This window comes from Alkalimonas amylolytica, from assembly GCF_900107845.1.
Classification (GTDB): Bacteria; Pseudomonadota; Gammaproteobacteria; order Enterobacterales; family Alteromonadaceae; genus Alkalimonas; species Alkalimonas amylolytica.
In genome coordinates this window covers 204,896-320,238 of the sequence record NZ_FNRM01000002.1, presented here as the reverse complement: position 1 = coordinate 320,238, position 115,343 = coordinate 204,896, and the positions used below count along the sequence as shown (strand labels likewise).

Here is a 115,343-nt window from a genome sequence, read left to right as displayed (position 1 = left end):
TGCTGCCAGGCCAATTCGCAGGCCGAGCCTGAACCCGGCATGGCAAACATCAGCGTTTGGTTGGCAAGGCCCGCGCAGGCGCGTGATTGCAAACTGGCACTGCCTATGCTTTGAAAAGACAGCTGGCGAAACAGCTCGCCAAAACCGTCGATGGCTTGATCAAACAGTGGCATCAAGGCTTCCACCGTGCAATTGTTGGCGGCAAAGCCGGTACCGCCGTTAACCAGCACCACCTGCACCGCAGGGCTTACGATCCACTGGCTGATTTGGGCGCGCAGCGCATAGCGGTTGTTGGGCAGCAAAGCCCGCTCAAGCACCCGATGGCCTGCTTGCTCTGCCAGTTGCTGCAGCAAGTCGCCACTGCTGTCGGTTGCGCGGCTACGGCTATCGGAGACGGTTAGAATGGCCAGTTGCAGTGGCATAAATGAACGATGTGCTTTAGCCATCGCAAAACTCCTCTGAAGCCAGCTGCAGGGCCTGCTGCCACTCGGCTGGGGTATTGGTATTATTTAGCGCAGCAGCATGCACGGGCTGGCATGTTTCAAAACCAATGGCGCTTAACAGCGCCTGCACCGAGCGATTGCTATCGGCTTTTGTCAGCACTTGCTGCAAATAACGATGCAGCGAGAGCGAGTTGGGCAGCACACAGGGCAGCGGATGGCCGCTAAAGCAAGCGGCTTTGTGGCTGTTCACCCCGACCAGTTGCTGAATGTCGGTCACGCTAAGCAGCGGCGTATCGATGGCCAGCACCAGCACGCGATCGTGGCGGCAGCGGTTTAATCCGGCCTCAATACCGGCCAGCGGCCCGGCTTTGGCAAAGCGATCCGGCATAAAGCCAGCGGCATTGCGGCTGACGAAAACTTCTGAAGCGCCAGCCTCCTTCGCCAGGGCTTGCATGTGTTGCCACAGTGGCTGGCCCTGCCAGTTCAGCTCGGCTTTATCGGTTCCCATGCGGCTTGACTTACCACCTGCCAGCAGAATGGCATCAAAGGGCGTGGGATCTTGTCTTTGGGGGACGGACATCAACATTACCTCCGGCTTAGCCACCAATCTTAACCACCAATCTCAACCGCAAATCTCAGCCACCTATCATGGCCAAATGGCGGGTAGAGCCGCTGTTGCCCTGATGCAAATCATGGCTTTCAGCTTTACCCAATACAGCGCGCTGCAGGTAGTGCATTAATGGCTCGGGATCGTCCTGTTGCAGCAAGCTGCGCAGGCCCTGCTGCTGCTCGGTAAAAAGGCATAAAAACAGCTGGCCACGGCTGGATACCCGCAAACGGTTGCAGTCGGCACAAAAGTCCTTGCTGTAGGGCATGATCAGGCCAATCTGGCCCTGAAAATCAGGATGAGCGTATTCCAATGCGGGGCCGGCGCTGCGGCCTTTTTGCTGCAACTGCCAGCCTTGCTGCAGCAATTGCTGCTGAATGCCGGCGCCGCTTAAGTGCTGCTGTTGGTAATAGGCCTGATTGTCGTTGGTGCGCATCAGCTCGATAAACCGCAGCGACACCGCTTTGTGGCGGACAAACTCCAAAAAATCGGCTAGCTGCATGGCGTTGTGCTGGCGCAGCAGCACGGTGTTGAGTTTGACGTTAGATATGCCAGCAGCAATGGCCTGATCGATGCCATCCAGAATAGCCGGCAGGCGGTTTTCACCGGTGACCAGATGAAAGGTCGCAGCATCCAGACTATCGACACTGACATTGATGGCATCCAGCCCGGCCTGTTGCCAGTTGCTCAGATCGCGCTGCAGCCGGTAGCCGTTGGTGGTCAGCGCCACCTGCTCAATGCCATCGGTGGCTTTGCAGGCAGCAATAATATCGGTTAAATCTTTGCGTAAGGATGGCTCACCGCCGGTAATACGCACCTTGCGGGTACCGAGCAGGGCAAAGGCTTTGACCAGGCGTTTGATTTCCGGCAGCGTCAGCTCGTCCTTGCGGGAGCTGCAATCCGGCCCATCGGGCAGGCAGTAGCTGCAGCGAAAATTGCAGCTTTCGGTAATGGACAGCCGCAAATAGGTAAAGCGGCGCGCGTAAGCGTCGATCAGCATAATTCACCTTTCCAAATCGGGAGGTAGGGCCGTTTCCCGCCATACCCGGTGGCCTGATTGCCACGGCATGCTGTTCATGGCTTCCTGCGTAAAGAAGCGGTAGAGCCAGCAGCTCGGTGTGTGTTCTATCTGTGTATAAGCTTAAAGTAAGGCCCCCGGCATTGTTATTGCCATAAAGGGGCGTGCCCTTACCTCGTTTGGGGTAGCCACTCCCACGGCTATCCCTTACTGACAGCTGCCACAGCAGAGGCCATCGCCATGGCTGGGTTGCACGAACAGGATCTCGTTTTCCAGCACGATGTGCTCCATCAGATCCTCTTTTAACTCGCGTAGCCCCAAGTACAGCGCAGTCCAGGTGTTGCAGGCACCCAGCGGCAGGCGGATCTCATTGGTTAGCTCGTCGAGTTTTGCCAGCTCATCACCATGCTGCAAGTGCTCCTGTTGCATCACATGGATAGGTCCAGCCGGGTAGATGCCTTGGCGTAGCATGGGGAACAGGATTTGCTCTTCTTTTTGCATATGGCTTTCCAGTTCCTGCAGCATCGCATCCAGATGATCGGCCAGGCCGGTCGGGCATTCCGGGCTGTCGCCATGCACGTGTTCAACCCGGCGCGCCAGGCGGATCAGCTCCGGCAGCTGCTGGCGGTGTTTTTCGTGGTAGCGCTGCAAAATGTAGTCAATCAACTCATTGGCCGGCGCCTGCCGCCAGTCTTTTGCCAGAGGTTTCTGCTGCAGTGCTTTTAAAGCTGCCAGCACCGGGCCTGTCTCCAGGCCACGTTTGTGCAGGGCCTCGGCCAGGCTTTGCTGGCCACCACAGCAAAAATCCAGTTTGTACTGATGAAATACCCGGGTGGCGCCACTGATTTGGGTGGCCAGTTTGCCAAGGGGTTGGGTTAGTAATTGCATGCTTTACTCCTGATCTAATGGGGGTTGTCTGTCTGTGAGGAGCAAGCGCCATGCCATGAACTACCACCTTTGATTCCTATAGCTTTTTCGGGCCGCATGGTATATTGCACCCTAAAGCGAATGGTGAAATTTACCCCAAGTGGTGAAAATGACGGTATTACCAACCATCTTACTGGCCGATCTGGTGACTGAGTTGCCGGCACCGGTCCGGCTGCAGCGACTGGTCAGTAATCTGATGGCTGAATTTGGCTGCGGGGCTGTGGTGTTGTTGCAAAAGCAGCAGGACTATTTAAAGCCTGTGGCGATGCAAGGACTGGCTCGCGAAGCGCTGGGCCGCCACTTTGCAATAGCACATCACCCCAGACTGGCAGCCATTATGGCCAGGCGCGAGCCGGTGCGGTTTGCACCGGATTCGAGCTTGCCAGATCCCTACGATGGCTTGCTGGACACCAGGCCGGAGCAGCCATTGGCGGTGCATGATTGCATGGGCATGAGCTTGTATGTGGAAGGCGAATGCTGGGGCGCCATTACGCTGGATGCGCTGGAAGCGGGGACTTTCGATCAGGCCAGTGAGGCCCGTTTGCAGCATTATAGTTTCTTGATTGAATCCATCGTGCGGGTCTGCCGGTTAGAGCGGGATAACCGCGTGCTGCGACAAAGCAGAAATCATAGTGAAGCGGTTGTGGCAGCAGGGAAGGCGGATGGTGCTATTATCGGCCAGAGCAAGGTGATGCAGCAGGTATTACGGCAACTGGATGTGGTGGCCGACTCGGATCTACCGGTGTTATTGCTGGGTGAAACCGGCACCGGCAAAGAACTCTTTGCTCAGCGTTTGCATCAGCTATCGCCACGTTGTAGTAAACCAATGGTGTACATCAATTGTGCCGCTTTACCGGAAACACTGGCAGAAAGCGAGTTATTTGGTCATGTGAAAGGGGCTTTTTCCGGCGCTGGCCATGATCGGGCAGGCCGTTTTGAAGCGGCTGATGGTGGCACCTTGTTTTTGGATGAAGTTGGCGAGTTGCCGCTATCCATTCAGGCCAAGTTGCTGCGGGTGCTGCAAAATGGTGAGGTGCAGCGCCTGGGCACGGATAAACCCCGCACTGTCAATGTACGTATTGTGGCAGCGACCAACCGGCAATTAGCGAAACGGGTACAGGATGGCGAGTTTCGGGCCGATTTGTACCATCGGCTGTCGGTCTATCCGCTGCCTATTCCACCGCTGCGCGAACGCGAGCTGGATATTTTGCTGTTGGCCGGTCACTTTTTGGAACAAAACCGGGTTCGGCTGGGGTTTCGTAGCCTGCGCTTCGCTGCCGAAGCAGAGCAGTTATTGCTGCAGTACGATTGGCCGGGTAATGTCCGCGAGCTGGAGCATGTATTGAGTAGGGCCGCGATCCAGGCACTGAGCCATGGCCAGAACCGACAGGATATTGTTACGCTTGAGGCCCATTGGCTCGGACTTGCCGCCAGCGAAAGCAACCTGTCGCAGAACCGCGCTGAGCAGAGCTTGCCTTTAGCGGGCTTAAGCCTGAAGCAGGCAGTGCAATGCACTCAGCGGCAAATGATCAGCAGCGCCTTGCAGCAACACCAGCAGTGCTGGGCCGACGCAGCCCGGGCTCTGGGCGTTGATGCCAGCAACTTGCATAAACTGGCACAAAAACTTGGTTTAAAAGCAGGTAAGGAGCCGGCATGAAGGTTGTGAAAATACTGCTCTGGCGTTTGCTGGCTCTTTGCGCTCTGTTGCTTGGCTTGATTGGGATCCCCTTGCCGGGGTTGCCAACAGTGCCTTTTTTATTGCTATCGGCCTGGTCCGCAGGCAAAGGCTGGCCAGCACTGGAGCTCTGGCTGTTACAGCATCCACGCTATGGCCCGCCCATTCTGGCCTGGCGTCAGCATGGTGCTGTGTCGCGCCGCGCCAAATGGCTGGCCAGTTTGATGATGACCGGTTCGGTGCTGCTGATGTGGTTTTCGGCGGCACCTATGCTGTTAAAAATTATCCTGCCACCGTTTTTAGCCGGTGTAGCCACCTGGTTATGGCTGCGGCCAGAGCCGGTCTCGCTTCCCCCTATGGAGCAGTCTCATGACGAAAGCAGATAAAAGCAAGCTGAAAGAGCTCACCCAGGCTCAAAGCCTGCGTTATAGCCGCCACCTGATGTTGCCGGCGATGGATTTTCACGGCCAGGAAGCCTTGCTGGCGGCAAGCGTGTTGCAAATTGGCGTTGGGGGCCTCGGCTGCGCGGCAGCGCCTTATCTGGTCGCCAGCGGCGTAGGTGCCTTGACCCTGGTTGATGATGATGTGGTTGACAGCAGCAATCTGCAGCGCCAGATTTTATTCCGGCAAAGCGATATCGGCCAACCAAAAGCAATGGTGGCAGCCCGGCATTTAAGCGGCATGAACCCGGATACCAAGCTTAGTGCTCTCACCCGACGCTTGCAGCAGCAGGAGCTGCAGCAGATGCTGGCGGACTTTGATTTGGTGCTCGATTGCAGCGACAACCTGGCCACCCGTAACGCCATCAATGCTGCTTGCTTTGCTACCGGCACCCCCTTGGTATCCGGTGCCGCCATCCGGCTGGAAGGCCAGGTGATCAGTTTCCCGATGGATGGTCAGTACGCCTGCTATCAGTGCTTAAGCCAATTGTTTGGGGAGCAGCAACTCAGCTGCATGGAGTCGGGTGTGTTATCGCCGCTGGTTGGGGTGATTGGCAGCATGCAGGCGCTGGAAGCGATTAAGATTTTGTCCAAAGTCGGCGAGCCCGCCTATGGCCGTCTGCTGTTGTTTGATGCGATGCAGGGCCAGTGGCAGTGCTTTCAGTTGCCGGCCGATCCTCACTGCCCGGTTTGTGCTGTGGGTTAGCTGTGTGGCCGGGGTTCGCACGGCACTCAAGTTGTGGCGTCAGCTGACAGCTGCGGCAGGATCTCGGTTTGCACCTGATGCAGTAAGCGATAAGCTTCACCGATGCTACAGTCCTCATGCTCTTTTTTCTTGTAGCCCAGACTGCTTAGTTCGAGATGATAAGTAGGCACCAGCTGATGCTGCGCCAGGGTCTGGCGTACACAGTTGAGCGGGCAGCCATCAATGGCCAGTATGGGGCGGCCGGATTGAGCCACTTTCAGCAGTGGTTTGACATGGCCGCCGACACCGGCAATGCAGGACATTTGTGCCAGCCCCTGACGATCCAACACCACGGCCAGATCATTGGCCAGCTGAGCGACATTGGAGCAGCCGGAGCAGGCATACACCAAAGGTTTGTGTTCTGAAGATGTTGGTAAAGCCGGGTTCATAATCAGTACCTGTTTTCATCTATAAAGATCCTCAGTCTAGGTGCTGAAAACAAAAGCAATTTGATGTGCATCAAGTTTTCTTGACGACTACTCCATCAGTGGTACGCCTGGCCAACCAGGCTATCCCGGCCGGCCATCGGCTCTTGGCGTGGTCAGTACCGGCCAATACACTAAGCAATAACAGGCAAACGCCAGCACCCAACCGCCAATCGCCAGTTGATACCAGTACAGGGCAAAACCCGGCAGCCACTGCGCCAGCACCCGCAGCAGGACAGAGGCAATCAACAGCACAAAGGCGGCAGCCATCACAGGTTTGGGCTGCAGGATACGGCCGGTATGGCCGAGCGAGACCCGCGCCATCATTGCCAGAATCATCACCCCCATGGCGCCCGCCGTTAGCGCATGGATGGCGGTGCTTTGGCTGACGGCAAAGCCAGCTGCTTTGGCAGCGAATAGTGCCAGCCCAACAGGAATAAAGTAACAGGCGATGTGCAACGACCAGAGCAAAGGCACCCGAAAGGTCAGCCAGACCTTCACCCGTATCAGCCGCCAGCCGCACAACAGGGCGGCAGTGGCGTAAATCACCGCCATGATGCTTGCCGGCAGCCAACTGGCCAGCAGCAAAAAGTGCAGGCCAAAAATCAGCCAGAGCGAGCCAAGGGCGGCGTTATCCAGCCAGGGCTTGGCCTCGATTTTCGGGGTCTGGGTGCCATTGGCGGTAAACATCGGCAGCACCCGGCCAGAGACGATGGCCATCACCAGAGTGATCAGCCAGATGGTATTGAGCATACCGTGCTGGCTGTACATTGGCTGGTTCAGCAGCACCCCGGCATGCATCAGGCCATTGCAAACGGTGAGTAGGAACAACAGTGGGACAAAAAACAGATTACGGCTTTGGCCGGCTTTGAGCAGGATGCGGCCAAACAACAGGGCGGCCAGCGGTAAAAAAGCCAGATCCACCGCAGCGACCAAAACGCCAGGCAGCGAACCACCAAACAGCATCAGCGCCCTGGCAGCCAGCCATACCAGCGTCAGTATGAGCAGCGGACTGCCATGGGTGGCGCGCAGGCCGGTCCAGTTTTGTACGGCGGTCAGTAAAAAACCGACAATAATGGCGGCTACAAAGCCAAACAGCATTTCATGCTGATGCCAGAACAGCAGATCGCCATAAGGATGCAGTGCAATCACGCCGCTGAGCGCCAGGCCCCATAGCAACATGGCCAGCAAGCTGAACAGGGCGCCAAATAAAAACAGTGGCCGAAACGCCTGGCGCAGCAACGGCTTGAGTGCCTCTTCTTGCTGTAAATCAGTGATTTGCATCGTCGTTATCCTCAAAGAAGTTACTGGCGAGTGCCGCTTGCAGCTGCTTTTGCAGCTGCTCGCTGCGAATGGCAAAAAACATCATGGTCATGCACAGCGCCAGCACGGCATACAGCACCATAAAGCTGGCACTGGCAATACCAAGGGCATCCTGCGCCGCACCAAAGGCGATGGGCAGGGTGCAGCCGCCCAGGGCCCCTATGGTGGCAATCATGCCACCCACAGAGCCCATTTGCTGTGGGTAATGATCGTGGGTAATTTTCAGTACACTGGCGCGGCCAAAGCCTTGGGCAATGCCAATGATGAAAATCAGTGCGGTAAAGAGCCAGACATTAATTTCTATGGTCAGCTCCACATCCCGCTCCAGGCCATGAATGGTCATGGTGGTGGGCGGGTAGCTCAGAAAGAACAAGCACACCAGACAAACCCAGAACACGCTCCAGTTGACGGCGCGGCCGCCGTAGCGGTCGGCAAACCAGCCACCCAGAGCTCGGGCCATGCTGGAGGTGGTGACAAAAAACAAGGTAAAGGCCATCGCCTGCTGCAAATTCAGCTGGTAGGCCTGCATGTAGTACTGGGGCAGCCAGAGGATCAAGGCTAAAAAGCTGCCAAACACAAAGTAATAGTACAGGCCAAACCGCCAGACCTGGGAATGGCGCAACGGCTTGAGCTGTTCACGCCAGGGCGGCTGATAGCTTTGCACATAGGCCGGTAGTTTGGGCGCAAAGCCGGCAAACAGCAACAGCATCAACAGCAAGCCGGCGGCATAGGCCGGCCCGGTCCAGGCCCAGCCCTGCCAGTGCACCAAAAGCGGCAGCAAAATCAATGAAATGGCGGCGCCGGCATTGCCGGCACCAAAAATACCCAGCGCCAGGCCCTGCTGCTCACGGCTAAACCAGTCGGTGACATAACGAATACCCAAGGTAAAAGATACGCCGCTAACCCCAATCCAGAGCCCTAACCAGAAAAAGCCCTGAAAACTGTCAATCCAGGGCAGCAGCATAAGCGCCGGTAGGGTCAGTGCCATTTGCCACAGCCACAAGCTGCGGGCGCTTTGGTATTCCGACAGGATGCCAAGCGGTAAGCGCAGCAAAGCACCGGATAAAATGGGGGCCGACAGCAAAATACCCAGTTGCGTGCCGGTTAAATCCAGCTTGTCCTGAAAGTCAATGGCCAGCACGGCATACAAAGTCCAGACCGAGAAATTGGCAGCAAAGGCCAGGGTGGCCAGAGTAAGAGCACGCCAGGCGTGGGGCAGGGTTGCATTCATCCGGCTGTGGTTCCTGTGGCGGGATCTGCGGTTATCATACGCCGCTTTTCGCGCTGCTGCATGGCGCCCAGGGAATACCCCGAAGAAGCCTGGCCTGCTCTGTTTTTGTTGGCAGCTACTCCTTTGTGGTTAGGGTGTGCAGCAGGGCCCTGAGCTGGCGACCGGGTGCGGCTATCACCTAGGGGGTAATGCCCCTTATCCTTGTAATTTCAATGGTTTTTCCTGTTGATGCAGATCAAGTTATGCTCAGGCAAAGGCGCAGAAACTGGCGCCAGGAATTGTCCTTTCACACCCGAGGTGAGTTATGTCTGACACTGGCAGTCTGAATCTGCTGCGATTCAGCGACCCGAAAATCAAAACCCTGCACCTGACCTGGTTTGCGTTCTTTTTGACCTTCGCGGTCTGGTTCGCCCATGCGCCGCTGCTTTCATCGATCCAGGCCAGCTTAAGTCTGACCGATGCGCAAATTCGTGCTTTGCTTATTTTAAACGTTGCCATCACCATACCGGCACGGATTGTGGTGGGGATGCTGGTCGATAAGTATGGCCCGCGTATTATTTACTCCGGCTTGCTGATTATCTCGGCCTTTTTGTGCATTGGTTTTGCCTTTGCCAACACCTACACCAGTCTGGCCATTTTCCGCTTCTTGCTGGGGTTTGTTGGTGCTGGCTTTGTGATTGGCATTCGCTTGGTCAGTGAATGGTTTCCGGCGCATCAGGTCGGTACGGCAGAGGGTATTTATGGTGGCTGGGGCAACTTTGGCTCGGCTGCAGCGGCCATGTTGCTGCCCACCATTGCGCTGATGTATGGCGGCGATGATGGCTGGCGCTATGCCATTGCCAGTGTCGGCGTGATCTGTGGCCTCTACGGCCTGGTGTTTTACAAGTATGCCCGCAATACGCCTAAAGGCTCAATTTACTTCAAACCCAAGAAAACCGGGGCCATGGAAGTGACCAGCTGGGGCGATCTCTGGTTGTTGATTGGCATGAATATCCCGATGTATCTGGCGTTGGGCATTCTGGCCTGGCGCTTGTCACCGGCCGGTGTCAACTTGTTTGACGAGAGCTGGATGTATATTTTCCTGGGTATTTTGGTGCTGCTCTTTATCTTCCAGACCCAGCAAACCTGGCGCATCAATGCCGAGCATTTGCGTGAAGGCGTGCCAGAGATGCAAAAGTACTCCTTCAAGCAGGTGGGGATTTTAAACATCGCCTACTTCGCCACCTTTGGCTCTGAGCTGGCGGTGGTCTCGATGTTACCACTGTACTTCCTGCAAACCTTTGAAGGCTTAACGCCGGTTAAGGCTGGTATTCTGGCCTCTGGTTTTGCCTTTATGAACCTGATATCCCGGCCGATGGGCGGCTGGTTCTCGGATAAATTTGGCCGTCGGCGTAGCATGATCATTCTCATCGCCGGCCTGGCTGTCGGTTACTTCCTGATGGGCCTGATCGACAGCTACTGGTGGATCCCACTGGCGGTGCTGGTGACCATGGCGTGTTCGTTCTTTGTGCAGGCGGGTGAGGGCGCGGTCTTTTCGATGATCCCGCTGATCAAACGCAGCATGACCGGCCAGATCGCTGGTATGGCCGGAGCCTACGGCAATGTGGGCGCTGTGGTCTATTTGACCGTGCTTAGTTTCGTCAGCTACAGTACTTTCTTCTTTGTGATTGCAGCCTCGGCGCTGTTCGGTCTGGTGGCCATTCTGTTTTTGGAAAACCCGAAAGGCCATATCACCGAAGTGCTGCCGGATGGTACGGTTCACACCATTGATGTTGGGCATAAATAACGGGGGCTGCATTGAGCGCACCGCTGTTGCAACTGACCATTGCCGCCAGCTCGGAAGCTGGCGGTAAAACCGGCAACGAAGATGCGGTCTGCTGGCAACTGCCGGACGATCCATACCTTCGAACCTACAAAGGGGCGGTGCTGGCGCTGGCCGATGGGGTCAGCAGTGCCGAAGCAGGCCGCGAGGCCAGCCAAACGGCGGTGACTTCTTTTGTGCAGGACTACCTGAATACCCCGGATACCTGGTCGGTGCGGCAAAGCGCCGAACAGGTGCTGTCCACCATCAATTTGCGCTTGTACCGCCGCAGCCATGCTTTTGCCAACGAGTTAAAAGGCCATCTCTGTACCTTTAGTGCACTGGTGCTGAAATCCCATACCGCGTATTTCTTTCATGTTGGCGACAGCCGCATCTGGCATTGCCGCGGCCAGCAACTCAGCCAGCTCAGTACCGATCACAGCACCGTACTGCAGGATAAGCGGCAGTTTCTGGCGCGGGCACTTGGTATGAGCAATCAGTTGCAACTGGATGCCGGCCGTCAGCAGCTGCAGCCAGGGGATTGGTTTGTACTAAGCACGGACGGCTTGCACGACTTTGTCAGCGAGCAACAACTGCTGGAGCAACTGCTGGCGGATAGCAGTGCCGGGCAAAAAGTGCAGGCCCTGACTGAGCTGGCGCTTCGCCAGGGCTCGGATGATAATATCTCTATTGTGCTGGCCCGGGTGGATGCGCTGCCGGCTGAGAGCATCGACGATTACAACGAGCGCTTAACCCGGCTGCCGTTTCCACCAGTGCTGGCACCGGGCATGAAGGTGGATGGCTACCGCATCGAGCGCGAGCTTTACGCCAGTGAGCGCAGCCATCTGTATCTGGTAACCGATACCGATACGGCGCAGAGCCTGATTTTAAAATGCCCGTCGGTCAATTACAGCGACGATCCCAATTACATTGACCGCTTTATCCGCGAGGAGTGGATAGGCAGCCGCATCCAAAGCCCGTATGTGGTCAAAGTGATCCGGCAAAGCCGGCCGCGCAGTTTTTTGTATTACCTGATGGAATATGTGCAAGGAATCAGTCTGGAGCAATGGATGCAGCAGCACCAACCAGTCAAACCGGGTCGGGCTATCAAGCTGGTGGAGCAAATTGCCAAAGGCTTGCAGGCGTTTCATGATTGCGAGGCCATCCATCAGGATCTAAAGCCCGGCAATATCCTGGTCACGGCCGATGATCAGGTCAAAATCGTCGATTTTGGCTCGGTCTTTGTTGCCGGGGTGGCCGAAATTTTTGTGCCGCTGGAGCACGAAGCCGCGCTGGGCACCGCCAGTTATTCCGATCCCTTGTACCTGCAAGGCCATAACTCCGGCATTCAGGGCGATGTCTACTCGCTCGCAACCATCAGCTACGAGCTCTTTACCGGCCAGTTGCCTTATGGCAGTAAAATCGAAGATTGCCGCACCGCCAGCGATTTTGACCGGCTGCGTTATATCCCGGCGCGCGAGCACAACCCACGCATTCCGCTGTGGTTTGATCGGGCGCTGGAAAAAGGCGTGGCGTTTGATTTGCAGCAGCGCTACACCACACTGCAGAGCCTGCTGCGCGACTTAAAACAGCCCAACCCAGACTTTCTGCGCGAGGAAGTCAAACGCAACACCCGTACCAGTAGCCTGTTGTTCTGGCAACTGCTGTCTGGTTTTTGGTTTGTTACCTTGCTACTGGTGATTTGGCTGTTTTTATTGCAGCGTTAGGCTGGTGGCCCTCCTCAAGTCAATTTATTGTACTTTGCAGTAATAGATAATGATGCAGAAAAAGCCCTTGATTTTCATTCAGATGCAAGCCTAGACTGGAAACATCGAAAAACTCATGGGATGCTTTGGCCGCAACTTGCGGGTTTAGAGCCTTTGAATATGCTGTTAAATTTTTAATTGAGTTAAGTGATGAACATTGAGATTGTAGAAAAAGCAGATCACCTTAAGTTATTAGCGATCTGGGAAGCATCGGTCAGAGCTACGCATGACTTTTTGGCGGAAGATGATTTACAGGAGTTAAAACCATTAATTCTTGAGCAGTATTTCGACGCAGTTGATTTAACGTGTGCTAAAAACGCCAATGGTGAAATACAGGGATTCTGCGGCGTACACGACGGTAATATTGAAATGTTGTTCATCTCACCTGATGCGCGCGGAAAAGGCATTGGTGCCATGTTAGCGTCCAACGCTATCAAAGAGCAGGGAGCGTCAAAGGTCGACGTTAATGAACAGAATGAGCAGGCGCTAGGTTTTTACCAGCATATTGGCTTTAAAGTGACAGGCCGCTCTCCGGTCGATGGGCAGGGTAAGGCCTATCCGCTGCTGCATATGATGCTATAAAATTTAACAAGGCCAGCTATGGCGACGACTTTTTCGTTGCGGCTTCGCCTTCACAACAAAGCCGTGCGCGCAGGCGGTGTTAAGCATATTTATCATCATGACTTGGAGGTAACGGTAGGTATTGAAGCAAGAGCAGCGATTTCGTTCGGGTTGGAAGTGAAAGTTGAAGTGAAAGCGAAAGCCGTAATGGAGGTAATCATGGATAATTTGATCGTATTTATTACATGCGTTTGGTGCGGGGTGGCGTTTTTGCGGGCCTGGTGGGACACTTTCAATCCGAACGAGAGATCAGTAATTGTGAATTACCTGCCAGATCCAGGAAAAACGAGAGGAGGTTCGATTCCTCCTCCCCGCACCAAATTAATGAGCGAAGCGTAGTTCCGGCACTTAACCAGGCTAGGCTTGGCGACGCCTTTTTCGTTGCGTCTTCGTTTTCACTACAAAGCCGCGCATGATGGCGGCGTTAAGGTTTTAGAAAAATGAGAGTAACCGGAGACTTAAAAAAGCGCTACGAAGAGATTAGAGCACTTGATAGGTCCAACATTGATGAGTGTCAGGCAATCGCCGACTTTTTTGATCTTTATCCTCAAAAAATCTTTCGAGGAGAACTATATAAACGGGAAAGTCCTGACTTTGAAGTAAGCCGAGTTAAAAACACGATAGGAATTGAAGTGGTAAAAGCCACTAGTCCACAATCTAAGCAGCTCACTTCTGAACTTGGAAAAAAAGGTGGGCCAGGCTACTCAATGAATTGGTTAAAGGATATCAACCATACAGGAAAGCGCCTTGGTAAGTATATTAAAGAAAAACAGGGTGATACGGCAATCTGGGATAGCCGAGAATTTCATGACTTTTGGGTAAATATTGTAGGAACAGCAATTACAAAGAAATCCGAACTTTTTACGAAACACCACTTCGAAAAAGCTTACTTCGAAAGCTGGCTTCTTGTGGTGGATGATTCCGGACTTGAGTTTCTAAATACTTCAGAATTGCTCACTTTGCTTAATGAAAAATCTGGGAAAATAAATTGTTCTTTCAACAAGGTTTTTGTTTTGTCTGGTTATAGAGAACGTCTACATCTACTGGGCTCAAGGTGCGGAAAGTTTTGCCATATCGCTTCGCGCTCAAAATATTAACAAGGCTAGTCAAAGTGATGGGGGTCAAATCTTGACTATAAAGTGATGGGGGGCATTTTTTGACTATAATGATTGGGGTCAAATCTTGACTATTGCGAAGTCGTTTTAGTTGGTCTAAATTTTTACCATGACACGACCGCTGCGAATTGAATACGAAAATGCTTACTACCATGTGATGAACCGTGGCAGAGGGCGACAATGGATATTTCACGATAGCCGTTACTATCAGGCATTTCTGGAATGCCTCGAGCAGGCATGCCGACGATTTAAAGTGGAAATCCATGCTTATTGCCTGATGGGTAATCATTATCACCTCCTTATCAAGACACCAAAAGGCAATCTGAGTCGAGCGATGCGCCATATCAATGGTGTTTACACGCAAAAGTACAATTATCTAAAGAGAACCGACGGGTCGTTATTTCGTGGGCGCTATAAAGCAATTTTGATTGAAGCTTCCAGCTATTTACTCGAAGTCAGTCGCTATATTCATCGTAACCCGGTAGAGAGCAAAAAGCCTTTGGTGGCGGATTTGCTGGACTATCCGTGGTCCAGCTATCCGGCCTATCTGAACAAAGCATCTTGTCCGGAGTGGTTGGTAAAAGACACGGTATTCGGCGAGTTGGGCGCTAAACCTTCCGAGTCAGCCTATCAAGGGTTTGTGGAGCAAGGACTGGATGAGGAGACTCGTAAGTTCTATGACAAAGGCCATTGGCCCGCTGTGCGTGGTAGTGGCGAATTTGTTGAAGCCGCGCACGCTCAAGCTTTGAGTCATGGTCTGGAAATCGAAAAGCATCCTCTGAAGGATTATCTTTCTATGGATACTATTGTCCAAATCGTAGCCGATTATTACCAGATCACGCCACAAAGCCTGTTAAAAGCCAAGCGAGGCATTAAATCAAAAAACCTTCCCCGTTGGATAGCGATGAAATTGTGCCAGGATCTGTCAGGAGAGCGATTGCCAGCGATTGCTAAGTACTTCAATGTCGATCATTACAGTACGGTTTCAAGAACGGTGCGGCGATTGAACGATGAGCTTGATATGAATGGAGCTTTGCTTGGGGAATTTGATGAGTTAAATGGTAAAAGTCAAGATTTGACCCCCTAAGGTCTCGGTATGAGCAATCAGTTGCAACTGGATGCTGGCCGTCAGCAGCTGCAGCCAGGGGATTGGTTTGTGCTAAGCTCGGACGGCTTGCACGACTTTGTCAGCGAGCAACAACTGCTGGAGCAACTGCTGGCGGATAGCAGCGCCGGGCAAAAAGTGCAGGCACTGACTGAGCTGGCGCTTACGCAAGGTTCGGATGACAACATCTCCATCGTCCTGGCCCGGGTGGATGCACTGCCCGCCGAGAGCATCGACGATTACAACGAGCGCTTAACCCGGCTGCCGTTTCCACCAGTACTGGCTACGGGCATGAAGGTGGATGGCTACCGCATCGAGCGCGAGCTTTACGCCAGTGAGCGCAGCCATCTGTATCTGGTAACCGATACCGATACGGCGCAGAGCCTGATTTTAAAATGCCCGTCGGTCAATTACAGCGACGATCCCAATTACATTGATCGCTTTATCCGCGAGGAGTGGATAGGCAGCCGCATCCAAAGCCCTTATGTGGTGAAAGTGATCCGGCAAAGCCGGCCGCGCAGTTTTTTGTATTACCTGATGGAATATGTGCAAGGAATCAGTCTGGAGCAATGGATGCAGCAGCACCAACCAGTCAAACCGGGCCGGGCCATTAAGCTGGTGGAGCAAATCGCCAAAGGCTTGCAGGCGTTTCATGATTGCGAGGCCATCCATCAGGATCTAAAGCCCGGCAATATCCTGGTGACGGCGGATGAGCAGGTCAAAATCGTCGATTTTGGTTCGGTGTTTGTCGCGGGTGTGGCCGAAATTTTTGTGCCGCAGGAGCACGAAGCCGCGCTTTGTGTTGGTTCCGCCAGTTATTCCGATCCCTTGTACCTGCAAGGCCATAACTCCGGCATTCAGGGCGATGTCTACTCGCTTGCAACCATCAGCTACGAGCTTTTTACCGGCCAGTTGCCTTATGGCAGTAAAATCGAAGATTGCCGCACCGCCAGCGATTTTGACCGCCTGCGCTACATCCCGGCGCGCGAGCACAACCCACGCATTCCGCTGTGGTTTGATCGGGCGCTGGAAAAAGGCGTGGCGTTCGATTTGCAGCAGCGCTACACCACACTGCAGAGCCTGCTGCGCGACTTAAAACAGCCCAACCCAGACTTTCTGCGCGAGGAAGTCAAACGCAACACCCGTACCAGTAGCCTGTTGTTCTGGCAACTGCTGTCTGGCTTTTGGTTTGTTACCTTGTTGCTGGTGATTTGGTTGTTTTTATTGCAGCGTTAAGGTGGTAGTGGTTACCGAAGGCTCTTCAGCCAGATCCCTCGTAATGCATCGTATGGCTTTACAGGAACGTGTCTGAGTTTTATTGCAACAACTTGCGGGTTTTTATGCTTGCAGGTTCCTGTAACAAAAAATATGGCAGAAAAAAGCTCTTGATTTACATTCAGATACAAGCCTAGACTGGAAAGATTGAGAAACTCAAAGGACGTGTTTGCCGTAACTTGCGGGTTTAGATCCTTTGAATAAGCTGTTGGGCTGTATGCAATCTGAAAGATAGGAGCTGAGATGAAGCGTGATATGGAACTTGTCCGAAAACTGTTGATATTTTTCGATGATAAAGAGAACCCCACGCATATTGAGGCGCCGCCTATCGATGGCTACGATGAGCAGACAATTCAGTATCACCTAGTGCTTATGTATGATGCTGAATTACTGCGATGTGAACCTGTTAAATCAAGTAAAAGTGAACGAGTTATCTATGTATTGCCATTTGAGTTGACTTGGAAGGGACACGATTTCTTAGACTCTATTAGAAACGACACCATATGGAAGAAGGTTAAAGATACTCTTCAGGACAAGGGGCTTGGTATGGCATTTTCAGTTGTTCAGGGCTTGGCCGTGAAATTCATGCAATCTCAGGTCGGTTTAAGCTGAGCAATGAGAAAATATTGGCACATAGATCATCAGCCCAAAAAACCGCGTCACTCGGGGCCTGGGGCCCCAGCGACGCTCACATGTTCGCGCGCATGCGCGGGGCGTTAGGCGCTTTAGGAGCAATCGATGCTTACGGTAATTACTTTAAAGGCATTGGTTATTTGGGCCAGCATTCTTGTACTAGCTGTTGCCAATGGAGCACTGCGCGAGTCTGTACTTATACCGGGGGTCGGAACTTCGACCGCACTCGTGCTTAGCGGGTTGCTGCTTTCAACCTTGATCATTGGCGTGGCGTACTTATCGCTTCCTTGGCTACAAATTAGCCGCCCCGTTCAGCTCTGGGCCGTTGGGTTGGGCTGGCTCGCACTCACACTCGTTTTTGAGTTTTCGTTTGGGCTCTGGCAGGGCAAGTCGTGGCCCGAGTTGCTTGAAGCCTATACGTTCAAAGATGGCAACATCTGGCCTATTGTTCTCGCGACAACGGCCCTTGCACCGTATATTGCCGCACGGCTGAGGGGTTGGGCGTAGTGCGCCTAACCAGCTCTGCACGCGGATAAATTACTCGCTGCGCTCCCTATTTACCGGTGAGCAGAGGCGTTAAATTGCAGTCAAGGATGGTGGATTATTAAAACTGATATTTATGATGTGTTTATTGGCGAATCGGCCTTTGGCAACCCTTGCGGGGTACTAGAGCTAAAGTGCTGGCTCTCCGATTCCGAGTTACATCAAATCACCCGTGAAGTTGGACAGCCTGTCACTTCGTTCATTTCTCACATGGACGGACAGTTTCACATTCGCTGGTTTGCATTGGATGGTGAAATTAATCTTTGTGGTCACGGGAGTTTAGGCGCTGGTGCAGCGATCCTTTCTAAGTACCAACTGGAAAATGTAGTTTTCAACAGTAAACATGGTGAAGTGGTAATTGCTAAGAGAAATGACCAATATTCATTGTTATTACCCAGCTGGGAAGGTAAGCCTTGCGCTGTTCCAGTAGAAATCCCTGATTTAGCGACGGATGCGATTGATGTTTTCTCTACCCGAGACTTAGTCTTGGTTTTGCCTTCGGTTGAGACTGTAATGAATTTCCAACCAGATGATGAGCGCTTGAGAAAAATCAACGAATACCATGCTCTGATTGTAACGGCTGCAAATGATAATAGTGGTTATGTTCTAAGATACTTTGCACCCAAAATTGGCATATCTGAGGATTTAGCAACAGGTTCAGCACAATGCTCCCTTGCACCGTATTGGTTTAAAAAACTTGGCTCCGACTCATTGAATGTACGTCAACTTTCAATGTCAGGTGGTTATTTTGAAGTGGAGAGAACAACTGAAAATTCAATTACAGTATTTGCCAAAGCAAAACGGCGAGCAATTGCAATTTAACACATATGAGCCTTCTCGGAGTCAATAGGTAAAACCGCTCTTCTGGCCGCGCTAGCGGCCAGGCCTTTGTCCATCAGCAAGATAGACTGCTTCATCTGTCATCATGGTTGCCAGGCGATAGCCTGCAACAAACACATCTCGGGGCTCTCTTATCTCACGCTCAGTGAGCGCCTGCTGATTTCAGCATCCTTGCTGACAGCAGGACCGCGGCGCTTCGACGCATTTTTTTGTTCACCTAAAGTTAGCATAAACAAACCGGGAAAGATGAATTTACAGGTAAGTTTAAAAGTTGTTGATTAAAAGGTTTGTGTTGGCTAGATTATTTTCAGCCAAAAATGATAGCAAGGGAGTGTGCTTATGGAAATTGTGTTATTTTTCATCTTAGATGTGGTGATTACCGGTTTTTTTCTATGGATTGCAGGTAAGGTTACCACTGTACAGATCGGTTACAAAGAAGGCCTGGTTTGCATAGGTGCTTCTTCACTTCTTGCGTTAATCCCTGGTATAGGTTGGATTTTATCAATTATTGCTTTTTTCTATTTACTTAAAGATTTTACGGGAGCAAATGTATGGCCAGATCTGATTTTACTGGTGTTGGTGACAAAGTTTTTTAGCTTTATTGCCATCGTTGCATTGGGTGGTATCTAGTGCCAGTTAACGAACGTACCTATCCCGATTAGCTTCCAAGGAGGATGAAGTGGACTATTCGCGTTACACGATCCAGGAGTTGCATGAAAGCTTAAGCAGTATTGATAAGGATGCATACCCTGACAGATATCAAAAGCTGATCAATGAGTTTGAATCCAGAAAAGAAGAAATTGAACAACATCGAAAAGAAGAAGATGAGAAGTTCTATGTCACGGTAAATAGTCGCTTAAATATTCTTGCGTGGCTTCAGATTGCCACTTGTCTTGGCTTTATATATGTTGGCGTGGTTAGCCTGCTTGAGCATTTCACATTATTTATCCTTGCACTATTTTTGGGGATTTCGGTATTCAATGGTTTCGCCGGTTTCTTGCTCCTCAAACGAATAAAATTGGGCTTTCACTTGTCTTTTTTCAATCAGGTTGCTCAGTTGTTCGCGTTTAATTTAGGTTTCATATATTACTCCTATTCAGGTCTCGGGGGGGTAATGGTTATTCTACAAAATGGAATTGCCTTTAAAGCTTCAATACTAAACCCATCATTCCAATTCTTTTGGGGGAATAACCTTGGTTTTGGGGTTGGCTTAGATTTAGTTGCACTGTTCTTTATTTATCTATTAAACACTTGTCGATATGAAAATAAAATATGGCAATAGCTGATAGGGGGCAAATATTGACTCTTGCGAAGTCGTTTGGTTGGCCTAAGTTTTACCATGACAAGACCGCTGCGAATTGAATACGAAAATGCTTACTAGCATGTGATGAACCGTGGCAGGAGGCGACAATGGCTATTTCACGATAGCCGTTACTATCAGATTTCTGGAATGCCTCGAGCAGCCGTGTCGACGATTTAAAGTGGAAATCCATGCTTAGCTTGTAAGGGCACAAGCCTTTCGTTATGTTGTAGGTAACGGAAACCATAAGGACAGGGTTATGCCATCAAAATGGAGTTGGCAGTTACTGCAGTTAAGCCGTAAGCTTTGGGTGCGCACGTCACTCTTAACCCTGTTAGCTTTTTTTATCCCGGGACTGGGAGTGCTGCTGAGCGGCATGATACCGGACAGCATGGGCGGTGCTATCGGCAGCGATGCTGTTGAAAAAATTCTGACTATTCTAGCCACCAGCATGCTGACGGTTACCACCTTTTCATTAAGTATTATGGTTGTGGCTTTTAACGCAGCTTCAAGCGGCGTGTCGCCACGGGCAACCCGACTGTTGATGGATGACAGTACCACCCAAAATGCCTTGGCAACATTTATTGGCTCTTTTCTATACAGTATTGTTGGCATTATCTTGCTGAGCGCTGATGTGTATGGTGAGAGCGGCCGGGTAGTGTTGTTTATTATGACCATTGGCATGATCTTGCTGATTGTTATCACTATTTTAATATGGATTGAGCATTTATCGGGTCTCGGACGCATAGGTGAAACAGCCAGCCGAGTGGAAGATGCAGCCTGTAAAGCGGTTAAGCGCAGCGAACAGCACCCCTGGCTTGATGCCATTCAACTGAACTCACTGAATGATATTCCGGCCGATGCCAAAGCGGTGTGTACGACAGAAATTGGTTACATTCAGCATATCGATGTGAATGCGTTAGATGCATGGGCCAGCGAGCACAACGCAAAAGTGTATATCAGTAGCCTGCCCGGTGCCTTTGTGCACAAAGAACAGCCGTTAATGTGGTTAAGCGGGGGACGTGCTGAGCCAGATAAGAAGCTGTTTAGTGCTTTTAATCTGAGTGAGTATCGCAGTTTTGATCAGGATCCCCGCTTTGGCGTTATAGTACTGGCTGAAATTGCGTCCAAAGCGTTATCCCCGGGTATTAACGACCCCGGTACGGCTATTGAGATTATCGGTCGTGGCATCCGGGTGCTCAGTAAGTGGCCACCAGAGCGCTGTAACAGAAAGGTGAAGTATGCCAATGTTTGGGCGCCTAAAGTCGCGCTGGATGACTTATTTGACGACTTTTTTACGTCGATTGTCCGCGATGGTGCGGCCAATATCGAAGTGCAAATCCGACTGCAAAAAGCTTTTATCGCTTTAGCGGGTTATGGCACCGAGTTTAAACGCTGTGCCAGAAAACATGCCGCGGCAGCATTGGCCCGGGCGGAGCTGGCAATGAGTTATCAGCCGGATGTTGCTTTGCTGCAGCAGCTGAATAAACAATTGGAAGGAATGGGGTCGAATTAAAAAAATTTTCACTGAAAAACACATTAAGCCGGAGGGATCATGCGGCATTGGCTACAGCTGGTACTGGCAATATGGATAGTTGGTTATGGCAGCGCCTTGGCGCTGCAAGCCGATGATGAGCAGCTGGCTGGCGAAATAAAGGTGCAGAATGCACCGCAGGATCAGGCGATTGCTGCCCGGTTACGTGCAATTACTGCATCGTTGTCCGGCCTGGAAAATGTTGAAATCAGCGTCAATGCAGGGGTGATTACCCTGCAGGGGGAGGTAGCCAACACCCAGCTGAAAAACGATATGACGGCTATTGCCAGTCGGCTGGAAGGCGTGGTGCATGTGCAGAACCAGTTGCAGGAGCAACTGGCCGTACGCTCCCGCTTAGCGCCAGCAGCGGAAAAATTCAGGGAAATGCTAGGCACCACAGTGCAAATGTTGCCACTCTTGGTGCTGGCGGTTTTAGCGGTAGTTTTGTTTTGGCTGGTTGGTAGCTGGCTGTCGAATCGCAGTGCGTTACTGCGCCGTTTAGGGTTAAGTGAGCTGGCGACTAACCTGGGTATGCGCTTTGTGCGGTTAATTATTACCAGTATCGGCATTTTAATTGCGCTGGAGTTGCTGGATGCGACCGCCCTGGTTACCGCCTTGCTGGGGATCGCCGGGGTTATTGGTATAGCGCTGGGTTTTGCCTTTCGCAATATTGTCGAAAACTACCTGGCGGGGGTATTGCTAAGTACCCGCAACCCTTTTGCTATCGGTGACTTTATCCAGGTTGATAACTTTACCGGCAAGGTGATCCGACTCACCTCGCGAGACACGGTGTTAATGACGTTTGACGGTAATCATTTGCGCATTCCGAACAGCCAGATTATTACCTCGCCGATGCTAAATTTTTCCCGTAACCCGCTGCGCCGCTTTGAATTTACTGTTGGCGTGTCGGCTGACCTCGATTTATTGGTTGTACGGCAACTGGCCATTACCACTTTGCAGGCCATGCCTGGTATTTTAGCTGAACCGCGGCCACGGGTATTGGTGCAGGAGTTGGGTGATAGTTCGGTTACTGTGCAGGTAATGGCCTGGGTTGATCAGCGTGACACTGATTTCTTAAAAGCGCGCAGCGAAGCAATCCGGTTGGTGAAAACGACTTTTGATAACGCCGGTATAGAAATGCCAGAGCCGATTTACCGCATTCTTATGGTCGATACGCTAACCAAGGACGAGGAAAAACCGTCATCACCAGCCACACCAGAAGTGGTTATTCAAGCTGAGCCTGCGGTTGATGTGAGTACCGACGATTGCATCGAGCAGCAATTTCAGCAGGAGTTAAACAAGTCCGATGAAGAAAACCTGTTGCCAGCAGTTAGCGACGATCCTCTGGCAAAGGGCCGGAATTAACTGGGGGCAGATAAACAAAAAATAGGCTCAACTTCCATCTCATTGCTATTTTCTAACAGCTTGCGTGATGGCACGACTTCCCTGAGTGTACCTGACCGTTGTGCCAGAGCACATTATCCCGCCTCCCACATGACAGGGCATTCATCCCTGATAGCCGCATTTAATAATTTAATCAGAGGTAAGGCACGGTGGTTCAGACTAATAGATGGTTCAACATCATCTTTTTCATCTGCTTCATCCTGCTCTTGATCAGTGTCTGTGTCTGGTTCCACTTCATCAGACTGCCGGGCTTTTTCTATGTCGATCGCGGCTTTTAGCTTTGCTAGTGCTTGAGGGATATCTTCGGCTGACATGGCGTTTGGGAGTTTCTCACCATACCCCATAATCTTGAGGATATTGACTGCAACATCACCAAACATAGTGACATCTGAGGTCGCAGTACAACTGAATGTAATTAACATGTTGAGTCTCCGAAGAAAGTAAAAGGCAAGATGACGTGAAGGTTTCCTCTGAAGGCTTCAATTCACTGCCCAATGACCACTACCAGCGTCATAAATGTCGGCTAAGTAGCCAGCCGAAACAAACAATGAGAGCGGTTGCGAGCAGATAAGTGGTTAATAGGTAGCTTACAGCATCAACCGGGTAGTGCAAGCTATCAGGGACACCGCCGAAAATAACCTGTACAGCGAGACGTGTGACCGTCACTCGCTTCTGTAAACGCGAATGGAGCACAGCGTAATGGAACTCCATTGCAAACTCTCGGTTTAACTCATTACAACCTCTTCAAATACATTTCCATCAGTAAGCTTCTTAGAGAAAAACCAAGAGCGTATGGTCTGTCTTTTATGTACACTGAAAAAGATAGTAGCTCGTTCGTCGAATCACGACCGGCGACATGCTACAGCGTGATTCACGGCAGCGTTTGCTGCACTGGATGGAGAACACAAAAACCGGGTCCCTGCGACTTCGCGCCGGACTCCCTGCAAAGTGGCGTAGCGGTAACAAAACCGGAACCGGGCGAACGGAGGGAACCACCAATAAGTGCAATGACATTGCAATCACTTTCCCTCCCAACAGAAGCCCGATTATCATTGCGGCCTATTTTGATAGCGGCGAGTATACCGGGCAGACTGAGGCTTGGCATCAGGCAGTCCTCGCTGAGGTGGGAGGGATCGCAGCCGATTGGGCAATGAGTTAGGAGAAATTCATTATGCGTCATACGTTTTATCTACTAACGGTTATGCTATTGGTGGCTGGGTGCAACACTGAGCCTGTACCTGAGCGTGCTGTTGCAGTGCAGCCCGGGCAACCGCAGGGTGATGCTGCTAGCATTGATAGCGAGTACCCATCAGCGTGGCATGACAGTCATGAAAGGGCGCAAGGTGATCCCGATAGCCAATGTCATCCAGCACTGGAGCCTTTGCGGCAAACATTACCTGCAGCAAATCAGATGGAAGGGCAGCCGCTAAAACGCCAGACTTGTGGTGTCAACCTGGTGACCAAAGTCTATGGCCCGCTGGATGATTCTGCTACCGGCGCTACGATTTTCTACAGCATCCATTCGTACACCCGCCAATACGCTGATCTAACCGGTTTTACACACCAGGATGCAGAAGCATTTTTGGCTCAGCAACGGCAGGGTTGGCTGGTTTTTTTAGAAAATCTGCGCGAAAAAATACGTTGGGCGCAAGAGCCGGATATTTATACTGAAGCGCAGTTAGCCCGCTTGCCGCAAGAGTTGCTATGGCAAGACAGCATGCCTGCAGTGCTTGATAACGGCACGGGCATTTGGGCACTTACGATTTGGCTAACAGCGGATATTGCCGCCAATGTGTCTGTCCATGATGAAACAAATCCAGACCCCACGGCGGAAGAAGCACTGCAGCGGCTAACCCCTCTGGCGAATGCGTTAAATTTCCAGCGGCTGTGAAGAACTGAGCGGATCCGGTGGTCGCCGAAGCGTGATGGAGCTGCTTTAGCTTTTTGGCCGAAACGGCTTGATCACATCTTCGTTGCACTCCAGGTAGGGCCCTTCCATCAAATCAATGCAGTAAGGCACGGCTGGAAAGACCGCATCCAGGCACTGGCGAATGGCTTTGGGTTTACCGGGCAGGTTGATAATGAGGCAGCTGCCAAGCAGGCCGGCCGTCTGGCGCGATAAAATGGCGGTGGGTACGTATTTTAATGATTCCTGGCGCATCAACTCGCCAAAACCGGGCATCATCCGATCGCACACCGCTTCGGTGGCCTCTGGCGTCACATCCCGTTTTGCCGGGCCGGTGCCGCCGGTGGTTACAATCAAACAGCAGCCTTCGCTTGCCAGATCTTTCAGGGTTTGTTCAATTTGCGGCTGTTCATCCGGAATAAGCCGGTATTCGGCCTGCCAGTCGCTGACCAGGTACTCGCTTAAGGTATCGCGAATGGCCTGGCCGGAAATATCTTCATAAACCCCGGCACTGGCCCGGTCGCTCACAGTAACTATGCCAATCTTTGCTTGCTGTTCCATCCAATCTCCACGCTAATCATTCAACATTCAACATTCAACATTCAACATTCAACATTCAACATTCAACCCTCAACCCTCAACCCTCAACCCGCCGCCATCCCAGCCAGTTGCAACCAGTAGCCATTGCAATCACCAGCAGGTAAAGGCTGCGGCGCCGCACCGTGCTGATTGGCTTTAAATTTAGCCAGCCAGTCAAAGGTGCCTTCATGCTGTGGGCTCAAGCGCACAATGTCAACCAGACCATGCATCTGTGGCAACTGGTTGATCAGGTTGTAGCGCTCACCGGATTGGGTTTGAATGCCGTTGAGCACAAACACTTGCTTGCCATCCTGGCTGGTGACGGTGCGCCCTGCGGGGTACTTGATGCAGCAGAGCTCGCACTGATCCTTGCTGCGATTTTCCGAGCGGGCGGTAAAACAGCGCCCGGACCAGGCCAGTGGTAAATGGCCAAAAGCCAGCAGCTCGGTCTGAAAGCAATCACGAATATCCTGAATGCAGCTTTGGCTGAGCAAATCGCGTAGCCATTGTCCGGATAACTCCACCGGCAGCACCCAGCGCTGCAACCCCATGCCAACCAAACGGCGTAGTGCGTGCTGGTTGTAGCAGGAAATAGCCGGGCCACAGACAAAGGTAATGCCTTGCTCTTGCAGCATCTGGATGGCACCGACATCGTTGGCTTCCACTAAGAAGTCACCGTTTTCGCAGTAACGGCGCAGTTCGCGCAGCTCCGACGGGGCCTCCAGCAGCGTCATGGTGGATAAACAAACCTGCTTGCCGGCTTCGCGTAGCATATGGGCCAGTTGCAGGTAATCGTCCAGCTTCAGCTCACGGCGTTTACTGCAGACGGTTTCGCCCAGATAGACGATATCAATGGCGGACTCCGCCGCCTGGCGGTAAAACTGCTGCACCTGGGCTTTGGGCCAGAAATACTGAATAGGACCAAGGGAGAATTTCATCAAAGGACTCCTTATTTCCTGTGCTTTTATTTCCTAAGTTTTTATTTCCAAGCCCGGTGATAAGCGCCCAGCGTGGTCTGGCTGCCTTCGGATAAACCGGCCAGCACCTGTTGCCAGTTGGCCGCGACTTCAAAATGCGCCGGGTCTTGCAGCAGGGTATCAATGGCCTGGCGCCAGACTTTGGTCAGCTGGGCAACATAAGCCGGGCTGCGCTGACGGCCTTCAATTTTCAGCGAGACAATGCCTTCTTTGTACAGCTCGGGCAGCAGACTCAAGGTATTCAGGCTGGTCGGCTCCTCCAGCACATGGTAGCGCTCACCATCGACCTCAAAGCGGCCTTTGCACAGGGTGGGGTAGCCAGCGGTTTCATCCGGTGCAAAACGATCGATCAGCACGCCATTTAAGCGTGATTCGAGCAAGCCATCGTGCTCGTCCCAGCGCACAAAAGCGGCTGGTGAGCAGGCCCCAGCGGTATTGGGCGACTCGCCAGTGAAATAAGAGCTTAAATAGCAGCGGCCTTCCGCCATAATGCATAAGCTGCCAAAGGCGAAGACTTCCAGGTCGATGTTGCAGGTACGTGCCAGCGCCCGCACCTGCTGCAGCGACAGCACCCGCGGCAGCACCACCCGTGATACGCCGTACTGGCGGTAAAACTCAATGGCGGCAGCATTGGTGGCTGAAGCCTGCACCGATAAATGCCGCTCAACTTTGGGGTAGCGCTCGGCCGCATAGCCCAGCACCGCCATATCGGCCAGAATTAAGGCATCGGCACCGGCTTTGACCGCACTGTCTACGGCTTCTTGCCAGCGCTGCCAGCTGTTGGGGTGGGCGAAGGTATTGATGGCGACATGCAATTTGCGGCCATGGCGGTGCACATAATCAGCGGCTTCTTTCAGTTTCAGCTGATCGAGGTTTAAGCCGGCAAAGTGCCGGGCATTGGTTTCGTCTTTCAAACCAACATAGACCGCATCGGCACCATGCTCGATGGCGGCTTTTAAGGCTGGCACGCTGCCAGCCGGGCAGAGTAATTCCATACGAACTCCTGCGCTTGCTGCTGCCGGAACTTACCCAGTGTGGCAGTGCGCAACGCATTAAACTTTGATGTAGATTAAACAAAGCCTGCTTGATTTCAGTATCATCAGTGTACCGGATTAACGGTTTGGAAGTTATTGAATGTTAAATAGAAAATGGGTTATCCAACAGGTGGTAGCGCGCGGACCTTTGTGGGTAGGGGCGGCATTGCGCTATTTGCCAAAGCCGGTCAGCTGCTTTGGGCTTAGTCAGCATCTGAACGGGTTTTTTCGCCGGGAACTCACCGCCGGCGAGCTGGATTTTCTTGCCAGCAAAACCGTGAAGGTCGAAGTGGCTGATTTGAGTTATCAATTTTACCTGCAACTGCAACAAGGCCGGTTAAACGTGCTGGCCGATGGGGCAGAGGATGTGCTGTTTCGGGCCAACAGTCAGGATTTACTGCAGCTGATCACCCAGCAAGCCGATCCGGACACGCTGTTTTTCCGCCGCAAGCTGGCCTTGCTGGGTGATACTGAACTGGCCCTGGCGGTGAAAAACCTGCTGGATACCATTGAGCTCAATGAGCGATTGCCCAAATCACTGGTTAGCTTGCTGACGCAATTGGCAGCAGCGGTACCGGCCATGGAGCAGGGCCAGTTGGCAGAAAAAACGGTTTAATGCGCACTGGATTTGGGGGGCTAAACAAAAGCTATCCAGCGTCCGGCCAGCAAGATGGCAAGCCAGAGCAGCAGCGACAGCAGGGCGGTGACTTGCAGCAAAAGTGTTGGTTTTTGGCCTTCAAGCAGGGCTTGCCAGTGTGGTAGCCGGTGCACCAGCAGGATATTGAGCAAAGCCAGCAGCAATAACGCGAGTTTTAGCAAAAAAGCCGTGTTGGCAAGATAGTGAGCGGGTTGCACACTAAACAGCAGGGGGCCGGTAATCAGCGCAAGCAACAGGCCGCCGGCTGCAAAGCGACTGAGTATGGGCGCCAGCATGCTCAAGTCGCCACGGCGGGAGATCCCCAGCAAACGCAAGTCCAGTATCAGCACGGCCCCCAGCAACAAGGCGATGCCCAAAATATGGGCACTGCTGATCAGCGGGTAGCCGATGCTGGATTGGCGCAACCAACTGGCCAGCGTGGTATCACCCAGGTTGACCAGCAGTTCAGTGAGCATGATGACCGTACTTTAACAGCGGTTATTGGTCTTCACGCAGCAGGCTTGGGTAGAAGGTGTACACTCTGTCATCAATGGTGGCGCGGACCGCTTTGATAATGTGTTCATCCTTGTTGTTGGAGCGATGGCCCCGGATCAGCACCAGATCACCAACGGCGGCTTCCCCTTCGACAAAACCGGCATCACGGGTTTGACGTGGGTTACCCAGATCCACCTGCCAGGGGCCGTGCTCTGTTTCGATCATCAGGCGCGGGTGTGGCGGGCCAATGTAGATCTCGGTAATGGTACCAGTCATTTCGGTTTGTTCGCTTTCGGCCCAGTTCCAGCCATGGTGTGCTGTCGCACTAAATGCCCAAAGCAGGGCAGTCAACGTAACAGGTACTAACAGAGCAAAACATCGCATCACGGTATCCTCTTTATTCAGTCAGTAGTTACCAGTATAGGAAACAAGCAGTTCTGTGCCAAGCGACTAGCCGGCATCCGCCAATTACCTTGATTACATTACGTTCAGCTGCAGAAAAAGTTCATGTAAAAATCCCGCTGCTGTTTGCCGCGGGATGCTGAAGCTGAATGTGGTGAAGCGTGTCAGGATATGGGTGGGGTGGGTTTGAACATAGGAAGCTTTTGGCATTTTTGCCGGTGTGGATTTGCAGTGCAATCAGCGATAGCAAGCTCCAGGCAGTGCTGAGCGGAATGAGTGTAAACCATTACTTTATCATGCAGCCATTTGCGTGATTGCAGTTCGCATATTTGGTACCCATTAGCCTGCAAGTAGTTTTCGGTTGTATGATGGATCAGCTGTGGCAAAATAACGATTAGGCCAAGACCGATAAAAAAACCATAACTGGCAGTTTTGTTTTGTGCTTTGGTAACTGCTTTTCCTCGTAACTTGTTAATACCAAAGTAGAGGAGGATACAACCCAGCATAGCCCCACCAAAACAATAAAAGGCGCCTTTATTCAGGGTAATCGCATCAGCGCTGGAGAAAAGACCATCTAGTAGCAGGTATAAGTAATACCAGAAATAGACGAAGCCAAAAATGGTGAGCGCTGTAATGAGTAACCACCCTGCTGCTACTTGCCAAGAGTTAAGATTAGTGTCTTGTTGCTTCATTAATAAAACCTTGGATTTATAAAGCGCTCTAAACGATGTTTTGCTGCATCAATAGCAGTTCTTCTAACTGAATCAACAATGTAGTCTAACACTGGTTTGGCAGCTCTGGAGGCAGTTTGTGTAGCTTTTTCTCGAACATCACGCCGAATTTGTTGTAAATAGCTCTGGGAGCCAGAGCTTGAAGGGTACTCAAATACGGTTTTGTATTGGTAGCTAGTTGGTAGATCGTCATAAACCTTTACTGAAATTGTAAGAGTTCACCTTGCTTATTCACCGCCAGGAAATTCGCCACCTGGCCGGCTTCAATGCGCTGTACCATCAGCTTTAACGGCTGTACCGCTTCGTCGGAGTTCGGGGCAAAGCCAGCGCGGCCTTCCATGCTGGAAATAAAGGCCAGATCCCAGTCGAGTTCGGTTTTTTTCGACTCATCAACAAAAGCCGCAAAATCCCGCACTTCTTCCGGCAGTTTATCGACACAAAGTACCGACTCCAGGTAACCGCCTTCGCCCTGCTCAAAGCGTGCTTTTTGCTCTGGGGTTGCGTCTTTGGGCAGCTGGACTTTTGCCAGCACAAACAACAATCGCTGCGGCTCGGCCTGTTGGCAGGCCAACTCGATAAACTGAGGATAGGTTGAGAACATAGGGCACCTGAAATCGGTTAACTTACTGTTGAGCAGTGTAGCAGCCAAAGCGCGGCTGGCCGATCAGGCAAAAGAGGCAGTGGCTACCCCGAATGGGGTAGCCGTTTGGTGGTTAAGCCTCTGCGGCAACGGCCTGAGGTATTGTGGGCTGAGCGCGGAGCGGCTGAGGCGAACGGTGATAGTGCCGTAGCCCATGCTCTTTACGCCGGCCGCTGCTAAAGGCCGAGACCCGTTTTAAGTAACCAATCACCCGGGTGCCGTGATCCACATCGGTGCTGTTGCAGTGGCTGCAATGGTGCAGGGTGCGCTTATCGATGGCTTCGCACTGATTGCAGATGGTGATTTTGACATTGACGCAGAAGTAATTGCAGCCGGTATGAGCAGCTATGTTTAGCATCGCCAGGTAGCCGTCTTCATCCAGTTTTTCATCTAAGTTCAGGTGCAGCGCCGAGCCGCCATCCAGGTAATCCAGCAGCTCTTTGCCATGCAGCTGAAACTTATCCAGCGCATTGGTCTGCTCGTCTTCGACCACATAGAAGTAGGAGTTGTAGCAATCGCGTGGTACCTGATAGCCATCCTCCCGGTCCCATTTCGCATTTTTGATACCGAGGTTTTCAGCCGGCACAAATTCGGTGTTAAACAGATAGCCGTATTTGGCTTTGGCGGCTTTGTTGGCATCAAAAATGATTTTTAGCTGCTCACGCACAAAGGCGATGTACGCCGGGTTGTTGCTGGCCACCAAGCCTTGTGATTCGGCTGCTTCGACCATGCCATTGATGCCGATGGTGAGAAACTGCTTATCCAGCGTGATAAAGCCAGCGTCGTACACAGTGAGTAGGCCGGCGGCCAGATACTCTTCCATCAGCTTGCGGTAGGCCACCTGGTACTTGTGGATCTTATCGACTTCGGTGGCCAGATCGCGACCATCCTGCACCAGCCGGTTCATATTGATGGTAATCACATTGATGGAGCCGGTGGCCACGCCGCCTGCGCCCAGTGAGTAAGAAAAGGTATTGTCGCTGATTTCGCTGCGCAGCCGACAGCACGAGGCCAGCGAATCGGCATTGTCCGACAGATAAACAAAAAATGAGCTGTCGTTGGCCAGTTGTTTGGCCATGCTTTGGGCAAATTGCTGATCTTTGCATTGGCCCTGTTCGGTTAGCATGGCGACGGTAACCACCGGGAAGGTCAGGATGGTTTTTTTCCGCTCTTCATTAAACCAGTCGAGGAAAAAGTGTTGCAGGGCATCCACCGACGGCCAGTTGGGTTTGGTAAAGTCGTCATCTGGAAAGACAAAGTTACCGAACATGCTGTCGAAGTAATGCTGATCGTACACCGAAATGTTCCAGAACACGCTTTGATAACCGCGGGCGGCAGCGGGCTGGTTGAGCGCATAGACCACATGCTGTAAGTGATTGGCGATCAGCTTTGGATGGGTTTGCAGGTAGTTGTCGCCGTAGTCTTTGCGGGCAAAGTAGTCGAAGTAAGTCAGGAACTCGACGGTGGCCACGGCGCCGGCAAACTGGCTGCTGATGGCAAATACAAAGTTAACGAAGCAACCGCAGAACGACTCCAGATGCTGGGGTGCTTTCGACTCACCGCCAAGCTTGGTCAGGCCATCGCGCAGGAAGGGGTACAGGGTGACCGAGACGCAATAAGGCTTTAGGCTGGTTTCATCGTGCACATAGATTTCGTGCTGCTCGATTTGGCGGCCGTACTCTTGCGCCAGCTCAGGACCAAACAGCTCAGCAATTTTCTGGCTGACTTTGCCACGATTGACCTGAATAAAGATGTCTTTCATCATTTCGGCTTCTAAGGTGGCGATGTTTTTCTGGGTGACATTGGCGTTGGCATCCATTTTCGAGCCATCGGCGGCGTTTTGTGCGCTTAAGTAATGGTCGATAAAATCCAGTTTTTGCTGCAGTTGGTCTGGTTGTAAACGTAACATAGTCAAGCTCCTTGCTTAGCGGATAAAACGGTGGTTCAGGCTTTGGCCTGTGCGTAAATCCACCAGTCGTTGGTTGGTCGTGGGGCTGTCCAGGCCGCCGCGCTCAGGCAGCCAGCGGCCGGTTTTTAAATAGGTCAGTTCGGCTTTTAACTTGGGCTCGATATCTTCCAGGCCGGTGTAGAGGCAGGTATGAAGGCCGTGCCGGCGCGCCAGCTTCAGCTTGCGTTCTAGTTCCGTGCTGTGCCATTCACCCCCCAAAAACAGCACACAGCTGATCAGGCCCTGGTACTGGTTCAGACGTTGCTCAAAGTAGTCATCGGTCAGCAGGGTGCCCCGGCTGGCATCCCAGGTCTCGGTGCTGTGGCAGCCTTTGCAGCCAAGGGGGCAGCCGGTGATGGTGTAGGCCAGTGAGACTTCACCCGGAACCTCCTGCCAAACTACCTGTTCGATACGAAAACGCAGCATAAAAACCTACATGTAGTGTTTATATTTATTTTTGTGTCTATATCTTGTGTTTCAGGGTAGGCGTTCTGTGGATGGAAAGCTTGATCTGGATCAAGCTTTCGCTGCTGCTCAAAGCTGCCAACGCCTCAGAGCCGCATCTTTGCTGGATCCTTTACCCCTTCATGGATAGTGCTGCTGTAAGTTAAAAAAACCGCCCGCTGAAAACCAGGGGCGGTGCAGAGGAGCCAGGAAAACTGGCTGTGGAGTTGGTACGGAATGCCTTATGTTGCTTTACGACTAAACTCGAGGCTGTATCGTTCGGGTACGCTAAGCAGACCTTTGCAGCCCCGGACGGGCTGCACAGAGCCCCCAGGGATGGGTTTACGGCGTGTCTGAGTGCGTTACCCGGTCGATGCAGCCCTGCACAGATCCCTGTTTGTGTTAAATCGAATAACTCAGCATCAGCCAGAATTTCCGGCTATCGACGGCAAAGCTGCTGGTCTGATAATCCGCCAGTTTTAGCATGCCCTGCAGCTGATTGCTGAAACGGTAACTGGCCGTCAGGTTCCACTCGCTGCCGTAGCGCCGGCCATCGGTATCGCTGTGATAGCGGTGGTAGTTCAGCGCCAGTTGTACCGGGCCGGCCGGATGACGCACCCCCAGCCACTGATCGCGCAAGCCTTCGTTTGGTGTCACTAAAAACAAATCGGCAAAGCCCTGAAAAGCATGCAAGGTAGCCAGCGGTGTTTGAAAAGCACTGTTGCCATCGCCAGCCAGTCGCTCAGTCCCGGCGCTAAGCTGTAATTTGTCGAGCTGCCAGCTAAGCTGTAACCGGTGGTAATGATGCTGGTAACTAAGCGGGGCATCGTGCCTATCTTGTTGGCGGGCAGCCGCCAGTTGCCAACTTAGGTTTTGCTGCTCTGCCAGCGCCCATTTACCCTGATAATCCAGGCCATAGGTCAGGCTGCTGCGCACGGCCCAGTCGTTAAAATCCAAATCGTAGCCATAGGCTGCCAGTTGCTGAGTGGGGCTGAGCTGCCAGCTTAAAAGACCGGTATAAAACTCACCACGCTGATTGGCCGCCGGGCCTTTGGGGCCAAATACCCGGTTGACGTTGTGCAAACGGGCCAGATCCAGTGTGATGGCCGGGGTAAAGCTGTGCTGCAGCCGGTAACCATCAAAGGTCTGTTCATTCTGCCGCCAGCCAACACCCCCTAAAAAGCGCTGATTCAGATGATTGATACGCTGGCGTCCCAGGGTAAAACTGGTGTCTTCACTGAACTGGTACTTTAAGGCGGCTTGATTGATATCGGTGCCTTTTGGATCGGCCACCACGCTGAACTGGCTGTTGCCATTGACGGTGCTGTTGTAGGTTTCTCCTCCCACTACCGAGACGTTATCGACTTCCAGTAAGCCAGAGAAGCCCTGAATGCTGCCGGTGCTGAGTGTTAAACGGCTGCGCAGAGTAGACGCCAATGCATCCTTTAATGCATTGTCTTGCGCGGCATGCTCCAGCCTGTAGCGAAAATGCAGGTTAACAGTGCTGTCATTGATTGCCTTGCTCAAATTTGCTGCTTCAGCGCATATCGGTGAACTAACGAACAGAGCTGGCAGCAGAGCAAGGCCTGGTAGAGTGGCGTGGCGGGCTTTCATGGCAATTCCTCCTGGTTTGATGGCGTTTATACTAGTAGGGTGCAGTGCCTGGGTTTTGATGAAGATCAACAAAATCATCCAGTTACCAATAGGAGGGTAGGTCAGGTACCTCCTGATTGGCAGGTGGCTAACCATGCTAAGCACAGCCAGCCGTGGCCGTTGTTCCTGGAGGTGTAGCAGTTGTACTGTGAAAAGCGCCAAACTTCAGCCAGGCAGGCTATTGGCTCTGTGCATGTTTTATTTACGCGAAGTCATACGACGGGTATACCCCTAAGATCACTGAAATGGTAGTCGTACCGTGACGTAATTGGATGGAGGAGCCTCTCCGCAGCTGTTTCTGGCGGTGACACGCATATAAAAGGTGCTGCCAGGTTGCGAGTTGCTGTACAAGACTGAATTGCTGCTTGTGGTTCGGCTTAGCAACCATTGCTGATTCACCGTATGCCAATAGTAGACATCGTAATGACTGGCAGTAGCTTGCGGTAACCAGCTTAGCCGAAACCCTCTGGCATGCACTCCGCTCAGTTGAACTCTGTCAATACGGGAAGGCACAGTGCAGGAGCTGCCATACTGAATCTGCCAGTGACGTTCTGAATGCAACCGCTGTTGTGGGTCGCTTAAAACATAACTTGTTTCGTCTTGCACATGCAAACGCACTTCATACAAGCCTTCTGGATGATCCACGCCATCGAACAGCCATTCGGTTTGCTCACTAACAAGTTGATCATTCAAATACCAACGGCTGCGGATGCTATGCTCCGAATTGGTTAACGTGTCGGTTGAAAACAGCTGTTGCTCGCCGGGCTGCAGGATGATTTCGCCGGGCTGTGGCAGAACCTGATCAATGGGATCAACCCTGGCGTAAATGCTACGAACAATGGCTTCCTGGTTCACTTCGTAAAATGGCTGGCCAAGTTGGCGCATCATGGAGTTGTAGGTTGGCCGATACATGCCATTAGAGCAGTACATGGCACCTTGATAGCTGCTGATATGGCTCACCGCCAGTTGCCAGTGACGCCATTTAGCAGCAGTGCTAAAGCGGGTGACATTGGCACTGGCAGGCTCGAAAATGGAGCAATTCCCATACTCGTATTCATCCGCCAGACCGGCAAAGCTGTGGCCTAGCTCATGCAGAGCCAAATCAATAGCGGCTGGTGCAAGCGATATGGTGGCGACCTGACCACCGGCACCGCCATACATTTGTGAATTTACTACCACCAAAACTTTATCAATGGCATCGGCTGGTAACACGCTGTACAGATATTGAAAAACCAGGTTCTCGTTGACACACAACAAGCGTGCAATGTTAAAGCAATTAAAATACGAGCGGAAACGGGTATTGATTGGAGAGCCGTAGCCGGTGCCATCTTGTTGGCTGGCGACTTCAACGCGCCAGATATTAAAGTGTCCCTGGAAGTTCTGATAGACCGGATCGTTAAAGTAGCCGGTTACAATGTTTTCAACTTCGGCGGCGAAGCGCGGCAGACTATGCACTGTGTAGCCTTCGGATAACACAATCATATCAACCCGGTTGGCAGGATCGCCACTAAAGAGCACCGGATAGACCCCTTGTTGTGCCAGCAAGTCAAGATCGATTGCTTGTGTCGTGCTTGTTAAAGGCAACACAGAGCTTAGCTCAATGGCAATAGGGGTTAACATTTTTTTGTTATCAGCCTCCTCAATGACAAGTGTTTCGACAAAGAGATGCCGGGGTATTTGCAAACGCAGAATCCCTTCTGGCTGTTGAAGATGCTGTTGCTGAACCGGGGTGCCATCATCAGGGTTAAACACCTCGGCATGAAACCAGCGAGGATCATCAACAGTGGCCGAGTAAACTTTCTTCTTATCGCGATCGAAGCCTGTGACAACCAATTGATGATGCCCCAGGCGCAGCCGTTGTGGTTGCATCGAGCTTCGGTAGTAGGCTGCCTGAAGTTGGGCGCTGCTAAGACCGGTTGAGTCTACGCGCAAATGGATATGGAACTCGGTTGCAGGCTCCGCCCTATTCTGGTGGGGCAGCAATAACAGCATCAATAATAATAGGTAACGCATGATGGTTTCTCCTCAAGGTTGACCAAGGAACAGACACGCTATGAACATTGGCTGGATGTGTCGCTCATCGGTTTGGATAATTAACCAGCAAAGCGGTTAATTAATATTTTGGGTGCTAAGTAATGGGTGGGTGTTAAAAATGTAGCTTCTGGTTGTATTTTGTGCAAACTTGATGGCATTGCTATTGCAGGTAGATGCCAGGATGTTTTAACGAGACATCTGAGTTGGGGGGGGGAGCGGGCGAGCCAAATCAGCTCGCCTTAATGGTATTACTGCATCAGCGGTGATTCGGATAAGTTGAAGTCGTAACCTTCGATGGTGGCTTGCACCACCAGGGTATGGATGTATTGGGCGATGGCTTTGCGTCGTACTTTTTCATTCAGATAATCCGCAATTTTCTGCTGCACAGCTGCAAAAGGCAGCTGCTGGCCGGCAATCTTCTGCTGAATGTAGACGACATGAAAGCCATAACGGCTTTCCAGCGGGGCGGGCAGTAAGCCGGCCTCTGCTGCAAACAGCTGGCGCTCAAACTCCGGTACCGTTTGCCCCTTGCTGATTTGGCCTAAACTGCCACCGGTCTGGTTGGACGGGCAGGCTGAGAACTTGGTCGCCAACTCGGCAAAGGACTGGCCTTGTTGCAATTGCAGCAGCAATTCTTCCGCCAGCGCTTTGGCATGCACCCGCTCCTGATCGCTGTCTGGTGGTGCCGCCAACAAAATATGCCGTACCTCCATCAGCGGCGAGCTGGTAAAGCGCTGCGGATTTTGTTGGTAATAGTGCTCGCACTCTTGCTGGCTGGCAGTCGGAATGCTGACTTCCCGTTCAATCAGTTGCTCTAAATAATCGTGTTCGCTGGTGCTGCTTTGATTGGCGGCAACATCCAGGCCCAGTTGCTTTGCACGTTGGCGTAGCAGCTCGGCAATCACCAGCGATTCGGCCGCCTTGAGCATGGCATCACGCTGCGATTCGGCCGGGTGGTACTGCATTTCTGCCAGGATGGCCTGTTCAGAAATTTGGGTTTGGTTGACTTGGATCATCGTCATCTCCAGCAGGCAATGCTGCCTGTTATAAAGCTTTGGCTCTTGGTTAGCGCTGCTGCGGAAGCCAATAAAGGGGGAACGCCGTGGATCCATCCCTGGAGGCTCTTGACCAGCATCCATGCTGTTCAGGTCCCCTTTATTGCTTCCCCAGCATCGCCTTCAGGCATTGGTGTATAGTCCTGACACTTAATATTTAGCGCTTCGGCGAAAAGCCAATAAAGAGGAGCGCCGTGGATCCATCCCTGGAGGCTCTTGACCAGCATCCATGCTGTTCAGGTCCCGTTTATTGCTTACCCCAGCATCGCCTTCGGGCATATGTGGTTAGTCCGGGCGCTTTTACTACATTACGCCTTACGGTCACCAAAGCGGCGGCGTACCACCTGATAATTGCGGCCGAAGTAACCCACCGGCACGCTCCAGATATGCACCAGGCGGCTGAATGGGAACAGCACGAACAAGGTGATACCCCAGAACACATGCGCTTTGTAAATCCAGTGCAGCTCACCCATAAAGGCAATGGCTTCAGCCGGGCGGAAGGTTAGCAGGTAACGTGACCAGCTCATTAGATCTTTCATCACATAGCCGTCCATATGACCGGTAGAGACAAAGATGGTCAGGATGCCCAGGATCAACTGCCAGTAAATCACCAGCAAAATTAAGGTGTCCATGGTGGAACTGCTGGCCCGTACCCGCGGATTAAACAAGCGGCGATACACCAGCATGGTCATGCCGATAAAGCACATCACGCCAAAGAAGCCACCCACACCCATAGCAATCAGCTGTTTCCCGGCCAGGCTAATGCCAAGGAAACTCCAGACTTCGTAAGGGATCACCAAACCAGCAAAGTGACCGGCAAAAATCATAATGATGCCAACATGAAAAAACACACTGGCAACGCGGAAGTATTTCTTATCCAACATCTGACTGGACTGTGCTTTCCAGCTGTATTGCTCGCGCTCATAACGCAGCAGACAACCCAGAAAGAAAATCACCGAAGCAATGTAAGGATAAATCCCGAACAACAACATATCTGTAAAGTTCATGATGCGACTCCTGAGCGGACTTTGGTGTTGGATGCCTGGCTGGCATCGGTCCATTGCAGTGGCACGTGGTGATCACGCCGCTGCTTTTCAGTGGGTTTGTAGCCGCTGCTGCAGCCATCTTGTTCCGAGCCCGGGCCGAAGGTCACCATTTCTTCTTCCCAGACTTTATCCAGTGCTTCTTTGGTATCGTCGCGTTGCTCGTTTTTCAGTTGCTCGCGCACCGAATCCAGCTCCACATCGACGCCAGAAAGCTCCAGCAAGGCACGAAACAGCACCTGATAGTTGCAGTTGCGCTGCTCCAGCCGGCACAACAACACCGACAGAATATGCGCCACTTCAGCCAGACCCAGGGCAGCGTTCTCATCGCCCTGAGTGCTTAAAAACTCCAGATACAGCGGCAGATGATCCGGCAGCTCGCGCACGTCAATCTGTAAGCCTGCTGACTTGTACTGGCTCATTAAATCAACCATGGCCTGACCACGCGCACGCGACTCGCCATGCAGGTGCTCAAACAGCAGCAAGGATAAAGAACGGCCGCGCTCAAACAGGCCGTCGTAATCGGACTGCCACTCCATCAAGTCGCCACAAAAGCGTTGCTCGATAAAGTCCTGCAAACCTTGTTGCTGAGCCTCGGACAGCGGGGACTCTGTCACCAGTTGCTGCAGCTCTGTTTTTGCCTGCAGCAGATCCTGGGTAGGGTACTCCAGCAGTAAGGAAATCAGTTGTAGTATGCGCATGCCTTAGTCCTTCATCGTCACAGGGATCACTTTACGTACCCCTTTGCTGCTGCCACCAAAGATGTTCAGCTTGCTCTCGCCGCCGCCACAGCCATTGCCAAAGCTAAAGCCGCATTCGCCTTTCAGGTCGTAAGCATTTTCCGCATAAGCCCGGTGGCTGGTGGGGATAACAAAGCGATCCTCGTAATTGGCCAACGCCATGTAGCGGTACATCTCGTCGACCCTATCTTTGGTCAGGCCCACTTGCTTCAGCACTTCCAGATCTTCCACGCCATCGACCTGTTGCGAACGCTTGTAGGCGCGCATGGCAATCATCCGCTCCAACGCCCGCACCACCGGAGCTTCATCACCGGCTGTCAGCATATTGGCCAGGTAGCGCAGGGGAATGCGCAGTGATTTCAGATCAGGGATTTCACCGTTCATGCCGACATGGCCGGCTTCAGCAGCGCTTTGAATGGGCGACAGCGGCGGCACATACCACACCATGGGCAGGGTGCGGTATTCCGGGTGCAGTGGCAGCGCCACTTTCCAGTCCATCGCCATCATGTACACCGGCGAGCGCTGGGCGGCTTTTAACCAGTTATCCGGAATGCCTTCCTTGCGCGCTGCTTCAATTACTTTTGGATCGTGCGGGTCCAGGAACAGATCGAGCTGCGCCTGATACAAGTCTTTTTCGTTGGCGACACTGGCTGCGGCCTGAATTTTGTCGGCATCGTACAACAGCACACCAAGGTAACGGATACGACCAACACAGGTTTCCGAGCAGGTGGTGGGCTGGCCGGCTTCAATCCGCGGATAGCAGAAGGTGCACTTCTCGGATTTACCGGATTTCCAGTTGAAGTAGATTTTTTTGTACGGGCAGCCGGACACACACATGCGCCAGCCACGGCATTTGTCCTGATCGATCAGCACGATGCCATCTTCTTCACGTTTGTAGATGGCACCGCTGGGGCAGGAAGCCACGCAGGTTGGGTTTAAGCAATGCTCACACAGCCGTGGCAAATACATCATAAAGGTCTTTTCAAACTGACCGTAGATGTCTTTTTGCACCACGTCGTTGAAGTTCTGGTCTTTTTTGCGCTTTTCGAACTCGGTACCAAGAATTTCTTCCCAGTTTGGCCCCCATTCGATTTTTTCCATCCGCTGGCCGCTGATCAGCGAGCGGGGCCGGGCGACCGGCTGGTGCTTACTGTCTTTGGCGGTGTGCAGGTGCTGGTAATCAAAATCGAACGGCTCGTAGTAGTCGTCGATTTCCGGTAAGTCCGGGTTGGCGAATAAATTCGCCAGTACCCGCAGTTTGCCACCGATCTTTGGCACCAGTTTGCCGTTGCTTTTACGCTCCCAGCCGCCTTTCCATTTGTCCTGGTTTTCCCATTCTTTCGGGAAGCCGATACCAGGTTTGGTTTCGACGTTGTTAAACCAGGCATACTCCACGCCTTCACGGGTGGTCCAGACATTCTTACAGGTAATGGAGCAGGTGTGACAGCCAATGCATTTGTCTAAGTTCAGCACCATGCCGATTTGTGCTCTGATTTTCATAATAACTCCTCACTCCAACCTTATTCGGTATCCAGCCAATCGACTTTGTCCATTTTGCGAACAATGACGAACTCGTCGCGGTTGCAACCGACGGTGCCGTAATAGTTAAAGCCATAAGCCTGCTGAGCATAGCCACCAATCATGTGGGTCGGCTTCATCACGGCACGGGTGACCGAGTTGTGGATGCCGCCGCGGCTGCCGGTCATTTCCGAGCCGGGTACATTCACAATCCGCTCCTGAGCGTGGTACATCATGCTCATGCCTTCCGGCACCCGCTGTGACACCACCGCCCGGGCGGAAATGGAGCCGTTGACGTTGAAGATTTCGATCCAGTCGTTATCCACAATGCCGGCGGCTTTAGCGTCGATTTCACTGATCCAGACGATAGGGCCACCGCGGGATAAGGTCAGCATCAGCAGGTTGTCGGAGTAGGTGCTGTGAATGCCCCATTTTTGGTGTGGCGTGATCCAGTTCAGCACGATCTCTTTGTTACCATTGGGCTTTTTGTTTAACACCGGTTGCACCGTTTTCAGGTTAATCGGCGGTTTGTAGGCGCAGAGGGTTTCGCCAAAGTCGCGCATCCACTCGTGATCCTGATAGAACTGTTGGCGGCCGGTAATGGTGCGCCATGGGATCAGCTCGTGCACATTGGTGTAACCGGCGTTGTAGGACACATGCTCATCTTCTAAGCCCGACCAGGTGGGTGAGGAGATGATCTTGCGCGGCTGGGCCACGATGTCGTTAAAGCGGATTTTTTCCTCTTCTTTCGGCTTGGCGAGATGGGTGTGGTCGCGGCCGGTAATTTTGCTGAGTGCACCCCAGGCTTTGACCGCCACATGGCCGTTGGTCTCCGGCGCTAACGACAGGATCATTTCGCAGGCATCAATAGCCGACTCGATTTTGGCCATGCCCTGATTCGCGCCTTCGGCGGTGTGGGTGCGGTTCAGTTTACGCAGAAATTCGACTTCTTCCTTGGTATCCCAACCAATGCCTTTGCCGCCATTGCCGATACTTTCCAATAAGGGACCAATGGAGGTGAAACGAGCATAGGTGTTGGGGTAGTCGCGTTCTACCACATTGATGTGCGGCATGGTTTTCCCCGGAATGGCTTCGCATTCACCTTTCCACCAGGCTTTCACACCATAAGGCTGCGCCAGCTCGGCCGGTGTATCGTGATGCATCGGCGTAGTGACCACATCGGTTTCTTTACCCAGGTGGCCAACACAGACGCGGGAGAAGGCTTTGGCGATGCCTTTGAAAATCTCCCAGTCGCTGCGCGCTTCCCACACGGGATCAATGGCAGCGGTTAACGGGTGAATAAAGGGATGCATGTCCGAGGTATTCATGTCGTCTTTTTCGTACCAGGTAGCCGTAGGCAGCACGATGTCGGAATACAGACAGGTGGTGGACATGCGAAAGTCCAGCGTGACGAACAAATCAACTTTGCCTTCGGCCGGTTCATCGGTCCATTCCACGTCTTCCGGTTTTTTGCCACCAAATCCACCTAAGTCTTTACCCAATAAGCCGTGTTTGGTACCCAGTAAATGGCGTAGCATGTATTCATGGCCCTTGCCGCTGGAGCCCAGCAGGTTGGAGCGCCAGATGAACATATTGCGCGGGAAGTTTTGCGGGTTTTCCGGCTGCTCACAGGCAAACTTTACTTTGCGGTCTTTCAGTTGCTGCAGCACGTAGTCTTTTAACTCCACGCCAGCCGCTTTGGCTTCGGCGGCCAGGCCCAGCGGGTTGACGCCCAACTGCGGTGCCGAGGGCAGCCAGCCCATGCGTTCTGCCCGGCTGTTAAAGTCGATGATGCTGCCAGACCACTTGTCTTTATTGGCCAGTGGCGAAATGACTTCGCTCATGTCCAGCTTCTCGTAGCGCCACTGGCTGGAGTGATTGTAGAAAAAGGAAGTGCCGTTCATATGACGGGGTGGCCGCTGCCAGTCCAGCGCAAAGGCCAGCGGAGCCCAGCCGGTTTGTGGCCGTAACTTTTCCTGGCCAACATAGTGCGCCCAGCCGCCACCGCTTTGGCCCACACAGCCACACAGCATCAGCATGTTGATCAAGCCACGGTAGTTCATGTCCATGTGGTACCAGTGGTTCAGCGCGGCACCGACAATCACCATGGAGCGGCCACGGGTTTTATCGGCGGTACGGGCAAACTCGCGGGCAATGCGAATCACATCGGCACGTTTCACACCGGTAATGGCTTCTTGCCAGGCTGGGGTATAGGGCACATTGTCGTCAAAGCTCTTGGCCCGGCTTTCATCGCCAAGGCCGTTATCGACGCCGTAGTGCGCCAGCATCATATCAAACACAGTGGCGACCAAAGCGGTGCTGCCATCGGCCAGCTGCACCCGTTTGGCCGGGATTTTACGCAGCTGAATGTCAGCGTGATCGGTATGCTGGAAGTACTGATACTCGTGCGGTGCGCCGCCAAAGTAAGGGAAGGCCACCTCCACCAGTTCGTCGTGGTTGTCTTTTAAGCTCAGCATCAAATCGAGCTCGCCCTGACGGTCTTTTTGCTCCAGATTCCATTTCGCCGCATCTTCACCCCAACGGTAGCCAATGGCGCCATTCGGGCTGGTCAGCCGTTGATCCGCCGCATTGACCGCGATGGTTTTCCAGTCCGGGTTGTTGGTTTCGCCCAGTTGATCGACCAGATCGGCTGCGCGCAGGAAGCGGCCCTGAGACAGGTGCTCGCCAGAACCATCCAGCATCACCAGCATCGGCATATCGGTGTAGCGCTTGATGTAATCGGTAAAGTAGCTGCTTGGGTTATCGACATGGAACTCTTGTAAAATCACATGGCTAAACGCCATCGCCAGCGCGGCATCGGTGCCCTGACGTGGGGCTAACCAGGTATCACCAAACTTGGAGGCTTCGGAGTAATCCGAGGTAATGACACAGGTTTTGGTGCCTTTGTAACGCACTTCAGTGAGGAAATGCGCATCCGGGGTGCGGGTTTGCGGCACATTCGAGCCCCAGACAATGATGTAGTTGGAGTTGTACCAGTCGGCCGACTCCGGCACGTCGGTTTGCTCGCCCCAAATTTGCGGCGAAGCCGGCGGCAGGTCGCAGTACCAGTCGTAGAAGCTTAAACAGTTGCCGCCAATCAAGGATAAGTAACGGGCACCGGCGGCGTAAGACACCATCGACATGGCCGGAATGGGCGAAAAGCCGGTGATGCGATCCGGGCCATAGGTTTTGGCGGTGTAGGTATTGGACGCCGCAATCAGCTCGTTCACTTCATCCCAGCTGGCACGGACAAAGCCACCCAGGCCGCGGCGTTCTTTGTAGCTTTTGGCTTTGACCGGATCGCTGATGATGGACTCCCAGGCTTTGACCGGATCGCTGTGCAGAGCCTTGGCTTCACGCCACAGCTTCATCAACTGGCCGCGTATTTTCGGGTACTTCAGCCGGTTGGCGCTGTAAATGTACCAGGAGTAACTGGCACCACGCGGGCAGCCGCGTGGTTCATGGTTTGGTAAGTCCGGCCGGGTACGCGGGTAATCGGTTTGCTGGGTTTCCCAGGTCACCAGGCCGTCTTTGACGTAAATTTTCCAGCTGCACGAGCCGGTACAGTTTACGCCATGGGTGGAGCGAACCACCTTGTCGTGCTGCCAGCGCTGGCGGTAGCCTTGTTCCCAGCTGCGGTCCTGATCGGTGGTTACCCCATGCCCATCGGCAAAAGGCTCTTTGTGCGCTTTAAAATAACGCAGTTTGTCGAGTAGATGACTCATCGTACACTCCTGGTCTTGTCCTGCATGAACAGACGGTTTTTACTTTTTCAGTAGGCACATCATAGAAAGAACCGCTTAATGATGCTTGATTTGGATCAAGGTCGCCACTGAGCTAACTTACTGATTAAGAAGGGTAATACCCATTAAGTGGTAGTGTATTTTAGGGCTAAATGCCTGAAAATGCAGGGACTGAAGACGTGCGGTTACCCCTTTGAGCTAAAGCCGAACTGGCTCTGAGGAAAAGGGGGTAGCTCAATTGTACTGGTGGTGGAAACAAGCACTGGCTGCGTTGTGGCCTATTTCAGGTTATGCTTAACACTTATTTACGTGGAGAATTAATGCGTCCCTTTTCGGTGGTTACCCGTATTAACATTGCACTGGCCTGCATTGTCACGCTGGCGCTGACCACCATGATGGTGTCGTACTGGTTATCGGATAAAGCCGACAGCGACGCCCACGCCGTCAATGTAGCGGGCTCCTTGCGAATGCAAAGTTACCGGCTGGCTTGGCTGAAATTGCAGCAGGAACCAGAGCGGTTAGCCGGGGCAAAACAGCAGCTAAACAGCAGCTGGCAGCATCCGGTATTTAAACGTTTTTTGCATCAGCCGGAGATCCAAACCAAGTACGATACTGCTTTTCAGCATTGGCAGGCAGTAGCACCTTTGCTGGCGGCTGAACAAACCGATATCGCCGAGTTGGAGTTGGCATTGATCGAACAGGTCCGTTTACTGGATGAACTGGTGCTTGCTATTCAGCTGGATGCCGAGCAAAAAGTGCGGGCTTTTCGCACCGTGCAGGTGGTGGCGGTACTGGCTACCATTTTACTCTCCATCATCGTGATGTACTGGCTTCGGGTGATGGTACAAGAACCACTGCAAGAGTTGATTAAAGGGGCCAGGCGCATTGCGCAGGGCGATTTTACCCATCGTATTACGCCACAACATCCGGATGAGCTGGGCACCCTGGCGCACAGTTTTAATAAGATGAATGGCGCCATCGGCTATATGTATGGCAACCTGGAAAAACGGGTGCAGCAACAAACCGAAGCACTGCAGCACAGCAATACTCGCTTGCAGTTTTTATTTGATATTGCCCGCAGCATCAGCGAGCACAGTTTGCATTCAGCGGACTTCTCCAGGCTAATTACCGAGCTGCAGACGATTCTAGGTACGGATGAGCTTGAACTTTGCTTGCTGACCGGGCAAGGCAGCAGCCCTTACTTGCAGGTGCAGCCGGAGCAGAATCCGCATATGCATTGTGTGAAAACCAGTTGTCAGGATTGCATTTCGCAGGGCCAGGATATTCGCACTGAAGACGAACAGTTGGTGTATCGCTTTCCACTTGATCGCGAGCAGCATCATTACGGTGTGCTGGTCAGCCGCCAGTCTAACGATAAGCCGTTGCAGGACTGGCAACAGCAGTTGCTGCAGTCGGTGGCCGATTTACTGGCACTGGCGCTTAGTTTAAAAGGCGAAGAGGAGCAGGTACGGCGTTTAGCCCTGATGCAGGAGCGCTCGGTGATTGCCCGCGAGCTGCATGACTCTCTGGCACAATCTTTATCCTACTTAAAAATCCAGGTAACCCGCCTGAATAAAGGCCTGGCCAGTGACAACAAAGCCATGCTGCAGGATGTAGCGGATGAGCTGAAAGAAGGCTTAAGTTCAGCTTACCGCCAACTGCGCGAACTGCTCACCACTTTCCGGCTCAAGGTGGATGGAGCAGGGTTGCAGCAAGCCTTGCAAACCACAGTAAAGCAACTGACCGAGCAATCCAGCCTTCGGATCCGCTTGGATTATCAACTGGAGCACTTGCCACTGACCCCGACCGAAGAAATTCATTTGCTGCAGATCATTCGTGAAGCCAGCCAAAATGCAGTGCATCACAGCCAGGGTTCTGAGCTGTCGATAGAACTGCGTCAGGGCAAGGACAAAGCGATAGAGTTGCGATTGGAAGACAATGGGGTGGGCTTACCGGCGCAGCCGGAAAAGCTCAACCATTATGGCCTGGCTATTATGCAGGAGCGCAGCCGGCAGCTTGGCGGCGATTTACAGCTAAAAAACCGACCCGAAGGCGGCACTGGCCTGTATTTCCGCTTTATACCGGAATGCATGGCGCAACTGGCTAGTGCCTGATGCCATGTCCCCGGCTAATGACAAACGCGGTTCTATTGTTGCTGTCGGTGTTGCAGCCAGTTTTGTAACTCGATGATTTGCAGGGCGGGTGCGTACAAATAGCCCTGCGCTGTGCTGCAACCTGCTTCCAACAGGAAATCCTGCTGTTGGCGGTGCTCCACGCCTTCGGCGATCACATCCAAGCCCAGTGCTTTGGCCATGGCAATAATGGCCTGGGCAATTTGTGCATCTTCGCTGTTGTCTGGTAGTTCATCAACAAAGCTGCGATCTATCTTCAGGCAATCGATCGGTAGCCGGCGTAAATAGGACAGTGAGGAATAGCCGGTGCCAAAATCATCAATGGAAATACGAAAGCCTTGCTGTCGCAGGTGAGTGAGCAGGGCCAGAGTGGCATCTGCCTGCTCTGGGATTAAGCAGCTTTCGGTGAGCTCCAGTTCAATGCACTGAGGTGCAATCTGGGCTTGCTTTAACTGATGTTGTAAGCGGTGGCTGAATGTAGGGTCCAGCAGTTGCATGGCCGAAATATTGACGGCAACCGGCATGATGAGCTGGTGATGGCGAATATCACGGCAGACCTGAGTGAGCACCTGATCGCTGAGCAGGGAAATAAGTCCCAGTTTTTCCGCCAGCGGGATAAAGCTGGCCGGGGAAATAAAACCATGCTCACGATGCTGCCAGCGTACCAGGGCTTCCAGGCCGGTAACTATGCCTGTTTTCAGGCAGACCTTCGGTTGGTAATACACCTCAAGATGTTGCTGTTGCAGAGCCTGACGCAGTGCTTGCTCCAGTTTCAACTCATTTTGAGTTTGTTGCCCTATACTCTCCTGATAAAAACAAAACTGGTTCCGGCCGGCATTTTTTGCCTGATACATGGCCACATCGGCATGCTTGATCAATTGGTCGGCGCTTTGCGCATCATCGGGGTAGACACTGATGCCAATGCTGGTGGTGAGAAAGAAATCCTGCTCCAATAAGCGAAAGGGTTGCTCAAACTGGCTAACCAGCCGCTTTGCCAGGCAGCTCAGCGAGTCGACGCTCTCTACTTCCGGCAATAAAATGGTGAATTCATCACCTCCTAATCGGGCGACGGATTCCCCTTCTCGTACCGTGGCTTGCAATCGTTTAGCCACTTCTTTTAAGGCATCATCACCGGCCTGATGTCCTAGGGTGTCATTGATGCGCTTGAACAGATCCAAATCCAGAAACAGCACTGCCATCTGATGCTGGTGGCGATGGGCATTGGCCAGTGCCAGCTTCAGACGGTCCATAAACATCCGGCGATTGGCAAGGCCAGTCAATTCATCCAGATAGGCCAGTTGATGGATTTTATTTTCCTGATACTTGCGTTCGCTGATATCGCTAAAAATAGCTGCGAACTGGCAAATATCACCATGTTCGCCCCTAATGGCGGTAATGGACAGCCACTCCGGGTAAATCTCGCCATTCTTGCGCTTGTTCCAGATCTCCCCTTGCCAATGGCCTTGTTCCAGCAAGGTGGCCCACAGTGTTTTATAAAAATCTTTATTGTGTAAACCGGAACTCAGCAGGGCAGGGGTTTGACCGATGGCTTCTTCGGCACTGTAGCCGGTGAGCTGGCTGAAGCTGGGATTGACGGATTCAATCACGCCATGCAGGTTGGTAATCATGATGCCATCCAGCGATGCATCAATCACTTTTTGTGCCAGTCGCAGGTAATCGGCCGAGGTGCGCAGCGCCTGATCGCGTATTTGCAGTGCTTGTTTCAGTTGCTCGACATAGGCGTATTCGACATTGATCAAAATATCGCTGAACGACAATAAACCACAAATCTGCTCCTGGGCGTTACAGACAGCTATATGACGGAAGTTTTTTTCTTTTAGTAAGTCGACCGCTTGCAGCAAGCTGCAATCTGTCGTCACCGTCAGAACCGGACGCTGCGCCAGTTGCCACAACTCTGCATGGCAGTTGCCATCGGCAATCAGCCGGATTAAATCGCGTTCGGTAATAATGCCAGCAATACCATCCGGGTAGTCGACGATGGCCGCTTCGGCATTATGCAGGTGCATCATTTTTACCGCTTGATTCAGCGGCATGCTGCTGGCTAAACAGAGCGGTGGTTTAGAGATACTGGAGCCGACATCACGCAATCGCAGATAGTGCTCAATGCGCTGTTGGCGAATGATATCGCTTTGTGTCAGCATGCCAAGCGGTCGCTGCTGCTTATCCAGTACCAGCAAGCGGCGGATACGCTTTTGCAGCATCAGGCTGGCCGCCTGATTGAGGGGGGTATCTGCACCGACATGAATCACCGGACTGGTCATCAGTTGACGAATTGGCTGTTTGTAGGCATCGATTTGCTGGCAGTTTAGTCGCTTGGCATCGGCCTCGGTCCAGATCCCCAGTACCTTGTTGTGCTTGGTCACCAGAATGCAGCTGACCTGATGCTGATGCATCAGGCGGGCGGCTTGCTGCACCGGAGTATCAGGCGAACAGCTAATCAGCTGCCTGCTGATCAGTTTAGCGACACAGGGCTCAGGTTCCTGAGCGTTGACAAACAATTCGGTCAGATGAGCTACCACAAATCACCTTGGCTGAGTAAAAAAACAGCCGGCAGTATAAAAGTGGCGGGTTAGTAACCGTTTGATCCAGCGCAAAACACTATCCCAAAATGGGTAAATTGCGACCAAAGTCGCATATGAATGGTCAAGACTAAAATTCATTAAACACTCAATTAAGTTAATTAAAAGTTTTTTTTGTTGACTGCTGGTGTGTTTTTGTTTATTTTGCGCCGGCTCGATTAGGACGGAGTGCGGAGTAATGAGTGAGTAAACCAGCAGCAAGAATAGGTGACATGCATGTCTGCCCCAAAGTCACTGCTAAAGTTCCCCATGTCGGTGGTCCAATAGTACAGGGCTCGCCCAATGTGTTTATCGGTGGCATGCCTGCCGCCAAAGTTGGCGATAAACTGGTGTGTGTTGGCCCGCCGGATAGCATCAAAACAGGGTCAAAGTCCGTATCTATCAACGGTAAGGCCGCAGCACGGCTGGGCGATAGTACCGATCATGGCGGTAAAATCGTGGTTGGTAACCCTACGGTGTTAATTGGCGATAAAGCTTACAAAGGGCCGAATGCAGCGAAGTTGCCTGAGGGCCCAAAAACTACCGAAGAAGCCATGAAACGGCTGGATGAAGCAGGTAAAAAAGTTGCCGCCGCCAAAGCCAATAATCAACCTCCGCCCTCATCTCCATACAGTAGTGAAGACAAGCTGTATGTAGTAGCCGGTGGGTTGGATGAGAAGATTATTGTTCGCGTCATCGAAACAAAGTATGCCGGAGACAACGGATCCATTGGTTATGTTCCGCAGGGAGCTAATACCGCCACCTACTGGACTACCACCTTTACGCAATTGGAGCATGCCGACAGTGACCCTGAGTTGCTTACCAGTGCGGTAGGTATCACCTATGATCCCGATGCCAGCTACACCTTGCTGTTGATTGATCAGGAAAAGGCCAATGCCGGGGGCGATATGATCAGCTTTATCCCCACTTATGATAATCTGGCAGAGTTTGCTAAAGCAGAAATTGCAGATAAATTTGTCAACCAGGAAGAATTAATTGCCCCCGTCATGACCGAAGAATATAGCCGCCATTATGAACGGGTGTTTCGGGCTGCAGAAACAGACGGTGTTGATCTTGACCGCGATGATCAGTTTTACGAATTAGCAAAGGATCTGGGTTTTGATGAAGATGAAATCAATCTGCTAGAGGTTCGGCATAAGCTTAAAAACAGCACCGGCGCCAATGAACAGTTTTTAGGTAACGGCATGACCAAAGACAATACCGTGCAGTATGATGAAACTCCATATGGCACCGCCAGCCCGGATAAACACTATGGTCCGGTAGAAACCTTTACCTATGATAAAAACCCGCAAACGCTGCTGAAATTAGAGCAGGCTGGTATTGTTACCCGTATCCCACTCAGCGCAAAAGGCTAAATGATGAAACAATTTCCCGAGATTGATCCCTCAACCATTAAACAGCATCCCAATCTGGTGGCATCGTTGCCAGATGATCGTGATCCCAATATTACGTTTTATTTTTTAGTAGTTGATAGCTATATGTTGATTGCCAATACGACGTATTTTACCAATAAGCGTACAGGTGAAACTAAATGGCTACACCACCAAATCGAGTTCCCAAAGCAAGGCTTACTCTGGTATCTGGATAGCCTGCGTACTAAGTTTTTTAAAACCGAAGCTGAGGGCGGTTTACCAAAAGGCAAGTTCCATGATAAAGCCGTGATTGACGGTGAGCAATTAAAGCTAGAACGTTGCTTTGGCTTGGGCGCGGATGGCCGGGGGGGGGGCTATGCGTTTGTAACGCTGGATAGAAAAAACGAGCGAGGCTTTGCCAAAGAATACAACTTCACCGATGCCTTGCTGTTTGAGCATGGGTTAATAGATGTGCTGGATGATATCGCCGCTAAAATCGAAGCAGGTGTGCTGTAACCCTGCTGCCATACCCCACTAAAAAGCCGCACTCTGTCTACTGTTGGCAAGTGCGGTTTTGATAAAGATGAAATCAATCTGCTCAAGGTGCGGCATAAGCTTAAAAACAGCACCGGCGCCAACGAGCAGTTTTTAGGCAATGGTATGACCAAAGACAATACCGTGCAGTATGATGAAACTCCATATGGCACAGCCAGCCCAAATAAGCACTATGGTCCGGTAGAAACTTTTACTTATGATAAAAACCCGCAAACGCTGCTGAAGTTAGAGCAAGCTGGTATTGTTACCCGTATCCCACTCAGCGCAAAAGGCTAAATGATGAAACAATTTCCAGAGATTAATCCCTTAACCATCAAACAGCACCCTAACTTAGTGGCATCATTACCAGATGATCAGCAGCCAACCAAAACCTGGTATTTCTTAATCATTGATGACTATATGCTGATTGCGAATGCCACATACTTTACCGACTTGGAAACTAATGAAAGTGAATGGCTGCACTACCAGATCGAGTTTCCAAAACAAGGTTTACTCTGGTATCTGGATAGCCTGCGCACTAAGTTCTTTAAAACCGAAGCCGGGGGCGGTTTACCCAAAGGCAAGTTTCATGATGAAGCCCTGATTGAGGGGGAGCGCTTAAAATTGGGGCGTTGTTTTGGCCTTGGTGCGGATGGCCGGGGGGGGGCTATGCATTTGTAACGCTGGATAGAAAAAACGAGCGAGGTTTTGCCAGGCAATACGCTTTTACCGATGCCTTATTGTTTGAGCATGGGTTAATAGATGTGCTGGATGATATTGCCGCTAAAATCAAAGCTGGTGTGCTGTAACCCTGTCATACCCAGCGACGAAACCACACTCTGCCTGCGACTGGCGAGTGTGGCTCTATCCAGGCTAAACCAATCTATTGCTGATTCGGCACCAGTTTAAAAACGAAACCGGTGCCAACAAGCAATTTCTGGGCAATGGGATGACCAAAGACAATACCGTAAAGTATGATGAAACCCCATATGGCAGCGCCAGCCCAAATAAACACTATGGTCCGGTAGAAACCTATACTTTTGACAAAAAACCGCAAACGCTGCTGAAATTAGAGCAAGCTGGTATTGTTACCCGTATTCCGCTTAGTGCAAAAGGCTAAATGATGAAACAGTTTCCTGAAATTGATCCCTTAACCATTAAACAGCATCCCAATCTGGTGGCATCATTGCAAGATGATCGTAAGCCATACAAGACTTGGTATTTTCTGATTATTGATGATTATATGCTGATTGCAAACGCAACATATAAGGAGCAAAAGCAAAAATGGCTGCACTATCAAATCGAGTTCCCAAAGCAAGGCCTGCTCTGGTATCTGGACAGCCTGCGTACTAAATTTTTTAAAACTGAAGCTGAGGGTGGTTTACCCAAAGGCAAGTTCCATGATAAAGCCGTGATTGACGGTGAGCAATTAAAGCTAGAACGTTGCTTTGGCTTGGGCGCGGATGGCCGGAGCGGGGGCTATGCGTTCGTAACGCTGGATCGCAAAGATGACACCGGCTTTGCCAAAGAATACAACTTTACCGATGCGCTGTTGTTTGAGCATGGGCTGATAGATGTGCTGGATGATATCGCCGCTAAAATCAAAGCGGGTGTGCTGTAACCAGAGAGATCCATGCAATAAAATGGTTATGGTGAGTGGAATAGGACTCTATGGTTAGCATGAGAGAGCAAAATTTTGATCTTAGCCAATGGTTGAATAGCCGCCCAAAACTCGACTTGACTTACCGCTTTATATTCTGGTTCTCGCTTACAACTGGTTTATGGCTTTTGGTTATGCAAGCAGACGAAAATGGCGGCGCTTATTTAAAAGTAGGTATGCAGAGTGGTGATTCTGGGTATTACTGGAACATCATTATGATGTGCGGCCTAGTGCTTTTTTCTTTGACTATCTGGTTAAAGCATATTCGGCTTAAGTTGTATGACACTGACTTTAACAAGTGGTTGGTTTATCCTGAAGCATTGCTGACCAAGTTAACCACTACTATTTTTGAGTCCGCATTTGGTCTATTGTCAGCGTTTATGGCAACCCTCTTATTTGCGGCAATCACTCTGCGGGATATCAAAATTTTCGAGTTAATCACGTTCAGCTTTACTCTTTTTTTGTCACTTAGTGTCTTTTTGTTTGCTGTTGGTGCACTGTTGCTTATTTTAAAGAGACCGTGGAGTGACATTGTTAAGGTGAAATTGATTCATGTACCTCTACCGGTAGTGGTGATTTCTTACCCTGCAATTATCTGGATTATTTGTCTGTTTTTTTGGTCGTATTAGGCGCATTCGCAAACTGGCCGCACTTGCGGCCAGTTTGCTTGATTCATTTAAGGGTTGTAAAACTCACCGGACTTACGCAGGTAGTAAAACCAGTTCAGCACCAGGCATAAGGCGTAGAACACAGCAAAGCCCACCATGGCGTACTCTGGCGTTGCCGCTTTGATTTGCTCACCAAAGACCTGAGGAATATAGAAGGCACCATAGGCAGCTACTGCAGAGGTCCAGCCCAGCACCGGGCCGGCTTGCTCTTTCGGGAACACCACCGCTATGGTTTTAAAGGTAGAGGCATTGCCAATACCACTGGCAGCAAACAGCAGCAGGAACAGCAGGAAGAAAGGCATAAAGTACTGCTCTGGGGTGGCCGACTGATAAGCCTGCTGCATAAAGTAGGCAGCACCCAGGGCAGCGATGACCATCACCACAGCACACACCTGCGTCACCAATGCACCACCTAAGCGATCAGAGATCCAGCCACCGACCGGGCGGATCAAGGCGCCGATAAAGGGGGCTATCCAGGCGTAGGTCAGCGCACTTGGCCCATTCGGGTTGGGCGTGTTGTGCGTCATCACGCCATCTACCATGATGTGGCTGTAGCCAAAAATCACCTGAATCGACAGCGGCAGGGCAGCGGCAAAGCCAATAAAGGAGCCAAAGGTCATCACGTACAGCACGCTCATCACCCAGGTGTGCTTGTTATTGAAGATACGGTATTGTCGCTCCAGGCTGGTGCGAATAGCTCCGGGCAGGAATTTCAATGCCATAACGGTGGCCAAAGGCACCAATACCAGCACCAGTTCTTTGGGGATACTAAAACCGGAGCCATTGGCACTGGCAGGCAAGATCAGCCAGAGACCAAGCACTGAGGTTGCTAAACCAATGCCATACATCGCCAGAATAATACTGAAGGATCCAACGGCACTGGGTAATTTCGGCGTAACCTCCTCGGTATGAATGTTGTTCATACCAAACCAGATGGCAAAAGCCAAAGGCACCAGCAACAACAGCCAGAGAAAGCCGGCATTTTGCACCCAGGTCTCACTGCCAGCAGGGATACTGCCAATCAGGGTACCACTGGCTTTTTGCAGAACCATGGGATCGCCACCACCCACCAAAGTAAAGGCACCGAAGGTCATAAAGAGTGGGATTAGGATCTGCATGCTGGTGACGCCAAAGTTGCCAAGGCCGGCATTCATGCCAAGGGCCAGGCCCTGTTTTTTCTTCGGGTAGAAAAAGCTGATGTTGGACATCGATGCAGCAAAGTTACCGCCGCCAATACCGGACAGCAAGGCCATCAGTTGAAACACCCAGAGTGGCGTATTGGGATCCTGCAGCGCAATGCCGGTGCCAAAGGCCGGGATCATCAGCAAACTGGTGGTTAAAAAGATGGTATAGCGCCCCCCGCACAGCCGAACGAAGAAACTGGCTGGAATACGCAGGGTAGCCCCGCTAAGACCGGCAATGGCTGCCAGGGTAAATAGCTCGGATGCCGAATAGGGAAAGCCTAAATTGAGCATCTGTACACTGATAATGCTCCACATCATCCAGACCGCGAAGCCACAGAGTAAACTTGGAATGGAAATCCAAAGGTTGCGGGTGGCAATACGATTCCCCTCTTGCTGCCAGAAGGTATCGTTTTCCGGCTCCCATTGTTTTAGATCAGACATAGTCAGACTCCTGTTTGCTGATGCGCTAACTATGCGTGCCGCAGTCCTAAACAACAATGTAACTCTGGGGTTAGCTCCAATGCGCTATCAACTATCCCTGGGTACCTATAAGTGGGTAGTTGCATGCAGGCTTAAAAAATAAATTAATAAAATGAATGACTTGGTGTGTCGTGGTCGTGTGTTTTTTTCTGTGTCTATCACTTGTTACTTTTCGGTGAATAGACCAAACTATGACCTGAATCAAAGAATCCAAGCGTTAAATCGCGGCTAATAGCCGGATTATAAAGCACCGATGGAGTGACCCATGAATTCTGAAGCAGCCAGCGTCATGCTAATTGATGATCATCCTTTATTACGCAAAGGGCTCAGACAACTGTTGGAGTATGAAGATGATCTGGATGTGGTGGCTGAAGCCAGCAGTGGTAAAGACGCTATTCCGCTGGCTGTTGAGCTGGATCCGGATTTGATTATTCTGGACTTAAATATGCAGGGGATGGACGGGCTGGCGACCTTGCAGGCGCTGCGTAAAGAAGGGGTAACTTCGCGCATTGTGATGCTGACAGTCTCTGATGCCGATGAAGATGTGGTGCAGGCGATCACGCTCGGCGCCGATGGCTATTTGCTGAAAGATATGGAACCCGAGCAATTGCTGGAGCAAATTCGGCGGGCTGTGACTGGCAAGATGGTATTAAGTGAGTCGGTGGCGGCAGTGCTGGCGACCGCGATTCGTAAACCCAGCCCTAAGCCCAATGCGGAATTGAACAGCTTGACCAACCGGGAGTATGAGATCTTAAGTCTGATTGCCAAAGGCATGAGCAACAAAGTGATTGCCCGTGAACTGGATATTTCTGATGGTACCGTGAAGGTGCACGTCAAGCATTTGCTAAAAAAACTGGGGTTACGCTCCCGGGTAGAAGCGGCGGTGTGGATGGTCAATCAGCAGGGAGCTAAGGCATGAGTTTAATGCCGGTACAGGATGCGTTGGATGCGATGCTCAGCCAGGTAAGTCCGCTTGCCGGTGTTGAATACCTTGGTTTGGCAGCCGCACTTGGTCGTGTCTTAGTCAAGGATATCCGTGCCGAAGTGACGGTACCCGCTTTTGATAATTCGGCGATGGATGGCTATGCAGTGCGCTTGGCTGAAGCTGAGCCTGGCAAAACCTTGCCATTGGCAGGCACCGCACTGGCGGGCCATGCTTTTGAGGGGGAAGTACCGCCCGATCATTGTGTGCGCATTACTACTGGTGCGGTGTTACCCGCCGGTTTGGATACGGTGGTAATGCAGGAACAGGTGGAGCAAAACGGGCAGGGCATCCGGTTGTTGCATGTCCCAAAGCTGGGTGAGCATGTGCGTAAGGCTGGGGAGGATATTGCACCAGGGCAGTTATTGTTGTCACGAGGTCAGCGTTTGACGGCGGTTGATTTAGGCCTGCTGGCATCCATTGGCCTGGCCGAAGTAGCGGTACAAAGATGCATCAAAGCGGCAGTATTTTCCACCGGTGATGAACTGATTGCCCCCGGCCAGCCGTTACCGGCTGGCCACCTGTACGACAGCAACCGGGTGGTGCTGAGTGCTATGCTCAAGCGGCTGGACTGTGAGGTGTTGGATTTGGGCTTACTGCCGGACAAGCCTGATAGGATCCGCCAGGCCATTCAAAGGGCAGCTGAGGAAGCTGATGTACTCATTACCAGTGCTGGCGTCTCGGTTGGGGATGCGGACTACACCCGAAAATTGCTCAGTGAGCTGGGCGATATCGGGTTTTGGAAAGTCGCGATGAAACCGGGTAAGCCTTTTGCTTTTGGTAGTCTTGGCAAGTGCTGGTTCTTTGGTTTGCCAGGTAATCCGGTGGCGGCAGTCGCCACCATGGATCTGTTGGTGCAGCCGGTGTTACGGCGCCTGGCAGGCGAGCCCATTGCCAAGCAACAATCATTGGAAGCTGTGGCAGCAGAATCTATGAAAAAAGCACCGGGGCGGGCCGATTTTCAGCGCGGTTTTTACCAGCAGCTAAACGGCCAGTTGCAGGTAAAACCTATCGGTAGGCAAAGCTCGGCAGTCCTAAGTGGTACAGCCAAAGCCAACTGTTACATCGCACTGGAGCAAGAGCGCAGCCAGGTTGAGGCTGGTGAAACGGTCCGGATCCTGCCATTTTATCAGATGTTGCGCTGACCCTATTTAAAAGGGGTAGTGGTCAACTACCCCCTCTGCTGCTACAGTCAGTATCCTTTCTTTGATCATGATCAAGTTCAGTATCCCGTTAAACTCCGAGACTAAGAACAAAACTTAGTTTGGAGATGACGATGAATTTGGTGGATGCCCTGCTGCATGAATTAAAACAATTGCAAGTACAGCATATCTACGGGATCCCGGGGGATTTCGTCTTGCCGCTGTTTGAGCAGTTGCAGTTGCGGGCTCAGTTGCCGCTGGTGTATTTAAGCCATGAGCCCGCTGCTGTGTTTGCAGCCGATGCGGCGGCACGCATCAGCAATAAACCGGCCGCCGTGATCCTGACCTATGGCGCAGGCGCTTTGAATGCTGTCAACGCCGTGGCGCAGGCCTATGTCGAGCATGTGCCCTTGCTGGTGATCGCCGGTTACCCGGCTCAGGCGGAGAAAGAGCGGCAGCTGCTTATCCACCATCAGGCCAGACGCTTTGATTCGCAAAAGAAAATCTTTGAAGAAATTACCGCCTGCCAGGTACGGCTGGATGATCCAAAAACCGCCTGGCGGCAGTTGCAGCAGGCGTGCATGCTGTGTCAGCAAGAATCCTTGCCGGTATTAATTGAGTGGCCACGCAATGCAACGGCCTTTGACGTTGGCGAACGGCCCCGACGACCAAAACGACTGGTGGATATCGAACAACTGCAAGCGGCTGTGCAAGCCATGTTGCTGCGGCTGCGCCAGGCCAGGCAACCCTTGCTGCTGATTGATGTGGATGTACGGCGTTTTGCTGCGGTGCAGCAGGTAGAGCAACTGGCGAAGCGCTGCCAGCTGCCTATGCTGACCACCTTGCTGGGGCGGGCCGCGGTTGACCAGCAACATGCCAATTACCGCGGGATCTTTCTGGATCAGGCCGACAGTCAGAGTTATGCGCTGGTTGAGCAGGCGGATCTGATTATTCAGCTGGGTGTGATCCCAACCGACAGTAACTTTGCTGCGCATCAGCATTTGTTTGCACCACAAAAGGTGATTGATATTCAGCAACAGGGCTGTCGTATTGGCGAGCAGTACTTTGTTGGTTTTGGTATCGCTGAATTGCTGGATGCCCTGCTGCAACAACAGCTGCCGCACTATCGACTGCCGGCAAAAAATACGATAGCGCCAGTCCTGGTTGATAAAACCGATTGCACCAAAGCGCTGGACCCAATTCGTCTGATGCAAGTGGTGCATCAGGAGTTATTGGCTCAGCCGGATGTACTGCCCATGGTCGCGGATATTGGCGATTGCCTGTTTGCTTCTTTGCAGGCTGAACCTAGCTTGTTGTTGGCACCGGCCTTTTACGCATCGATGGGCTACGCGATACCGGCAGCGCTGGGCGTGCAGCTAACCTCGGGGCTGCGGCCTGTGGTGCTGGTTGGGGATGGTGCTTTTCGAATGACGGGGCTGGAGCTGGGCCACTGCCAACGCTATGGCTTAAACCCGATCGTGATCCTGTTCAATAACAGCAACTGGGAAATGATACGGGCTTTTGCACCTAAGCTTGACTGCGCCAACCTTGGCTGCTGGCATTATGCCGAGCTTGCTACCGCCATGGGGGCACTGGGTCTGGTGGCCGATGATAGCCGTAGCCTGGCCGCGGCCATACGGCAGGCACTTCAGCAAAAAGAGCAAACAGTGCTGATCGAGGTGCGCTACCCAGCCGGGCAGCAAAGCAAGCAACTGGAGCGCTTTGCCAGCCGCTTTTTAGGGACGGCCTGTTAGTTTAGCGCTCAGATTTTTCGCGCAGTGCCGCTTCCAGCTGTTTGGTGGCACTGATATCAACCAGGGTAATGGCCACGCCATCAATCACATTATCCAGCCGCCGGTACGGCATAATCCGCACGGAAAACCAGCGGTCGTCATTGGTTGGGATTTGCTTTTCGCTGAACTTTAAGGTGCGCAGAGTATCAAGTGCATCCTCATGCAAGGAAGGGTACTGCAAGCTGCTGGTCAGATCGCTGAGCGGCCGGCCCAAGTCGCTTTCGCGCAAGTTAATGATGGTAGCTGTCCGGTCGGTATAACGGCGCACATTGAGCTGTTGGTCCAAAAACAAAATGGCGATTTCCACACTGTTCAGAGTGTTTTGCAGATCGCTTTGTGCCAGCGCTAAATCATCCAGTTTGGTTTGCAGCTCGGTATTGATGGTTTGCAGTTCTTCATTCATCGACTGCATTTCTTCTTTGGATGTCGTGAGTTCTTCGTTGGTCGATTGCAGCTCTTCGTTGGTGGATTGCAGTTCTTCGTTGCTGGATTGCAGCTCCTCTTTCGAGGTGCGCGTTTCTTCACGCAAGGTTTGGATTTCGTCCAGGTATTGCTGCTGCAGCGCTGATAGTGTCTCATCCGGGTTGGCTGGCGGGTTGCTTGCATCGGCCAGGGCGACATCACGAAAGACGATCATGGTCATGCCTTTTAATGCGGCGGGCTCTTGCAGGGATTGCACAGTAACATCTACCTGCATGGCATTGTCGTTGCCGGATAGGGGCAGCCGATGCAATTGCAAGGGAGTGCCCTTGTTGTCTGCGGATTGAGCGGCAGCTTGTTGCAGTGCCATCGCAATGGGTGCCCGCAAACTTTCCCGCACCATGGCGTGAAAATTCCAGTTGGCTTTGCCGGCGGCCGGTTCCAGATACTTGCCGGTTCGGCCACTGATATACACAATGTCACCGTCACTGTTCAGCACCACCGCTGCCGGTGCATAAACCTGCAGCAGTACTTGATCGGCGGCCTGTTGCAGGTTGTCGGATTGTGGCAGTGGCGTGTTCTGTGTGGGCACCGTAAGCTCCTTCACTAAGGTTGATAACGGGGGGAATGAATGGACCGGTACATTGCGGGCACTGACAACCGCCGGCTCCTGGCGCTGATAAAAGCGCAGCTTTGCGTGCAAAGGCGCAAATAAATCCTGGTAGCGGCCAATGGTTTCTGAACTGCCAAGCAACAATACGCCCTGGCTGCGCAGGCTGTAGTGCAGCAGCGGCATCAGCTTTTGCTGCAGCTTGCTATCAAAATAAATCAGCAGGTTGCGACAGACAATCAGATCCTGCCGTGTAAAGGGCGGGTCCAGAATAACATCGTGCTGGGCAAACAACACCATGTCACGGATGTGCTGTTTGATTTGGTAATAACTGTCGTGACCATCGAAAAACTGCTGCAGTCGTGCAGCGCTGACATGATCACGAATGGCCAGCGGGTAGTGACCACGCCGTGCTCTGGCAATGGCATCCGGGCTGAGATCCGAGGCAAAAATTTTCAAACTGAACGGCTGCAGTTCCGGCTGGCGTTGCAGCAGTTCGCAAAATACCATGGCCAGCGAGTAAGCTTCTTCACCGGTCGAACAGCCGATACTCCAGGCGCGCAGTGATTTGGCCCCATGTGGGCGCTGCAGCAGTGCTGGCAGGGCATGTTCAGCCAGATAGCTCCAGACAGCCGCATCGCGGAAAAACTCCGTGACACCAATCAGCAGCTCTTTAAACAGCAAGTCATTTTCCTGCGGGTTGTTGGCCAGAAAGTCGGCATACAGCTGCATGGTGTCAAGGGCATGGATGGCCATACGGCGTTCAATCCGCCGTTGCAAGGTGCTGGTTTTGTACAACGAGAAATCATGCCGGCTATGGTGTTGCAGCTGGGTAATAATCTGCTGCAGGGCACTGCCTGTGGTCAATGGCTCCGGCTGTTGTGCAAAAGGGCTTAGCTCGGGCAATTGCGCCAGCACGGAAAGCAGTCGGGCAGGTAACTCAGCGGGCTTGGCAACCAGATCAACGCAGTCTGAAGCAATGGCGGATGCAGGCATTGAGCTAAACTGTGCCGAAGCCGGTTGCTGCACAGCGGTCAGGCCGCCAGCTGCTTTGATGGCCTGCATACCCAGGGTGCCGTCTTGCCCCATACCGGATAAAATAACGCCGATGGCGCTTTCGCCCAAATCCTCGGCCAAAGACTGGAATAAGATATTGACCGGTAAGCGCATGCCGCGTGGCTCAGCTGGTTTGGCCAGCTTTAACAGGCCTTGATGCACCCTCATCTCGGTATTCGGCGGGATCACATACACCTGGTTGGCACAGACAGCCATGCCATCTGTGGCCTGTTGCACCGGCATTTCGGTAGCCCGCTGCAACAACTCCGGCAACATCGCTTTTTTGGTGGGGTCCAGATGCTGCACAATGATCCACGCCAGGCCGCTGTCGCTGGGGGTGTTTGATAAAAACTGAGCCAGGGCATCCAGGCCGCCGGCAGAGGCTCCCAGGCCAACCATGCCATGCTTTGCTGTCGCTGCCGTAGTAGCGCTCACAGCTGCTCAGTAGCCGGCAGCTGCGCTGGCCGAGACATTGGATCCGCTGCCAGCATCAGTAGCATGGCGTTGTGATCCGGACTTACGTGAATGGTCAGGCGCAGTTTTTCGGGCTGGCTGGTGCCATCTGCTGTGGTCACCAGCAAAGTGGCCGGTTGCTGATTACGCCGCACCCTGGCCAGGGTGGCACTGAGCATCGGCCGGCAGGAAGCGGCAAAAAGTAATTCCAGCGATCGTCCCGGTATGGGGGTGGTTTGATGGGCAAATAAGCTGGTGGCAACGGCATTGCATTCCGTGATAATGCCATCCAGGCTGGCAATAAAGCAGCCAACCGGGGCCTGGCTAAAAAAATGTTGGTAGCACGCCAGCTGGTGGTTGGACTCACGCTCGTTGTGTTGCAATTGCTCCAGCTGTAAATCCAGCTCCACCTGATGAATTTGCAGCTCATGCAGCAGTTTTAAGCTGTCACTGGCGGTATTGGCTTGGCTGCTTAGACGGTACAGCACACTCAGCGCATCGGCGCTGGCAGTAAAATCTTTGCTGAGTTGCATGGTACCAGCACGAAGTTTCTGCTCTGCTTGCTGGCGCAGCGGTGCCATGACTTGAGGCGGATCCATTGAATGAGGCATACAAACCTTCGCTCTGGCTAAAACATGCCACAGTATAAGCTGAATAGCGGGTGGGAGATAGCCACCCGCTACCAGCAACGTCATATGGCAGCTGAATAAAGAGTGTGCGTTGCTTATGGTTTTTGCGGGTGCGGTTGCGCCAGGTGCCCGTATTTCTCTGAATTTGGTCGCACAGGCCTGCAATTTGGTGGCAGCACGATTGCGCACTGTATGCTGTCTGACCATACTTGCTGCATGCAATGCTGATTGACAGGGGGTAAATCGATGCGAACCAAACCTGGTTTTTTTCTAAGTGGACTGCTGACAGGGCTGCTTCTTGCTTTCGCTCATGCGGCTAACCCGATGGATGCAGCCAGCATCACAGTATTTGAGCAGGTGCATGTGCTGCCGATGGACTCAGACCAAATACTTCGTAACCAACGGGTACTGGTGCAAGGCGATCGCATTTTGGCGGTGGCGCCGGCAGCGGAGCTCGCGATCCCGGCAGGGGCACAGCTGATTGATGGCCAGGGTCGGTATCTGTTACCAGGTTTGGCAGAAATGCATGGCCATGTGCCACCAACCGTTGATTTCAGCGGCATGCCAGCGCGTTATCTGGATGATGTGCTGCTGCTTTACCTGGCCGGCGGAGTAACTACAGTGCGCGGTATGCTGGGCCATGAGCATCAGCTGCGGTTAAAAGAGGATATTGCCACTGGCAAGCGGTTGGGCCCAACCTTGTATCTGGCTGGCCCGAGTTTTAATCAGCATACGGTGACGACGCCTGAACAAGCCCGCGAACGCGTACGTCAGCACAAAGCCGAAGGCTGGGACTTACTAAAAATTCACCCAGGCCTGAACCTGGAGCAATATCAAGCCATAGCTGATGAAGCCAGGCAGCAAGGTATTGATTTTGCAGGCCATGTGCCAGAAGCCGTCGGGATTGAGCAAGCAATCAAGTTGGGTAGTCGTACCATCGAACATCTGGATGGTTATATGGCGGCGCTGGGTGGTTTTGATACGCCATTAACCAAGCAGGATATGGCTGAACTGGTGGCCCTGACCAAAGCGCATCAGGTGGCGGTAGTGCCAACCCAGGCATTATGGGAAACCATTATCGGCGCTGCCGATCGGGAGCTGCTGGAAAGTTTTGACGAGCTGAAATACATGCCGGCCCGGGTTCTTGCCGGCTGGCGGCGCTATCTGGATTCGGCCAGTGGGGCCTACTACACCGGTGAAACAGCCGCCATTCATGCCGAAAATCGCCAGCGTTTGCTCAGTGCCATGCACCAGGCGGGTGTGACCATCTTAATGGGCACCGATGCTCCGCAGCTATACAGTGTGCCGGGTTTATCCTTGCGCCGTGAGCTGCCTTTGATGGCGGCTGCGGGCATGAGCCACTACGATATCCTGCGCAGCGGCACCGTGCTGGTAGGCGAGTATTTTGCCGAGCAGGATACCTTTGGTTTGGTGAAAGCCGGTCATCGCGCGGATCTGTTGCTGGTGGATGCGAATCCGCTTGATGATTTGTCGGTGCTCTACCAGCCAGCCGGTGTGATGGTGCGCGGCCAATGGTTAAGCCGGGCAGAGCTGGATGCCAAACTGGCGGACATTGAAACGGCCCGTCTTGCTGAAAACCGGGGGCGTTAAGATGCTGTACTTTGCTTATGGCTCCAATTTATCGCTGGCCAGGCTGCGCCAGAGGGTACCCAGTGCCGAGCGGCTTGGCGTGTATCGGCTTGCTGGCTATCAGCTGCGTTTTCACAAAGCCAGTACCGATGGTTCGGCCAAATGCGATGCCTTTTTTACCGGTGATAGCAGCCATCAGGTGCTGGGAGCGGTTTATAAGATGGATCCGGCCGAGCGGCCGGTGCTGGATCAGGCAGAAAGCTTAGGCACCGGTTACAACGCCAAACAGGTTTGGGTGCAACACAGTGATGGCCACAGCCTGGAAGCGTTAATCTACTACGCCATCCGTATCCGCGAAGATGTGATCCCATACGACTGGTACAAGCATCATGTGCTGGTGGGGGCACAGGAAGTGCAATTGCCAGATGACTACATTCAAACCATCGAATCGGTGATTGCAGTGCCAGATCCAGACCGCCAACGGGCCTGCAAAGAGTGGGCGATTCATGGTGGTGGCGCTAAGGGTTAAAATCGTCGCCAATGGCGGCTGCGTTGGCTGGTTTGCACCCAACTGACTTCCAACCGATGACTGGCCAGGATGGTTTCACCTTGTTTCAGATAAAAGCTACGGGAGCTTGTTTCCACAAAACGGTATTCAAACTCGACCTGTTGCTGTTGTTGCCAGCAGTGTAGTTGCTGCTGTTCCAGATACAGGCAAACCGGACTATCTTGCGATAATTGCCAGCGGAATTGCACCGTGGCATGGCAGTCCCGACCTTGCTGCAGAGTGACACAGGTGGTGGGGGATGCCGTGAATGTCGGTTCAGCCTTCACTTTGGCAGGGATGAAAAGCAGCAGGCTTAGCCCGAGCAGCAAGCCGTTAAAATACATAACGTACACTGGTATAACCGATCAACTCTGGTGCTTTTCTGGTCAGAGGGCTCTGGGTAAAAGCGCTGGAATACCAGTTCATACCGCTGCCAAGCTCCACTATCCAGCGCTTACTGAGCGGGTACGCCGCGATAGCACCAAAGTGGAGGCGCTGTCCTCCATGCGAGCTTTGATAGAATGGCCTTCCCGGCCGGGCTTCTGCTTCAGTCACACCATAGTAATAGTTGATCAGGTCAGCCCGGTACAAGGTTAACTCACTGCTTAAATAAAGATCCCAGTTCGCCAGCTCCAGCCGATAGCCATAGTACAGCTCTGCAAAGTAATCATAGTGCACTTTTTGATCTTTAAGCAGGCTGACGGAAAGCAGATGGGGGCCTTGCTGATGTTGAAAGCGCAAGCCAACCGCCAGGTCGGTTTTTCTGGCGTTTAGTCCGGTTAAGGACGGAATTTCAATTTGCATTGGATCCCGGCTGTGGGCCGGGGTAAAACCAAGATGATAATGGTTGAGAATAAAAGCCCACTGTTGCTGCTCCGTTTCGTGCAATCTAAATCCCATCACATCAGCTGCTACTGGTGTAATGCGTTTCTGAATTGGCCCGGGCTCTATAAAAAAACGTTTGTAATTCACATAAATAAAAATATGCAAATTCAAGGGGCCATTTAGTTCGCTGTCCATGCCTTTGAGCAGGCTACGAGAATACATGGCGTAATTGCCTATGTCTAACTGCCACTCAAACTTAGCGTTTTCTGTGCCTGGTTCTGCGAACAGGGTGATGGGTAAGAACAAGCACAGCAATACAATGGAGCCTTTCAATCTCATAGTCAGGTATCCGTATCCATAACAAGGTTAGTTTGCCACAACCAGTCGCTTGAAAATGTCTGAAATTGTCAGCATGGTGGCAGTTGCAGGCTGAAACGGGCACCGCCAAGTTGTCGGCAGCGGCTAACCTGCACCTTGCCTTGGTGCCAGCTAAGTATTTGCACGGTAATGGCTAGGCCAAGGCCAAAGTGGGTGTTGTTTTTTGTATCCGTGTCTTTCTGGATCACTTTGTAGAAGGGCTCAAGCACCTTTTGCTGTTCATTGCTATCAATGCCGGGGCCATCATCGCTGATGGTGATGCAGCAGTGTTGTTTGTTGTTACTCAGTTCTACTCGGATCACCTGCCTGGCAAAGCGGCAGGCATTGCTGATCACATTACTTATAGCTCGCTCCAGCCAGTCTGCATGAATGCGTGGGTGCATGCAGTGCTTTGGCCGCACCAGTTCTAGCCTTAGCTGTTTTTGCTGCAGCAACGGCTGGTAGTGTTGCAGCACAGCATCAAGCCAGTCACTGAGTTCCAATGACGCAAAAGACAGCTTGCTGCCAGCCCTAGATAAGCTGGCGTAATCCAGGAATGAATTGACCATGGCTTCCATCCGGTCTGCATCCTTTTCAAGCCGCTTAAGATATTGATTTTTCTGCTCTGCCGGTTCGGCATCCAGCGCAGCATCCAGGCCAAAACGAAAACAAGCCAGCGGAGTGCGTAAATCATGCGACAGGCTGCTGGCCAGCAGTTGGTTCTCTTGCATTAACTGATCAATCTGGCTGGCCATGCGGTTAAAGCTGTGCTCCAGGCTGGGGATGTAACTCAGGCGATGCAAGGGCATCCGTACTTTGGTATCACCAGAACCAAAGCGCTCTGCGACTTTGGTGAGCAGGTTCAGACGCTGTAAAAGCGGAAACAGCCAGAGCATCAGCAACAGCGCCATGCCAAAGTACAACCCCAGGGTCAGCCAGAGGCTAAGGGGATGATGCGTATCCTCCTCATCCAGCGGTAAGCGCAGCAGCCAATCCGGGTGTGCGCTGAGGCGGCGTAGCAGGTATAGCTGATCATTGCTGGCCAGTAGCAAGCCTTCAGGCTCTGTTAACTGATGCTGCAGTTCAGCTGGTAATTGAAACGCGCTGCTTGCGTGCAGTTGCAGCGGCAGTTGCCAGTTGCTACTTTGCTGCTCGACAAAGCTCGGTAGTTGCGCGAGTGGGACATCGGCACTTCGCTGGTCCAGTTGCCGCAATAAGTTAGCTGCTAATCGCTGATATCCTGACTCCGGCTGTTCGTCTTGTTGCACCACCTGATCCAGCAGTTGGCTTAGTAGAAACAACGACAACAAGGTGGTACAAAGTAAACCAAGTAGCAGACGGCTCATGGGGTGTTCCAGGCGTCGGTAACAAACAGATAGCCTTTGCCCCACACCGTTTTAATTCGGACTGGTGCCGTAGCGTCATCCTGCATTTTACGGCGTAGCGAAGAGATCATCATGTCAACTCGGCGATCCAGCCCATCATACTCCCGGCCCGTCATTGCCAGAAAAACATCCTGCCGACTGACGATCTGGCCAGCTCGGCTGGCCAGCAGCCACAACAGCTGAAATTCGTTGCTGGTTAAGGGAATGTCGCTGCCATTGAACCGCACCCGATGTGAGCGCAGGCTGAGGTTCAGCAAACCAAACTGCAGTTGGTTTGTCTCGTTAGCAGCGGGCGGTGTCTGGTTTTGCCGCAACACCGCATTAATACGTGCCAGCAACACGCGAGGCCGAATGGGTTTAATCAGGTAGTCGTTGGCACCCAGCTCTAAGCCAAGCACCTCGTCAAACTCTTCCCCTTGTGCGGTTAACATTAGGATCGGAATATCGCTGCATTGGCGGATTTGTTTGCACAGCTCAAGACCATTGACGCCGGGCAACATCAGATCAAGCAAGATCACATCAGGTTTAAGCTCAGACCACTGTGCCAGTGCCTGATCGCCCCTGGCCAGATGGAACACCTGCAAACCTTTGCTTTGCAAAAAGTCGCGGATCCAGCCTGCCAGGGATACATCATCTTCCACCAGTAGTACCGATGTGGTTGTCATCTCAGCATTGTTCCTTTGTTCTGTCAGAACCATAGCTTCATCCCCACGTAAGGGAAAATACCCAGGTCGACATCTTTATTGATGCGGTAGCCATCCGGCTCTTGTTGATCGTGCAATAGATAGTAGCCAGAGACATTGTTCTGATTCAATACATTTCGGATGGCAAAGGTAAACTCGGCCGGGTAGCTGAACAGGCTGGCACTGCGTTTTGCTTCTACATCCAGTCGGTGGTAGTAAGGCAAACGCTTGCTATTGAACTCACCATAGACTGGCAGTAAATAACCATCGTAGTGCGGGTTTGGTTTGGCCCCGATAATAGGTGAGTACAGCATGCCGGAGCGACCGGTTAAAACTGCGGCATACTGCCAGTTATTTCCCGGGCGGTAATTGATCACCGCACTGAGCACCAAAGGGGTTTCCATCCGGTAGCGACTTTGTTGCTCTGTGTTGGGATCGTAGCGATTGGATTGCGAGTAGCTGGCTGCCAGCCAGCCGCTCCAGCGGCCATCGCCAAGGGCCTCCAACAGCAACTCGATGCCTTTGCTTTCGCCGCGCATATCGCTGAGGTAACGAAGCTGCTGTGGATCTTGCTCTACCGGAATCGCTCTGGCCAGCCGGTACATGGTTTGCTGATACAGATCCAACCGCAGCCGCCAGTCGTGACTGAGTTGCAGTTTGGCCGCCAGGTTGTAGTGGTTGGCCATGGGGGTATCCAGTTCCGGGTTGCCAATACGTGGCAGTATTTTTTCCAAATCGGCCAGCCGCTGGTGACGACCCGCAGATGCGATCAGTTCTAATTGCGGTACAGGAAACCAATGGATACTGGTTCTGGGCTGCAGACTGGATTGATTGGTGTAGTTCTGTGTTTCCAGCCGGCTGCCCAGCACCCACTGCAGTGATGGGTGTAACTGCCACTCCGCGTTGATGAAAGCCGTTTTGCTTTGTATGCTCAGTCTATCCTGATCGCGCTCTCTGCCGCCTCTATTGTCATCGCAGTCGGCCTGGTGGTCGGTGCAATAGTACAAAATAGCATCGAACTGATAGTCCAGCTCCAGTCGCTCCAATTCGACGCCGGTTACCAGCTGAATCGTGGTACTCAGTGGCTGATGCCAGTGCAGAGACAGCTGTTCACGTTGCGTTTTGGAACGAATAAATTGCTCATCACCGTAGCCAAAATGCTCATTTTCGGTCAGGTTGGCGGCACGGATAATCCAGTGTTGCCGTGGGGCGGCAAAAAATTCGTAGCTCAGTTGCTGGCTGTGCCAGCTGGTGTTCAGGAACAGATCACCGATAAACTCTGGGTTGGTACGTCCTGCCTCCGAGGCTTCTGATAAATTCAAACCAGCCTTTTCCGAAGCACCAAGCGCTGTGAAGGTCCATTTGTGCTGGGTGCCGGGGCGCCACTGGTAGCGTAGTTGGTAATCGTCCAATATTGGTACTCGGGTGATGGTTTCTCCCTGGTCTAGCTCTTCGTTATTTTTGATGAAATACTGCATGGTGCTGCGGCGGTAACCGGCATAAAACGACTGATTATCACTCAGTGCGCCTTCAACCAGTAAAGACGTTCTAAGCATATTCAAATCCAAAATTGCAGCTGGCTTTTGCTGCCTTGGATCCCGCAGTTCGGCAGCGAAGATGCCTCCGGTTGCCCAACCGTATTCGGCTGAATAGGCCGCCGGGTGTAACGTAAAATCGCGCAGTAGTTCTGGGTTTAACGCGCTGCCGTAGATGACATTGACCAAAGAGCCTGTGCGCTGGCTGTCCAATAAAAAGGTGGTATCGTCTGGCGAAGTGCCTCGCACCACGGGCTGGCCAAAGGGACTTTGCACCACACCAGGCAGAGTGTAGATGGCCTCCATTGGATCGCCCATTAAACCAGCGACAGATAACAGGCGTTCGGTTTGCTCGGTGGGTTCACTTTGCGCCTGATTACGCCGCCCTGTGACTTCCATGCGCTCCACTTGGTTTGACTCTTTGGAAACTGAAGGCAGGTTTGGTGAGGCACTGCCAACGGCTGCGGCTATGCTGGCAGCCAACAATGATAATGTGATCATGGCGTTTCTCCTTGTTTTGATGCGGGCATTATCGAAGGTTGTTCCGCTTTGATCTGTGCTGACTTTGTGGCTGAAATGTCAGATTGTGTCTAAAGCAGACACAACCACAGCTTTATCGTAAATTTCTCAGAACTTTATCCCGTCTTTGTCGTGGGCCTTCGCTATACCCAATGGGCATGTAGCAGACAAGGACAACGAAAATGATAAAGTTAACCGCTGTTGTAAGTAGCTTGGCACTGTGCTTTTCTTTTAACCTGCTGGCAGCAACGCCAGCTGAGCTGGCCTGGCGCAATGCGGTGTCGCCACCACCACCCGGCTGGCAGGGACCAGTGTTTCAGTTAAGCCACAATTATCCAACAGAAATGCCGCCACCTTGCGATAAGTCGGTGTGTAAATGGCTGGATGGCCCGGCCAATCTGTTCAAAACCGATTTTAGCGAGCAGGGCGTGCCGGAGTGGGATCAGCAGTGGCAGGATTACATCATGCATATTTTGAATTATGTGCGTGAACAACAAGATCCGTATTTGCGCAATGAGCAAGGCTGGAAAGTGCAGGTGAATGGCAGCACCCGCTGGTTTCATGTGCCCTGGATGGCCTATGATCCAACGACAGGGCGCGAGTTTATCCATGGTTTCACCAATGAGCGGACTGCAGTTCTGTCCGATTTTTTTGGCAAACGAGGCTTGCATGGTTTAGCGGCAGCAGGTAAAGATGCGGCTGAACCGCGTTTTGAAACCTGGGCCTTTGGTGTGTACAACCCGCACGGTGCCTATGTGCTGGGGCAGGCATGGGGCAAAGATGGCAAACCGGTGTTGACCAGTTACGCCGGCAACCTGACGCAAGCTGGCTTGCCGTTCCCGGAAGGGACTGTGGTGGCCAAATTGTTGTTCTCTACGGTAACACCTGAGCAGGTGGCCTATCTGGCTGGATCTCCGGCCTGGATGGCCAACCGGCATATCGAGCAGAACAATCAGTTTTTCTGTCAGCGTAAGCCGCAACCTGTGCATCTGGTGCAACTGGATGTGGCGGTGGTGGACTCCCGCTCGCCGACCAACTGGGTCTATGGCACCTTTGCCTACAATGCCGGTATGAAGGGTGAGACACCCTGGGACAATTTAAGCCCGGTGGGCTTGCAGTGGGGCATGGATCCCTGGACCTTTCCTGCGGTGCCAAAAGCTGAAAGTATCCCGGCCCGCCAATCCGTGTTAAACCAGTCGGATATCAATGTACAGGCAGAACATTTTGGTTGCCATCAACGGCTGGCGGGGCCGGTCGATAATAAACTGTCTTCTTGCCTGTCGTGCCACGGCAATGCCTTTGCCAGCCCGGATGGTCGTCAACTGGAACCTTTTTCGCCAAATATTTTTGGTTTTGAAGGTCAGTGTGAACAGTATTCTGCAGAAAATGTGGCTTATTTTCAGAATCTGAAATACCCCATGGGGCCAGTCAGTGGCTCTTTCCCAAATACCATTAGTTTTGATACCTCGTTGCAAATGTGGGTTGCATTTGGTCAATACTGGCAGTATGCCCGAGACGGCGCTCCGCAACCTTGTCAGGGAGGGCACTGAGATGAAACATTCTGGCCTGATACTGATACTGATACTGATGCTTTGCTTGTTTGCGCTTCCTGTGCTGGCTGAAAGCCCAGGTTACCCTTATCCATTAAAGCCCCATTTATCGGGGCAGTTGCTTCCAGAGGTACCTGATCAGCCTTTTGCAGCCTTTCCGATCGATAACCGACCGTATTTTGATTACTTCATGTGGCAGAACTTTGTTGCCTTGATGTGGCCGTCGGTACCTGGCAGTCATGGCCAGCCATTTCGTCCAGACGATCCGGCAGCTTTTGGCCATTACATCGATGGTAGGCAGCCTGTTTGGTTAGGGTTTAAAACCGCCAATGACCTTTTTTTGCAAAATGGCGCTTCACCGGTTGGTTGGGAACAACCCAATGGCGCTGCCGCATGCCGTAATCTGGAGCATCAGGGGCGAAGTGTGCTGACGACCGGCAGTAAGATGGGCACCATTGCGGATGAAATCAATCAGGCGTTTGGCGGGCCTTTACCGGACCAGACCGGCTTATTTACCCGTTATGAAGTACGGGTGAACCGGGTGCTGTATGACTATGTGCGCCAGCATGGCTACTACAACAAGGCCAATTGGCCTGAATCCGGCAAGATAACACTACCGGCATCCAGCTCCGGGCAAGGTCCTGGGGTGTTGGAGGTCAAAGCCGCCTGGCGCGATCTGGCGAAAGTGCCAGAGCCGTATCGGCAACGCTTTTTCCAGCTGGATGCTTTGGCAACTGTGCCGGGAACCTGTGGCACTAATGAACTGAGCCAGATGGTGGTGTGTGATTGTCAGCCGATAGTAGCTGGTTTGGTAGGCTTTCATATCGCTCAGAAAACCCCAAACTTTCCGCAGTGGGTGTGGGCGACCTTTGAGCAAGTGGATAACCTGGGAGAAGATCCCAGCACTCCGGCAGGGATGCAGGCCTCGTACTATGATCCTGAACTGTATAAACGAGTGCCTGGTATGACCCGGGCTAATCCAGCGGTTCACCCTGGTTCCAGCCGGGTACCGCTACCGGATGATTTTAATCCGCAGCCAATTAATGTGGTTCGGCTTTCGGCCATTCCGGATACACCAAAGCCATCCACTGGTCAGCCGGATATGTCCACCAGCGGCCTGAATCAGCAGTACCGCCAGTTGCTGCAGGGGACAGTATGGCAGCATTACCAACTGATAGGTACTCAGTGGCCGACTCTGCCCTCGGCATCACCGCTTACTCCCACCAATGATGACTTTGGCTGCGAGGATGGCACGCCGGTTCAGGCTGGAGGGGTGCCATTCCCGGCTTGCCAGCTGGCCAATGTGACGATGGAAACCTATCATCAGTACGACAGTTGTATGAACTGTCATCAGGGAGCACAACGAGCCGGGGCAGACTTTAGCTGGATCCTGGCTCTGCGAGCCTGGGTAAAGCCAGCACCCAAAGCTCCCTGAACGGGTAAAAACTTGTCACAAAAAAATCCAGCAGCCGCTGGATTTTCCTTTTATAGTAAAGACTCATACGCAAGGAGATTTTTGATGCAAGCACAGTGTTTATGTGGTTCTGTCAAAGTAACCGCCAAAGCGCAACATCAGGTCAGTGTGTGTCACTGCGGTATCTGCCGTCGCTGGGGCGGTGGGCCTTTATTTGCGGTGCATTGCGGCCATGATGTTCAATTTGAAGGCCGAGAGTTTGTGACCGATTATTCGTCCTCCGAATGGGCCAATCGCGGCTTTTGCCGTCGTTGCGGCACTCATTTGTATTACTATTTGCTGGATGCCAACGAATACATTCTGCCTGCTGGCTTGTTTCAGGATGAGCCTGGCTTAGCCCTGACGGAGCAAATCTTTATTGATCAAAAGCCAGCTTTTTACAATTTCCGTGAGCAAACCGAGAATTTGACCGAGGCTGAAGTCTTTGCCAAGTATGCGCCATCCTGAAGATAAGGATGGGCATTTCGCCTACCAGAGTTGGTTGCTGTTCTGGTGAATACAAAAATGCCCGGATGACGATGACGGGTCTAAGCAACAAGGAGAAAGATGATGTCACAAGTTCAAGCGATACCGGAAGGCTACAGCGGAGCCATTCCATACCTTACTATTAACAATGCTGCCGATGCCATCGGCTTTTATCAAAAGGCTTTTGGTGCTGAGTTGATTCTAAAAATGGAGCTGCCTGGCGGTGGCGTGATGCATGCCGAAATGCGGGTAGGGCAGGCGCTGTTTATGCTTAGCGAGCAAAGCGATGAGTGGGGTACCAAAAGCCCGCCGATGTTAAACGGCACCCCGGTTGGCATTATGATTTACGTACCAGATGTCGATGCTCTGGTGGAACAAGCGGTTGCCGCAGGTGCCACCTTAAGCATGCCACCGACCGATCAGTTTTATGGCGATCGTATGGCCTGTTTGCTGGATCCATTCGGTCATAGCTGGATGTTATCCACCCATGTTGAGGATGTATCGGAGCAGGAGCTTAGCCGTCGCGCCAAAGAGCTGTTTGGCGGTTAAACTTCTTTAACTATACAGCGGTTTGCAGTTCATCACAGACTTAGTGGATGAACTGCAACTGCAGCTGCTATTAGCTTATCACTGCAGCGGGTACACCGTTTCTGCCTCTGATGAAGTTTTGATATTATTCTGATAAATCTTTGCCTGCCCATTTCTCAGCTGTTTTTTTCCTATATTTAAAACAACTCTTATGTTGCCTCGAACTATTGCAGTACGGATTGAGTGTTCACATCGAACTTTCTGGCTGAGGCTGTTTTATGAATGTACTTGCTTTCAGTGTTGACAATCAGCGGTATGCGGTTGATCTGAACTGTGTGAATAAGGTTTTCCCTGCAGTGGCCATTAGTCCGTTACCGGATAGCCCGGCCTTTGTGGCTGGGTTGGTTAATGTGCATGGTACCCTGATTCCCGTTGCTAATTTACGGTTGAAGTTTAATTTACCGGTTACTGAGTTAGCGCTGCAACATCGGTTTCTTTGGGTGACTACTCCAGATCGTGAATGGCTGTTGTGGGTTGATAGTGTCGAGGGCGTGCAATGGTGCCCGCCAGAGCAACAGGAACAAGCCAGCACCTTGCCTCAGCCATCAAGCCAGCTCAGCGCTATGGTTGCGCTGACGGATGGCGTTATGTTGATCCAGGATGTAAGCGCCTTACTCACTGCGGATGAACAGGAGGTTCTGGAGCATGCAGTTTATAACAGCACCCTCAGCACCCTCAGCACCCTCAGCTACGGCGTCAGCTGAGGGCGGTTTAAGCGCTGATATACTACGCTATTGCGATGCGCTTATCAGCGCCAGACTGGGTATTCACTTTCCAGCAGCCCGGCTGGACGACCTTGGCTGGCATATTCCACAATTACTTGAGCGCATGGCTTTACCCAATGTCGGTGCGCTGATAGCCAAGTTGCAAAAAACTGTCTGGCCCGCATTATTTCAGCAGCAGCTGATGGAGCAGCTGACAGTGGGTGAAACTTATTTCTTCCGTGATCCGGCCTTATTTCAATACCTCCGGCTGCATTGGCTACCGGCTTTGCTGGCACAGCGACGGCGTGATGGTCGTTTGAGCTTACGTTGTTGGAGTGCAGGTTGTTGCAGCGGCGAGGAACTGTATAGTCTGGCCATAGTGGTACATCAGCTGTTGCCGGATGCTGAAGATTGGGATTTACAGTTTATTGGCACTGATATCAATCCTCTTTTTCTGCAGTGTGCTAAAGCAGGTGTGTACCGCTCCTGGTCATTCCGACAGCCCGATAGCAGCTGGCATAACCGTTATTGCAGCCAGGACAACCGTGGCCATTATCACATGACTGATCCCTTACGTCAGGGTGTGTCATTTTTTCAACTGAACCTGATCGAGGCAGGTTATCCAGATGAATCGCGTCAGCTTGCCCATTGCGATCTGATCTTGTGCCGCAATGTCTTGATGTACTTTGAAACGGCACAGGCGGGCAAAATTATCCGTCGGTTGCAACAATGCCTGAGTACTGAAGGGGCGTTATTGCTAACGTCGACAGAAGCAATTTTGTGTCAGGCGGCAGGCGTCAGCGGGCGCAACTGGCCGGGTGCGGTAGCACTGCAAGGTGATAAGCCGGATAGGTTTGCGATCGAGATAGCGCCAGCTGCTGTAGCCGAAGTGCCGCAGGCCGGTGATCCCGTACCGCATGAAATGACCCAAACTGCAGTGGCTGATATCAACCAGCCACTGCAGCAGGCACGGCGCTGTGCTAACCGCGGAGATTATCGGCAGGCAGAGCAGTGGGTTCAGCAAGCGCTGGCAATGGATAAACTACAACCAGCCAGCTACTGGCTGCTGGCAAATATTGAATGGGAGAATAACAATCTGCAGGCGGCGATACAGGCGGTGCGCCAGGCTTTATATCTTCAACCGGACTTTGTGCTGGCACATTTACTTATTGGTCGTTTCTACGACTGCATCGCAAACAGGGCACAGGCAGGTCATCACTATGCTATTTGCTCCTCTTTGCTGGAGAAATTGCCATCAGACGCTGAGTTAGAGCAAGGCGAAGGCTTGACGGTGGCGCAATGCAGACAGTGGTTAAAACGGACGCGGCAGGCAAGGCAACATCGGATAGAAGCAGATGTCCGGCACTGATCGGTCTGTACAGGCAGTTTTACAAGCCAGGGCGCGCAAACTGGCCGTGGTGGAAACTCAGCTGCAGGACGAGCCTGAGTTACAGCTGGTGTATTTTGAGCTGGCGCAGGAAACCTACGCCGTGGAAGCTCATTACGTCGTGGAAGTATTACCATTGCAGCATCTAACGCCGTTGCCATATACACCGGATTTTGTGCTGGGCATCGTTGGCGTGCATGGGCATATCGTTTCGGTGATCGATTTACGCAGCTTCTTTGACTTACCGCGGCAAGGTCTGTCTGATTTGAATCGGATTGTGATATTGCGCGATGGCCAGATGAAGTTTGCTTTACTGACAGACAGGGCCGTCGGAAGCTGCAGTGTACCGAAGCAATCCCTGCAAACCAGTCAGCCTCATCTTAATGGGGTACGACGGGACTATCTGCTCGGGATCAGTACGGCATCCTGGGCGGTACTGGATGCCGCTAAATTGCTGTCGTCACCACAGCTAAGGGTAGAAAGTTATGTTTAGCGGGCTGACATTATGACAACGCAACAACCGCAGTTGCAGCAACGCTTGCTTACAGCATTCCGACAAGAAGCGACAGAGCGGCTGGGCAGCTTGCGTGATGCGTTGGCGTCGCTGGAGCAAGCTGATGCGACGCCGGATGTGCTGGAAACTGTGTATCGCGAGGTACATAGCCTTAAAGGCGCAGCCCGTGCAGTCAATGCCCAGCAATTTGAACGCTTATGCCAGAAACTTGAAAGCTTATTTTCGGCATTGAAGCAGCACCAGCGTGGCCCTGGCCAGGGGCAAATTACATTAATTAATCAGGCTTTGCAGCGGTTACAACGCATACTCAATAGTACGGATGAGCATACGACGAAGCTGGTTGATGCCGATGATGACACCTTGCAGGCCTTGTGTACTGCGCTGGAGCAATCCTGTACTGATCCAGATATTCAGGTCCCGGTTGAACAGGCTGCAGCGCCAGCTGAGGTCGCCATCACCGCTGAGCCAGGCAAGTTACGGGTCAGTAGTCAGGCGCTGGATAAGTTGTGGTTTTGTGCCGAAGATTTACTTGATACCCGGCTGGAAAGTGCAGAATTGGCCAGTGAGTTAAAGCAGGCTCAAGCAGATTTTACCTGCTGGCACCGCTATCGCTATGAATTAAGCGCCGCGCTGCGGGTGCTTCAGCCAGCATCCGGTAGCCCCAGTGACAGCGCAGTACCCACCTTCACGACGACTATTTCAGCCGCTAAAACCAATACAACGATTACAGCTCATGCCAGCAACACTGAGCCAAACAGTGTCACGGCTCAGGCTCAACACAGCCTGATTGTTTTTGCTCAGTGGGCAACTGAGTTTCTGCAACAGTGGGATTATCGCATTAGCCAGTTGGCCAGAATGGCTGCGCAGTTGGCGATGCGTAGTACCAGCCTGGAAACGGCATTCAGGCAAGAGTTACAGCAGGTATTATTAATGCCCTGCGCCAGCCTGACCGAGGGCATGCCAGCTATGGTGCAAGAGCTGGCCGAGGCGGCGAGTAAATCTGCCACCCTGACGATTAGTGGTGCAGAATATCAGGTCGACAAACGTATTCTGGAAGAACTGCGTAGCCCATTGCAGCATTTGCTGCGTAATGCGGTGGATCATGGTATTGAAACGGTGCAGCAGCGCAAATCCGCTGGTAAAGCTGGTAGCGCCAGGCTCAGCATTGATTTTATCCAGCTGAGCAGCAACCGCTTTGGCCTTCGCTTTAGTGATGATGGCAGGGGTATAGATACCGAAGCGGTCACAGCGAAAGCTATTCAGCAAGGGGTGCTGACCCGACAGCAAGCATCGGCATTATCCGATGCTGAACGCTGCCGGTTAATCTTTCGCTCCGGGCTCAGTACCAGCCCGATGCTGACAGAACTGTCGGGCCGTGGCCTGGGGTTGGCGATCGTCGAAGAGAAAGTGTTACGTCTGAATGGCGATATCGAGATCTGCAACCAGCCAGGGCAAGGCTGCAGTTTTATGCTGGCTTTACCCGTTAGTCTTAGTACTTACCGTATTTTGCTGGTGCGCGTGGCCGGACAGTTATTTGCCATCCCTTGCCAGAGCATAAACCGGGTACTCAGAATGCCTGCGACGGCACTGCGTAGCGTGGAAAACCGTGCTGTGTTACCAATAGCAGAGCAATCACTACCGCTTTGGTCGTTGGCTGATCTACTGCAATTAACCCCACAACACAATCAAAAAATGTTGCAACTGATCCTGGTTGAAACGACCGAATGCCAGTATCTGTTGCAGGTGGATGAAATTCTTACCGATCAAGACATTACATTAAAAAGCCTGGGGCCGCAGTTAAAAAGAGTGACTTGTATCACTGGCGTGGCCCGTCTAGGCAATGGCCAGTTGGTGCCGGTGCTTAATATGCAGGATCTGTATAAGCGTGCTTGCCGCACGGAGCGACCAATGCCAGTGCAGCAGTCCGCCACCAGCGCGGAGCGCCAGAAACTGTTAGTGGCAGAAGATTCCATCACCTCGCGCAGTTTAATGAAAAGTATTCTGGAAACGGCTGGTTTTCAGGTGGTGACGGCTGTAGATGGGGTGGATGCCTGGCAAGCACTACAGCAGAGTGATTTTGCTGCATTAATCTCAGATATCGAAATGCCGGGGCTGGATGGCTTTAGTTTGACAGCCAAGGTGCGTTCAGACAGCCGGCTGGCGAATTTGCCGGTGGTACTGGTGACGGCACTGCAAAGCAAAGAAGATCGTGTGCGTGGCTTAGAGGCGGGTGCCAATGCTTACATTCTGAAAAGCAGTTTTGAGCAGGACCATTTGCTGGACATTTTACAGCAGTTGTTATCACAGGAGCAGGAACCATGATGACGTTTTATAGTAATTTGAAAACCGGGCATAAATTGATGTTAATCCTTGGGATTCTGGCTGTACTGTTCCTGGCGCTACAACTGCATGCGCTAAATAGTTTGCAGCAGATACAGCAATCTCAGCTGACCTTGTATGAGGAAGCAATGAAACCCTTGGTGCAACTGGAGGAAATAAGAATTGCAATCAACGAACAACGAGCACTAATGCTGGATAGCAGCATACGAGGAGAGTTAACGTCTGCTAACGAAGCTAAAGTAGTGGTAGCACTGCAACAGCGCCAGCTATTGTTCGATAATGTGTTGCAACAATTAAAAAAACATCAAATATTGGAAGCTTCATTGCAGGAATTACGCCAATTACATGAAGTTTACAGTAACACCACTACTCAGCAAGTGATGCCACTGCTGCGACAACAGCAGATGGATCAGGCACAAAGTATATTGCTGGAAATCCAGGCGAATCGGATACAACGTTTTCGTACATTGTCTGCAGATATTGCTGCTGCGGTGGAGCAGCAGGTGGAGCGACAACTGGAGGCTAGTGACCAATTACTTACTGGCCAGCGTCAGGCCATGCTGGCTGGCATGACACTGGTATTGCTGCTGATGTTCGTAGCTATCTGGAGTTTAAATCGAACACTGGTTCAACCACTGATGGCTCTGACCAGGATAGCCAAGCAAGCGTCGGCCGGTGAGCAGGTTAGCATTTCAGGTTTTGAGCAAAGACGCGATGAAGTTGGGTTGCTAAGCCAGGCATTTGCTGACATGGGAGACTACTTGGCAGAGCTTTCAGCCAAAGCGCAAGCTATTGCCGCTGGCGACTTACGGGAACAAATCCAACCCCGCTCAGAGCGTGATGTACTTGGGAAATCGTTCAACACCATGAGCAATAATTTACGTCAACTGATTGGTGAGTTAAACGAAGGCATCGCGATCCTGGCAGAGACCGGCCAGGACATTTTAACGACTACCACCCAGGTCGTTAGCTCGGCGCAGCAAACCGCCAGTGCCGTGCATGAAATCAGCACCACCATTGATGAAGTCAAGCAAACCGCCACTATGGCAAGTCAGAAAGCAAAGCATGTTAGTGACAATGCCAAACAAACTGCCGAGATCACCAAGGACGGCCGTAATGCGGTTACCGCAGCGCAGAATAGTATGACGGCGATCCGCGAGCAAATGCAGGCGATGTCAGAGAGCATTCTCCGGCTGAATGACCAAAGCCAGCAGGTAGGGGATATTGTGGCCACGGTGGCGGATTTAGCTGAGCAGTCTAACTTGTTGGGGGTCAATGCCTCGATTGAAGCGGTTAAAGCCGGTGAGCAAGGCAAAGGTTTCTCTGTGGTGGCGCAGGAAGTGAAATCGCTGGCAGAGCAATCACGCAATGCCACCGTCCAGGTGCGGACTATTTTGAATGATATTCAAAAAGCCATAAGCAAAGTGGTACTGGTAACAGAGCAAGGTGGGCGTGCTGTTGATGCTGGCTACAATCAGGCCCGTTTGTCGGGTGAGGCTATTTTAGCCCTTGCCGGCCAATTTGAATTGTCTTCAGATGCGGCCATCCAGATTGCGGCGTCCAGCCAGCAGCAACTGATTGGGATGGATCAGGTGGCCACGGCCATGCGCGACATCAATAACGCCAGTCAAAACAATGTTGCCGGTGCCCGCCAGGCGGAACAAGCCGCCAAGGCGTTGCATGATTTGGGATACAAACTTAAGCAGCGCGCAGCTACATTTCGCACCTGATGCCAATTGAACTGTTGGGGGGAACCGATGGTAAAGGTGTTGATCGTAGAAGATTCGGTGGTAATCAGCATGCTGCTACGTAGCACGCTGGAGCAGGGCGGGATGGAGGTTGTTGGCGAAGCTCGTGATGGTCATCAGGCACTGCGTATGGTCAGCCAGCTAAAGCCTGATGTAGTGGCGATGGATATTCATATGCCGAATCTGGATGGCTACCAGGCCACCCGACAGCTGATGACTGCCAATCCATTGCCGATAGTGCTGGTGACTGCCACTGAGGATCCATTGGATGCGGCGGTGGCGATGCGGGCACTGGACGCAGGGGCGCTCGCGGTGGTGCAAAAACCGCGCGGGCCGGATCATTCTAACTATCAGCAGGATGCGGCAGAGTTCGTGCGGACCGTGCGTAATATGGCGCAGGTGAAGGTGATTACCCGTCTTGAGCGCCCACAGCGTCCGGTACAAGTGCCAGGCAAGGCTGTTGTTTCGCAATTGGTTCAGCAACAGCCAAAGATAGTGGCACTAGGGGCTTCCACCGGGGGGCCGATGGCATTGCGTGAGTTGCTAAGCGGCTTGCATGGTGAGTTTCCCTGGCCTGTGGTGGCGGTACAGCATATCAGCCATGGGTTTATCGCCAGCTTTTGCAGCTGGCTGAATGAATACAGTGCCATACCGGTGCATGTGGCTAAACAGCATGAGATTGCTAAAGCCGGGCATCTGTATCTGGCACCGGATGATTACCATCTGGGAGTGCGTCTGGATAGCTCTGGCCACTGTTATTTGCAATTGGCTGCGTCTGAGCCATGGCAAGGGCAACGGCCATCAGTGGGGTATCTGTTTAACTCAGTTGCCCAAAGCCATGGCGGTCATAGTATGGCGGTGTTGCTGTCAGGCATGGGGGCAGATGGTGCGGTGGAAATGTTGGCATTAAAGGCTCAGGGTGCACTGACCATAGTGCAGGATAAAGACAGTGCGGTGGTGCATGGTATGCCAGGTGCAGCGGTACGGCTGAATGCAGCAAACTATACATTATGCCCACAGGGGATTGCCGCTTTCCTGAATGTATTGGCGTTGCAATACAAATCAGATGGATGAGATAAGGAATCGTATCATGTTATTGAATGCTACTATTCTGGTGGTCGAAGACAGCCAGACGCAAGCAATACAGCTGCAAGCCTTGCTGGAGCAGCATGGTTGTAAGGTGCAGCGTGCCAGTGACGGTGAGCAAGGGTTGCAACGGGTCAAACAACAAGTGCCTGATTTAATTATCAGCGATGTGGTGATGCCAACTATGGACGGCTACACCTTATGCCATCAGCTGAAAAACGATCCAGCTACCCAGCATATCCCGATACTGCTGGTGACCACGCTGACTGATCCCGCTGATGTACTAAAAGGCCTGATGTGTGGTGCGGACAATTTTATTACCAAACCATATGAAGAACGCTATCTGTTATCACGGATAAACTATTTACTGGCCAATTTTGCGCTGCATGAGCAACGACGTTCCAGTCTGAAAATGCAATTGGTGCTTAATGGCAAGCTCCATGTGATTAACGCAGCACAACAACAGATCTTGGATTTATTGATATCAACCTATGAAGAAGGGGTGCGTCTTAACCAGGATCTGGCCGCTAAACATCAGGAATTGCAGCAAAGTTACAGACTGCTGCGTGGCCTGTTTGACTTTACCAATCAGTTAAGTGAATCAGGCAGTGAGTCACAGGTATTGCGGACCGCACTGGAGCAAGTCAGGTCATTGCCCGAGGTGATGGGAGCCTGGCTGTATGCAGCAGACGAAGAAAGCAAAATGCAGCTGGCAGGCCAGGGTGGTACCCTGCCATCAGCTATAGTGCTTCAGCGCTGCTATGACGCAGGTTGTTCCTGTCAGCAGTTGCAGCAATCCGCGTCTCCGCTCGCAGTGGATATTGACGGCTGCCAGGCATTACTGGATGACTTTGAGCAGCAGCATCATGCTTGTGTACCGGTGCGCCTTGGCGATAATACGATCGGTTTGCTGAATGTAGTGCGGGCCGGAGGTGCGGCCTGGTCGGCAGCGGACTTAGAGCCATTAAAGGCATTTAGTCAGCAGTTGGCTGTCGCCTGGGGCCGTGCCAGCATGTTGCAGCAACTGCAAGCAAAATTGGAGCAACAGGCCAACTTTGATGAGTTAACAGCCTTGCCAAACCGTAGCTTGCTGCAGGATCGCATTCAGCAGGCAATCGTGCAGGCACAGCACAAAAAACATGGTTTCACGCTGGCACTGATCGATTTAGATAATTTCAAAAATATCAATGAGAGTGTGGGTCATCAGGTTGGCGATCAGTTATTGCTGCAGGTGGCTGAACGGCTGAAACAAAGCATTAGTGATGTTGACACGGTGTCGCGGCTGGGAGGGGACGAGTTTGTGCTGGTGCTGGCAGAGCAGCATGGTACAACAGCCGTCAGCGGTGTATTAAGGGAAATACTGACACTGTTGAACCAGCCTTATCAGCTGGAAGAAATGACACCGATCGTGACAGCTAGTATAGGGTATTGTTTTTATCCGGAAGATGGCACCGATGCGACGACTTTGCTAAAGCATCTTGATACCGCGATGTATCAAGCCAAAAACAATGGCCGTAACCAGTTACATGGTTATAGCAGCGATCTGAGTGATGTATTGGCAGAGCGGATGAAATTAGAGCAGCAATTACGGCTGGGCATTGAACAGGATGAGCTGGAGCTGCATTATCAACCACAGCTGGACTTACACAGTGGCAAACTGAAAGGTTTTGAAGCGCTGGTGCGCTGGCGCCATAAAGACGAATTGCGTTCACCGCTGAGTTTTATTCCATTGGCAGAGGAGTGTGGCCTGATCAGTAGGATTGATGCCTGGGTGTTGCAGCAGGCTTGCCAGCAGCTGGTATCCTGGCAACAAAGTGATTGGCCGGATGCAACAATGTCGGTCAATGTATCTGCAGGCAGTATTGAAGATGGCAGTTGCATCGATTTAGTAAAGCAAACCTTAGCCAGCACTGGTTTAGTTGCCCATTTTCTGAAGCTGGAGGTCACCGAAAGTGTGCTGATGCGTAAACCCGATGATGCTGCCAGAACGATGAAAGCACTGCGGAAGATGGGGGTTGAGCTGTCTATCGATGACTTTGGTACCGGCTATAGTTCACTGACCTATATTAAGCGCTTTCCATTCAGTGAGCTGAAAATTGATAAGCTGTTTGTGGATGGAGTGGTCCATAATGCGGAAGATAACGCCCTGGTTCGTGCCATTGTAAAACTAGGGCAAACCCTGAATATGAAAGTGGTGGCTGAAGGGGTCGAGTCTGAATCGCAACAGACGATTTTAAGCCGCTCTGGCTGCGATATGATCCAGGGGTATCATTATGCCAAGCCGATGCCTGCAGCGCTGTGTGATGATTTTCTCGCGACATTGGCGCGTAAACGGGTTTCAGCTTATGCCGCGTTGGACGAGGTATCACCCCGGACATTGTTGATTCTGGATGATGATGAGAATCTACTAAAGGCGCTTAACCGGCAATTGCGTCATGAGGGGTATCGCATTTTAACCGCCAGCAATGCAGAGCAGGCCCTGGAACTGCTTAGCCTGCACCAGGTGCAAGTGGTGTTGGCAGAGCATCAGCTGCAGGTAAGCGATACCATGAACGGACTGGACTTTCTGCGTCAAATCAAATTAATTCACTCGGATACCGTGCGGATTGTGCTCAGTGGCAACACTGAACTGAAGGCGGTGTTTAAGGCTGTTAATGACGGTGCAGTATTTCGTTTTCTGACAAAACCATGGGATAAAGAGCATTTAAATCAGGTATTAAAGCAAGCGTTTCACGAGAGTGATTTACTGGCTGAAAACCATGCTATGCGGGCTCAGTTAGAAAGACTGCAAGCGGAGGGAAAGGGAGCTCCCTCCCGCTGAATCTGCTGGTGCAGTCACATGCTCTTACCATGGCTCAAGCAATGGCTGGTTGCTTTTGCAGCTGTTTGGCTTTGGTTTGCGCTGGATCAAATCGTGTGGCAATTAACTGGTTAGTATTCGCATCCACTCCATAAACCAAATTCAGGCACGAGACCATCCATGCAGCCACATCAACCTGAACTTCTTTCTCCCGCCGGCAGCTTAAAAGCCATGCGCCTGGCCTTTGCTTATGGTGCCGATGCGGTGTATGCCGGACAGCCGCGTTTTAGTTTGCGGGTGCGCAACAACGAGTTTGATTTGCCCACCTTAGCGACTGGTATTGCTGAAGCGCATGCGCTGAGTAAAAAGTTTTATGTGGTGGTCAATATCGCACCGCACAACAGCAAACTAAGCTGTTTTGCTGAGGATATGGCACCTGTGGTGGCGCTACAACCGGATGCACTGATCGTATCGGACCCCGGCGTGATTTACCTGTTAAAGCAGCACTTTCCAAAGATGCCGCTGCATTTATCGGTGCAGGCCAATACGGTGAATTGGGCCGCGGTCAAATTCTGGCAGGCGCAGGGCGTGGAGCGAGTCATTTTATCGCGTGAGCTGGCGGTCGAAGAAATTGCTGAGATCCGCCGCCAGGTACCCGACATGGAGCTGGAAGTGTTCGTGCACGGCGCCTTGTGTATGGCGTATTCCGGTCGCTGTCTGCTCTCTGGTTACATCAACAAGCGCGACCCCAATCAGGGCACCTGCACCAATGCCTGCCGCTGGCAATATCAGGTGCATGCTGCGACAGAAGATGCGGTCGGCCAGTTTAAGCCTGTTAGCGAACCAGTATTGATTGAAGAGCAGGGCCGCCCAGGGGAACTGATGGCAATGGAAGAAGATGAGCATGGCAGCTACATTTTAAACTCGAAAGACTTACGGGCTATCGCCCATGTTAAAGCCCTGACCGAGATGGGCGTGCAGTCGCTAAAAATTGAAGGTCGTACCAAGTCGCCTTATTATGTGGCGCGCACCGCTCAGGTTTATCGCCAGGCTATTGATGATGCGGTGGCCGGCAAGGAATTCAACCCGAAACTGCTCAGTGAACTGGATGGCATGGCCAATCGCGGTTTTACCGAAGGCTTTTTGCGCCGCCATCTGCCGCAAGAGCTGCAAAATTATCAAACCAGCCACAGTGTAGGTGCGCAGCAGCTGGTGGGGGAGTGTATTGCTGAGCAAGATGAACACGGCTTTGCGTTGGTTGAGGTAAAGAACCAGTTTGCCGTTGGCGATCAGCTGCTGCTGATGAGCCCACAGGGCAATCAGGCTTTTGTGCTGGAGGCACTGCGTGATCAGCAAAACCACGATATCCTGCTGGCACCAGGTGCTTGTTATCAGCTAAAAGTAAAATTACCGCAAAATCAATCGCTGCAACACGCCATGCTGCTGAAGCAGCTACCGATGGCTGAGCCCCCTCCCGCAGCACAGCAGGTGGCGAGCTAAGTCATGACAGCAGTGATTGAAGTAAGCTGCATCAACTGTGACATGTGTGTACCGGAATGTCCCAATCAGGCGATTGTCATGGGGGCACAGCATTACGAGGTTGTGCCAGCGCTTTGTACAGAGTGCGAAGGTTATTACGATGTGCCTACCTGCATCGCAGTTTGTCCGATTGATTGTATTTACCTGATGGATGCTGTCAGGGAGGTGTAAAACCACATCAGAGCAACAAATTTTGGTTGCTGCCTCGCAAATTGATATAAAACAGCTATGCTTTGATAAAGCTCTAAATAACAATTTGTTACGGGGATTCGCTATGCCGTTAAATGTTACTATAGCTGATGATTCTGCGATGTCCCGCAAGGGGATAAGACGTGCTTTACCTGCTGATTGGGATGTTGTAATTCACGAGGCTTGCAATGGCAAGGAAGCATTAGCTGCCGTTGATGAAGGGCATGCCGATGTCTTGTTCCTGGATTTGACCATGCCTGAAATGGATGGCTTTGAAGTGTTAACCTACTTAAAAAATCACCATAAAAAAATTGTGGTGATTGTGATCAGTGCCGATATTCAACCACAAGCACAGGCATTGGTGTATCAACTGGGTGCTTTCCGTTTCTTGCAAAAGCCATTGCAAGCTGGGCAGCTGCATGAAGTGCTGCATGAGATGGGGCTGTTATGAGTACGGTACAAATTAGTGATGATCAGAAAGATGCGCTGCAAGAGATCCTAAATATCTCCATGGGGCAGGCGGCGAATTCTTTGGCGCGGTTGATTTCATGCAAAATTACGTTATCTATTCCGCAAATATCCCAAACTACCCCTCACGAATTTAGCCAGTTGTTTGAGCAGGGAGAGACCATGCATTATACCCGCCAATCGTTCCTGGGTGATTTAAAAGGAGAAATGCTGTGCCTGATGGATAAAAGTGGCTGTGATGCTTTTGCAGAAGCCATGGACTACAGTAACCCTCCATCAGCTACTGAATTGCAGGAGTTGATCCTGGATGTTTCGAACGTATTGGCGGGGGCTTGTCTACTTGGTATGAGCAAGCAGCTGACGCTGAGAAATACCTTGAATCCACCCATGCTGTTTGACCCAACCCTGACGGATTTTTCGAATTTAAAATGGCAAAGTGCGTTGTTAATGGAAGTCGACTTTGTGGTAGAAAGGGCCAACTTTTCTTCACGAGTTATCATCTGTCTGGAAGAGTCATCAATCAGTGAGTTGATCGATCGGATCGATAAATTGTTGGAGTAATCTAGATGACACTGGATGAACTGTTCCCTTACGTGATACGACAACTTCCTATTGGGGTTTGTGTGGTGAATCCAGAGTACAATGTGGTGACCTGGAATAATTTTTTTGCTGAGCGTTTAAATATCACCGAGCAAGAAGTACATGGCAGAACACTTGCTGATTTATTTCCGCAACAGTTTGCCTTTTTAAAACGTAAAATTGACAGTGCTTTTTTGTTGAACCACTCCAGTTTTTCTTATTGGGAACAACGGCCCCATGTGTTTCAGTTTCAAAGTTCCAGGCCAATTACCGGTGAAGAAACAGCGATGTACCAAAACATCGAGTTGTTCCCATTGTCAGCGCCTGAAGCGGCGCCTGAGTTTGTTTGTATTATTGTGCATGATGTAACCGTTCAGGCTAGCTACTATCAAGAGTTGCGGCGCATGGCGGGCCAGTTGGAGCAGGAAAGAGATGCGCAAAAGGAGTTGTTGCGTAAATTGAAAGAAACGCAGAGCCAGTTATTGCAATCAGAGAAAATGGCTTCGATTGGTCAGTTGGCTGCAGGGGTAGCGCATGAAATCAACAACCCGATTGGATATATTAATTCAAATATTCAGAGCCTGAAAGACTATATGCAAACCTATACTCAATACAACCAATCCCTGATGCAATTGATCGATAGCACCGGGCTTGATAAGTTAATTGCACAGAAAGACTTGCTGGCTGAAGAAAAACAGATCAATTACCTGAATGAAGACATTTGGGATTTGATCAATGAATCGCTTGAAGGAGCCGAGCGAGTGATCGCTATAGTCCGCAGCCTGAAAGATTTTTCGCATGTGGACTCTAGCGAGTGGTGCTATGCGGATATCACGCAGGGCATTGAGAATACCCTTAAAATTCTGCAGCATGAAATCAAGTATAAAGCCATTGTGCATAGGGATTACCAGCCTGAACTGCCTTTATTGTATTGCCAACCGATGCAGCTTAATCAGGTGTTTATGAACTTACTGGTAAATGCGGCTCAGGCCATTGAAGACAAAGGTGATATTTATATTTCCGTACAAACACCGGAGTCAGGGGTGTTGGAAATAAAAGTTCGTGATACCGGCTGTGGTATTAGTAATGAAATACAGCAAAAAATATTTGAACCATTTTTTACCACTAAACCTGTCGGAAGTGGCACCGGCCTTGGTTTATCATTGTCTTATGGCATTATCAAACAACACAAGGGCGATATACAGGTATCAAGTCAGCCAGAGCAAGGGACTGAGTTTTGTATTCGACTGCCGATTGTGGATGAGCCAACTGATAAGGGGATGTGAATGGTTCATCCGCTGTTTACTAAGCGTCTCCCAATGCACTGGTATAACATTGTTTGGATGATGCATGTGGCATAGCACCATGGGAGTATCGATGACGGATTCTATGCACTCTATTTTATTGTTGGATGATGAAGAAAATATACTTCGGGCATTGAGGCGGTTGTTGCGTAAAGATGGCTATACAGTGTTCATTGCAACCAATGCAGAGGAGGCATTCGAATTGTTGGCAGCGCATCCGATACAGGTTGTTATGTCGGATCAGCGTATGCCAAAAATGAGTGGTACAGAGTTTTTAAGTCAAGTACAGTCCATGTATCCGGAGACTATTCGAATGGTGTTGTCTGGTTATGCCGATGTGCAGTCGATGAACAAAGCTATTACTGAAGGCGCCATCCATAAATTTATGACAAAGCCTTGGGACGACCAGCAACTGCGTGCTGAAATCACGCACGCATTTCAGCGTTGGGCAAAGAAAAGATAAATCACCACCTTATCGGGCTTATGGCTAGTCGATTAATGCTTGCTGGAACCAAGCGGTTTTTGCAATATCATCGGCTGTCAGCGGTTTGCTGAAAAAATAGCCCTGGAAGCGCTGGCAGCCAACGGTTTTCAGATAATCAAACTGGGCTTTGGTTTCCACGCCCTCAGCAGTAATTTCCAGCTCCAGATCATTGGCCAGGTGGATGATAGCCGGCAATAGCTTATCATGCTTATTCTCGTCAATGCGCTGTACAAAGCTACGATCAATTTTAAGGCGGCTCACCGGCAGCTTATCCAGATAACTCAGTGATGAATAACCGGTACCAAAGTCATCCAGCGCAATGGCAAAGCCATGTGCAACGAGTTGCTGCAATTGTTCAAATGAACCGGAACCCGCCTGAATCAAAATGCTTTCCGTAATCTCGATGACCAGGGCATGATTGGGCAGCTCATGGTGCTGCATTCGTGCTAACAGTTGCTCACACAACTCTGGATCGGCCAAATCCTGGGCACTAACGTTGATATTCAAACTTAGCTCAGGCCACTGTTGGCGCCATAGCTGTAATTGCGGCAGTCCCAAATCCAGCATCTGGCGAGTCAGGTAGCTGATTAAACCTTGTTCTTCCAGCAACGGAATAAATAGTGCCGGTGAGATATTGCCTTGCTCAGGATGCCGCCAGCGAGCCAATAATTCCAAACTGGTGAGTTTATTGTCGGCTGAAAATATCGGCTGAAATACGCAGGAAAATTGCTTTTTGCTAATGGCCTGACGAATGGTTTGGCTTAACTGCTGCCGTAAATCAATTTTTTGTTGTTGCTGCGGATCATAAAACCGAAACTGATGGCCGGCTTTTTTTTTAGCTTCGTAAAGCGCTGTGCTGGCGTGCTGGAGCAATACATCGGGCGCTTGCTGCTCACTGACCAGGCAAATACCGACACTGGCGGTAAAGTGAATACTGACATCAAAGTTCGTTGATATTTGTTCCAAAACCAGCAGCATGTGCTCGGTAAATTCTGCCGCTTGTTCCAACGTAGTGAGTTGGCGGCACAGCAACCAGAACTCATCGCCGCTTTCGCGGTACAGATGATCCTGCTCACTCAGCAGTTGAGCAAGCTGCCAAGCTATGGTTTGTAGTACCAGATCGCCGGTTTCCCGGCCGTAGACATCGTTGATCAAATGAAACTGGTCCAGATCCAGTTTCATCAAACAAAGGGTGCCTTCACGATCTGAGTTTTTTTTCAACTCACGTTTTAATTGCCACAGGGTAGGCAGAGCGGTCAGAGTATCGATGTGCTGTATTAGCTCCGGTCGTTGGATAACAGCGCGCTGTTCTTGCTTTAGTAGGCGACTGCGTTTTACTTTGGCTTCAACGGTCATAAGCAAGCGCCATGGCGCTATAGGTTTTTGAATAAAATCATCACCCGCGAGATCTGCCTCAGCCATGCGTTCGTTACCTTCTTGCTGTTGAGCCATAAAAATAAGCGGTGTATTGGCTAGCCCTTGATGTTGACGGACAATTTTACCCAGTTCAATGCCGCTGCAACCTTTCAGGTTTAAATCTATCAGCATCAGTTCGGGTTTGATTTTTATGGCCAGCTCGTAAGCTGCTTTGGCCTCTGTGGCGGTGGCGACTGTGTAGCCGCCCATACTCAGCGCATGTCGATAGAACCGCAGTACATCTGCATCCGGGTCCACCAGCAAAATCTGATAGGGTTCTGCTTTTTCTTTGTGAATAAGCTTATTCAGCTGGTGCAGCACTTGCTTTGGATCTACAGGCTTGAGCATTAAGTGCTGACAACCGGCCCGGGCTGCTGCCAATCGTGCTTCAAAGGTATCGTACTCACTAAAACACAGTACCTCGGGTTGATAACCCAATTGATGCTTGCTGCTACAGATGGCTTCGAGGCTCAGACAGTGTTGATGGTGCAGCTGGATAGAGCAAAGGACCACCTGAGGCTTGGTTCGTAGCAGCGTATCGTACAAATTTGCGGCATCGGACTCGATGACCAGGTTAAAACCATGAGCTCTGAGTTCGCCAGCCAGGCATTCGGCAGCCTGTTCATCTTGGTCAAACAGCAAAACACCAGGCAAGTCATTATCTTGGGCCTCGAGAAGATGCTCAGTCTGGTTACGATGTTTGCTTTGGGTTGTGCTGCTAAGCTGTTGTTCCAGCACTTCCATGCAGTTGTGCTCTTGGATGCGCTGTGTTAGCTCGTCAGAAAATGGTTTTGCCAGCAAGGCAGCCAATTGTCCGGCACTGTCCCTTACCCCCTTAAAGCTATAGATTTCAGCAGCACCGGCCAGCTGGCGGCACAAACGTTTTAACTCTTGACGGGCGGTTAGATCATCATTGGCAAGATAAAGCTGCCAGCACTGAGACAGCTCAGTCGTTTTTTGCTGCAGGTTGGCACGAAAACTGTGCTGCATGTCCAACCATTTACTGACTTCATCCTTAGGCATCTGACTGTACTCCGATATCCTGAAAGTCCCTAAAATCTATACTAGCGGACATTCCTGCAGACAGCTTGAGTAAAAATGAACATTACTCTGATAAATCTATGATATTTTTTGTCGTCATGTTTTACGATGAAGCCAGATGATAAGGGCAACAGCCGCTGGCACCGTTATCACAGGTTAATTTGCTGCATAACTTTGCGTATTAAGCTTGGCATCCCCAAATTCACACCATTGCAAATTCATTGCGTAGTTCTATAGTTAGGATAGATAAGGGAATCATTAAGCAGGTGCTATGCTTCAACGTAGCTATACGATACTGGTGGTCGATGATGTCACTTTGATGTGTGACTTTCTGTACGGTGCTGTCAATCGGATCCCGAATTGCAGTGCTCTGAAAGCGTTGGATGGAAAAACAGCACTCGAATTACTGGAAGAGTCCACCGTTGATATGCTGATCACCGATCTGGAAATTAAAGCGCCGGATGGGCTGGAGCTGATCAAACGCATACGGGCCGGTAAGCTACCAACTGCTCATGATATCCCGATCCTGATTTTTTCCGGCAATGCTTATCTTGCCCAGGTGCAACAGAGCATTGCCTACGATGTGAACGACTTTCTGGTCAAACCTTTGTCTTTTGATGCGCTGGGTAAAAAAGTGCTGCATCACCTAACCCATGAGAAATTTATTCAACCTGCCCACCATTATGCCCACCTGTACCAGAAAGAGCTGGATCAACCAAAAGAGCCACCGAAAGAACCTTCACGTAAGGTCAGTGCTTCCATAGTACGCCAGGCTCCCCCTCAGGAAGAAACAGGCTACTTACCAGCAGCAGATGATGAAACAACCCTGCAAAAAGAAAAAGACTTTTTGAATTGGCCGGAAGATTCTACCACCGGTATTTATCAGCTGGATCGGCGCTTAAAAAAATTTGCTTTTAATTTAAGCTGTTTTCATAACGTCTTTGTGAAAGACTGCAAGTTGGTGGCCATGGAAGCGGAGCGAAAGCGAACCTGCGAAGCCATTGATTACTTGAATTACGTGGTCAAGAACCTGCAAAAGCGGGAGGGCCGGCCTGAGTTTTGGCATCAATTCAAAGTGCAACTGATTAAGCTGAATAAATTAGGCCAGCAACTGGAACAGGCCGATTTGCGGCACAACTCGCTGGTGCTTGATCTGCTGAAGCGCTTTTCTTACTGGTGGATGCAAACGATCAACCGTCCTCTGGTACAAAAATTGACCACGACTGTGGAGAAGCTGCATGACTGAGTCATTTGAAAGTTCCATTCATGGTATGCCGGTGTTGGACTTGCAGGTCTTGCAGTCGTTTTATGGTGAATTAACAGAGGAAGAAATCACGATGATTTTGCAGCGCTTCTATCAGGAAGCTGGTGCGTATCATCAGCGTTTAAGCCAGGCACTGGCCATGCAAAATGTGCTGGATATTATTCAAATGGCGCACAAGTTAAAAAGCATGGCCGCTATCACTGGCGCGCAGCAGTATTCAACGCTCTGTATTCAGATAGAACGAAGGATGCGTGAAGATGCCTTCGATGAATTGGACCATCTGGCCAGTTATTTGTCGTTGATGTGGCAGCAGTTGGAGCAATGCATCCAGGCCCGGACCAGTCAGAAGGGGCAAGCATGACAACTGCCCGTGTGCTGCTGCTGGATGACGACTCTTACATGCTGAATGCTTATCAGCGAATGCTGCGTGCAGCGCCTTATCCCTGTCATTTTGAGCAGAGCTGCTCGCAGGCCAGGCAGTTCTTAGCGGAGCACCCAACCGAACTCTTGCTGATAGATTATCTGATGCCCGAGCAAAATGGCCTGGATTTTTGCAAAGGACAGTCAGCTTGGGCTATGGCCACACGCTGCTATTTGCTTTCGGGAATGGAGACCACCTCAGAGATGCAACAGGCTGTGACGCAAGGCCTGATCCAGGGGATCTTAACTAAACCCATCACCAAAGCTGAGCTGCTGGCGTTTCTTCATCAGCAGTTGTCATGAGCCTGTCATCAATTGGAAGTTCCGGAGTACAGCCTATGCAGCCAACCATGATCGCCGTTAACTTGCTGCGCACTAATCTGCTGCTGGTTAGCTTTGTCTTACTAGGCGTTGTGCTGCATAGCTGGGTGTTGCAACCAGGTTTCCCTGCATTTTGGTTATTGCAGTCGGGTGATGCATTGTTTTTAGTTGCTCTGTTGTTGGTTCAACTATGTTATGTACTGAACTTGGTAACGCATCGGTATTTACTGGGCTTGCTTTTGGTGTTCATTGGGCTGATTGCTTTTGGTTGGTATCAAAGCAACCTGTTGATGTTTAAAGTCTGGTTCGAACCCGACCCTCCTTGGTTTAGCCTGGGGGTATTGTTGGCACTGACCTTGCTGTCCGCAGCATGGTTGTTCCGCTTGTTAGCCAAGGCGCGTTATCGCTGGCTTGGGGTGCATTTTTTTGTCGGTATGGGCTTGTTGTTGGTATTGCTGGCATTGATGCCATGGCATGGTTGGTTTTGGTTGTCTTTTGGTGTGCATCAGTCGATGCATAGTTTTTGTGCCGTATTGATCGCTTTACTGATGAGCAATGAGCTGTTGCTGGATAAAGTAAAACGGCCCCTGCATGCGGGTATTCGTCGCATTGCAAGCCTGTTTATTGTCGCCATTGTCTTCTGTGCTGTTTCACTCTGGTGGTATTTACAACAGATAGAAAACCAGGCTTTACAGCGACAATCATCTGAGATGGTTGAGCAATTGCTAAAGGATAAGCTGCATGAACTAACGCACTATCAGTTGCTGATCAAGCGTATGGCGGATCGATTGGCTGTGTTTGGCGATGGAGCACTAGATACGCTCTGGCAATTGGATGCCAATGGTTATTTAAGGGACTATGCGGCCTTACAACAGCTAACTGTACTGACGGAATCCGACGCTGAATTACTAAGCCAGGGGCGAACCGAAGCCATGACGGTATGGTATCGACAGCAGGTTCAGCATTTAGCGCAATTGCAACAAGCCTTGAGCAACCAGCGCGAGGATATCTTGCTGGTGACAGCACCAGATCAGGGGTTATGGCTAGTGCTCTTGATACCTCTTAAAATCAAGGAGCAGCCTGCACTCTTAGTGAGCAGTCTGGATTTAGCTATATGGGCTCAGTATTTGCAGCGTACCCAGCCAGGCTTGCTGTTGTCATTACGAGTTCGAGCTGGTGATAGGGTACATCACTTGCTGCCTTCTTCGGTGGCAACCGAGATTCCAGCTTATCAACGTTTGTATACGACTGAGCGGCTCCTTATCGCGGACAGTGCCTGGCAAGCTGAAGTATATCGTGACTCGAATTTCTGGTTACGTTATTTGGGCTTCCCACCCGCTGTTCTGCTTTTGCTGGGTTACTTGGTAGCTTTTGGCTTGATGATAAGCCATAGCTTGTTGTCTTTTACCAATCGAAGTCGTCAGGCTTTATTGACCAGCAACATGCAGCTCACCAGCAGCCTGAAACAGCAATCTGAGTTAATGGTACTGAATCAGGCGATCATGACCTACTCCAGAGATGTACTTACCATTGTAAATGCCGATGGTTATTTTGTGCAGCTCAGTGATGCTTGTGAAACTGTATTTGGTTTTTCGCGGCAGGAATTAATGGCAAGGCCTTTTCTGGACTTTGTGCATCCCAAGGATCAGCAAGCCACCCGTGAGCAAGCGGAAAAAATTCAGCAGGGGCAGGAAACGCTTGATTTTAGAAATCGCTATCTGCATAAAAATGGCAAAATTGTCTGGTTGATGTGGTCGGCGCGCTGGGTGCAAGAGAGCAATACCATGTTCGCTATAGCTCGTGATATTACGGCGCTGGTACAGCAAGAAAGGATCAGCAGGATCCGCACTCAGGCGTTGCAGCAAATCTCCACCAATCAACCGCTTAAGATGGTATTGGATGACTTATGCCGCTATTACGAACACGAGTTCGATGACTGCCATTGCTCGGTGATGTTGGTTAAGCAGCAGCGATTGCAGCTGGTCTCAGCGCCCAGTATGGATCGTCAGTTGATGGCAGAGCTCGATGGTTTGCCGCTAGAAGGCGACAGTGGGGTTTGTGGCGCCGCCGTTCGAAGCAAAGCGCCAGTACTGGTCGCTGATGCCACTAAAGACGCTCGGATGCAGTCGTTTCAGCAATTGGCCAGGCAGCACCAAATTAGGGCTTGTTGGTCATTCCCGCTGCTGGCACAAAATAACGAGGTGCTGGGTACCTTTGCCATCTATTACCAGCGGCCAGGCTTACCGGCAGATGCTGAGCACTTGCTGATCGATGCCTGCGCCCAACTGGCGGTGATTGCAATTGAGCGCACGGAAGACCGACGAAAAGTGCAGCACAGTGAACAGCGCTACCGTTCATTGTTTTTCTCCAATCCGGATCCAATTTTTGCTTTAGATTTGCAGGGCAACTTTACTGCCGCCAATCGGGCCGCTTGCTTTTTATGGCGGCAGTCGGAGCAAACACTGCTGCAGAGTTCTTTTATTCAGCGGCTGCCTGCCACCGAGCAGGCCAGAGTCACTGAGTTGCTACATAAAACAGCTCATGGCAGCCCTCAGACCTATGAGCTGACATGTCGCTTGGCAGGCGCTTTGCACACGCTGCAGTTAAGCCATACGCCTATTCATGTTGAGCACCAGGTGGTAGGGATTTTTGTCATTGCCAAAGATCTCACGGAGAAGCTGCATGATCAGGAGCAATTGCGTTTATTTCAGCGTGCTATTGAGGCCTCTTCAAACGGAGTCATTATTACCGATGCGCGAGAGCCGGATCATCCGATTGTTTATGTGAATAAAGCTTTTGAGCGCATTACCGGTTATAGCGCGGCGGATGCGATGGGGCGTAATTGTCGCTTTTTGCAAGGTGACTACCGGGATGCCGGCGTGGCAGAGGAAATCAAAGCCAGCCTTGAGACCCATGCTGAATGCCATGTGCTGTTAAAGAATGTACGCAAGGACGGTACTTTATTTTGGAATGAACTTTACATGGCACCGGTGCCGGATGAGCAGGGTCAGATCAGCCACTTTATAGGCGTTCAGAATGATGTTACCAGCCAAAAGTCGTTTGAAGATGAACTGGCATTTAATGCCAGTCACGACATTTTGACCGGTTTGCCAAACCGGGCCTTACTGCATGACCGGCTAAATCAGGGTTGCCGGATGTCAGCTCGCAGTAAGCGTAGCCTGGCAGTGCTGTTTATCGATTTGGACGGCTTTAAATTGGTGAACGATACGCTGGGGCACCTGATGGGGGATCAGTTGTTGATGGAAGTGGGCCAGCGCTTATCCGAACACATCCGGCCGGGGGATACTCTGGCCCGCTTGGGAGGCGATGAGTTTGTCTTGTTATTACCTGAGTTGCACCATGAAGAAGATGTCGTGCTGATTGCGGAGCGGATCCTGCATCATCTGAATCAAACCTTCACCCTACATGGACAGGAGCTGCACATAAGTGCCAGTATCGGCATCACGGTATCATCCGGTGAACTGGACGAGCCCACCAGGTTAATCCAGCAAGCTGATTTGGCCATGTTTAAAGCAAAACAACTGGGGCACAACAATTACCAGTGGTACAACCGTGAGTTGAATCAGGAGCTGGGCCGCCAGCTTACGCTGCGCACAGAACTGCAAAAGGCCATTGCCGCCAAGGAGTTTGTGCTGCATTATCAGCCACAATACGATGCGCTGAGTAACCGAATCATTGGCATGGAGGCCTTGTTGCGCTGGAAGCATCCCACTTTGGGTAATATAGCGCCTGCCGATTTTATTCCAGTAGCGGAAGACAGTGGCCAGATCATCGCGCTCAGTGAATGGGTGTTGCACACTGCCTGCACCTTTGCCGCTGAGTTACAGCAAAAAGGCTATCAGGGGCTGGTGATGGCCGTGAATGTTTCGTCGTTGCAGTTTCAACGCACAAATTTTATTGAAACCATCCAGACGGTGCTGCAGGCGCACCAATTACCGGCAGCCTCATTGGAACTGGAACTGACGGAGTCGGTGTTACTGAATCAAACCGAGGTGGCGATCCATAAGTTGCATCAATTGAACAAGTTGGGGGTTAGCATATCCATCGATGACTTTGGTACCGGTTTTTCCAGTCTAAGTTATTTGAAACATTTACCGTTGCAGAAAATTAAGATCGATCGTTCCTTTATACGGGATGTGATTCGGGATAGGCACGATGCCGCTATCACCAAAGCCATTATTTCGATGGCGCATCACCTGCAAATTAAGGTGATTGCCGAAGGGGTTGAGACCAAAACTCAGGTGGCTTTTTTACGCAAACATCAGTGCGACGAGTTTCAGGGCTACTATTTTGCCAAACCTATGCCTGCTAAAGAGCTACTCACTACTCTGGCTGCTGCGCAGTCAAGGCTTGCTGATGAAGATGCAGAGAGCAGCGACAACCACAGCAAGAAGATCCTGCTGCTGGATGATGAAGAGAATATCTTAAAGGCCCTGGTTCGGGTGCTGCGCCGTGAAGCGTATCAGATCTATAGCGCCACCAATGCGGAGCAAGCGTTTGAATTGCTGGCGTTGCATAATATTCAGGTGGTGGTTTCCGATCAACGGATGCCTGGGATGAGTGGCACTGAGTTTTTGAGTAAAGTGAAAGCCATGTATCCGGAGACGGTACGCTTGGTCTTGTCCGGCTATACCGACATATCATCAGTAACGGCGGCCATCAATGAAGGGGCTATTTATAAGTTTCTGACCAAACCCTGGGATGACAACAAGCTGCGGGAAGAAATCCGTCTGGCTTTTCAGCATCAGGAATCGATACAGGCTGAACCAGTCGTAAAGAAAGTAGGTGCTGATTCATTCTAGTAAAGGAGTGATAATGGAAACAGGGGACACCACGCAATGGCATCAGGTGCTGGCTTTCTTGTTCGAGCGTTATCTGTATCTGGACGAGCAGGGCCGGGTAGAAAGTTGCAGCCCGGAACTGGCAGCGGTTGCATTGCAGCAAAGCTGGCAACAATTATTACCAGGCCTGACATGGCGTGAGCTGGAGACGATGCGTGTAGCCGTGCGCTCGCACAATGAGTGTGCAGCGGTACCAGCTTGCCAGCTTGAGTTGGCTAAGCCACTGCAGCAGGCTTTGTTGCATCCGATGCTAGCTCGGGTGCTTGATCTGGCGTTTATGGAGGCCCAGTTTTCCGGCGCTCTGATTTACTTTACGCCATCGGAAGAGCAGGGCGATGACTCCGAGCATTTGCAGCATCAACTGGATCATATGAAAAACCAGCTATTACAAGCCGAGAAGATGGCCGCCATCGGGCAACTGGCGGCAGGGGTCGCTCATGAGATCAATAATCCTATCGGTTATGTTTCTTCCAATTTGCAGACACTGGCCGATTATTGCCAGCAATTGATCGCTTTAATCGAACAATTGGCTAATCTGTTGCCCGCCGACCAGTTGCAGCCCATTTTTCAGCAGCACGATTTCGACTTTGTGCGGGAAGACTTTCAGGGGCTGCTGCGTGAGTCGGACGAAGGCATTCAACGGGTGATTGAAATTATACGGGCGTTAAAAGATTTTTCGCACAATGATGAAGGGGAATTTGTGCAGGCCGATATTCACCATGGTATTAAGACGACCCTAAGTATTGTAAACAATGAAATCAAGTACAAGGCAGAAGTGAAGCTGGATTTTGCTAAGTTACCAGAGATTGAGTGCATTCCCTCTCAGCTTAACCAGGTGTTGATGAATTTGCTGATAAACGCCTGTCATGCCATTGATACTCATGGCAAAATAACCATCCGTACGCGCTTGCATGGCCAATGGGTCAGTCTTGAGGTGATTGATAATGGCAAGGGCATTGCCCCGGATCATTTGAGCCGTTTGTTTGAACCATTTTTTACCACTAAGCCGGTTGGCAAAGGGACTGGTCTTGGTTTGGCATTATCGCACAGCATCATAGATAAGCATCAGGGCCGGATCGAAGTAGAAAGCGAGCCTGGGCAGGGTAGCTGCTTTCGGATCTGGCTGCCTTTGCGGCAAGTGCCAGCTAAGGCGCATTAATGATTCTTTTGCTCATCCAGCAAAAACTGCTCTAAACGCTCTTTGGGTAATGGTGGCGAGTACCAGTACCCCTGAATGAAATGGCAGCCTTGTTGCTGCAGGTAGTTGAGCTGGTACTCGGTTTCGACCCCTTCGGCGATACAAGGCAGCTGCATATTGCGAGCCAGGGCTATGATGGTGTTTAAGATGGCATTCTGACTGCCGGCCTGCACATCTGAAACAAAGCTACGATCAATTTTAATCAAATCAATCGGAAAGTCTTTTAAGTAGGTCAGCGACGAGTAGCCAGTACCAAAATCATCCAGGTACAGCTGAACACCCAGCGCTTTTAGCCGATGCATGTTGTCAATGGCCCGCAGCCGGTTTTTCATCAGCGACGACTCCGTGATTTCCAGCCGCAGCATAGCTGGATCAATCGCTTCTTGCTCGATCAAAGCACTTAGCCTGCTGGCCAGAAGCTCTGAGCTGAGCTGACTGGCGGATAAGTTCACCGACAAATACAAAGGTAATCCAAGTTGATGCCAGCGTTGTAAATCATGCAAAGCTTTTTGCAGCGAACCCCAGGTGAGTTCTGCCATGAGATCCAGCTCTTCGGCCATAGGGATAAACTGATCCGGTGGGATCATTTTTCCGTCATTGCTCCAGCGCAGTAATAGCTCGACTCCAATGGTTTTTTGTTGCTGGCTGTCGACGATAGGCTGATAATAATTTTGCAGTTGCTGGCGCTGAATAGCCTGTTTTAGTTGGTACTCCAGCTGCATTTTAGCTTTGGTACGTTCGGGCATGCTGTGCTCGAAAATGGCGTAATCCATATCGCCATGTTTTTTCGCATAGGCCATCGCAATGTCGGCAAACTTCAGCAGTTCGTAGCTATCCTTCCCATGTTGCGGGTAACAGGCAATACCAATGGAGCAGCTGATGCTGACCAGTTGTTGGTCCAGCATGACAGGTTTGGCTATTAAACTGTGCAGCGCATCTGATTTTTGCGCAATGTGAGCCATGCTATTGGTAAGCATGACATACACAAACTCATCGCTGCCGAGATGGGCCAGGATTTCTTTTGGTTGCAACTGGCTTTGTAAACGCGCAGCCACGATTTGCAGCAAGGTGTTGCCATGTTCATGCCCCATGCTGTCATTGATGTGCTTAAAGCGATCGAGATCAATAAAGAGTAAACTAAAGCCGTGTTTGGGCGGCGTTTGCAGCAGGGCATCGATTTGCTGCAACAGGTTGTTGCGGTTGGGTAGCTGGGTCAGGCTATCGAAATGGATTAAATGCTCTAGTTCTTGCTCGGTCAGTTTTTGCGCGGTAATGTTGGTGTAAATTCCGGACACATCCAACAGCTGTTGGCCGCGAAGTGTCACCCGGCCAATGTCTTTAAACCAGTGCCATTTTTGCTCAGCGTCACGCACCCGATAGACTTGCTGAAAATGATCATTCAGCCCATCACACAATTCTTTCCAGCCATGCAGATAATCGGCCTGGTCATCCGGATGAATGTTGCTGGCATAGTCCTCAAAGCTAAAACCGTCTTTCTCAGCTAGCCCCAGCAGTTGCAGCCGTTTCGGGTGCAACAAACTATTATCGGTGGCACTCCAGCTCCATACATCGCTGTCGGCGATATCCAATGCAAGTTGTAGTCGCTGCTGTGATTGTTGCAGTTCCCGATTCTGCTGGATCAGGCGTCGTTTTTGTTGCTGACGCCATAAAAGCCAGCTTAGCAGCATCAACATCAGCAAGAACAGATAACTTACACGAGCTAAAGGGCTTTGCCAGGGGGAGTAGGCAACCTGCAAAGACAGCTGCGCAGGCTCGCTGTAACGCTCTGAAATGGCATCAAAGGCACGAACTGAAAGGAGGTAGTTTCCAGGCCGAAGTTGTGGCAACAACAGATAGGGCTCACGGCTTTCAAAAGCTGGTATCCGGCTCGGGCCTGTTAACTCAAATTGATAGAGGGTATCTGCTTGCTGGCGGTAGCTAAAGGTGGATACATGCACGCCCAGGCCGTAATCATCGTGCCGAAGCTGCAATGCTTGCGTAGCCTTAGGCTGCAATAGCGGTGGTAAAGTACGAGAGAACAAAGACAACTCTGAAAAACGCAGCGTCGGTTGTTTTGGGTTCTGTTCGATAAAGTCGGCCGGGTTGACCAGGCTGATACCCCGGGTCGAGCCAAAAGCAAGGCGGCCATCGGCTAAGCGGGTGCCACTTAATCCATTGAACTCATTGTAAGCCAGCCCTTGTTGGCTGGTAAATTGCCGAAAGCTGCCTGTTTTAGGATTAAAGCGCCACAAGCCTGAGTGGCTGCTCATCCAGAGCATGCCTGCATCATCTTTCTCCAGTTGATACAAGGTGGTGGTGGGCAGGGAACCACCGCCAAATAGCAATTGCCGCTGTGTTAACGTCTGACGATCAAGCTCAACCAGCCCCAGACCGTGAATGAGCAACCACAGGCTGTCACCAACCGCTTGGACTCCTTCAACATAGGCACTGCTTTGCCGGTATCCTTGTGGCAATTGATACAAGGCTTGAGGGGCGGTCTGGTTGGAATGAACCGCCCAAAGGGTAAAGTTATCGTAAAACAGCATGGTGCCGGGTTGATCAGGATGTTCAGCTACCCAGTGACTGGCCCAGTCGCTGTGAAATGCCTGCTGCAAACCATCGAGTGGTTGGATAGTGAGATCTGGCTGCACCACAAAAAAGCCGCCCTCATTGTGCACGAAGAGAGCACCGCCAGAGCTTATGGCCATGCTGTAAGGCGTGGAGCTAAGCGCTGCCGCAGTGGCTTCTGGCAAGCTTAACAGTTGTTGTTGCTGACGACTAAATAAGCGGATCTGGTAAGGATTCATTAGCCACAGGCCATCGTCATTGTTTGCACCAATCAAGCTGTAGAAGCTGGCTTCTGATTCTGTGGCCTTGGGATCCGGGTTGACAAAAAAAGCCTGACTTTGCAGGGTTTGCAAGTCAAGGCGGTTCAGGCCATTTTGGGTGCCGGCCCAGAGGCTGTCTTTATCACTTACCAGGCTGTAGACAAAAGGGTGGCTTAGCGGCTGGCGTTCAGCAGTGTTGATGATATTGCTAAAGCGTTGCTGATTAGGTTGCCAGTAATAAGCGCCATCGCCTCGGGTACCTAACCAGAAATTACCATGCTGATCTTGAATAAAGTCGACAATGCTGTCATCAAAGTAGGCGTAACGCGTCCGCCCCGGCCGAAATAGCTCGGTGACTTGTCTGCTGGTTAGATCCAGTGTCAACAGCCCCTGATTGGTTCCCAGCAGTAATTGTTGTTCCTTTACCTGGATGCGCCAAATATTCTGTTCACTTAACAGAGTTTTCGCCGTAATCGACTGGCGCAGTGCTGATTGGTTTAATTGAGCCAGCTCATCTCTGTTTAGCGCATATAATCCTTCTACAGTGCCAACAAAGACAGACTGCTCATCCACTGCCAAAGCTTTGCTATCCAGCTGGTCCCGATTCGGTTCTGACAGGTAATCCAATTGCCAGCTATGGTGTGTCTGGCGATCATGCAGCCAGAGTCCCTGACTGCTGGCGATCAATAGGTAATGATCGAATGCCAGCAAGTCTCGGATATAGTGCAGGTGAATGTCATGGCTAGGGAGAGTAAACAGCACCTGCAGGAGACCATTTTGCAGCGTGAGTACCCGGGTAGAGTCGGCATAAAGTGGATCCCCAGTTATATCAGGCCGGATCAGGTAAATCAGTTCATCGCTATAATCGGCTAATTCTGGGTTTGGTCGATGCAGAACACTGCTACTTCCATCGCTAAGATCGAGCTCCAGCAGGCCTTCAGAGCTGGTTGCCAGCAATAACCGATCCTGTGCTGGAAAAAATAAATCGTAAATAACAGTATTTGCAGGCAATTGTTCCGATACAAAAGCCCGGCTACGATAGCCATCAAAGCGATCCAGCCCGCCGTCGGTTGCCAGCCATAATTGATGCTGCTGATCCAGCAGCAGACGATTAATGTGCCCCTGGCTTAGCCCGTTATCCGGAGATAAACGAAACACTTGCTGTGTCTCAGCATGCAGCAATAAGGGGGCGATTAACAACACGATCAGTGCCAGACAACGGCCTGATAATACGCTCATTCAGCACTCAATCCGATGACAAAGCCCATCCTTGAGGCAACTAACATTCATTGCTTTACTTTGGGCTAAATAAGCCAAAGTTGCAAGCGCTGAATGACCCGATCAGGTTACCACATCAAATCATCCGGGATAGGGAAGTCTTTGTAGGGATCGTCTTCATCAGGCTGCTGCTGGCTTTCAGCCGCCAGATAAATAAGCGACTCGGCAAAGCGCTCGGCAACTTTTTCTGCCACATGGCGCGGTACCACATAGTAATCATCTTCGTAAGCACAAATAGCGAGTTTGGCAGAGCTTAAGTGTTGTTGGACTTTATCGCTAACAAACAAAAACTTTATTTTATTGTTGCGCGGATCGGTAAAATTAAAACGGATATCCCCATCCACCGGCTGTTTATTGTGCTGCAGCATTTGCAGGGCCTGGGCCCGCATGGCTTTGGCATCCTGCTCGGCTTTGCGCTGACGGTTTAGCTCACGATCGCGCTCTGCAGCTTCAGCTCGTTGCTGATCCAGCCTTGCTTGCTGTTCTGCATTGGGTTTGGTTTTGCCCTTCGGGTCTTGTTTACGCTCCAGGTGTTTTTGCCGTTTCACCTGCTTCACTTTTTTCTCGTTCACCAGACCAGCGCTTAGCAATTGTTCTGCCAGAGACTTTGCCATCCAATTTATCTCATATCCGTCAAAATTAGCAGACATTGTACGTGCTTCAACGGCTACGCTCAATGTTGATTTCGTGGCAGGGTTGGATGGAAAATAGTTACACTTAGGCTACACTTAGCGAGGTAACTGAGCGTTGATGGCTGCACACAACTAATGGATAAACAATGGTTTCAGGACTGAAATGGCTCAAGCGATGCAGCTACCGTCTTCTTTTTTGGGGGGGAGGCCTATTACTACTTCAGAGCAAAGCCATCGCTCAGGTGCCTTTGCACTGGGGCTTTGTGCATTTCCCACCTTTTTATTACCAGATCGATGATGGTAAAGCTGGCGGCTACCTGGCCGATTTTGTGGCTGAATTGATGGCTGAGCTTGGGCGGGATTACACCTTTGAGCAATACCCCAATCGGCGCATGATCCATTTATTAAACGAGGGAGAGCTGGATTTTGCGCTGGTGATGACTTCGGTGCTCAAAGATCACCGCTTGTATCGTATCAGTCAGCGGCCGGTTACCAGTATGCAGCTAAGTGCCTTTTGGTTAGGCGAACGTTCAGAGGTAGAGCGTGTGGGCGATCTGTTTGGCAGCCGGGTGATACTGATGAGCGGCTTTAGTTATGGTGGTATGCGCAACATGCTGGAACCAGGCTATGGGGTGGTGCGCGAAGTGGTAGAAGTGAATGAGCATGCGCTGGGCATTGAAGCCTTGCGCCTGAACCGAGGTGATTACTTGCTGAACTACAAAGAAACGGCCACCTTGCAGGTGGCTGCAGAAGATGTGGCCGATATTCGGCACAGTGTACTTAGCACCATTAATGTGCACTTTTTGCTCCGAGCCGACCTGGCGGATAGTGAAGCTCTGATGCATCAAATTGAACAGTTTCTGAGCCGGCAATAATACGCTAAATGCTATACCACCCCTTGTTCAATCATGGCATCGGCCAGTCGCCGGAAGCCCGCTATATTGGCGCCAAGGAGCAGATTGCCCGGCTGATTAAACTCGGCTGCCGCTTCATGGCTGCGGGTGTAGATGCCGCACATAATGTCTTTGAGCTTTTGATCGACTTCGTCGGCACTCCAGCGCTGCATGCTGGCATTTTGTGCCATTTCCAGTTGGCTGGTGGCGACGCCGCCGGCGTTTGCTGCTTTGCCAGGCGCAAACAGGCGACCTGCCCGAACAATCTGTTGCACGGCTTTGCTGGTGCAGGGCATGTTGGCTCCTTCAATCACCGCCTGGCAACCATTCGCCAGCAAGGCCTTGGCATCGGCTTCTGTTAACTCGTTCTGGGTGGCGCAGGGAAAAGCCAGCTCACAGGGCAAATGCCAAATGGCATGACCATCTTTGGGGTTATCCTTTTTGGCAATAAAACGCGCTTTGCTGTGCTCAGACAGATAGTCTTGCAAGTGTCCATCACTGTGGGATTTAAGCTGGCGCAGGCAGTCCAGATCCATGCCATCGGCATGATACAAAGTGCCGCTGGAGTCGCTGCAACTCACCGGGATTGCACCCAATTGATACAGCTTTTCGATGGTGTGCAGCGCAACATTGCCGGCACCGGACACCAGGCAGCGTTTGCCATCCAGACCGCTTTTCTGGTCTTCCAGCATGTAGTTGGCAAAATAAGCGCAGCCATAACCGGTAGCCTCGGTACGTAGTTGAGAACCGCCATTGTTCAGGCTTTTTCCGGTAATGACCCCATCGAAGCGATTGACCAGTTTTTTGTACTGGCCAAATAAGTAACCCACTTCACGGCTACCGACGCCAATGTCTCCGGCTGGCACGTCGGTGGTTGGGCCTATATGGCGGTACAGCTCGTTCATAAAAGCCTGGCAAAACCGCATGATCTCAGCATCCGACTTGCCCTTGGGGTTAAAGTTAGCACCTCCCTTGCCGCCGCCCAAAGCTAAGCCGGTCAGCGCATTCTTAAATACCTGCTCAAAGCCGAGAAACTTAATAATGCTACCATTGACACTGGGATGAAAGCGCAGGCCGCCCTTGTAGGGGCCCAGGGTAGAACTAAACTCAACCCGATAGCCTTTATTGACCTGCACCTGGCCTTGATCATCCACCCAGCAGATGCGAAACATAATTTGTCGCTCGGGCTCGACCATACGTTCGATAATGGCATGGCGGTGATAGCGATCATATTTTTCCAGCAATGGATCAAGTGATTGCAACACTTCTTCGACTGCCTGATAAAATTCGGTTTGTGCCGGGCTGCTGTGCTGCAGCCGTTCCATAATGGTGTGAATGTAAGTCATAGCTAACTCCCGTTCGTATTCAGTTATACTGCAGGCTGGATGCAATAAGATCAAATGATCTAAAGCAATAAGTGATTGAACGCCTTGCAACTTTGGCTAAAGCGCATCAAGCTTTGCAATTCAGTCCAAGGTGTTAGCAAAAAAAAGCCAATGAAATGAACGAACCCTTACTGATTGTGATTGGTTATGTCTGGCCAGAGCCCAACTCCTCGGCGGCAGGCAGCCGGATGCTTAGCCTGATCCGTCTCTATCGTCAGCACGGCTGGCAGGTGATCTTTGCCAGTGCGGCAGAGAAAAGCCTGCATCGCTTTGATCTCAGTGAACTTGGTGTAGCTGAGCAGCTGATTACGCTCAACGACAGTAGCTTTGATGCCTGGATAGCGCAGTTGCAGCCGAGCGCTGTGTTGTTTGACCGTTTTATGCTGGAAGAGCAATTCGGCTGGCGGGTAGAGCAAGCGTGCCCGGATGCGATGCGTATGCTGGATATGGAAGATGTGCATGCGCTTCGCGATGCCCGTCAACGTGCTTTTAAAGACGGTGATAGCGATGCCCGTTACCCCGCGGCGACGTATTTAAATTCGGAGCTGGCGCTGCGTGAAGTTGCCGCCATTTACCGCTGTGATCTCACGCTGGTCATTTCCGAATTTGAAATGCAATTGCTGCAACAGCACTATCAGGTGCCTCTGGAGTTGCTGTGCTATTGTCCTTTGCTGCAGTGGCAAGATGTGGAGCCTGGCAAACCAGGCTTTGACGGGCGGCAGCACTTCATGACCATCGGCAATTTTCGCCATGCGCCCAACTGGCAGTCGGTGCTCTGGTTGCGCGAGCTCTGGCCAGCCATCCGGGCGCAGCTGCCGGCAGCTGAACTGCATATCTACGGCGCTTATCCACCGCCTAAAGCCACGGCATTGCATCAGCCAAAAGCTGGTTTTTACATCAAAGGTTGGGCCGACGATGCGGCCCAGGTGATGCAGCAGGCCAGAGTGTGTCTGGCGCCATTGGCGTTTGGTGCAGGTTTAAAAGGCAAGCTGTTTGATGCCATGGTGCAGGGGACCCCCAGTGTGACCACGCCAATTGGCGCGGAAGGCATGCATGGCGATTTGCCCTGGCCCGGTAAGATTGCCAGTGAGGCAGACCACCTGATTGCCGCAGCCATTGAGCTGTATCAAAACGAGGTGCTCTGGTCAGAGGCGCAGGCCAATGGCTATCGTTGCGTGCAGCAGCGCTTTTTAGCCAGCCAATGGTTGCCCAGGCTCTGGTCGCAATTGGAGCAGGTCCGGCTGCAACTGGCGGATTTGAGGCAGCGCAATTTTACCGGCCAGATGCTGCGCCATCATGCTTATCGCAGCACCAAATTTATGGGGCAGTGGATTGAAGCCAAAACACGGCTGCAACAGCACACTGAAAAATGTTAGCTGTATGGGTTTTAACCAGGCAGCCGCGTCAAGTGCGTTGCAGTGCCAGCTCCAGCGTCTCTTTATCCGGCGGTTGGCAGCCGGGCTGGCTGATATTCAGGCTGGCTGCCAGCATGGCACGCTGCAGACAGTGACCCAGCGTTTCTAAGCTTAGCTCGGTTGGGGCTGGTAAGTTCAAGCGCAGCAGGGCGGCCAGCAAATTGGCCCAAAAGGTATCGCCTGCGCCAACGGTATCGACAAAGGGATCGGCTTTGATTACGGCTTGCTGCAATTGGTGCTGCTGCCAGAAGAGGCTGGCACCATGTTCACCTTCGGTCAGCGCAATCAGCGCTTCCGGCGCCAGTTGTTGCAACCTGGCTACGGCCTGATCGGTGGCCAGCTCGGGCCAGAGCAGCGCTAAGTCTTCATCGCTGGCTTTGATAAACTGGCTTTGGCGAATGATCTGCTGCAACAACGCACGGTATTGCTGCACATTGGATACGGCATGGATGCGAACATTGATATCGATGGCCAGTTGCACGCCGCGTCTTTTCGCCTGAGCGATCACCGCCAAAATGCGTGGGCCATCGTCGGGTTCAAACGCCAGCGAGCCCAGATGCAGCAGGCGGCATTGGTCGGGCAGGGCGGATACTTGCGTTGTTGCATCGATATCGCGATCGGCCACGCCCTGACGATACAGGCTGTAGTGCGGTTGCTGCTGCTGATCAAACCGAACCAATGCCAGCGAGCTGGGTTGCTGACTGAAAAAAGACAGGCCATACTGAGCACCATTGCTTTGCAGACAAGCCGCGAACTGTTGGCCAAAGCCATCGTGCGACAAGGGGCTTAAATAACACACCGCGATGCCTTGCCGGGCTGCGGCTATGGCGACATTAAAGGGCGATCCGCCAAGGACTGGGCGGTACAAGCCGCTGTCGTCAGGCAGCAAATCAACAACATGTTCTCCAATTACGGCAAGCATAGCGGCTCCTGGTTCAGGATAAAAAAATTAAGCAAACTGCGCCGAAATCATATATCTTAATGCATTAAGTTGGTAGTTAAAATTGACTGGAATGATGAGTAAACCAACCCTGAAAAGCGTTGCCAAAGCACTTGGCGTGTCCACCGCTACTATTTCCAATGCCTTTAACCGGCCGGATCAGTTATCGGTGGCATTGCGTGAGAAAATCCTGAGCGCCTGTACTGAGCTTGGCTACGATGGCCCGAACAAGGCGGCGCAATCGCTGCGTAAAGGCAGCTCCGGCATTGTGGCAGTGATCCTGTCGGACTCACTGGAATACATGGTCAGCGATCCTGTGGCCAGCCAATTTTTGCAGGGCGTAGCCCGTGAGCTGGAGCGCCAGCAAAAGCACCTGCTGCTGTTTTCCGGTAACTCGACCAACCTGGATACGATTACCGATTTTGTTGATGGCTTTATTTGCTATGGCGCACCGCGCAATCTGGGCTTAATTGGACAACTGCGGCAGTGCAAAAAGCGGGTACTCACGGTCGACTTTGATTTGCCCGGCCGGCCATCGGTCAATATCGACAATGAGCAGGCCGCCTACGACAGTGCCGTGGCGGTATTAAAGCCAGATGATGTGGTGGCGGTATTGGGATTGCGCCTGATCGACGCGCTGGATAGCCGGCCGGTGGCCGATGCTCCTATGTGGGACAACTTAAGCTCGGTATCGCACCGGCGACTGGACGGTTATCAGCGGGCGATGGGGGAATTGGGTTTAACACTGGCTGATGATGCACTCTGGCATATCCCGGAAAGCAATCAACACTTTGCTGAAGTGGCTGCCAAAGCGGTATTAAGCCAGTCGCCGCGACCAACAGTGCTGTTGTGCATGAGCGACCTGATTGCCCTGAGTGCCATGCGGGTGGCGCTGCAGCTTGGGCTGCAGATCCCAGAGCAACTGCGGGTGGTGGGCTTTGATGGCATTGAAGAGACGTTGCGCTATCACCCAACGCTCAGCTCGGTCTGGCAGTTCAGCGATAAAAAAGGTGAAGCCGCTGCCCGTGCTTTTCAAAGCGGCCTGGATGATAACCAACTGCTGCCTTATGAGCTTAGGCTGGGCGAAAGCAGCTAACAGGTTCATGCAGCTGCTTTCGCTTAGCCTCTAAGGGGCTTCATCAGCCAGCAGGCTGCTTAGCGTCCGTTGTTGCTGCGCTTGCCCGCTGTGCTGCCAGACCAGCTCGGCAGCCAGACTTTGCAGTTGGATGTGCAAACTGGCGCTATGGCCCTGGTGCTGCCAGTGCAGTTGGTACTGGCTGTCGGTCAGGCTTTGGCTGAACTCACCGTCAAAGGCTTGCAGACTGCGGCGCAGTTTGATTAATGCGCACAGCGCTTTGACCACCGGTTTTTGCAGCGCCTGGCGCACTTTCTCCGTAGTGTAATAGGGGCGGTTGATATCGCGGCCTACCTGGGTGCGCTTAAGTAAATCAACATCATTCTGAGCGGCCAGCAAACCGCCATAATATATTTGGCAAATGCCAGGGCAAAACAACTGAATGGCCCGAGCCAGCAGGTAATGCTCATCGTGCTGCGCCAGCGCATCGTAGAAACTGCAGTTCACCTGATACAAATCGACATTATTGGCGGCGCTGCCGGTGGCAAGTTTGGAGCTGCCGCCACTGTTATGATGAATTTGTTCAACCAGCGCATCCAGCTCTGGATCGGTCAACAAGCCGGGTTGGCCCTGATGATCGGCCGCATCGACAATGCCAATGCCGTCGTGGGTATCGAGTACGGTGATGCAGTTGCGCGGCGCGATGTCCAGCCAGTGTTTCAGTGCTTTGGCATCTCGGCGAAAGAGGGTATGCAATACCAGCGGCGGCAGCGCAAAGTCGTACACCAGATCGCAGCGTTTGGCGATATCGATTTGGGTTTGATGATAACCATGGATCTCCACCAGCGACTGCATGCCAAGGACCTTGGCCTTAGCGCTTAGTTCGGCGATAAACTCAAAGGTTTCCGGCAACATAAAGCAGCTGGTGCCGGCTTTTTTAATGGCGTAGCCGGCCGCATCCAGTCGAATGTAGTTGACGCCATGCTCGGTAAAACGCTGCAAAATGGCATCCAGATAAGCCTGGCCAGGCTCCGAGTGCACATCGATATCAATCTGATTGGCGGTAAAGGTGGTCCAAAATGGCAGGCTGCGGCCATCATTAAGGCTTAACTCAGTAAAGCAGGAGGTCGGCCTTGGCCGGTAAATGGCCTGCAACTGCTCCGGGTGTGGCTCAGCACCAAAGACTTTATCGCGGGTTAGAAACAGTGGCCAGAAAGGGGAGGCTTCGCCTTTTTCCAATACATCCTGAAACTGCGCCGATTGTGCCGACATATGATTGACAATCATATCGGCCATAATGCTGTGATGCTGTGCCAGGGCGCCGATGTCCTGCCAGCTCCCCAACCGGCTGTCGACGGCAGTGTGATCGGTTGGATCAAAGCCGGCATCTTCCCCATCAATTGGTGGGTAAAAGGGCAAAAGATGCACACCATCGAATAGCCCCGCCAGCTCATGCTGCAACAGCTGTTGTAAGTCCTTGATAGTACCGCCACTTAAGCGATCGACATAGGTAATAAGTTGGATCTGGTTACTGCCATTTGCGTTGCTCATTCGAATAAATCCTAAAAAATAATTTGCATCTTAAACGATTAAGATATAGCTTTATTGGAATGCTTCAGTTTGTCAATAGCCGGACAACAATAAAATGCAGCGGTGATCGAGCTTCAGGCAAAACACCGACTACCATCCGGCCAGCTGCAAGCAGAACAGACAGGGAACAATTTGATGAATACAAAAAGCCATGCCAACAGCACGGCCAAAAGCTCGACCCAACTAAGCCCTGGGCTTGCTGCTGGCGTCACTACTGAAAGCATTCAGCGCCAGGTGCGCTGGATGACCTACCTGATGTTTTTCGTCTTTGCCATGACCACCGATGCAGTGGGGGTGATTATTCCCCAGGTGATGGCCGATTATCAGCTCTCCATGTTTCAGGCCAGCGCCTTTCACTATGTGCCCATGGTGGCGATAGGTCTGGCCGGGCTCTTGCTGGGCCGCCTGGCCGATAAACTGGGCCGGAAAAAACTGATTATTGCCGGCTTGCTGCTGTATTCGCTGTCCTGTTACGCCTTTATCGCCGGGGACAGTGCGCTATTTTTTATTCTGCTGATGGGGCTCTGTGGCCTGGCGATTGGTATCTTTAAAACGGCGGCACTGGCCCTGATCGGTGATATCAGCCGCGACAGCCACAGCCATACCCGCACCATGAATACGGTGGAAGGCTTCTTTGCCCTCGGAGCCATTGCCGGCCCGGCGCTGGTGACGCTGATGATCGCCGCTTCCATTCACTGGAAACAGTTGTACCTGTTGGCTGGCTTGCTGTGCACGGTGTTGGTGATTATTGCCGCCCGGATGCCGTATCCGCCGTATCAGGCCTCGGCCGAGCAGGTGTCGTTGCGACAATCGATGCGACTGCTGAAAGATCGCTACGCCATGGGCTTTTCACTGGCGATAGCGCTTTATGTCAGCTGCGAAGTGGCTATCTTTGTCTGGTTGCCAACCCTGCTGGCGGATTACAGTGGCCGCTTTGCATTGCTGGCGCTGCATGCGGTCACCATCTTCTTTATTTTGCGGGCGCTGGGCCGTTTTTTGGCCAGCCTGATTTTGCGCCACTTTTGCTGGAGCAGTGTGATGGCGGTGTTCACGGCGCTGATTTTCTTGTGCTTTGCGCTTAGCATGCTGTTGGGCCGCGATTGGGCGCTGTGGCTGATGCCGCTGTCCGGGCTCTTTATGTCGATGATCTACCCAACCCTGAATTCCAAAGGCATCAGCTGTTTTCCGCGGCAGCAGCATGGCGCTGTCGCTGGTTTGATCCTGGCCTTTACCGCGCTGGTGGCTGCGGTGGCACCGGCGTTGATGGCGCTGCTGGGCGATCTGGCTGGTGATGTGGTGGCTGGTTTTTACCTCGCCACTGTGTTCGCGGCCTTATTGGCGGCACTGATGCTGTACAACTGGCTGGCGCAACCGGCCAAAGCGCAGCTGGAGAAAATGTCGTCCTGACATTTTTTCAGCCGCACAAACTTAAACGTTTAAGTCTTTTCATAAAATAAAAAAGTGTACAATCACCACGGGAGACAAGCGATGAGATCATACAACCGAACCCCTTCGTATCTGGCACTTGCTGTCAGTCTGGCGCTAAGCAGCCAGGCGGTACTGGCGCAGGAAGAGAGCGAACAAAACGAACAAAGTGAAACAACCGGCCTTGGCTTTGAGCGCATTGTGGTCACCGGTGCGGTGGCGCGTAACCAAACGGTGATGCAATCCAGCGTGTCGGTCAGTACCTTAACCACCGATGACATCGAGGTATCAGCACCGCGCAGTACCGCCGAAATTTTCCGCATGCTGCCGGGTGTGCGCAGCGAGTCCACCGGCGGGGATGGCAATGCCAATATTGCCGTGCGGGGTTTGCCGGTAGCGGCCGGTGGTGCCAAGTTCTTAACCTTGCAGGAAGATGGCTTGCCGGTGATGCAGTTTGGCGATATTGCCTTTGGTAATGCCGATATTTTCCTGCGGGCCGATTCCACCATCTCGCGGCTGGATGTTATTCGCGGTGGCTCGGCCAGCACCGCCGCCAGCAATTCACCGGGTGGTATTATCAACTTTGTCAGTAAAACCGGGCTGGAACCAGGTGGCAGTGTTGCCTTTAGCACGGGTCTGAATTACGACAGTTTCCGCACTGATTTTGAGTACGGTGGCGACATCAACAACGACATGCGCTTTCATCTGGGCGGCTTTGTGCGCCAGGGCGAAGGGGTACGCGATCCGGGCTATCAGGGTGAAAAAGGCTATCAATTGAAAGCCAATCTGACCAAAGAGTTCGATACCGGCTATGTCCGCTTGTATGCCAAGCATTTAAACGATCGGGTTGCCAGCTACATGCCGATGCCGATGTTTGCCGATGGCAGCTCAGTTCCCGGTTTTGATGCGCGTAAAGACACGCTGCAATCGGTCTATCTGACCCAAACGGTGCGCTTGAATGGCGACAACCAAATCTCGCGTGGCGATGTCCGTAATGGCATGAACCCGGAGGTGAACAGCTTTGGGGTTGAAGCCATTTTTGATCTCGATGATAACTGGACGCTGGAAAATCGTTTTCGCATTAATTCTGTTAGCGGTAACTTTATTACCTTGTTTCCGGCCGAGGTCGATGCCGCCCAAAGCATTGCCAACAGCATAGCCGGCGATGATGCCGTGGTGCGTTACGCGGTAGGGCCGATGGCGGGGGAGCGCTACAGCGCAGAGAATGCCATGCGCATTCACACCTTTGATGTGGAGTTGAATGACTTTGGTTCCATCATCAACGATTTGAAGCTATCGCGGCGCTTTGGTGAGGTGGATGTTACCTTCGGCTACTACCTGGCCGATCAGAGCATTCGGATGTCCTGGCTGTGGAACTCCTACCTGATGGCGTTAAAAGGCGACAATGCCGAGCTGCTGGATGTGGTTGCTGCCGATGGCACTGCTTTTTCCGAGCAGGGCTTGCTGGCGTATGGGGTGCCGTTCTGGGGCAATTGTTGTCAGCGCAACTACGATACCGACTACACCATCAAAGCGCCTTACCTGACGGCCAGCTGGGCCATGGGCGACTTATCGCTGGATGCCAGTGTACGGCGTGATCTGGGTAAAGCCCGGGGCACTTACGCCGGAGCGGTACAAAGCAGCCGCGATATGAATGGCGATGGCATCATCAGCCAGGTGGAGCAAAGTGTGTCGGCCATTGACCTGGCCAATCCAAGCCTGGTTAATTACAGCTGGGGTTACAATTCTTACTCGGTTGGTGCCAACTACCAGCTGGACAACGACTGGGCCTTGTTTGGCCGTATCAGCAAGGGCGGGCGTGCCAATGCCGATCGCCTGTTGTTTGGCAAGGTCAATGCCGATGGCAGCGTGGCCAGAGAAGATGCCATTGATGAAGTCAAACAATACGAATTGGGCAGCAAAAGCCGCCACGGCAATCTGAACCTGTTTGCTACGGTGTTCTTTGCCGAAACCGAAGAGCAGAACTTTGAAGCCACCACCCAGTTGTTTTTTGATCGGGTGTACAAAGCCAGGGGTATTGAGCTGGAAAGCAGCTACCGCATCGGCGATTTCGATCTGCGCGGCTCCGTGACCTGGACCGATGCCGAAATCAGCAAAGACGCGCTGAACCCGGATGTGGTGGGCAATACACCGCGGCGCCAGGCGGATTTTATTTACAGCCTGATCGGCCGGTACACCTTTGATAACGCGCAGTTGGGCGTTAGCCTCATTGGTACCACCGCTTCCTATGCCCAGGACAACAATGACCTGAAATTCAGTGGCTATACCCAGGTGAATGCCTTTGCCAGTTACGATCTGGCAACCAACCTGACGCTGTCGCTGAACGTCAACAACCTGTTCGATACCATCGGTATTACCGAAGCCGAGCAGGGCAGTGTGCCAGCCAATGGCATCATCACCGCCCGTACCATCAATGGCCGTACTGCCTCCTTGGGGCTGCGCTATCAGTTTTAAATAATGATTAAGTCAGGGGCTGCCTGGTACAGTAGTGTACGGCAGCGCCCTGACTTTGTTTATACTAGTAAACAAAAACCATACTTATTGAATCCCACCTCCAATAAATTCAATTTAGCCTAATACAGCTAGTTTTGTTTCATAATTGCTGCTGAAAATATCCTTTGTATGGCTTTTGTG

98 protein-coding genes, 1 pseudogene and 1 riboswitch (1 of these 100 cut by a window edge) are annotated in these 115,343 nt (G+C 51.8%); of the genes and pseudogenes, 60 read left to right on the top strand and 39 right to left on the bottom strand.

All coding sequences use genetic code 11. The annotated features are described in order from the left end of the window. The 4 genes from moaB to ytfE all read right to left on the bottom strand — a co-directional run. A protein-coding gene (moaB, locus tag BLW37_RS04860) for a molybdenum cofactor biosynthesis protein B (RefSeq protein ID WP_091340401.1) crosses the window boundary here: on the bottom strand, positions 1–446 show its 5' portion. 115 nt of this gene lie to the left of the window's left edge; 446 of the gene's 561 nt are visible here — the first part of the coding sequence; the start codon lies at positions 444–446; its stop codon lies off the left edge, out of view. Next, entirely contained in the window at positions 439–1,023 is a 585-nt protein-coding gene (mobA, locus tag BLW37_RS04855; RefSeq protein WP_171907548.1) for a molybdenum cofactor guanylyltransferase, read from the bottom strand. Before mobA ends, moaB begins: the two co-directional genes overlap by 8 nt. 55 nt (positions 1,024–1,078) lie before the next feature. Then, positions 1,079–2,050 (bottom strand): GTP 3',8-cyclase MoaA, encoded by a 972-nt coding sequence (gene moaA, locus BLW37_RS04850; RefSeq protein ID WP_091341071.1) that lies wholly within the window; start codon positions 2,048–2,050, stop codon positions 1,079–1,081. Beyond that, positions 2,039–2,181: riboswitch (molybdenum cofactor riboswitch) on the bottom strand. Its footprint overlaps the gene before it by 12 nt. Before the next feature lie 94 nt (positions 2,182–2,275). Beyond that, positions 2,276–2,956, bottom strand: a complete 681-nt coding sequence (gene ytfE / locus BLW37_RS04845; protein ID WP_091340394.1) for an iron-sulfur cluster repair protein YtfE — start codon at positions 2,954–2,956, stop codon at positions 2,276–2,278. A gap of 148 nt (positions 2,957–3,104) precedes the next feature. Here ytfE and norR point away from each other — a divergent pair, with 148 nt between their 5' ends. From norR to BLW37_RS04830, 3 genes are read left to right on the top strand one after another with little or no spacing between them, the layout of a single operon-like run. Further along, positions 3,105–4,652, top strand: a complete 1,548-nt coding sequence (gene norR / locus BLW37_RS04840) for a nitric oxide reductase transcriptional regulator NorR (protein WP_091340390.1) — start codon at positions 3,105–3,107, stop codon at positions 4,650–4,652. After that, on the top strand, positions 4,649–5,056 hold the full coding sequence (locus BLW37_RS04835) for a YbaN family protein (protein ID WP_091340386.1): 408 nt from the start codon (positions 4,649–4,651) through the stop codon (positions 5,054–5,056). Before norR ends, BLW37_RS04835 begins: the two co-directional genes overlap by 4 nt. Then, entirely contained in the window at positions 5,040–5,816 is a 777-nt protein-coding gene (locus tag BLW37_RS04830) for a HesA/MoeB/ThiF family protein (protein WP_171907547.1), read from the top strand. The genes BLW37_RS04835 and BLW37_RS04830 overlap by 17 nt, the downstream gene beginning before the upstream one ends. Positions 5,817–5,842: 26 nt before the next feature. Here BLW37_RS04830 and BLW37_RS04825 read toward each other — a convergent pair whose 3' ends face one another. From BLW37_RS04825 to BLW37_RS04815, 3 genes are all read right to left on the bottom strand, one after another. Then, the gene (locus BLW37_RS04825) at positions 5,843–6,244 is read right to left on the bottom strand and encodes a putative zinc-binding protein (protein ID WP_091340381.1); all 402 of its coding nucleotides are present in this window, start codon (positions 6,242–6,244) and stop codon (positions 5,843–5,845) included. Positions 6,245–6,364: 120 nt separating this feature from the next. Then, positions 6,365–7,564 carry an NnrS family protein gene (locus BLW37_RS04820; RefSeq protein WP_091340379.1) on the bottom strand — a complete coding sequence of 400 codons (1,200 nt, stop codon included), beginning with the start codon at positions 7,562–7,564 and terminating at the stop codon, positions 6,365–6,367. Further along, on the bottom strand, positions 7,551–8,834 hold the full coding sequence (locus tag BLW37_RS04815) for an MFS transporter (protein ID WP_091340375.1): 1,284 nt from the start codon (positions 8,832–8,834) through the stop codon (positions 7,551–7,553). The genes BLW37_RS04820 and BLW37_RS04815 overlap by 14 nt, the downstream gene beginning before the upstream one ends. Positions 8,835–9,138: 304 nt before the next feature. Here BLW37_RS04815 and BLW37_RS04810 point away from each other — a divergent pair, with 304 nt between their 5' ends. The 14 genes from BLW37_RS04810 to BLW37_RS04745 all read left to right on the top strand — a co-directional run bounded on the left by BLW37_RS04810 (position 9,139) and on the right by BLW37_RS04745 (position 22,732). After that, on the top strand, positions 9,139–10,620 hold the full coding sequence (locus BLW37_RS04810) for a NarK family nitrate/nitrite MFS transporter (protein WP_091340371.1): 1,482 nt from the start codon (positions 9,139–9,141) through the stop codon (positions 10,618–10,620). 11 nt (positions 10,621–10,631) lie between these two features. Continuing rightward, positions 10,632–12,362, top strand: coding sequence for a bifunctional protein-serine/threonine kinase/phosphatase (locus tag BLW37_RS04805; RefSeq protein WP_091340368.1), 1,731 nt, complete (start codon positions 10,632–10,634; stop codon positions 12,360–12,362). 189 nt (positions 12,363–12,551) lie between these two features. Beyond that, a complete protein-coding gene (locus tag BLW37_RS04800) occupies positions 12,552–12,983 on the top strand; it encodes an acetyltransferase (RefSeq protein ID WP_091340365.1) in 432 nt (143 codons plus the stop codon). A gap of 18 nt (positions 12,984–13,001) precedes the next feature. Beyond that, positions 13,002–13,361 (top strand): hypothetical protein, encoded by a 360-nt coding sequence (locus BLW37_RS04795; protein WP_091340362.1) that lies wholly within the window; start codon positions 13,002–13,004, stop codon positions 13,359–13,361. A gap of 101 nt (positions 13,362–13,462) precedes the next feature. Further along, positions 13,463–14,119 (top strand): hypothetical protein, encoded by a 657-nt coding sequence (locus BLW37_RS04790; protein ID WP_091340360.1) that lies wholly within the window; start codon positions 13,463–13,465, stop codon positions 14,117–14,119. 127 nt (positions 14,120–14,246) lie between these two features. Further along, positions 14,247–15,224 carry a transposase gene (locus BLW37_RS04785; protein ID WP_091340357.1) on the top strand — a complete coding sequence of 326 codons (978 nt, stop codon included), beginning with the start codon at positions 14,247–14,249 and terminating at the stop codon, positions 15,222–15,224. A 9-nt stretch (positions 15,225–15,233) separates the two neighbouring features. After that, positions 15,234–16,478: a bifunctional protein-serine/threonine kinase/phosphatase gene (locus tag BLW37_RS04780; RefSeq protein ID WP_091340354.1), complete on the top strand. Its 1,245-nt coding sequence runs from the start codon at positions 15,234–15,236 to the stop codon at positions 16,476–16,478. 282 nt (positions 16,479–16,760) lie between these two features. Then, positions 16,761–17,129, top strand: coding sequence for a DUF2513 domain-containing protein (locus BLW37_RS04775; protein WP_091340351.1), 369 nt, complete (start codon positions 16,761–16,763; stop codon positions 17,127–17,129). Between the two features lie 126 nt (positions 17,130–17,255). Further along, positions 17,256–17,657 carry a hypothetical protein gene (locus BLW37_RS04770; RefSeq protein WP_091340348.1) on the top strand — a complete coding sequence of 134 codons (402 nt, stop codon included), beginning with the start codon at positions 17,256–17,258 and terminating at the stop codon, positions 17,655–17,657. Positions 17,658–17,774: 117 nt separating this feature from the next. Further along, positions 17,775–18,515, top strand: coding sequence for a PhzF family phenazine biosynthesis protein (locus BLW37_RS04765; protein WP_091340346.1), 741 nt, complete (start codon positions 17,775–17,777; stop codon positions 18,513–18,515). A gap of 357 nt (positions 18,516–18,872) precedes the next feature. Beyond that, positions 18,873–19,163 carry a hypothetical protein gene (locus tag BLW37_RS04760; RefSeq protein ID WP_091340343.1) on the top strand — a complete coding sequence of 97 codons (291 nt, stop codon included), beginning with the start codon at positions 18,873–18,875 and terminating at the stop codon, positions 19,161–19,163. 49 nt (positions 19,164–19,212) lie between these two features. After that, entirely contained in the window at positions 19,213–19,815 is a 603-nt protein-coding gene (locus tag BLW37_RS04755; RefSeq protein WP_091340340.1) for a hypothetical protein, read from the top strand. Positions 19,816–20,092: 277 nt separating this feature from the next. After that, the gene (locus BLW37_RS04750) at positions 20,093–21,349 is read left to right on the top strand and encodes a DUF2254 domain-containing protein (RefSeq protein WP_091340337.1); all 1,257 of its coding nucleotides are present in this window, start codon (positions 20,093–20,095) and stop codon (positions 21,347–21,349) included. A gap of 39 nt (positions 21,350–21,388) precedes the next feature. Next, complete coding sequence (locus BLW37_RS04745) at positions 21,389–22,732, top strand: mechanosensitive ion channel family protein (protein WP_091340335.1); 1,344 nt, start codon at positions 21,389–21,391, stop codon at positions 22,730–22,732. Between the two features lie 113 nt (positions 22,733–22,845). On the opposite strand, the gene BLW37_RS04740 is transcribed toward BLW37_RS04745, so the two are convergent. Further along, positions 22,846–23,193 (bottom strand): DUF1840 domain-containing protein, encoded by a 348-nt coding sequence (locus tag BLW37_RS04740; RefSeq protein WP_091340333.1) that lies wholly within the window; start codon positions 23,191–23,193, stop codon positions 22,846–22,848. A 419-nt stretch (positions 23,194–23,612) separates the two neighbouring features. Between BLW37_RS04740 and BLW37_RS04735 the strand changes: the two genes are divergently transcribed. Together BLW37_RS04735 and BLW37_RS04730 are read left to right on the top strand one after the other, a co-directional pair. Continuing rightward, positions 23,613–23,930, top strand: coding sequence for a serine hydrolase (locus BLW37_RS04735; protein ID WP_281248648.1), 318 nt, complete (start codon positions 23,613–23,615; stop codon positions 23,928–23,930). 12 nt (positions 23,931–23,942) lie between these two features. Continuing rightward, entirely contained in the window at positions 23,943–24,662 is a 720-nt protein-coding gene (locus tag BLW37_RS04730) for a hypothetical protein (RefSeq protein WP_091340330.1), read from the top strand. A 45-nt stretch (positions 24,663–24,707) separates the two neighbouring features. Here the strand turns inward: BLW37_RS04730 and mog are convergent, their stop codons facing one another. The 3 genes from mog to ubiU form a co-directional block, all read right to left on the bottom strand. Continuing rightward, positions 24,708–25,238: a molybdopterin adenylyltransferase gene (gene mog, locus BLW37_RS04725; protein WP_091340328.1), complete on the bottom strand. Its 531-nt coding sequence runs from the start codon at positions 25,236–25,238 to the stop codon at positions 24,708–24,710. A gap of 83 nt (positions 25,239–25,321) precedes the next feature. After that, positions 25,322–26,194, bottom strand: coding sequence for a U32 family peptidase (locus BLW37_RS04720; protein ID WP_091340325.1), 873 nt, complete (start codon positions 26,192–26,194; stop codon positions 25,322–25,324). A gap of 41 nt (positions 26,195–26,235) precedes the next feature. Further along, positions 26,236–27,228, bottom strand: coding sequence for a ubiquinone anaerobic biosynthesis protein UbiU (gene ubiU, locus BLW37_RS04715; protein ID WP_091340323.1), 993 nt, complete (start codon positions 27,226–27,228; stop codon positions 26,236–26,238). A gap of 139 nt (positions 27,229–27,367) precedes the next feature. Between ubiU and ubiT the strand changes: the two genes are divergently transcribed. Next, a complete protein-coding gene (ubiT, locus tag BLW37_RS04710; RefSeq protein WP_091340321.1) occupies positions 27,368–27,883 on the top strand; it encodes a ubiquinone anaerobic biosynthesis accessory factor UbiT in 516 nt (171 codons plus the stop codon). 20 nt (positions 27,884–27,903) lie between these two features. Here ubiT and BLW37_RS04705 read toward each other — a convergent pair whose 3' ends face one another. The 13 genes from BLW37_RS04705 to BLW37_RS04645 all read right to left on the bottom strand — a co-directional run bounded on the left by BLW37_RS04705 (position 27,904) and on the right by BLW37_RS04645 (position 44,332). Continuing rightward, positions 27,904–28,380, bottom strand: a complete 477-nt coding sequence (locus BLW37_RS04705) for a DUF6644 family protein (protein ID WP_091340320.1) — start codon at positions 28,378–28,380, stop codon at positions 27,904–27,906. A gap of 22 nt (positions 28,381–28,402) precedes the next feature. Then, the gene (locus tag BLW37_RS04700) at positions 28,403–28,783 is read right to left on the bottom strand and encodes a hypothetical protein (RefSeq protein WP_091340318.1); all 381 of its coding nucleotides are present in this window, start codon (positions 28,781–28,783) and stop codon (positions 28,403–28,405) included. Positions 28,784–28,965: 182 nt separating this feature from the next. Further along, positions 28,966–29,493, bottom strand: coding sequence for a hypothetical protein (locus BLW37_RS04695; RefSeq protein WP_091340316.1), 528 nt, complete (start codon positions 29,491–29,493; stop codon positions 28,966–28,968). A gap of 238 nt (positions 29,494–29,731) precedes the next feature. Further along, positions 29,732–30,133, bottom strand: a complete 402-nt coding sequence (locus BLW37_RS04690; protein ID WP_091340314.1) for a ribonucleotide reductase subunit alpha — start codon at positions 30,131–30,133, stop codon at positions 29,732–29,734. A 112-nt stretch (positions 30,134–30,245) separates the two neighbouring features. Further along, complete coding sequence (nrdD, locus tag BLW37_RS04685; protein ID WP_091340312.1) at positions 30,246–32,081, bottom strand: anaerobic ribonucleoside-triphosphate reductase; 1,836 nt, start codon at positions 32,079–32,081, stop codon at positions 30,246–30,248. 15 nt (positions 32,082–32,096) lie between these two features. After that, positions 32,097–32,546 carry an anaerobic ribonucleoside-triphosphate reductase activating protein gene (gene nrdG / locus BLW37_RS04680; RefSeq protein WP_091340310.1) on the bottom strand — a complete coding sequence of 150 codons (450 nt, stop codon included), beginning with the start codon at positions 32,544–32,546 and terminating at the stop codon, positions 32,097–32,099. A gap of 420 nt (positions 32,547–32,966) precedes the next feature. Then, a complete protein-coding gene (locus BLW37_RS04675) occupies positions 32,967–34,178 on the bottom strand; it encodes an alginate export family protein (protein WP_171907546.1) in 1,212 nt (403 codons plus the stop codon). Positions 34,179–34,454: 276 nt separating this feature from the next. Continuing rightward, entirely contained in the window at positions 34,455–36,230 is a 1,776-nt protein-coding gene (locus BLW37_RS04670) for a M64 family metallopeptidase (protein ID WP_091340305.1), read from the bottom strand. A 269-nt stretch (positions 36,231–36,499) separates the two neighbouring features. Then, on the bottom strand, positions 36,500–37,267 hold the full coding sequence (locus BLW37_RS04665) for a peptidylprolyl isomerase (protein WP_091341067.1): 768 nt from the start codon (positions 37,265–37,267) through the stop codon (positions 36,500–36,502). A 347-nt stretch (positions 37,268–37,614) separates the two neighbouring features. Further along, on the bottom strand, positions 37,615–38,313 hold the full coding sequence (narI, locus tag BLW37_RS04660; protein ID WP_091340303.1) for a respiratory nitrate reductase subunit gamma: 699 nt from the start codon (positions 38,311–38,313) through the stop codon (positions 37,615–37,617). Continuing rightward, positions 38,310–39,050, bottom strand: coding sequence for a nitrate reductase molybdenum cofactor assembly chaperone (gene narJ / locus BLW37_RS04655; protein ID WP_091340300.1), 741 nt, complete (start codon positions 39,048–39,050; stop codon positions 38,310–38,312). The genes narI and narJ overlap by 4 nt, the downstream gene beginning before the upstream one ends. A 3-nt stretch (positions 39,051–39,053) precedes the next feature. Next, a complete protein-coding gene (narH, locus tag BLW37_RS04650; RefSeq protein ID WP_091340297.1) occupies positions 39,054–40,589 on the bottom strand; it encodes a nitrate reductase subunit beta in 1,536 nt (511 codons plus the stop codon). A 20-nt stretch (positions 40,590–40,609) separates the two neighbouring features. Then, the gene (locus BLW37_RS04645) at positions 40,610–44,332 is read right to left on the bottom strand and encodes a nitrate reductase subunit alpha (protein ID WP_091340295.1); all 3,723 of its coding nucleotides are present in this window, start codon (positions 44,330–44,332) and stop codon (positions 40,610–40,612) included. Positions 44,333–44,670: 338 nt separating this feature from the next. Between BLW37_RS04645 and BLW37_RS04640 the strand changes: the two genes are divergently transcribed. Next, the gene (locus BLW37_RS04640; RefSeq protein ID WP_091340292.1) at positions 44,671–46,464 is read left to right on the top strand and encodes a histidine kinase; all 1,794 of its coding nucleotides are present in this window, start codon (positions 44,671–44,673) and stop codon (positions 46,462–46,464) included. A 32-nt stretch (positions 46,465–46,496) separates the two neighbouring features. Here the strand turns inward: BLW37_RS04640 and BLW37_RS04635 are convergent, their stop codons facing one another. Next, the gene (locus BLW37_RS04635; protein ID WP_245785617.1) at positions 46,497–49,022 is read right to left on the bottom strand and encodes an EAL domain-containing protein; all 2,526 of its coding nucleotides are present in this window, start codon (positions 49,020–49,022) and stop codon (positions 46,497–46,499) included. A gap of 242 nt (positions 49,023–49,264) precedes the next feature. Here BLW37_RS04635 and BLW37_RS18990 point away from each other — a divergent pair. From BLW37_RS18990 to BLW37_RS04600, 7 genes and pseudogenes are all read left to right on the top strand, one after another. Further along, positions 49,265–49,549 (top strand): annotated as a pseudogene (locus tag BLW37_RS18990) (PAAR domain-containing protein); the annotation flags it as partial. Positions 49,550–50,437: 888 nt separating this feature from the next. Then, the gene (locus BLW37_RS04625; protein WP_245785616.1) at positions 50,438–50,950 is read left to right on the top strand and encodes a hypothetical protein; all 513 of its coding nucleotides are present in this window, start codon (positions 50,438–50,440) and stop codon (positions 50,948–50,950) included. Between the two features lie 87 nt (positions 50,951–51,037). After that, positions 51,038–51,265, top strand: coding sequence for a hypothetical protein (locus BLW37_RS04620; RefSeq protein ID WP_091340284.1), 228 nt, complete (start codon positions 51,038–51,040; stop codon positions 51,263–51,265). After that, the gene (locus BLW37_RS04615) at positions 51,266–51,649 is read left to right on the top strand and encodes a hypothetical protein (RefSeq protein WP_245785615.1); all 384 of its coding nucleotides are present in this window, start codon (positions 51,266–51,268) and stop codon (positions 51,647–51,649) included. 205 nt (positions 51,650–51,854) lie between these two features. Beyond that, positions 51,855–52,088: a hypothetical protein gene (locus tag BLW37_RS04610; protein WP_091340281.1), complete on the top strand. Its 234-nt coding sequence runs from the start codon at positions 51,855–51,857 to the stop codon at positions 52,086–52,088. After that, positions 52,089–52,589 (top strand): hypothetical protein, encoded by a 501-nt coding sequence (locus BLW37_RS04605; protein ID WP_245785614.1) that lies wholly within the window; start codon positions 52,089–52,091, stop codon positions 52,587–52,589. It begins immediately after the preceding gene. Between the two features lie 59 nt (positions 52,590–52,648). Beyond that, positions 52,649–53,257: a hypothetical protein gene (locus BLW37_RS04600; protein WP_139243659.1), complete on the top strand. Its 609-nt coding sequence runs from the start codon at positions 52,649–52,651 to the stop codon at positions 53,255–53,257. Between the two features lie 47 nt (positions 53,258–53,304). Here BLW37_RS04600 and BLW37_RS04595 read toward each other — a convergent pair whose 3' ends face one another. Then, entirely contained in the window at positions 53,305–54,921 is a 1,617-nt protein-coding gene (locus tag BLW37_RS04595; RefSeq protein ID WP_091340276.1) for an MFS transporter, read from the bottom strand. Between the two features lie 304 nt (positions 54,922–55,225). On the opposite strand from BLW37_RS04595, the gene narL reads away from it, so the two are divergent. The 3 genes from narL (at position 55,226) to BLW37_RS04580 (ending at position 58,838) form a co-directional block, all read left to right on the top strand. Next, a complete protein-coding gene (gene narL / locus BLW37_RS04590; RefSeq protein WP_091340273.1) occupies positions 55,226–55,879 on the top strand; it encodes a two-component system response regulator NarL in 654 nt (217 codons plus the stop codon). Beyond that, positions 55,876–57,087 (top strand): molybdopterin molybdotransferase MoeA, encoded by a 1,212-nt coding sequence (gene moeA, locus BLW37_RS04585; protein WP_091340270.1) that lies wholly within the window; start codon positions 55,876–55,878, stop codon positions 57,085–57,087. Before narL ends, moeA begins: the two co-directional genes overlap by 4 nt. 131 nt (positions 57,088–57,218) lie before the next feature. Beyond that, complete coding sequence (locus tag BLW37_RS04580; protein WP_091340266.1) at positions 57,219–58,838, top strand: thiamine pyrophosphate-binding protein; 1,620 nt, start codon at positions 57,219–57,221, stop codon at positions 58,836–58,838. 1 nt (position 58,839) lies between these two features. Here BLW37_RS04580 and BLW37_RS04575 read toward each other — a convergent pair whose 3' ends face one another. Next, positions 58,840–61,362 carry a chemotaxis protein CheB gene (locus tag BLW37_RS04575; protein ID WP_091340263.1) on the bottom strand — a complete coding sequence of 841 codons (2,523 nt, stop codon included), beginning with the start codon at positions 61,360–61,362 and terminating at the stop codon, positions 58,840–58,842. 32 nt (positions 61,363–61,394) lie between these two features. After that, positions 61,395–62,027 (bottom strand): PAS domain-containing protein, encoded by a 633-nt coding sequence (locus tag BLW37_RS04570; RefSeq protein WP_171907545.1) that lies wholly within the window; start codon positions 62,025–62,027, stop codon positions 61,395–61,397. 264 nt (positions 62,028–62,291) lie between these two features. Between BLW37_RS04570 and BLW37_RS04565 the strand changes: the two genes are divergently transcribed. After that, positions 62,292–63,656 (top strand): amidohydrolase family protein, encoded by a 1,365-nt coding sequence (locus tag BLW37_RS04565; protein WP_245785613.1) that lies wholly within the window; start codon positions 62,292–62,294, stop codon positions 63,654–63,656. Between the two features lies 1 nt (position 63,657). Next, positions 63,658–64,164 (top strand): gamma-glutamylcyclotransferase family protein, encoded by a 507-nt coding sequence (locus BLW37_RS04560; protein ID WP_091340257.1) that lies wholly within the window; start codon positions 63,658–63,660, stop codon positions 64,162–64,164. Here the strand turns inward: BLW37_RS04560 and BLW37_RS04555 are convergent. The 5 genes from BLW37_RS04555 to BLW37_RS04535 form a co-directional block, all read right to left on the bottom strand. Beyond that, positions 64,161–64,526: a DUF3019 domain-containing protein gene (locus BLW37_RS04555; protein WP_091340254.1), complete on the bottom strand. Its 366-nt coding sequence runs from the start codon at positions 64,524–64,526 to the stop codon at positions 64,161–64,163. The two genes, BLW37_RS04560 and BLW37_RS04555, sit on opposite strands and share 4 nt — an antisense overlap. Continuing rightward, positions 64,516–65,346 carry a MipA/OmpV family protein gene (locus BLW37_RS04550; RefSeq protein ID WP_091340252.1) on the bottom strand — a complete coding sequence of 277 codons (831 nt, stop codon included), beginning with the start codon at positions 65,344–65,346 and terminating at the stop codon, positions 64,516–64,518. The genes BLW37_RS04555 and BLW37_RS04550 overlap by 11 nt, the downstream gene beginning before the upstream one ends. A 68-nt stretch (positions 65,347–65,414) precedes the next feature. After that, complete coding sequence (locus BLW37_RS04545; protein ID WP_091340249.1) at positions 65,415–66,710, bottom strand: HAMP domain-containing sensor histidine kinase; 1,296 nt, start codon at positions 66,708–66,710, stop codon at positions 65,415–65,417. Beyond that, positions 66,707–67,414 (bottom strand): response regulator, encoded by a 708-nt coding sequence (locus BLW37_RS04540; protein WP_091340247.1) that lies wholly within the window; start codon positions 67,412–67,414, stop codon positions 66,707–66,709. The genes BLW37_RS04545 and BLW37_RS04540 overlap by 4 nt, the downstream gene beginning before the upstream one ends. Positions 67,415–67,437: 23 nt before the next feature. Continuing rightward, positions 67,438–69,468, bottom strand: coding sequence for a TonB-dependent receptor plug domain-containing protein (locus tag BLW37_RS04535; RefSeq protein ID WP_091340245.1), 2,031 nt, complete (start codon positions 69,466–69,468; stop codon positions 67,438–67,440). A gap of 200 nt (positions 69,469–69,668) precedes the next feature. Here BLW37_RS04535 and BLW37_RS04530 point away from each other — a divergent pair, with 200 nt between their 5' ends. The 17 genes from BLW37_RS04530 to BLW37_RS04450 all read left to right on the top strand — a co-directional run bounded on the left by BLW37_RS04530 (position 69,669) and on the right by BLW37_RS04450 (position 88,684). Further along, positions 69,669–71,036, top strand: a complete 1,368-nt coding sequence (locus BLW37_RS04530) for a hypothetical protein (protein ID WP_091340241.1) — start codon at positions 69,669–69,671, stop codon at positions 71,034–71,036. Between the two features lies 1 nt (position 71,037). Next, a complete protein-coding gene (locus tag BLW37_RS04525) occupies positions 71,038–72,471 on the top strand; it encodes a hypothetical protein (protein WP_091340239.1) in 1,434 nt (477 codons plus the stop codon). A gap of 84 nt (positions 72,472–72,555) precedes the next feature. Continuing rightward, entirely contained in the window at positions 72,556–72,957 is a 402-nt protein-coding gene (locus BLW37_RS04520; protein WP_091340237.1) for a GFA family protein, read from the top strand. Positions 72,958–73,056: 99 nt separating this feature from the next. Then, complete coding sequence (locus BLW37_RS04515) at positions 73,057–73,524, top strand: VOC family protein (protein WP_342744197.1); 468 nt, start codon at positions 73,057–73,059, stop codon at positions 73,522–73,524. 257 nt (positions 73,525–73,781) lie between these two features. Then, positions 73,782–74,267 (top strand): chemotaxis protein CheW, encoded by a 486-nt coding sequence (locus BLW37_RS04510; protein ID WP_091340230.1) that lies wholly within the window; start codon positions 73,782–73,784, stop codon positions 74,265–74,267. Further along, on the top strand, positions 74,209–75,636 hold the full coding sequence (locus BLW37_RS04505) for a CheR family methyltransferase (RefSeq protein WP_171907544.1): 1,428 nt from the start codon (positions 74,209–74,211) through the stop codon (positions 75,634–75,636). The genes BLW37_RS04510 and BLW37_RS04505 overlap by 59 nt, the downstream gene beginning before the upstream one ends. Then, entirely contained in the window at positions 75,623–76,147 is a 525-nt protein-coding gene (locus BLW37_RS04500; RefSeq protein ID WP_091340224.1) for a chemotaxis protein CheW, read from the top strand. Before BLW37_RS04505 ends, BLW37_RS04500 begins: the two co-directional genes overlap by 14 nt. A gap of 12 nt (positions 76,148–76,159) precedes the next feature. Beyond that, positions 76,160–78,490 carry a hybrid sensor histidine kinase/response regulator gene (locus tag BLW37_RS04495; RefSeq protein ID WP_091340221.1) on the top strand — a complete coding sequence of 777 codons (2,331 nt, stop codon included), beginning with the start codon at positions 76,160–76,162 and terminating at the stop codon, positions 78,488–78,490. Next, positions 78,487–80,238 carry a methyl-accepting chemotaxis protein gene (locus BLW37_RS04490; protein WP_091340217.1) on the top strand — a complete coding sequence of 584 codons (1,752 nt, stop codon included), beginning with the start codon at positions 78,487–78,489 and terminating at the stop codon, positions 80,236–80,238. The genes BLW37_RS04495 and BLW37_RS04490 overlap by 4 nt, the downstream gene beginning before the upstream one ends. A gap of 27 nt (positions 80,239–80,265) precedes the next feature. Continuing rightward, complete coding sequence (cheB, locus tag BLW37_RS04485; RefSeq protein WP_091340214.1) at positions 80,266–81,330, top strand: chemotaxis-specific protein-glutamate methyltransferase CheB; 1,065 nt, start codon at positions 80,266–80,268, stop codon at positions 81,328–81,330. Positions 81,331–81,346: 16 nt separating this feature from the next. Further along, positions 81,347–84,163, top strand: coding sequence for an EAL domain-containing protein (locus BLW37_RS04480; RefSeq protein ID WP_139243658.1), 2,817 nt, complete (start codon positions 81,347–81,349; stop codon positions 84,161–84,163). 159 nt (positions 84,164–84,322) lie between these two features. Continuing rightward, on the top strand, positions 84,323–85,642 hold the full coding sequence (gene trhP, locus BLW37_RS04475; protein ID WP_091340207.1) for a prephenate-dependent tRNA uridine(34) hydroxylase TrhP: 1,320 nt from the start codon (positions 84,323–84,325) through the stop codon (positions 85,640–85,642). Between the two features lie 3 nt (positions 85,643–85,645). Further along, a complete protein-coding gene (locus tag BLW37_RS04470; RefSeq protein WP_091340204.1) occupies positions 85,646–85,852 on the top strand; it encodes a 4Fe-4S dicluster domain-containing protein in 207 nt (68 codons plus the stop codon). Between the two features lie 103 nt (positions 85,853–85,955). Next, positions 85,956–86,321 carry a response regulator gene (locus tag BLW37_RS04465; protein ID WP_091341060.1) on the top strand — a complete coding sequence of 122 codons (366 nt, stop codon included), beginning with the start codon at positions 85,956–85,958 and terminating at the stop codon, positions 86,319–86,321. Next, positions 86,318–86,899, top strand: a complete 582-nt coding sequence (locus tag BLW37_RS04460; protein WP_091340200.1) for a chemotaxis protein CheC — start codon at positions 86,318–86,320, stop codon at positions 86,897–86,899. The genes BLW37_RS04465 and BLW37_RS04460 overlap by 4 nt, the downstream gene beginning before the upstream one ends. A gap of 5 nt (positions 86,900–86,904) precedes the next feature. Beyond that, positions 86,905–88,203, top strand: a complete 1,299-nt coding sequence (locus tag BLW37_RS04455) for a sensor histidine kinase (RefSeq protein WP_091340197.1) — start codon at positions 86,905–86,907, stop codon at positions 88,201–88,203. Between the two features lie 91 nt (positions 88,204–88,294). Continuing rightward, complete coding sequence (locus BLW37_RS04450) at positions 88,295–88,684, top strand: response regulator (RefSeq protein WP_245785612.1); 390 nt, start codon at positions 88,295–88,297, stop codon at positions 88,682–88,684. A 24-nt stretch (positions 88,685–88,708) separates the two neighbouring features. Here the strand turns inward: BLW37_RS04450 and BLW37_RS04445 are convergent, their stop codons facing one another. Then, on the bottom strand, positions 88,709–91,144 hold the full coding sequence (locus BLW37_RS04445; RefSeq protein ID WP_091340191.1) for an EAL domain-containing protein: 2,436 nt from the start codon (positions 91,142–91,144) through the stop codon (positions 88,709–88,711). A gap of 289 nt (positions 91,145–91,433) precedes the next feature. On the opposite strand from BLW37_RS04445, the gene BLW37_RS04440 reads away from it, so the two are divergent. Genes BLW37_RS04440 through BLW37_RS04420 form a run of 5 tightly spaced genes read left to right on the top strand, consistent with a single transcriptional unit; the run spans position 91,434 to position 99,188 of the window. Next, on the top strand, positions 91,434–92,408 hold the full coding sequence (locus BLW37_RS04440) for a response regulator (RefSeq protein ID WP_091340184.1): 975 nt from the start codon (positions 91,434–91,436) through the stop codon (positions 92,406–92,408). After that, a complete protein-coding gene (locus tag BLW37_RS04435; protein ID WP_091340181.1) occupies positions 92,401–92,787 on the top strand; it encodes an Hpt domain-containing protein in 387 nt (128 codons plus the stop codon). The genes BLW37_RS04440 and BLW37_RS04435 overlap by 8 nt, the downstream gene beginning before the upstream one ends. Beyond that, positions 92,784–93,149, top strand: coding sequence for a response regulator (locus BLW37_RS04430; protein WP_171907543.1), 366 nt, complete (start codon positions 92,784–92,786; stop codon positions 93,147–93,149). Before BLW37_RS04435 ends, BLW37_RS04430 begins: the two co-directional genes overlap by 4 nt. Positions 93,150–93,184: 35 nt before the next feature. Beyond that, positions 93,185–97,990, top strand: coding sequence for an EAL domain-containing protein (locus BLW37_RS04425; RefSeq protein WP_171907542.1), 4,806 nt, complete (start codon positions 93,185–93,187; stop codon positions 97,988–97,990). A 13-nt stretch (positions 97,991–98,003) separates the two neighbouring features. After that, positions 98,004–99,188, top strand: a complete 1,185-nt coding sequence (locus BLW37_RS04420; protein ID WP_245785611.1) for an ATP-binding protein — start codon at positions 98,004–98,006, stop codon at positions 99,186–99,188. Here BLW37_RS04420 and BLW37_RS04415 read toward each other — a convergent pair. Both BLW37_RS04415 and BLW37_RS04410 read right to left on the bottom strand, forming a co-directional pair. Beyond that, positions 99,185–103,294 (bottom strand): EAL domain-containing protein, encoded by a 4,110-nt coding sequence (locus tag BLW37_RS04415; RefSeq protein WP_091340172.1) that lies wholly within the window; start codon positions 103,292–103,294, stop codon positions 99,185–99,187. The two genes, BLW37_RS04420 and BLW37_RS04415, sit on opposite strands and share 4 nt — an antisense overlap. Positions 103,295–103,401: 107 nt before the next feature. Next, complete coding sequence (locus BLW37_RS04410; protein ID WP_171907541.1) at positions 103,402–103,947, bottom strand: DUF2058 domain-containing protein; 546 nt, start codon at positions 103,945–103,947, stop codon at positions 103,402–103,404. Positions 103,948–104,111: 164 nt separating this feature from the next. On the opposite strand from BLW37_RS04410, the gene BLW37_RS04405 reads away from it, so the two are divergent. Further along, a complete protein-coding gene (locus tag BLW37_RS04405) occupies positions 104,112–104,840 on the top strand; it encodes a substrate-binding periplasmic protein (RefSeq protein ID WP_091340167.1) in 729 nt (242 codons plus the stop codon). A gap of 11 nt (positions 104,841–104,851) precedes the next feature. On the opposite strand, the gene gdhA is transcribed toward BLW37_RS04405, so the two are convergent. Next, the gene (gdhA, locus tag BLW37_RS04400; RefSeq protein ID WP_091340164.1) at positions 104,852–106,204 is read right to left on the bottom strand and encodes an NADP-specific glutamate dehydrogenase; all 1,353 of its coding nucleotides are present in this window, start codon (positions 106,202–106,204) and stop codon (positions 104,852–104,854) included. A gap of 155 nt (positions 106,205–106,359) precedes the next feature. Here gdhA and BLW37_RS04395 point away from each other — a divergent pair, with 155 nt between their 5' ends. Next, a complete protein-coding gene (locus BLW37_RS04395) occupies positions 106,360–107,619 on the top strand; it encodes a glycosyltransferase (protein WP_091340160.1) in 1,260 nt (419 codons plus the stop codon). A 28-nt stretch (positions 107,620–107,647) separates the two neighbouring features. Here BLW37_RS04395 and BLW37_RS04390 read toward each other — a convergent pair whose 3' ends face one another. Next, positions 107,648–108,580 carry a PfkB family carbohydrate kinase gene (locus BLW37_RS04390; RefSeq protein WP_091340156.1) on the bottom strand — a complete coding sequence of 311 codons (933 nt, stop codon included), beginning with the start codon at positions 108,578–108,580 and terminating at the stop codon, positions 107,648–107,650. Positions 108,581–108,674: 94 nt separating this feature from the next. On the opposite strand from BLW37_RS04390, the gene BLW37_RS04385 reads away from it, so the two are divergent. After that, entirely contained in the window at positions 108,675–109,694 is a 1,020-nt protein-coding gene (locus BLW37_RS04385) for a LacI family DNA-binding transcriptional regulator (RefSeq protein ID WP_091340153.1), read from the top strand. A gap of 30 nt (positions 109,695–109,724) precedes the next feature. Here BLW37_RS04385 and gtfA read toward each other — a convergent pair whose 3' ends face one another. After that, positions 109,725–111,224 (bottom strand): sucrose phosphorylase, encoded by a 1,500-nt coding sequence (gene gtfA, locus BLW37_RS04380; RefSeq protein ID WP_091340150.1) that lies wholly within the window; start codon positions 111,222–111,224, stop codon positions 109,725–109,727. Positions 111,225–111,398: 174 nt separating this feature from the next. Between gtfA and BLW37_RS04375 the strand changes: the two genes are divergently transcribed. Together BLW37_RS04375 and BLW37_RS04370 are read left to right on the top strand one after the other, a co-directional pair. Beyond that, positions 111,399–112,670, top strand: coding sequence for an MFS transporter (locus BLW37_RS04375; RefSeq protein ID WP_091341057.1), 1,272 nt, complete (start codon positions 111,399–111,401; stop codon positions 112,668–112,670). 81 nt (positions 112,671–112,751) lie between these two features. Beyond that, positions 112,752–115,163, top strand: a complete 2,412-nt coding sequence (locus BLW37_RS04370; protein ID WP_091340146.1) for a TonB-dependent receptor domain-containing protein — start codon at positions 112,752–112,754, stop codon at positions 115,161–115,163. Positions 115,164–115,343 lie beyond the last annotated feature (180 nt).

Bases quoted from the DNA above. Each gene is read 5' to 3' on its own strand.
- BLW37_RS04540 (WP_091340247.1), bottom strand. From the start codon at position 67,414: ATGACAACCACATCGGTACTACTGGTGGAAGATGATGTATCCCTGGCA.
- BLW37_RS04500 (WP_091340224.1), top strand. From the start codon at position 75,623: ATGTCCGGCACTGATCGGTCTGTACAGGCAGTTTTACAAGCCAGGGCG.
- BLW37_RS04640 (WP_091340292.1), top strand. From the start codon at position 44,671: ATGCGTCCCTTTTCGGTGGTTACCCGTATTAACATTGCACTGGCCTGC.
- nrdD (WP_091340312.1), bottom strand. From the start codon at position 32,081: ATGTTACGTTTACAACCAGACCAACTGCAGCAAAAACTGGATTTTATC.
- BLW37_RS04675 (WP_171907546.1), bottom strand. From the start codon at position 34,178: ATGAAAGCCCGCCACGCCACTCTACCAGGCCTTGCTCTGCTGCCAGCT.
- mobA (WP_171907548.1), bottom strand. From the start codon at position 1,023: ATGTCCGTCCCCCAAAGACAAGATCCCACGCCCTTTGATGCCATTCTG.
- BLW37_RS04370 (WP_091340146.1), top strand. From the start codon at position 112,752: ATGAGATCATACAACCGAACCCCTTCGTATCTGGCACTTGCTGTCAGT.
- BLW37_RS04425 (WP_171907542.1), top strand. From the start codon at position 93,185: ATGCAGCCAACCATGATCGCCGTTAACTTGCTGCGCACTAATCTGCTG.
- BLW37_RS04665 (WP_091341067.1), bottom strand. From the start codon at position 37,267: ATGATCCAAGTCAACCAAACCCAAATTTCTGAACAGGCCATCCTGGCA.
- BLW37_RS04795 (WP_091340362.1), top strand. From the start codon at position 13,002: ATGGCGACGACTTTTTCGTTGCGGCTTCGCCTTCACAACAAAGCCGTG.
- BLW37_RS04435 (WP_091340181.1), top strand. From the start codon at position 92,401: ATGACTGAGTCATTTGAAAGTTCCATTCATGGTATGCCGGTGTTGGAC.
- narI (WP_091340303.1), bottom strand. From the start codon at position 38,313: ATGAACTTTACAGATATGTTGTTGTTCGGGATTTATCCTTACATTGCT.
- BLW37_RS04575 (WP_091340263.1), bottom strand. From the start codon at position 61,362: ATGGTTGGCCTGGGAGCCTCTGCCGGCGGCCTGGATGCCCTGGCTCAG.
- BLW37_RS04385 (WP_091340153.1), top strand. From the start codon at position 108,675: ATGAGTAAACCAACCCTGAAAAGCGTTGCCAAAGCACTTGGCGTGTCC.
- BLW37_RS04415 (WP_091340172.1), bottom strand. From the start codon at position 103,294: ATGAGCGTATTATCAGGCCGTTGTCTGGCACTGATCGTGTTGTTAATC.
- BLW37_RS04505 (WP_171907544.1), top strand. From the start codon at position 74,209: ATGCAGTTTATAACAGCACCCTCAGCACCCTCAGCACCCTCAGCTACG.
- BLW37_RS04815 (WP_091340375.1), bottom strand. From the start codon at position 8,834: ATGAATGCAACCCTGCCCCACGCCTGGCGTGCTCTTACTCTGGCCACC.
- BLW37_RS04670 (WP_091340305.1), bottom strand. From the start codon at position 36,230: ATGCGTTACCTATTATTATTGATGCTGTTATTGCTGCCCCACCAGAAT.
- BLW37_RS04645 (WP_091340295.1), bottom strand. From the start codon at position 44,332: ATGAGTCATCTACTCGACAAACTGCGTTATTTTAAAGCGCACAAAGAG.
- BLW37_RS04830 (WP_171907547.1), top strand. From the start codon at position 5,040: ATGACGAAAGCAGATAAAAGCAAGCTGAAAGAGCTCACCCAGGCTCAA.
- BLW37_RS04460 (WP_091340200.1), top strand. From the start codon at position 86,318: ATGAGTACGGTACAAATTAGTGATGATCAGAAAGATGCGCTGCAAGAG.
- gtfA (WP_091340150.1), bottom strand. From the start codon at position 111,224: ATGAGCAACGCAAATGGCAGTAACCAGATCCAACTTATTACCTATGTC.
- BLW37_RS04790 (WP_091340360.1), top strand. From the start codon at position 13,463: ATGAGAGTAACCGGAGACTTAAAAAAGCGCTACGAAGAGATTAGAGCA.
- BLW37_RS04495 (WP_091340221.1), top strand. From the start codon at position 76,160: ATGACAACGCAACAACCGCAGTTGCAGCAACGCTTGCTTACAGCATTC.
- BLW37_RS04600 (WP_139243659.1), top strand. From the start codon at position 52,649: ATGAGAGAGCAAAATTTTGATCTTAGCCAATGGTTGAATAGCCGCCCA.
- BLW37_RS04775 (WP_091340351.1), top strand. From the start codon at position 16,761: ATGAAGCGTGATATGGAACTTGTCCGAAAACTGTTGATATTTTTCGAT.
- BLW37_RS04690 (WP_091340314.1), bottom strand. From the start codon at position 30,133: ATGTTCTCAACCTATCCTCAGTTTATCGAGTTGGCCTGCCAACAGGCC.
- BLW37_RS04565 (WP_245785613.1), top strand. From the start codon at position 62,292: ATGCGAACCAAACCTGGTTTTTTTCTAAGTGGACTGCTGACAGGGCTG.
- BLW37_RS04700 (WP_091340318.1), bottom strand. From the start codon at position 28,783: ATGCGATGTTTTGCTCTGTTAGTACCTGTTACGTTGACTGCCCTGCTT.
- cheB (WP_091340214.1), top strand. From the start codon at position 80,266: ATGGTAAAGGTGTTGATCGTAGAAGATTCGGTGGTAATCAGCATGCTG.
- narH (WP_091340297.1), bottom strand. From the start codon at position 40,589: ATGAAAATCAGAGCACAAATCGGCATGGTGCTGAACTTAGACAAATGC.
- BLW37_RS04420 (WP_245785611.1), top strand. From the start codon at position 98,004: ATGGAAACAGGGGACACCACGCAATGGCATCAGGTGCTGGCTTTCTTG.
- BLW37_RS04740 (WP_091340333.1), bottom strand. From the start codon at position 23,193: ATGTTAATTACATTCAGTTGTACTGCGACCTCAGATGTCACTATGTTT.
- BLW37_RS04410 (WP_171907541.1), bottom strand. From the start codon at position 103,947: ATGGCAAAGTCTCTGGCAGAACAATTGCTAAGCGCTGGTCTGGTGAAC.
- norR (WP_091340390.1), top strand. From the start codon at position 3,105: ATGACGGTATTACCAACCATCTTACTGGCCGATCTGGTGACTGAGTTG.
- BLW37_RS04695 (WP_091340316.1), bottom strand. From the start codon at position 29,493: ATGAAGCAACAAGACACTAATCTTAACTCTTGGCAAGTAGCAGCAGGG.
- BLW37_RS04625 (WP_245785616.1), top strand. From the start codon at position 50,438: ATGATGAAACAATTTCCCGAGATTGATCCCTCAACCATTAAACAGCAT.
- BLW37_RS04605 (WP_245785614.1), top strand. From the start codon at position 52,089: ATGATGAAACAGTTTCCTGAAATTGATCCCTTAACCATTAAACAGCAT.
- BLW37_RS04745 (WP_091340335.1), top strand. From the start codon at position 21,389: ATGCGGCATTGGCTACAGCTGGTACTGGCAATATGGATAGTTGGTTAT.
- BLW37_RS04705 (WP_091340320.1), bottom strand. From the start codon at position 28,380: ATGCTCACTGAACTGCTGGTCAACCTGGGTGATACCACGCTGGCCAGT.
- BLW37_RS04445 (WP_091340191.1), bottom strand. From the start codon at position 91,144: ATGCCTAAGGATGAAGTCAGTAAATGGTTGGACATGCAGCACAGTTTT.
- BLW37_RS04530 (WP_091340241.1), top strand. From the start codon at position 69,669: ATGATAAAGTTAACCGCTGTTGTAAGTAGCTTGGCACTGTGCTTTTCT.
- BLW37_RS04545 (WP_091340249.1), bottom strand. From the start codon at position 66,710: ATGAGCCGTCTGCTACTTGGTTTACTTTGTACCACCTTGTTGTCGTTG.
- ubiU (WP_091340323.1), bottom strand. From the start codon at position 27,228: ATGGAATTACTCTGCCCGGCTGGCAGCGTGCCAGCCTTAAAAGCCGCC.
- moaA (WP_091341071.1), bottom strand. From the start codon at position 2,050: ATGCTGATCGACGCTTACGCGCGCCGCTTTACCTATTTGCGGCTGTCC.
- BLW37_RS04770 (WP_091340348.1), top strand. From the start codon at position 17,256: ATGCTTACGGTAATTACTTTAAAGGCATTGGTTATTTGGGCCAGCATT.
- BLW37_RS04595 (WP_091340276.1), bottom strand. From the start codon at position 54,921: ATGTCTGATCTAAAACAATGGGAGCCGGAAAACGATACCTTCTGGCAG.
- BLW37_RS04520 (WP_091340237.1), top strand. From the start codon at position 72,556: ATGCAAGCACAGTGTTTATGTGGTTCTGTCAAAGTAACCGCCAAAGCG.
- BLW37_RS04375 (WP_091341057.1), top strand. From the start codon at position 111,399: ATGAATACAAAAAGCCATGCCAACAGCACGGCCAAAAGCTCGACCCAA.
- BLW37_RS04800 (WP_091340365.1), top strand. From the start codon at position 12,552: ATGAACATTGAGATTGTAGAAAAAGCAGATCACCTTAAGTTATTAGCG.
- BLW37_RS04615 (WP_245785615.1), top strand. From the start codon at position 51,266: ATGATGAAACAATTTCCAGAGATTAATCCCTTAACCATCAAACAGCAC.
- BLW37_RS04785 (WP_091340357.1), top strand. From the start codon at position 14,247: ATGACACGACCGCTGCGAATTGAATACGAAAATGCTTACTACCATGTG.
- BLW37_RS04395 (WP_091340160.1), top strand. From the start codon at position 106,360: ATGAACGAACCCTTACTGATTGTGATTGGTTATGTCTGGCCAGAGCCC.
- BLW37_RS04470 (WP_091340204.1), top strand. From the start codon at position 85,646: ATGACAGCAGTGATTGAAGTAAGCTGCATCAACTGTGACATGTGTGTA.
- ytfE (WP_091340394.1), bottom strand. From the start codon at position 2,956: ATGCAATTACTAACCCAACCCCTTGGCAAACTGGCCACCCAAATCAGT.
- BLW37_RS04525 (WP_091340239.1), top strand. From the start codon at position 71,038: ATGAAACATTCTGGCCTGATACTGATACTGATACTGATGCTTTGCTTG.
- BLW37_RS04455 (WP_091340197.1), top strand. From the start codon at position 86,905: ATGACACTGGATGAACTGTTCCCTTACGTGATACGACAACTTCCTATT.
- BLW37_RS04720 (WP_091340325.1), bottom strand. From the start codon at position 26,194: ATGAAATTCTCCCTTGGTCCTATTCAGTATTTCTGGCCCAAAGCCCAG.
- BLW37_RS04820 (WP_091340379.1), bottom strand. From the start codon at position 7,564: ATGCAAATCACTGATTTACAGCAAGAAGAGGCACTCAAGCCGTTGCTG.
- BLW37_RS04405 (WP_091340167.1), top strand. From the start codon at position 104,112: ATGGTTTCAGGACTGAAATGGCTCAAGCGATGCAGCTACCGTCTTCTT.
- BLW37_RS04465 (WP_091341060.1), top strand. From the start codon at position 85,956: ATGCCGTTAAATGTTACTATAGCTGATGATTCTGCGATGTCCCGCAAG.
- BLW37_RS04510 (WP_091340230.1), top strand. From the start codon at position 73,782: ATGAATGTACTTGCTTTCAGTGTTGACAATCAGCGGTATGCGGTTGAT.
- gdhA (WP_091340164.1), bottom strand. From the start codon at position 106,204: ATGACTTACATTCACACCATTATGGAACGGCTGCAGCACAGCAGCCCG.
- BLW37_RS04760 (WP_091340343.1), top strand. From the start codon at position 18,873: ATGGAAATTGTGTTATTTTTCATCTTAGATGTGGTGATTACCGGTTTT.
- BLW37_RS04835 (WP_091340386.1), top strand. From the start codon at position 4,649: ATGAAGGTTGTGAAAATACTGCTCTGGCGTTTGCTGGCTCTTTGCGCT.
- BLW37_RS04535 (WP_091340245.1), bottom strand. From the start codon at position 69,468: ATGATCACATTATCATTGTTGGCTGCCAGCATAGCCGCAGCCGTTGGC.
- BLW37_RS04825 (WP_091340381.1), bottom strand. From the start codon at position 6,244: ATGAACCCGGCTTTACCAACATCTTCAGAACACAAACCTTTGGTGTAT.
- ubiT (WP_091340321.1), top strand. From the start codon at position 27,368: ATGTTAAATAGAAAATGGGTTATCCAACAGGTGGTAGCGCGCGGACCT.
- narJ (WP_091340300.1), bottom strand. From the start codon at position 39,050: ATGCGCATACTACAACTGATTTCCTTACTGCTGGAGTACCCTACCCAG.
- BLW37_RS04580 (WP_091340266.1), top strand. From the start codon at position 57,219: ATGAATTTGGTGGATGCCCTGCTGCATGAATTAAAACAATTGCAAGTA.
- nrdG (WP_091340310.1), bottom strand. From the start codon at position 32,546: ATGCTGCGTTTTCGTATCGAACAGGTAGTTTGGCAGGAGGTTCCGGGT.
- BLW37_RS04750 (WP_091340337.1), top strand. From the start codon at position 20,093: ATGCCATCAAAATGGAGTTGGCAGTTACTGCAGTTAAGCCGTAAGCTT.
- narL (WP_091340273.1), top strand. From the start codon at position 55,226: ATGAATTCTGAAGCAGCCAGCGTCATGCTAATTGATGATCATCCTTTA.
- BLW37_RS04390 (WP_091340156.1), bottom strand. From the start codon at position 108,580: ATGCTTGCCGTAATTGGAGAACATGTTGTTGATTTGCTGCCTGACGAC.
- BLW37_RS04440 (WP_091340184.1), top strand. From the start codon at position 91,434: ATGCTTCAACGTAGCTATACGATACTGGTGGTCGATGATGTCACTTTG.
- BLW37_RS04430 (WP_171907543.1), top strand. From the start codon at position 92,784: ATGACAACTGCCCGTGTGCTGCTGCTGGATGACGACTCTTACATGCTG.
- BLW37_RS04810 (WP_091340371.1), top strand. From the start codon at position 9,139: ATGTCTGACACTGGCAGTCTGAATCTGCTGCGATTCAGCGACCCGAAA.
- mog (WP_091340328.1), bottom strand. From the start codon at position 25,238: ATGGAACAGCAAGCAAAGATTGGCATAGTTACTGTGAGCGACCGGGCC.
- BLW37_RS04480 (WP_139243658.1), top strand. From the start codon at position 81,347: ATGTTATTGAATGCTACTATTCTGGTGGTCGAAGACAGCCAGACGCAA.
- BLW37_RS04450 (WP_245785612.1), top strand. From the start codon at position 88,295: ATGACGGATTCTATGCACTCTATTTTATTGTTGGATGATGAAGAAAAT.
- BLW37_RS04730 (WP_091340330.1), top strand. From the start codon at position 23,943: ATGCGTCATACGTTTTATCTACTAACGGTTATGCTATTGGTGGCTGGG.
- BLW37_RS04555 (WP_091340254.1), bottom strand. From the start codon at position 64,526: ATGTATTTTAACGGCTTGCTGCTCGGGCTAAGCCTGCTGCTTTTCATC.
- BLW37_RS04570 (WP_171907545.1), bottom strand. From the start codon at position 62,027: ATGCCTCATTCAATGGATCCGCCTCAAGTCATGGCACCGCTGCGCCAG.
- BLW37_RS04550 (WP_091340252.1), bottom strand. From the start codon at position 65,346: ATGAGATTGAAAGGCTCCATTGTATTGCTGTGCTTGTTCTTACCCATC.
- BLW37_RS04515 (WP_342744197.1), top strand. From the start codon at position 73,057: ATGATGTCACAAGTTCAAGCGATACCGGAAGGCTACAGCGGAGCCATT.
- moeA (WP_091340270.1), top strand. From the start codon at position 55,876: ATGAGTTTAATGCCGGTACAGGATGCGTTGGATGCGATGCTCAGCCAG.
- BLW37_RS04490 (WP_091340217.1), top strand. From the start codon at position 78,487: ATGATGACGTTTTATAGTAATTTGAAAACCGGGCATAAATTGATGTTA.
- BLW37_RS04560 (WP_091340257.1), top strand. From the start codon at position 63,658: ATGCTGTACTTTGCTTATGGCTCCAATTTATCGCTGGCCAGGCTGCGC.
- trhP (WP_091340207.1), top strand. From the start codon at position 84,323: ATGCAGCCACATCAACCTGAACTTCTTTCTCCCGCCGGCAGCTTAAAA.
- BLW37_RS04780 (WP_091340354.1), top strand. From the start codon at position 15,234: ATGAGCAATCAGTTGCAACTGGATGCTGGCCGTCAGCAGCTGCAGCCA.